The sequence below is a fragment of the Natronosalvus sp. KLKA75 genome (assembly GCF_059736265.1).
Genome location: NZ_CM185522.1, coordinates 1,760,802 through 1,870,268, shown reverse-complemented (window position 1 = coordinate 1,870,268; position 109,467 = coordinate 1,760,802). Strand labels below are relative to the sequence as shown.

General features: G+C 61.4%; 119 protein-coding genes, 2 tRNA genes and 1 pseudogene (2 of these 122 running past the window's edge). 56 read left to right on the top strand and 66 right to left on the bottom strand.

Annotation, left to right across the window (positions count from 1 at the left end):
* A protein-coding gene (locus AC6I65_RS09060; RefSeq protein WP_497901588.1) for a hypothetical protein crosses the window boundary here: on the bottom strand, positions 1-211 show its start. It extends 1,022 nt beyond the left edge of the window; only the first 211 of its 1,233 coding nucleotides appear in the window; its start codon is at positions 209-211; its stop codon lies off the left edge, out of view.
* Between the two features lie 96 nt (positions 212-307).
* Between AC6I65_RS09060 and AC6I65_RS09055 the strand changes: the two genes are divergently transcribed.
* Positions 308-553, top strand: coding sequence for a hypothetical protein (locus AC6I65_RS09055; protein ID WP_497901587.1), 246 nt, complete (start codon positions 308-310; stop codon positions 551-553).
* A gap of 27 nt (positions 554-580) precedes the next feature.
* On the opposite strand, the gene AC6I65_RS09050 is transcribed toward AC6I65_RS09055, so the two are convergent.
* The 7 genes from AC6I65_RS09050 to AC6I65_RS09020 form a co-directional block, all read right to left on the bottom strand.
* On the bottom strand, positions 581-1,291 hold the full coding sequence (locus tag AC6I65_RS09050; RefSeq protein ID WP_497901586.1) for a hypothetical protein: 711 nt from the start codon (positions 1,289-1,291) through the stop codon (positions 581-583).
* 55 nt (positions 1,292-1,346) lie between these two features.
* A complete protein-coding gene (locus AC6I65_RS09045) occupies positions 1,347-3,065 on the bottom strand; it encodes a cytochrome c oxidase subunit I (protein ID WP_497901585.1) in 1,719 nt (572 codons plus the stop codon).
* Positions 3,066-3,611: a cupredoxin domain-containing protein gene (locus tag AC6I65_RS09040; protein ID WP_497901584.1), complete on the bottom strand. Its 546-nt coding sequence runs from the start codon at positions 3,609-3,611 to the stop codon at positions 3,066-3,068.
* Positions 3,612-3,614: 3 nt separating this feature from the next.
* Entirely contained in the window at positions 3,615-3,761 is a 147-nt protein-coding gene (locus tag AC6I65_RS09035) for a hypothetical protein (protein ID WP_497901583.1), read from the bottom strand.
* Positions 3,762-4,048: 287 nt separating this feature from the next.
* On the bottom strand, positions 4,049-4,414 hold the full coding sequence (locus tag AC6I65_RS09030; protein WP_497901582.1) for a hypothetical protein: 366 nt from the start codon (positions 4,412-4,414) through the stop codon (positions 4,049-4,051).
* Entirely contained in the window at positions 4,404-4,811 is a 408-nt protein-coding gene (locus tag AC6I65_RS09025; RefSeq protein ID WP_497901581.1) for a hypothetical protein, read from the bottom strand. The genes AC6I65_RS09030 and AC6I65_RS09025 overlap by 11 nt, the downstream gene beginning before the upstream one ends.
* Before the next feature lie 2 nt (positions 4,812-4,813).
* Complete coding sequence (locus tag AC6I65_RS09020) at positions 4,814-5,068, bottom strand: hypothetical protein (RefSeq protein WP_497901580.1); 255 nt, start codon at positions 5,066-5,068, stop codon at positions 4,814-4,816.
* 448 nt (positions 5,069-5,516) lie between these two features.
* Here AC6I65_RS09020 and AC6I65_RS09015 point away from each other — a divergent pair, with 448 nt between their 5' ends.
* Positions 5,517-6,515, top strand: coding sequence for a tyrosine-type recombinase/integrase (locus AC6I65_RS09015; protein ID WP_497901579.1), 999 nt, complete (start codon positions 5,517-5,519; stop codon positions 6,513-6,515).
* 240 nt (positions 6,516-6,755) lie between these two features.
* Here AC6I65_RS09015 and AC6I65_RS09010 read toward each other — a convergent pair whose 3' ends face one another.
* Together AC6I65_RS09010 and AC6I65_RS09005 are read right to left on the bottom strand one after the other, a co-directional pair.
* On the bottom strand, positions 6,756-7,049 hold the full coding sequence (locus AC6I65_RS09010; protein ID WP_497901578.1) for a HalOD1 output domain-containing protein: 294 nt from the start codon (positions 7,047-7,049) through the stop codon (positions 6,756-6,758).
* A 78-nt stretch (positions 7,050-7,127) separates the two neighbouring features.
* Positions 7,128-7,616, bottom strand: coding sequence for an Lrp/AsnC family transcriptional regulator (locus AC6I65_RS09005; protein WP_497901577.1), 489 nt, complete (start codon positions 7,614-7,616; stop codon positions 7,128-7,130).
* Positions 7,617-8,208: 592 nt separating this feature from the next.
* On the opposite strand from AC6I65_RS09005, the gene AC6I65_RS09000 reads away from it, so the two are divergent.
* On the top strand, positions 8,209-9,204 hold the full coding sequence (locus AC6I65_RS09000; RefSeq protein WP_497901576.1) for a hypothetical protein: 996 nt from the start codon (positions 8,209-8,211) through the stop codon (positions 9,202-9,204).
* A 267-nt stretch (positions 9,205-9,471) separates the two neighbouring features.
* Here AC6I65_RS09000 and AC6I65_RS08995 read toward each other — a convergent pair whose 3' ends face one another.
* The 4 genes and pseudogenes from AC6I65_RS08995 to AC6I65_RS08980 form a co-directional block, all read right to left on the bottom strand.
* Complete coding sequence (locus AC6I65_RS08995; RefSeq protein ID WP_497901575.1) at positions 9,472-9,639, bottom strand: hypothetical protein; 168 nt, start codon at positions 9,637-9,639, stop codon at positions 9,472-9,474.
* A gap of 66 nt (positions 9,640-9,705) precedes the next feature.
* Positions 9,706-10,023 carry a DUF7972 family membrane protein gene (locus AC6I65_RS08990; protein WP_497901574.1) on the bottom strand — a complete coding sequence of 106 codons (318 nt, stop codon included), beginning with the start codon at positions 10,021-10,023 and terminating at the stop codon, positions 9,706-9,708.
* A gap of 100 nt (positions 10,024-10,123) precedes the next feature.
* A pseudogene (locus AC6I65_RS08985) lies at positions 10,124-10,273 on the bottom strand (DUF7972 family membrane protein); the annotation flags it as partial.
* A 31-nt stretch (positions 10,274-10,304) separates the two neighbouring features.
* A complete protein-coding gene (locus AC6I65_RS08980; protein WP_497903187.1) occupies positions 10,305-10,703 on the bottom strand; it encodes a DUF7972 family membrane protein in 399 nt (132 codons plus the stop codon).
* Between the two features lie 314 nt (positions 10,704-11,017).
* Here AC6I65_RS08980 and AC6I65_RS08975 point away from each other — a divergent pair, with 314 nt between their 5' ends.
* From AC6I65_RS08975 to AC6I65_RS08960, 4 genes are all read left to right on the top strand, one after another.
* Positions 11,018-11,719 (top strand): tyrosine-type recombinase/integrase, encoded by a 702-nt coding sequence (locus AC6I65_RS08975; RefSeq protein WP_497901573.1) that lies wholly within the window; start codon positions 11,018-11,020, stop codon positions 11,717-11,719.
* Positions 11,720-11,890: 171 nt separating this feature from the next.
* Positions 11,891-12,238 (top strand): four-helix bundle copper-binding protein, encoded by a 348-nt coding sequence (locus tag AC6I65_RS08970; RefSeq protein ID WP_497901572.1) that lies wholly within the window; start codon positions 11,891-11,893, stop codon positions 12,236-12,238.
* A 96-nt stretch (positions 12,239-12,334) separates the two neighbouring features.
* Positions 12,335-12,643, top strand: coding sequence for a hypothetical protein (locus AC6I65_RS08965; RefSeq protein WP_497901571.1), 309 nt, complete (start codon positions 12,335-12,337; stop codon positions 12,641-12,643).
* 256 nt (positions 12,644-12,899) lie between these two features.
* Positions 12,900-13,670 (top strand): hypothetical protein, encoded by a 771-nt coding sequence (locus tag AC6I65_RS08960; RefSeq protein ID WP_497901570.1) that lies wholly within the window; start codon positions 12,900-12,902, stop codon positions 13,668-13,670.
* A gap of 9 nt (positions 13,671-13,679) precedes the next feature.
* Here AC6I65_RS08960 and AC6I65_RS08955 read toward each other — a convergent pair whose 3' ends face one another.
* From AC6I65_RS08955 to AC6I65_RS08945, 3 genes are all read right to left on the bottom strand, one after another.
* The gene (locus tag AC6I65_RS08955) at positions 13,680-13,820 is read right to left on the bottom strand and encodes a DUF8139 family protein (protein ID WP_497903186.1); all 141 of its coding nucleotides are present in this window, start codon (positions 13,818-13,820) and stop codon (positions 13,680-13,682) included.
* 159 nt (positions 13,821-13,979) lie between these two features.
* Positions 13,980-14,828: a hypothetical protein gene (locus AC6I65_RS08950; RefSeq protein WP_497901569.1), complete on the bottom strand. Its 849-nt coding sequence runs from the start codon at positions 14,826-14,828 to the stop codon at positions 13,980-13,982.
* A 216-nt stretch (positions 14,829-15,044) separates the two neighbouring features.
* A complete protein-coding gene (locus AC6I65_RS08945) occupies positions 15,045-15,494 on the bottom strand; it encodes a hypothetical protein (RefSeq protein ID WP_497901568.1) in 450 nt (149 codons plus the stop codon).
* Positions 15,495-15,932: 438 nt separating this feature from the next.
* On the opposite strand from AC6I65_RS08945, the gene AC6I65_RS08940 reads away from it, so the two are divergent.
* The 4 genes from AC6I65_RS08940 to AC6I65_RS08925 all read left to right on the top strand — a co-directional run bounded on the left by AC6I65_RS08940 (position 15,933) and on the right by AC6I65_RS08925 (position 18,509).
* Positions 15,933-16,595: a helix-turn-helix domain-containing protein gene (locus AC6I65_RS08940; protein WP_497901567.1), complete on the top strand. Its 663-nt coding sequence runs from the start codon at positions 15,933-15,935 to the stop codon at positions 16,593-16,595.
* Between the two features lie 75 nt (positions 16,596-16,670).
* Positions 16,671-17,024 (top strand): DUF7344 domain-containing protein, encoded by a 354-nt coding sequence (locus tag AC6I65_RS08935; RefSeq protein ID WP_497901566.1) that lies wholly within the window; start codon positions 16,671-16,673, stop codon positions 17,022-17,024.
* A 360-nt stretch (positions 17,025-17,384) separates the two neighbouring features.
* Positions 17,385-17,723 (top strand): DsrE family protein, encoded by a 339-nt coding sequence (locus tag AC6I65_RS08930; protein ID WP_497901565.1) that lies wholly within the window; start codon positions 17,385-17,387, stop codon positions 17,721-17,723.
* A 378-nt stretch (positions 17,724-18,101) separates the two neighbouring features.
* On the top strand, positions 18,102-18,509 hold the full coding sequence (locus AC6I65_RS08925) for a nuclear transport factor 2 family protein (protein ID WP_497901564.1): 408 nt from the start codon (positions 18,102-18,104) through the stop codon (positions 18,507-18,509).
* Positions 18,510-18,764: 255 nt separating this feature from the next.
* Here AC6I65_RS08925 and AC6I65_RS08920 read toward each other — a convergent pair whose 3' ends face one another.
* The 6 genes from AC6I65_RS08920 to AC6I65_RS08895 all read right to left on the bottom strand — a co-directional run bounded on the left by AC6I65_RS08920 (position 18,765) and on the right by AC6I65_RS08895 (position 23,648).
* Positions 18,765-19,121 carry a DUF7344 domain-containing protein gene (locus AC6I65_RS08920; protein WP_497901563.1) on the bottom strand — a complete coding sequence of 119 codons (357 nt, stop codon included), beginning with the start codon at positions 19,119-19,121 and terminating at the stop codon, positions 18,765-18,767.
* Positions 19,122-19,311: 190 nt separating this feature from the next.
* A complete protein-coding gene (locus AC6I65_RS08915; RefSeq protein WP_497901562.1) occupies positions 19,312-19,575 on the bottom strand; it encodes a hypothetical protein in 264 nt (87 codons plus the stop codon).
* Positions 19,576-19,810: 235 nt separating this feature from the next.
* The gene (locus AC6I65_RS08910; RefSeq protein WP_497901561.1) at positions 19,811-20,461 is read right to left on the bottom strand and encodes a Cdc6/Cdc18 family protein; all 651 of its coding nucleotides are present in this window, start codon (positions 20,459-20,461) and stop codon (positions 19,811-19,813) included.
* The gene (locus AC6I65_RS08905; RefSeq protein ID WP_497901560.1) at positions 20,424-20,816 is read right to left on the bottom strand and encodes a hypothetical protein; all 393 of its coding nucleotides are present in this window, start codon (positions 20,814-20,816) and stop codon (positions 20,424-20,426) included. The genes AC6I65_RS08910 and AC6I65_RS08905 overlap by 38 nt, the downstream gene beginning before the upstream one ends.
* 498 nt (positions 20,817-21,314) lie before the next feature.
* Positions 21,315-21,983, bottom strand: coding sequence for a helix-turn-helix domain-containing protein (locus AC6I65_RS08900; RefSeq protein ID WP_497901559.1), 669 nt, complete (start codon positions 21,981-21,983; stop codon positions 21,315-21,317).
* A 1,281-nt stretch (positions 21,984-23,264) separates the two neighbouring features.
* Complete coding sequence (locus AC6I65_RS08895) at positions 23,265-23,648, bottom strand: DUF7522 family protein (RefSeq protein WP_497901558.1); 384 nt, start codon at positions 23,646-23,648, stop codon at positions 23,265-23,267.
* A gap of 447 nt (positions 23,649-24,095) precedes the next feature.
* Here AC6I65_RS08895 and AC6I65_RS08890 point away from each other — a divergent pair, with 447 nt between their 5' ends.
* Both AC6I65_RS08890 and AC6I65_RS08885 read left to right on the top strand, forming a co-directional pair.
* Positions 24,096-24,293: a hypothetical protein gene (locus AC6I65_RS08890; RefSeq protein WP_497901557.1), complete on the top strand. Its 198-nt coding sequence runs from the start codon at positions 24,096-24,098 to the stop codon at positions 24,291-24,293.
* Positions 24,294-24,375: 82 nt separating this feature from the next.
* Positions 24,376-25,557 (top strand): hypothetical protein, encoded by a 1,182-nt coding sequence (locus tag AC6I65_RS08885; protein WP_497901556.1) that lies wholly within the window; start codon positions 24,376-24,378, stop codon positions 25,555-25,557.
* A gap of 79 nt (positions 25,558-25,636) precedes the next feature.
* Here the strand turns inward: AC6I65_RS08885 and AC6I65_RS08880 are convergent, their stop codons facing one another.
* Both AC6I65_RS08880 and AC6I65_RS08875 read right to left on the bottom strand, forming a co-directional pair.
* Positions 25,637-25,843 carry a hypothetical protein gene (locus AC6I65_RS08880; protein WP_497901555.1) on the bottom strand — a complete coding sequence of 69 codons (207 nt, stop codon included), beginning with the start codon at positions 25,841-25,843 and terminating at the stop codon, positions 25,637-25,639.
* 14 nt (positions 25,844-25,857) lie between these two features.
* Complete coding sequence (locus AC6I65_RS08875) at positions 25,858-26,049, bottom strand: hypothetical protein (protein ID WP_497901554.1); 192 nt, start codon at positions 26,047-26,049, stop codon at positions 25,858-25,860.
* A 120-nt stretch (positions 26,050-26,169) separates the two neighbouring features.
* Here AC6I65_RS08875 and AC6I65_RS08870 point away from each other — a divergent pair, with 120 nt between their 5' ends.
* A complete protein-coding gene (locus AC6I65_RS08870) occupies positions 26,170-26,907 on the top strand; it encodes a class I SAM-dependent methyltransferase (protein ID WP_497901553.1) in 738 nt (245 codons plus the stop codon).
* A 217-nt stretch (positions 26,908-27,124) separates the two neighbouring features.
* On the opposite strand, the gene AC6I65_RS08865 is transcribed toward AC6I65_RS08870, so the two are convergent.
* A complete protein-coding gene (locus AC6I65_RS08865) occupies positions 27,125-28,213 on the bottom strand; it encodes a tyrosine-type recombinase/integrase (protein WP_497901552.1) in 1,089 nt (362 codons plus the stop codon).
* Positions 28,214-28,952: 739 nt separating this feature from the next.
* On the opposite strand from AC6I65_RS08865, the gene AC6I65_RS08860 reads away from it, so the two are divergent.
* Positions 28,953-29,249 (top strand): hypothetical protein, encoded by a 297-nt coding sequence (locus AC6I65_RS08860; RefSeq protein ID WP_497901551.1) that lies wholly within the window; start codon positions 28,953-28,955, stop codon positions 29,247-29,249.
* A 616-nt stretch (positions 29,250-29,865) separates the two neighbouring features.
* Here AC6I65_RS08860 and AC6I65_RS08855 read toward each other — a convergent pair.
* Positions 29,866-29,940, bottom strand: a tRNA-Val gene (locus AC6I65_RS08855).
* A gap of 56 nt (positions 29,941-29,996) precedes the next feature.
* Positions 29,997-30,536, bottom strand: coding sequence for a cob(I)yrinic acid a,c-diamide adenosyltransferase (locus AC6I65_RS08850; protein WP_497903185.1), 540 nt, complete (start codon positions 30,534-30,536; stop codon positions 29,997-29,999).
* Positions 30,537-30,811: 275 nt separating this feature from the next.
* Between AC6I65_RS08850 and AC6I65_RS08845 the strand changes: the two genes are divergently transcribed.
* Entirely contained in the window at positions 30,812-30,973 is a 162-nt protein-coding gene (locus AC6I65_RS08845; RefSeq protein ID WP_497901550.1) for a DUF7838 family putative zinc beta-ribbon protein, read from the top strand.
* Positions 30,974-31,405: 432 nt separating this feature from the next.
* Here the strand turns inward: AC6I65_RS08845 and AC6I65_RS08840 are convergent, their stop codons facing one another.
* The gene (locus AC6I65_RS08840; RefSeq protein WP_497901549.1) at positions 31,406-31,789 is read right to left on the bottom strand and encodes a hypothetical protein; all 384 of its coding nucleotides are present in this window, start codon (positions 31,787-31,789) and stop codon (positions 31,406-31,408) included.
* A gap of 229 nt (positions 31,790-32,018) precedes the next feature.
* On the opposite strand from AC6I65_RS08840, the gene AC6I65_RS08835 reads away from it, so the two are divergent.
* Together AC6I65_RS08835 and AC6I65_RS08830 are read left to right on the top strand one after the other, a co-directional pair.
* Positions 32,019-33,317 (top strand): O-acetylhomoserine aminocarboxypropyltransferase/cysteine synthase family protein, encoded by a 1,299-nt coding sequence (locus tag AC6I65_RS08835; RefSeq protein WP_497901548.1) that lies wholly within the window; start codon positions 32,019-32,021, stop codon positions 33,315-33,317.
* A gap of 60 nt (positions 33,318-33,377) precedes the next feature.
* On the top strand, positions 33,378-33,956 hold the full coding sequence (locus tag AC6I65_RS08830; RefSeq protein WP_497901547.1) for an NADPH-dependent FMN reductase: 579 nt from the start codon (positions 33,378-33,380) through the stop codon (positions 33,954-33,956).
* Positions 33,957-33,979: 23 nt separating this feature from the next.
* Here AC6I65_RS08830 and AC6I65_RS08825 read toward each other — a convergent pair whose 3' ends face one another.
* The gene (locus tag AC6I65_RS08825) at positions 33,980-34,627 is read right to left on the bottom strand and encodes a hypothetical protein (protein WP_497901546.1); all 648 of its coding nucleotides are present in this window, start codon (positions 34,625-34,627) and stop codon (positions 33,980-33,982) included.
* Between the two features lie 120 nt (positions 34,628-34,747).
* Between AC6I65_RS08825 and AC6I65_RS08820 the strand changes: the two genes are divergently transcribed.
* The 4 genes from AC6I65_RS08820 (at position 34,748) to AC6I65_RS08805 (ending at position 38,206) form a co-directional block, all read left to right on the top strand.
* Complete coding sequence (locus AC6I65_RS08820; protein ID WP_497903184.1) at positions 34,748-35,332, top strand: thymidine kinase; 585 nt, start codon at positions 34,748-34,750, stop codon at positions 35,330-35,332.
* Positions 35,333-35,415: 83 nt separating this feature from the next.
* Complete coding sequence (locus tag AC6I65_RS08815; protein WP_497901545.1) at positions 35,416-36,015, top strand: YIP1 family protein; 600 nt, start codon at positions 35,416-35,418, stop codon at positions 36,013-36,015.
* Positions 36,016-36,195: 180 nt separating this feature from the next.
* A complete protein-coding gene (locus tag AC6I65_RS08810) occupies positions 36,196-36,753 on the top strand; it encodes a hypothetical protein (RefSeq protein ID WP_497901544.1) in 558 nt (185 codons plus the stop codon).
* A 364-nt stretch (positions 36,754-37,117) separates the two neighbouring features.
* Positions 37,118-38,206 (top strand): DNA-methyltransferase, encoded by a 1,089-nt coding sequence (locus AC6I65_RS08805; RefSeq protein WP_497901543.1) that lies wholly within the window; start codon positions 37,118-37,120, stop codon positions 38,204-38,206.
* Between the two features lie 121 nt (positions 38,207-38,327).
* Here AC6I65_RS08805 and AC6I65_RS08800 read toward each other — a convergent pair whose 3' ends face one another.
* Positions 38,328-39,287, bottom strand: a complete 960-nt coding sequence (locus AC6I65_RS08800) for an HhH-GPD family protein (RefSeq protein ID WP_497901542.1) — start codon at positions 39,285-39,287, stop codon at positions 38,328-38,330.
* A gap of 96 nt (positions 39,288-39,383) precedes the next feature.
* On the opposite strand from AC6I65_RS08800, the gene AC6I65_RS08795 reads away from it, so the two are divergent.
* The 4 genes from AC6I65_RS08795 to AC6I65_RS08780 all read left to right on the top strand — a co-directional run bounded on the left by AC6I65_RS08795 (position 39,384) and on the right by AC6I65_RS08780 (position 43,036).
* A complete protein-coding gene (locus AC6I65_RS08795; protein WP_254156331.1) occupies positions 39,384-39,707 on the top strand; it encodes a ribbon-helix-helix protein in 324 nt (107 codons plus the stop codon).
* 57 nt (positions 39,708-39,764) lie between these two features.
* Positions 39,765-40,772 carry a winged helix-turn-helix domain-containing protein gene (locus tag AC6I65_RS08790; RefSeq protein ID WP_497901541.1) on the top strand — a complete coding sequence of 336 codons (1,008 nt, stop codon included), beginning with the start codon at positions 39,765-39,767 and terminating at the stop codon, positions 40,770-40,772.
* 336 nt (positions 40,773-41,108) lie between these two features.
* Positions 41,109-41,774 carry a helix-turn-helix domain-containing protein gene (locus AC6I65_RS08785; protein WP_497901540.1) on the top strand — a complete coding sequence of 222 codons (666 nt, stop codon included), beginning with the start codon at positions 41,109-41,111 and terminating at the stop codon, positions 41,772-41,774.
* 59 nt (positions 41,775-41,833) lie between these two features.
* Complete coding sequence (locus tag AC6I65_RS08780) at positions 41,834-43,036, top strand: sensor histidine kinase (RefSeq protein WP_497901539.1); 1,203 nt, start codon at positions 41,834-41,836, stop codon at positions 43,034-43,036.
* 325 nt (positions 43,037-43,361) lie between these two features.
* On the opposite strand, the gene AC6I65_RS08775 is transcribed toward AC6I65_RS08780, so the two are convergent.
* The 9 genes from AC6I65_RS08775 to AC6I65_RS08735 form a co-directional block, all read right to left on the bottom strand.
* Positions 43,362-43,751 carry a hypothetical protein gene (locus AC6I65_RS08775; protein ID WP_497901538.1) on the bottom strand — a complete coding sequence of 130 codons (390 nt, stop codon included), beginning with the start codon at positions 43,749-43,751 and terminating at the stop codon, positions 43,362-43,364.
* 310 nt (positions 43,752-44,061) lie between these two features.
* On the bottom strand, positions 44,062-44,775 hold the full coding sequence (locus tag AC6I65_RS08770) for an archaeal proteasome endopeptidase complex subunit alpha (RefSeq protein ID WP_497901537.1): 714 nt from the start codon (positions 44,773-44,775) through the stop codon (positions 44,062-44,064).
* Positions 44,775-45,515, bottom strand: coding sequence for an Ntn hydrolase family protein (locus tag AC6I65_RS08765; protein WP_497901536.1), 741 nt, complete (start codon positions 45,513-45,515; stop codon positions 44,775-44,777). Before AC6I65_RS08765 ends, AC6I65_RS08770 begins: the two co-directional genes overlap by 1 nt.
* Before the next feature lie 72 nt (positions 45,516-45,587).
* Positions 45,588-46,940 carry an aminotransferase class III-fold pyridoxal phosphate-dependent enzyme gene (locus tag AC6I65_RS08760; RefSeq protein WP_497901535.1) on the bottom strand — a complete coding sequence of 451 codons (1,353 nt, stop codon included), beginning with the start codon at positions 46,938-46,940 and terminating at the stop codon, positions 45,588-45,590.
* A 54-nt stretch (positions 46,941-46,994) separates the two neighbouring features.
* Positions 46,995-48,296, bottom strand: a complete 1,302-nt coding sequence (locus AC6I65_RS08755) for an MgtC/SapB family protein (RefSeq protein ID WP_497901534.1) — start codon at positions 48,294-48,296, stop codon at positions 46,995-46,997.
* 60 nt (positions 48,297-48,356) lie between these two features.
* A complete protein-coding gene (locus AC6I65_RS08750) occupies positions 48,357-48,632 on the bottom strand; it encodes a PadR family transcriptional regulator (RefSeq protein WP_312907806.1) in 276 nt (91 codons plus the stop codon).
* Positions 48,633-49,180: 548 nt separating this feature from the next.
* A complete protein-coding gene (locus tag AC6I65_RS08745; protein WP_253435269.1) occupies positions 49,181-49,327 on the bottom strand; it encodes a DUF8555 family protein in 147 nt (48 codons plus the stop codon).
* A 109-nt stretch (positions 49,328-49,436) separates the two neighbouring features.
* Positions 49,437-49,775 carry a DUF7528 family protein gene (locus AC6I65_RS08740; protein WP_497901533.1) on the bottom strand — a complete coding sequence of 113 codons (339 nt, stop codon included), beginning with the start codon at positions 49,773-49,775 and terminating at the stop codon, positions 49,437-49,439.
* Positions 49,776-50,021: 246 nt separating this feature from the next.
* The gene (locus AC6I65_RS08735; RefSeq protein WP_497901532.1) at positions 50,022-50,378 is read right to left on the bottom strand and encodes a hypothetical protein; all 357 of its coding nucleotides are present in this window, start codon (positions 50,376-50,378) and stop codon (positions 50,022-50,024) included.
* Between the two features lie 190 nt (positions 50,379-50,568).
* Here AC6I65_RS08735 and AC6I65_RS08730 point away from each other — a divergent pair, with 190 nt between their 5' ends.
* A complete protein-coding gene (locus AC6I65_RS08730; RefSeq protein WP_497901531.1) occupies positions 50,569-51,297 on the top strand; it encodes a DUF7117 family protein in 729 nt (242 codons plus the stop codon).
* A gap of 20 nt (positions 51,298-51,317) precedes the next feature.
* Here AC6I65_RS08730 and AC6I65_RS08725 read toward each other — a convergent pair whose 3' ends face one another.
* Positions 51,318-52,211: a bifunctional methylenetetrahydrofolate dehydrogenase/methenyltetrahydrofolate cyclohydrolase gene (locus AC6I65_RS08725; protein ID WP_497901530.1), complete on the bottom strand. Its 894-nt coding sequence runs from the start codon at positions 52,209-52,211 to the stop codon at positions 51,318-51,320.
* A gap of 269 nt (positions 52,212-52,480) precedes the next feature.
* On the opposite strand from AC6I65_RS08725, the gene AC6I65_RS08720 reads away from it, so the two are divergent.
* Positions 52,481-53,113 carry a uracil-DNA glycosylase family protein gene (locus AC6I65_RS08720; protein WP_497903183.1) on the top strand — a complete coding sequence of 211 codons (633 nt, stop codon included), beginning with the start codon at positions 52,481-52,483 and terminating at the stop codon, positions 53,111-53,113.
* Positions 53,114-53,158: 45 nt separating this feature from the next.
* On the opposite strand, the gene AC6I65_RS08715 is transcribed toward AC6I65_RS08720, so the two are convergent.
* Together AC6I65_RS08715 and dinB are read right to left on the bottom strand one after the other, a co-directional pair.
* A complete protein-coding gene (locus tag AC6I65_RS08715) occupies positions 53,159-54,544 on the bottom strand; it encodes a J domain-containing protein (RefSeq protein WP_497901529.1) in 1,386 nt (461 codons plus the stop codon).
* Between the two features lie 164 nt (positions 54,545-54,708).
* Positions 54,709-56,139 carry a DNA polymerase IV gene (gene dinB, locus AC6I65_RS08710; protein WP_497901528.1) on the bottom strand — a complete coding sequence of 477 codons (1,431 nt, stop codon included), beginning with the start codon at positions 56,137-56,139 and terminating at the stop codon, positions 54,709-54,711.
* 195 nt (positions 56,140-56,334) lie between these two features.
* On the opposite strand from dinB, the gene AC6I65_RS08705 reads away from it, so the two are divergent.
* The gene (locus AC6I65_RS08705; protein ID WP_497901527.1) at positions 56,335-57,999 is read left to right on the top strand and encodes a gamma-glutamyltransferase family protein; all 1,665 of its coding nucleotides are present in this window, start codon (positions 56,335-56,337) and stop codon (positions 57,997-57,999) included.
* A 41-nt stretch (positions 58,000-58,040) separates the two neighbouring features.
* Here the strand turns inward: AC6I65_RS08705 and AC6I65_RS08700 are convergent, their stop codons facing one another.
* The gene (locus AC6I65_RS08700) at positions 58,041-58,220 is read right to left on the bottom strand and encodes a DUF7501 family protein (protein ID WP_497901526.1); all 180 of its coding nucleotides are present in this window, start codon (positions 58,218-58,220) and stop codon (positions 58,041-58,043) included.
* Between the two features lie 352 nt (positions 58,221-58,572).
* Here AC6I65_RS08700 and AC6I65_RS08695 point away from each other — a divergent pair, with 352 nt between their 5' ends.
* Positions 58,573-59,895, top strand: coding sequence for an outer membrane protein assembly factor BamB family protein (locus tag AC6I65_RS08695; protein WP_497901525.1), 1,323 nt, complete (start codon positions 58,573-58,575; stop codon positions 59,893-59,895).
* A 151-nt stretch (positions 59,896-60,046) separates the two neighbouring features.
* Here AC6I65_RS08695 and AC6I65_RS08690 read toward each other — a convergent pair whose 3' ends face one another.
* Positions 60,047-60,376, bottom strand: coding sequence for a DUF7344 domain-containing protein (locus tag AC6I65_RS08690; protein WP_497901524.1), 330 nt, complete (start codon positions 60,374-60,376; stop codon positions 60,047-60,049).
* A 174-nt stretch (positions 60,377-60,550) separates the two neighbouring features.
* On the opposite strand from AC6I65_RS08690, the gene AC6I65_RS08685 reads away from it, so the two are divergent.
* Positions 60,551-60,703: a hypothetical protein gene (locus AC6I65_RS08685; RefSeq protein WP_497901523.1), complete on the top strand. Its 153-nt coding sequence runs from the start codon at positions 60,551-60,553 to the stop codon at positions 60,701-60,703.
* Between the two features lie 26 nt (positions 60,704-60,729).
* On the opposite strand, the gene AC6I65_RS08680 is transcribed toward AC6I65_RS08685, so the two are convergent.
* A complete protein-coding gene (locus tag AC6I65_RS08680) occupies positions 60,730-61,005 on the bottom strand; it encodes a DUF7410 domain-containing protein (RefSeq protein WP_497901522.1) in 276 nt (91 codons plus the stop codon).
* An 8-nt stretch (positions 61,006-61,013) separates the two neighbouring features.
* Positions 61,014-61,259 (bottom strand): DUF6684 family protein, encoded by a 246-nt coding sequence (locus AC6I65_RS08675; RefSeq protein ID WP_497901521.1) that lies wholly within the window; start codon positions 61,257-61,259, stop codon positions 61,014-61,016.
* 135 nt (positions 61,260-61,394) lie between these two features.
* On the opposite strand from AC6I65_RS08675, the gene AC6I65_RS08670 reads away from it, so the two are divergent.
* Together AC6I65_RS08670 and AC6I65_RS08665 are read left to right on the top strand one after the other, a co-directional pair.
* Positions 61,395-61,955, top strand: coding sequence for a metal-dependent hydrolase (locus tag AC6I65_RS08670; protein ID WP_497901520.1), 561 nt, complete (start codon positions 61,395-61,397; stop codon positions 61,953-61,955).
* A 92-nt stretch (positions 61,956-62,047) separates the two neighbouring features.
* On the top strand, positions 62,048-62,263 hold the full coding sequence (locus tag AC6I65_RS08665) for a DUF8142 family protein (RefSeq protein ID WP_497901519.1): 216 nt from the start codon (positions 62,048-62,050) through the stop codon (positions 62,261-62,263).
* Here the strand turns inward: AC6I65_RS08665 and coxB are convergent.
* On the bottom strand, positions 62,260-63,033 hold the full coding sequence (gene coxB, locus AC6I65_RS08660; RefSeq protein ID WP_497901518.1) for a cytochrome c oxidase subunit II: 774 nt from the start codon (positions 63,031-63,033) through the stop codon (positions 62,260-62,262). The genes AC6I65_RS08665 and coxB overlap by 4 nt on opposite strands.
* A gap of 358 nt (positions 63,034-63,391) precedes the next feature.
* Here coxB and AC6I65_RS08655 point away from each other — a divergent pair, with 358 nt between their 5' ends.
* Entirely contained in the window at positions 63,392-65,662 is a 2,271-nt protein-coding gene (locus tag AC6I65_RS08655; RefSeq protein ID WP_497903182.1) for a DUF6789 family protein, read from the top strand.
* A 3-nt stretch (positions 65,663-65,665) separates the two neighbouring features.
* Positions 65,666-66,412 carry a hypothetical protein gene (locus AC6I65_RS08650; protein ID WP_497901517.1) on the top strand — a complete coding sequence of 249 codons (747 nt, stop codon included), beginning with the start codon at positions 65,666-65,668 and terminating at the stop codon, positions 66,410-66,412.
* Position 66,413: 1 nt separating this feature from the next.
* On the opposite strand, the gene AC6I65_RS08645 is transcribed toward AC6I65_RS08650, so the two are convergent.
* The gene (locus AC6I65_RS08645) at positions 66,414-67,280 is read right to left on the bottom strand and encodes a cytochrome c oxidase subunit 3 (protein ID WP_497903181.1); all 867 of its coding nucleotides are present in this window, start codon (positions 67,278-67,280) and stop codon (positions 66,414-66,416) included.
* Positions 67,281-67,492: 212 nt separating this feature from the next.
* On the bottom strand, positions 67,493-68,698 hold the full coding sequence (locus tag AC6I65_RS08640; RefSeq protein ID WP_497901516.1) for an AI-2E family transporter: 1,206 nt from the start codon (positions 68,696-68,698) through the stop codon (positions 67,493-67,495).
* 132 nt (positions 68,699-68,830) lie between these two features.
* Between AC6I65_RS08640 and AC6I65_RS08635 the strand changes: the two genes are divergently transcribed.
* Positions 68,831-69,253 (top strand): universal stress protein, encoded by a 423-nt coding sequence (locus AC6I65_RS08635; RefSeq protein ID WP_497901515.1) that lies wholly within the window; start codon positions 68,831-68,833, stop codon positions 69,251-69,253.
* Between the two features lie 66 nt (positions 69,254-69,319).
* On the opposite strand, the gene trxA is transcribed toward AC6I65_RS08635, so the two are convergent.
* Entirely contained in the window at positions 69,320-69,745 is a 426-nt protein-coding gene (gene trxA, locus AC6I65_RS08630) for a thioredoxin (RefSeq protein ID WP_497901514.1), read from the bottom strand.
* Positions 69,746-69,808: 63 nt separating this feature from the next.
* On the bottom strand, positions 69,809-70,714 hold the full coding sequence (locus tag AC6I65_RS08625) for a hypothetical protein (protein ID WP_497901513.1): 906 nt from the start codon (positions 70,712-70,714) through the stop codon (positions 69,809-69,811).
* A 299-nt stretch (positions 70,715-71,013) separates the two neighbouring features.
* Here AC6I65_RS08625 and AC6I65_RS08620 point away from each other — a divergent pair, with 299 nt between their 5' ends.
* On the top strand, positions 71,014-72,330 hold the full coding sequence (locus AC6I65_RS08620) for an aminotransferase class I/II-fold pyridoxal phosphate-dependent enzyme (protein ID WP_497901512.1): 1,317 nt from the start codon (positions 71,014-71,016) through the stop codon (positions 72,328-72,330).
* 105 nt (positions 72,331-72,435) lie between these two features.
* On the opposite strand, the gene AC6I65_RS08615 is transcribed toward AC6I65_RS08620, so the two are convergent.
* The gene (locus AC6I65_RS08615) at positions 72,436-74,058 is read right to left on the bottom strand and encodes a replication factor C large subunit (RefSeq protein ID WP_497901511.1); all 1,623 of its coding nucleotides are present in this window, start codon (positions 74,056-74,058) and stop codon (positions 72,436-72,438) included.
* Between the two features lie 357 nt (positions 74,059-74,415).
* Here AC6I65_RS08615 and AC6I65_RS08610 point away from each other — a divergent pair, with 357 nt between their 5' ends.
* The 3 genes from AC6I65_RS08610 to AC6I65_RS08600 all read left to right on the top strand — a co-directional run bounded on the left by AC6I65_RS08610 (position 74,416) and on the right by AC6I65_RS08600 (position 77,646).
* A complete protein-coding gene (locus tag AC6I65_RS08610; protein WP_497901510.1) occupies positions 74,416-76,080 on the top strand; it encodes an outer membrane protein assembly factor BamB family protein in 1,665 nt (554 codons plus the stop codon).
* Positions 76,081-76,201: 121 nt separating this feature from the next.
* Positions 76,202-76,813 (top strand): GNAT family N-acetyltransferase, encoded by a 612-nt coding sequence (locus tag AC6I65_RS08605; RefSeq protein WP_497901509.1) that lies wholly within the window; start codon positions 76,202-76,204, stop codon positions 76,811-76,813.
* Between the two features lie 92 nt (positions 76,814-76,905).
* Positions 76,906-77,646, top strand: coding sequence for a DUF7978 family protein (locus AC6I65_RS08600; protein ID WP_497901508.1), 741 nt, complete (start codon positions 76,906-76,908; stop codon positions 77,644-77,646).
* Between the two features lie 6 nt (positions 77,647-77,652).
* Here AC6I65_RS08600 and AC6I65_RS08595 read toward each other — a convergent pair whose 3' ends face one another.
* Positions 77,653-78,195 carry a GNAT family N-acetyltransferase gene (locus AC6I65_RS08595; protein ID WP_497901507.1) on the bottom strand — a complete coding sequence of 181 codons (543 nt, stop codon included), beginning with the start codon at positions 78,193-78,195 and terminating at the stop codon, positions 77,653-77,655.
* A 22-nt stretch (positions 78,196-78,217) separates the two neighbouring features.
* The gene (locus AC6I65_RS08590; protein ID WP_497901506.1) at positions 78,218-78,433 is read right to left on the bottom strand and encodes a hypothetical protein; all 216 of its coding nucleotides are present in this window, start codon (positions 78,431-78,433) and stop codon (positions 78,218-78,220) included.
* A gap of 459 nt (positions 78,434-78,892) precedes the next feature.
* On the opposite strand from AC6I65_RS08590, the gene AC6I65_RS08585 reads away from it, so the two are divergent.
* Together AC6I65_RS08585 and AC6I65_RS08580 are read left to right on the top strand one after the other, a co-directional pair.
* Positions 78,893-80,323, top strand: coding sequence for an APC family permease (locus tag AC6I65_RS08585; protein WP_497901505.1), 1,431 nt, complete (start codon positions 78,893-78,895; stop codon positions 80,321-80,323).
* Between the two features lies 1 nt (position 80,324).
* Positions 80,325-81,056, top strand: coding sequence for a universal stress protein (locus AC6I65_RS08580; protein ID WP_497901504.1), 732 nt, complete (start codon positions 80,325-80,327; stop codon positions 81,054-81,056).
* Positions 81,057-81,407: 351 nt separating this feature from the next.
* Here the strand turns inward: AC6I65_RS08580 and AC6I65_RS08575 are convergent.
* Positions 81,408-81,492: transfer RNA gene (locus tag AC6I65_RS08575), tRNA-Ser, on the bottom strand.
* A 218-nt stretch (positions 81,493-81,710) separates the two neighbouring features.
* On the opposite strand from AC6I65_RS08575, the gene AC6I65_RS08570 reads away from it, so the two are divergent.
* Positions 81,711-82,661 carry an AAA family ATPase gene (locus AC6I65_RS08570; protein ID WP_497903180.1) on the top strand — a complete coding sequence of 317 codons (951 nt, stop codon included), beginning with the start codon at positions 81,711-81,713 and terminating at the stop codon, positions 82,659-82,661.
* Positions 82,662-82,814: 153 nt separating this feature from the next.
* Here AC6I65_RS08570 and AC6I65_RS08565 read toward each other — a convergent pair whose 3' ends face one another.
* From AC6I65_RS08565 to AC6I65_RS08555, 3 genes are all read right to left on the bottom strand, one after another.
* Positions 82,815-83,270, bottom strand: a complete 456-nt coding sequence (locus AC6I65_RS08565) for an SRPBCC family protein (RefSeq protein ID WP_497901503.1) — start codon at positions 83,268-83,270, stop codon at positions 82,815-82,817.
* A gap of 134 nt (positions 83,271-83,404) precedes the next feature.
* Positions 83,405-86,095 (bottom strand): phosphoenolpyruvate carboxylase, encoded by a 2,691-nt coding sequence (gene ppc, locus AC6I65_RS08560; protein WP_497901502.1) that lies wholly within the window; start codon positions 86,093-86,095, stop codon positions 83,405-83,407.
* Positions 86,096-86,216: 121 nt separating this feature from the next.
* Entirely contained in the window at positions 86,217-86,546 is a 330-nt protein-coding gene (locus tag AC6I65_RS08555) for a transcription factor S (protein WP_497901501.1), read from the bottom strand.
* 121 nt (positions 86,547-86,667) lie between these two features.
* On the opposite strand from AC6I65_RS08555, the gene AC6I65_RS08550 reads away from it, so the two are divergent.
* Positions 86,668-87,276: a DUF6663 family protein gene (locus AC6I65_RS08550; RefSeq protein WP_497901500.1), complete on the top strand. Its 609-nt coding sequence runs from the start codon at positions 86,668-86,670 to the stop codon at positions 87,274-87,276.
* A gap of 44 nt (positions 87,277-87,320) precedes the next feature.
* Here AC6I65_RS08550 and AC6I65_RS08545 read toward each other — a convergent pair whose 3' ends face one another.
* Positions 87,321-88,220: a DUF8054 domain-containing protein gene (locus AC6I65_RS08545; RefSeq protein ID WP_497901499.1), complete on the bottom strand. Its 900-nt coding sequence runs from the start codon at positions 88,218-88,220 to the stop codon at positions 87,321-87,323.
* Between the two features lie 123 nt (positions 88,221-88,343).
* On the opposite strand from AC6I65_RS08545, the gene AC6I65_RS08540 reads away from it, so the two are divergent.
* The 7 genes from AC6I65_RS08540 to AC6I65_RS08510 all read left to right on the top strand — a co-directional run bounded on the left by AC6I65_RS08540 (position 88,344) and on the right by AC6I65_RS08510 (position 95,730).
* Positions 88,344-89,420 (top strand): TrmB family transcriptional regulator, encoded by a 1,077-nt coding sequence (locus AC6I65_RS08540; protein ID WP_497901498.1) that lies wholly within the window; start codon positions 88,344-88,346, stop codon positions 89,418-89,420.
* Positions 89,421-89,643: 223 nt separating this feature from the next.
* Positions 89,644-91,131: an extracellular solute-binding protein gene (locus tag AC6I65_RS08535; RefSeq protein ID WP_497901497.1), complete on the top strand. Its 1,488-nt coding sequence runs from the start codon at positions 89,644-89,646 to the stop codon at positions 91,129-91,131.
* Positions 91,128-92,150 carry a carbohydrate ABC transporter permease gene (locus tag AC6I65_RS08530; protein ID WP_497901496.1) on the top strand — a complete coding sequence of 341 codons (1,023 nt, stop codon included), beginning with the start codon at positions 91,128-91,130 and terminating at the stop codon, positions 92,148-92,150. Before AC6I65_RS08535 ends, AC6I65_RS08530 begins: the two co-directional genes overlap by 4 nt.
* Before the next feature lies 1 nt (position 92,151).
* Positions 92,152-93,180 carry a carbohydrate ABC transporter permease gene (locus AC6I65_RS08525; RefSeq protein WP_497901495.1) on the top strand — a complete coding sequence of 343 codons (1,029 nt, stop codon included), beginning with the start codon at positions 92,152-92,154 and terminating at the stop codon, positions 93,178-93,180.
* A 25-nt stretch (positions 93,181-93,205) separates the two neighbouring features.
* Complete coding sequence (locus AC6I65_RS08520; protein ID WP_497901494.1) at positions 93,206-94,459, top strand: ABC transporter ATP-binding protein; 1,254 nt, start codon at positions 93,206-93,208, stop codon at positions 94,457-94,459.
* Entirely contained in the window at positions 94,452-94,655 is a 204-nt protein-coding gene (locus tag AC6I65_RS08515) for a DUF8005 family protein (RefSeq protein ID WP_497901493.1), read from the top strand. Before AC6I65_RS08520 ends, AC6I65_RS08515 begins: the two co-directional genes overlap by 8 nt.
* Before the next feature lie 4 nt (positions 94,656-94,659).
* Positions 94,660-95,730: a Gfo/Idh/MocA family protein gene (locus AC6I65_RS08510; RefSeq protein WP_497901492.1), complete on the top strand. Its 1,071-nt coding sequence runs from the start codon at positions 94,660-94,662 to the stop codon at positions 95,728-95,730.
* Positions 95,731-96,028: 298 nt separating this feature from the next.
* On the opposite strand, the gene AC6I65_RS08505 is transcribed toward AC6I65_RS08510, so the two are convergent.
* On the bottom strand, positions 96,029-96,691 hold the full coding sequence (locus AC6I65_RS08505) for a helix-turn-helix domain-containing protein (protein ID WP_497901491.1): 663 nt from the start codon (positions 96,689-96,691) through the stop codon (positions 96,029-96,031).
* 83 nt (positions 96,692-96,774) lie between these two features.
* Between AC6I65_RS08505 and hutU the strand changes: the two genes are divergently transcribed.
* From hutU to hutI, 3 genes are read left to right on the top strand one after another with little or no spacing between them, the layout of a single operon-like run.
* Entirely contained in the window at positions 96,775-98,622 is a 1,848-nt protein-coding gene (hutU, locus tag AC6I65_RS08500; protein WP_497901490.1) for a urocanate hydratase, read from the top strand.
* Positions 98,619-99,563 (top strand): formimidoylglutamase, encoded by a 945-nt coding sequence (hutG, locus tag AC6I65_RS08495; protein ID WP_497901489.1) that lies wholly within the window; start codon positions 98,619-98,621, stop codon positions 99,561-99,563. The genes hutU and hutG overlap by 4 nt, the downstream gene beginning before the upstream one ends.
* On the top strand, positions 99,551-100,897 hold the full coding sequence (gene hutI, locus AC6I65_RS08490; RefSeq protein WP_497901488.1) for an imidazolonepropionase: 1,347 nt from the start codon (positions 99,551-99,553) through the stop codon (positions 100,895-100,897). Before hutG ends, hutI begins: the two co-directional genes overlap by 13 nt.
* A 50-nt stretch (positions 100,898-100,947) precedes the next feature.
* Here hutI and AC6I65_RS08485 read toward each other — a convergent pair whose 3' ends face one another.
* A complete protein-coding gene (locus AC6I65_RS08485) occupies positions 100,948-101,301 on the bottom strand; it encodes a DsrE family protein (protein ID WP_497901487.1) in 354 nt (117 codons plus the stop codon).
* 94 nt (positions 101,302-101,395) lie between these two features.
* On the opposite strand from AC6I65_RS08485, the gene hutH reads away from it, so the two are divergent.
* Positions 101,396-103,045 (top strand): histidine ammonia-lyase, encoded by a 1,650-nt coding sequence (gene hutH / locus AC6I65_RS08480; RefSeq protein WP_497901486.1) that lies wholly within the window; start codon positions 101,396-101,398, stop codon positions 103,043-103,045.
* Here hutH and AC6I65_RS08475 read toward each other — a convergent pair.
* Positions 103,042-105,033 carry a bacterio-opsin activator domain-containing protein gene (locus AC6I65_RS08475; protein ID WP_497901485.1) on the bottom strand — a complete coding sequence of 664 codons (1,992 nt, stop codon included), beginning with the start codon at positions 105,031-105,033 and terminating at the stop codon, positions 103,042-103,044. The genes hutH and AC6I65_RS08475 overlap by 4 nt on opposite strands.
* A gap of 392 nt (positions 105,034-105,425) precedes the next feature.
* On the opposite strand from AC6I65_RS08475, the gene AC6I65_RS08470 reads away from it, so the two are divergent.
* Positions 105,426-105,575 (top strand): hypothetical protein, encoded by a 150-nt coding sequence (locus tag AC6I65_RS08470; RefSeq protein ID WP_497901484.1) that lies wholly within the window; start codon positions 105,426-105,428, stop codon positions 105,573-105,575.
* 80 nt (positions 105,576-105,655) lie between these two features.
* On the opposite strand, the gene AC6I65_RS08465 is transcribed toward AC6I65_RS08470, so the two are convergent.
* The 3 genes from AC6I65_RS08465 to AC6I65_RS08455 form a co-directional block, all read right to left on the bottom strand.
* Positions 105,656-105,907 carry an MTH865 family protein gene (locus AC6I65_RS08465; RefSeq protein WP_497901483.1) on the bottom strand — a complete coding sequence of 84 codons (252 nt, stop codon included), beginning with the start codon at positions 105,905-105,907 and terminating at the stop codon, positions 105,656-105,658.
* 65 nt (positions 105,908-105,972) lie between these two features.
* Complete coding sequence (gene acs, locus AC6I65_RS08460) at positions 105,973-107,961, bottom strand: acetate--CoA ligase (RefSeq protein WP_497901482.1); 1,989 nt, start codon at positions 107,959-107,961, stop codon at positions 105,973-105,975.
* Between the two features lie 227 nt (positions 107,962-108,188).
* Positions 108,189-109,467, bottom strand: the end of a protein-coding gene (locus AC6I65_RS08455) for a disk-shape morphogenesis protein volactin (protein WP_497901481.1). Its footprint extends 1,310 nt past the window's final position; only the last 1,279 of its 2,589 coding nucleotides appear in the window; its start codon lies beyond the right edge, outside the window; it ends in the stop codon at positions 108,189-108,191.

Sequence of the window (109,467 nt, the reverse complement as noted above, 5' to 3'; positions counted from 1 at the left end):
CCCTCGGGAACGCGAGCGTTCGATCGAAATAGGACGGCAGCAGGCTGTATCCCTTGCCGAAGACGACGTGGAAGACGAAGCCGTACAGCCCGAGCGCGACCCCGACGCGACGACCCGCGCCAGCGACGGTTGCGAGCTGCCAGCTCACGAACCACACGATGCCGATCGCGACGAATCTACGCGCCCACCGGGCTTTGATCGCCGTGCTCATTGGTTCCCCTCACGAGATGGACGGTATAGAACCTTGATACCAGGCCGAACACGTTCGCCGAAATGGTTTGGACCGCCGTTCCGCATTCTCGTCGGTATGGCGTCAACAGACGAGGGTCGATCGGTTCCGGAGGCGGACTGTTCGTCCGAGGAGTGGTGGGCGTACGTCGAAGCGGTGGAACTCGAGCAGGTTGCGACCGCCCACCGGACGCTCGAGCAGTGCGGGACGCTGACCGCGGCACAGCGGCTCGTCATCGAGGAACTGGCGGCGACCCTGGTCGCTGAGCTCGCTCCCGCCGCCGGTTCGATTCGCCGTGGAGTGTCGTTCACGAGCGACGAATGAGCGTTCATCGGGAGTCCGATCTGGCGGTCACTCGCCGTCTGCCGGAACCGTCCGTTTGTACCGCCGTAGCGTGTCGCCATCCTCGTCGCGAAGTTCGACGGTGAACTGCTTCTGACCGACGACCGTCTCGAGTTCGGACCGTCGAATTTCGAATTCGTACGGAGGCTCCTCGACAGTTTTGACGTGTTCCCGTCCGGACGTGACGACAACGTGGTCGATCCCCGAGGGATCCGACAGCGAGCACTCGACGAGTTCGTCGACGACGGTGCACTCGAGGTCGGGGTCGACGTCCGGGCTTCCCGTTCCGTCGTCGACGAGCGTCCCGAAGTCGAGCAGCATGGGGGATACCGGAGCCATCCCGAGGACGAGGACGATCGTCAGGAATACCGAAAGGTTGAGCATCGATCCTTTGCGAGCGACCGTCCGCGTCAGGGGGTGATTCGCCGTACGTCGGAGGCGGATAACCCCCGGGAGCAGGACGAGGTGCGTCAACGGCCCCCAGACGATGAGCGCGAACCCGTAGGCCGCGACGAAATACAGGAACGACCAGGAAGGGCGATACGAGAGCAACAGATTCGCGGACGACCAGCAGAAGAAGCCAAAAAACAGCAGGCCGACGCTCTTCAGCACCCGCCAGATAGGGGTGTTGGCGTAGTAGACGCTCAGGACGTCGTTCCAGGTCCGTCTGCACAGACCGCTGGCGAACGAGAATACGGATGAAGACGTACGGTCGGTCATTGTTGGATGTCGTGGTGTTGTGGCGGTGGTTGAGAGACGAAGGCAGGTGAAACGGCTACAGGCCGATTTTCCAGAGTTGACTGAGCAGGTACCAGTTGAGGAGGTACGTGATCACGAACGCCGTCAGGAAGACGAGACACAGGACGAACGTCCCTCGCATCTCGTAGTGGTGGACGGACTCACCGCCGTCGGCTGCGAGTCCACCGTCGGGCGTGATGTCGTCGTTGTCGCCGGGTTCGATACGCTTGCAGAACAGAACCGAGCCGACGGCGAGTACCAGAAACAGGACGCCACCGGCGATCGCCAGCAGGGCGAACACGCCGAAGACGTTGAACAGCGGTCCTGCCGCGCTCAGGCTGAACTCGGTCCCGGGGATGTTCTCGACGACCTCGGTCGTCCGGCGGGGGACACCGTAGAGGATCCCGACGTACATCAGCATCAGCGTCGCGATCGCCATTGCGCCCGAGTAGAGGTACGGCTGGAGCGAGGCCAGTTTCGGCGAGATGAACTGGCGCATGAACAGCGTCCGGATGACGAAGTACGTCAGCCCCATGAAGGCGAGCGTCGTGCCAAGGACGACGGTCGCGTGGAAGTGACCGACCGTGGCGAGCGTGTTGTGCCACGTCATGTTGAGCTGGAGTTGCCCCATGATGACGCCGGTGATTCCCCCGAGGAACCCGAACAGGATGATCGAGAAAACTGTCGCCGAGAACATCGGGTTGCGCCAGGGCGCGCCGGTGAGCCAGCCGAATAGCCCGCCGCCCAGTCCGCGTCGGCGTCGTCCGGCCTCGATACCTGCGGGAATCGCGAAGGTGTGAATCAGGCTGGCGAACGTCGCCCCGTAGAACGCGTAGGAGGTGTTGAAGATACGCCACCCGGTCGAAACAGCGGGATCGGACAGCAGGTGGTGAGCGGCCCCCAGGTTGATGAAGAACAGGTACAGGATGAACGCCGTTCGCGAGACCTTCTCGCTGACGACCTCGGCTCCGCCGACGACGTGGGTCAGGAAGTACCAGACGGCGATCATCGCCACGAGGTTGATCTGCTGGGTCCCGTGGCCGGCGATCCAGTACAGCTGACGGTAGATCACGGCGTCGACCGAGGCGATGATCTCCATTCGCCAGAGGAACGCGTAGCTGAACGCGGCGAGACCGCCGAGGATCGCCTCGACGGCGATGACCGCGGTGGTGAACGCCGCGAACGTCACGAGCGGGAGCGTATGACCCGCGTTCTCGCGCTTCTCGACCCAGAGCGTGGCGAAGAACGGGAGGGCCGCGACGGTCGCCCCCAGCAGGAAGACGATCACACCCGCGTAGAAGAGCGGCTCTGACGGGTTGGGGACGTACGCAGTCAGCAACGGCGCTTCGTTCGGCGCGCTCGTCGTCCAGATGCCGTAGTTGACCGCCACCGCGCCGAGTACCATCGTCGCCCAGCCGACTTTGGCGAGGATCGGGATCGACAGTCGACGACCCAGAACCATCGGCCCGCCCACGTAGAGGATAGCGATTTCCATGAAGATCATCCAGAAGATCAGGAGGTTCCACGCGTGCATGCTCAGGTGCGTGTAGAAGTCGCCTGCCTCGAGCAACCCGACGAACTCCCAGCGCGTCATCGCCACGGTGAAGGCGAAGATGCCGCCCACGAGCAGCGCGACGATTGCCGTCAGGGCGAAGAGCTTGGTGGGGTTTTCGGCGGAGCGATGGATCCGCAGCCCCGTCACCGGGCACGTTCGAAATCCGTCGGGACCGTAGTCGTTGTCGAAGAGACCCAGCATCTAAACCCCCTCCGTAACGACGATCGTACCGTGCATGGTTCGGTGTCCCTGGCCGCAGAACTCGTTACAGATGATGTGGTAGGTACCTGTTTCGTCGAACTCCATCGGCACGACCCACTCGTAGCCCGGCAACACCTGCAGGTTGATCTGCTTGCTCAGGTTCGCTTCGGGCCGCAGCGAAAACCCGTGCTGGACGTCGTAGGAGGTGAGGTGGATGTCGTACTCCACCCCGGTCTCGAGGACGACTGGCGCGCCGTCCCACATGAATCGCATGCCAGCCAGGTACACGTCCGTCCCGTCGGGGACGAGCCCGTCCTCGGTCTCTTCAGCCGCGTCTTCGTAGGTGGCCATCTTCTCGCGGAACTCCTCGGCCGACACCTCGTAGGTTTCGCCGGTCGGATTCTGGTCGCCCGTTCGTGTCCAGACGCTCATCCAGCCGAACAGGATAATCGACCAGATTCCGCCGAGTCCGAGCCAGACCGTCTCGCGTCGGTTGATCTTTTGATCCCACCAGTTGCCCTCGGGCGGTTTGATTGGTGACGTCATGGTTCACCCCAGCGGAACCGAAAAGACGTCGATTGCCCCCCAGATCACGTACACGAACAGGAAAAACGCGAACGCGAGGATGGCGAGCACCCATATTCGATCGTATATCCGCTGCATGAACGGTATCTCGTCAGCTGACTGTGTCGTCATTCGAATCTCCCTGTCGGTCATTTGGATAACGGTTCCATGGCCGTTCTCACGCACATGTTCGTAACCGTTCCCAGCCGCTGAGAGACGATTCACATCCTATCAATCACTGGTGACAGCCCGAGTGGCAACCGTGACTACGATGGTTGCGTCTCGAGAAGCAGGTAGCGAATCTGGCAGTCAGGAGTATGCAATTTGCTCACTCGTTCGCTCGAGACGGAAGTTAAATGAATAAGTAGAGAAAAAGCAAAGAGGCGTAGAGAATATCACCGCGAAACTAATTGTTTGAGTTAGGAAGAGAACCCTAATTCAGATTTTATGATCTCGAGGTTATCTTTGCACCATGTTACGTGATCGTCATCTGCTTCCCAGCAATCGTACCGGGCCTGTTCGCTCCAGTCTTTCAATTCTTTATAATTTAGATAAAGTGAACGGCTCGATATGTGGTCCTTAATATTCCTATTTCTTTCAACATGATTACCTGAGTCAATATTTTGTTGTGCTAATTTTCGCTCAACGTGATGAAGCGCGCTATAGAAATATACGGTAACTACCCATTCATTTATATCATCTATTTCGACTGATTCATTCAGTTCTCCAGCAATGAATTCGTTCTCTTCTGCCTTTGATTTATGTTGTTGTTGTTCAAGCGGCATTGAATTCCAGATTGCTATACACTTCCTTTGCGTCGTCTGCTATATTAATGTCCCCCACATCATCTCGAACAACGACGTGTGTTAACAATTCTAAACCACCGAATCGGTCTAAAAGGTCGTACTCAACGCTGTAGATGTTTCTCCTCACGTCGCGGTTTTCCCTTTCAAGCATGATCCAATACTCAGCAATCCCTTCGTAGGGATTAAATCTTTGATAAATCTGTGTAACCTCTTCTATTGCCATGATTTGATTCAGAAAGAACTCATGAGCAAATTGAGCACGATCTATTTCAAACGAGGTGGATTGTGATTCTGAGGAGATTTGATTGGTTTCACTATCTATCCCTGTCCCCTCATTGTTTGATAGATTGAACTCCTTGTTATTTGTTGCAGACATCTCTATTCATCACCTTGATTTGCCATGAGTTCGTCAGGGACATCTGAGGTTCGAACGACATTTTGTGATGATATTTGATATATTGGTTCACCAGCAGGTGTGTATTTATCTTCTGCCCTCATTACTTTTTGGAGCACTAATTTCACTTTTAGGCTAGTACCATCTTCTAATTCATATTCGTTCCATTCCTCAGATACTGTGTCAAAATCAACATCTTCAAATTCCGCAACCTCTCCATCAGGGAGTTCAATCTTCATCTTGACCCCACGTTTCGATAGCCGTCAGGAAATACTTTCGGTCCAAGCCAACCAGTGAATCTATTTTGGTAGAGTTAATGTCTGGATTGGATCTCGCCCATTCCGGAATCAACAGGCGAGAACAGACGTAGACAGGTATGATTTGTAGAGAAAGGACTGCTCTTAGCCAGACTTGCCGAAAAGCAAAGACGGCGATACGGTTAAACGGTAGAAAGTGTTATCTCCTTGTCCTATTTCGTCACAATCGCAAGACGGCACGGATCACAACCAGTTTACTTCACGAACGTGGGACAGCGTTACGCTGGGTGTTTAAATACAACCGGCTCACGTCTGCTGTTTCGCGAGCGTGAAGCGAGTGGGTTGGGGCAGAACACACCCACTTTGCGTACGATTTCTTCAATAGCGAGTTCCGCGCGCCAAAGGTCTTCTCACGGATTTCGTGAGATCAATGCCAACGAACCAATCACCGCTAGATCCGATCGAGCCGCGAGACGCCCAAGCACTGTACCTGAAACACAAAGCGACCGAGGTAGCCACGAAGACCCTCCAGGCACACCGATATCGGACCAACCATTTCATTCGCTGGTGTGAAGCGAACGACATAGTTAATCTGAACCACCTGACGGGCCGGAACATACAGGAATATCGCCTCTGGAGGCAAGACGATGGTGATCTGGCGAAGATTACACTCAACCAGCAGATGTCGACTCTCAGGGTCTTTCTCAAGTGGTGTGGGTCGATCGAAGCCGTGCCCGCAGACCTGTATCAGAAGGTGATGATCCCGCGAGTCAGTACCGAAGAGTCCCGTCGCGATGAGACGCTGGACACGGAGACCGCGGAGGCGATCCTTGATCACCTCTCCACGTTCAACTACGCTTCGCTTGAGCACGCCGTAGTGGCCGTCTTATGGGAAACTGGAATCCGCTTGGGGGCGGCCAACTCGCTGGACGTGCAGGATATCAATATAGATGGGGAGTGGATACAACTCGTCCATCGTCCAGACACCGGGACGGTCCTGAAAAACGGAGCGAGTGGAGAACGGCCGATTGCGATTACGATGGAATTGGCCACCCTCCTGGAGGACTATATCGAAAACGGCCGGATCGACAAGGTGGATAAGCACGGTAGAGAGCCGCTGTTCACCACGGCAATGGGCAGGATGCACCGGTCAACTCTCCGGGGAGTGGTGTACCGTACGACGGCTCCATGCTTTCGCAACGACCCCTGTCCGGATTGTACCGGGACTGACAATCGGAAGTGCCCTGAGGCGGTAAGTCCCCACGCAATTCGACGGGGTAGTATTACACACTATCTCACGCAGGATGTTCCCGTTGAGGTGGTCGGTGATCGGATGAATGTGAGCCGCAACGTGCTGGATAAGCACTACGACAAACGGTCGGAGGACGTGAAGTTAGAACAGCGCCGAGCCTACCTGAAAGAGGTGTAACCAAGAGTGAACGACCTGGCAACTCGACAGGTGGACGCGGACTCAATTGATAGCTGGAGTATCACTTGGGATAGTCCTGTCTAGGTCCTTTACCCCACAAACTATCTCCACCTGACTTACCCAAACACCTTCTCCAGCGGCCTTGTTAAAATTCCCAAATAGTGATAATTACCAAATGTTATGCTGAATAGATGGCGCGAATATTGCACGAGCTGAGGGCCGATCCACGGAAGGTCCTGATCAATCAGTACAGGGGATGTTTTGATCGGATGACGGAAGAGACGATCCGTCGTGCTTCTCGACGGCTACATACTCGTCAGAGAATACATTGACCTCACAACTGTTATAGTTGAATGTCACCTTCCCAATGGTCAGGGAATCGTCAAAAATGTGGTCTAAGGCATCGGGATCAATGACCTCGTACAATGGGGGAGTGAGTTCTATAGGGCGAACGCCTTCCGCTTCGGCAACTGCTTCAACCACAGCCTGACTAACACACCTCTCCTCGGCTATTTCGGTCTGGATTTTGTTCACAACCCATGTAGGCCAGCGACCTTCTTGAACCTGTCGGGAGTTAAATAATTTCCAGAGGGGCTTAAACCAGTCTGGAAATCAGCCATCGGTTTCCTCGTCTGCGAACTCCTTCCCAAAGTGATTGTATGGATTGGATCGTTCTTGTTTCATGATCTCCATCCGTTCGATATGCACACCGAGCTTGTCCAGGTCTTTGATGCTCTCCTCAAGGTCTTCTTGGGTATGACCGACCAATTCTAATGACAAGTTCTCGTCATTCGTCAATAACTCACGGATGCTTACGACCCCGGAGACTTCCATAATATCATCTAACAGTTCCTCTCGGTCTGTAAGCGGGATCGTCGCAGTCACGAGCAGGTGGTGGCCCAGCCCGGTTTCTCTGTACTTGACGATGGGATGGTAGCCGAGGATGACACCATGTTCTTCGAGGCGATTGATCCGGTTGGCGACTGTACTGGAGGAAACACCGATTTTCTCGCCAATCTCGGTAACCGTGTTTCCTCGGGCATCCTGTTGGAGCAGATAGAGGATTCCCTTATCGACGTTATCGATTTCTTCACTAACCACATCCAGCGTAACTGACGCATCAGTTTGTGTCTTCTGCCGGAGTCAGCAAATACACCGACTCAATGCGCCGAACCCCTGGTTTGGATCATGCGGCTAACAGGGTGACCAGGTAGTCGGAACGGAACGAAACCGATTGACCATTTCTTCGATGCGGTAAATATGCAGCCGTATGTATCGGTTGATTCCGGTCTGGGATTGTGAAACAAACGAATTCGCTGTGCTGCATCCATCCTCTGTATCTCGCACGACGGTCCTGACTGTATTCTGGTAAGACGTTCAGACAATGCTGAATACACAGCGCGAATGTGGCACGAGCTGAGAGGCAATCAGTGGGGGAGAGTGAATGCTCGGTGCATAGCGTGTACTGCTCACTAATTGGCCAACCAGCGGTAGATCGATCCCCTGTTCAGATCAGACAATCTTCTACCAGAAATGAACACACGTAAATGAACACACGTGTTTCTTTCTTGTATGCGACCCATACCCTCTCTTATCCGTTACATACTGTTTGAAGGATAGCAATTTAGCCGCTGTTTTTCACTTGCATCTTCCGGGCAAAGCGTACTGTCTATAGGAGCTATGCTATTGTTTGATGTCAAGAAAGCCAGATATGCCGTCCCCACACGGCGGGACGCCCAGACACGAAGAGCGAGCGACGAGCGATGAGGAGAGAAAGACCACTGAGGAGGGGAGATCTCGTCCCCGGCTAATTGATGCAGTCACTCTCATCGGCCTTGGGTACGTGCTCCGAGATTGGGTTGGTCCAGTGAAAGAAAAGTTCAGTTCTGAGGGCGACGATTCCTCGAAACAGGGCCATGGAGTCACTGCCACGATCAAAGGTCGGACGTGGGGGATGACCCAAGGCGCGGCCGATCAAGTCCAGCAGAGTGGTCAAAAAGTAGCACAAAAGACGGAGGCGACGACGGAGAACGTCGCCAATCGAATCAGAGAGTCCAGCGAGGGATTCAGCGATCAGCCCGAAGAGGGAAGCAAACAGTTCGGCGAGATGGTCGAAGAACGCGGTGAACAGGCCGGCGAGGTGCTCGAAGAGGCAGGTGAGATGGTCGAAAAACGCGGTGAAGAGGCCGGCGAGATGGTCGAAGAAGCCGGTGAAATGCTCGAAGAACGTAGTGAAGAGACGGGTGAGATGGTCGAAGAACGCGGTGAAGAGGCCGGTGAGATGGTCGAAGAACGGGGTAAAGAGGCGGGCGAGATGGTCGAAGAGGGTGGTGAAGAGGCCGGCGAGATGGTCGAAGAACGTAGTGAAGAAACCGGCGAGATGCTTGAAGAGGGTGGTGAGATGGTCGACGAACCTCGTGAAGAGGGTGATGAGATGGTCGAAGACCGTGAAGAGGGTGATGAGATGGTCGAAGACCGTGAAGAGGGTGATGAGATGGTCGACGAACCTCGTGAAGAAGTAGGCGGGATGTTCGGAGAAGGCGGTGAGGCGACTGGCGAAATGAACGAAGAGGGGGAAGACGATGATTGGGACTCGAGAGAAAAGATGGGGGATGGCGGGACAGAAACAGTCGAAATGACTGATGAGGAAAAAATAGTAGAACGTATCCGTCAGACTCTATCAAAATAGGAAAGTACTGAGATCCCGAGATTGAATGTGCGCAGTAAGCATTCGCATGTAGCGGTTGGTTTCGGCCCACACATGTGAAATAAATGAGGGTGCCGTGCTAAACTCATCCTCTGTATGCAGCACGCCACTACTGACAGTGGTTCGGTAGTTCGATCAGGTCTTGCTGAACTCAGGGCGCGAATGTTGCACGAGATTCGACTTAATTTACGAAGGCGACGATCGCAGTACAGACGAAGTACACAGCGTTCAGTCCAGTGGAGAAAGGTATCAACTCTCCGTCCCGGAAAACATTCCTGTCAGCACGACAGCGGTACCCACCAGTCCGAACAGAAGACCCACCAGCGGATACGGATACACTCCCTCGAAGAACACGACCAGAAACAACCCTACAAGCGTCACCTGTACACCGAGAATTCCCGATTCTATTGTGTCCATGGCGACATATGTTCGTCGAGAAATCAAAACACTTCAGTCAATAATCGCTGTCCACACCTTACGGTATTACTCGTCCGATTTCTGTGATTCCGTCATGACCTGACCGCTGATTCGCTGCTGTTCGTCTTCCGGGATGAAGGGGCCGAACGCTGCCGTTCGCTGGGCGATGAGCGCAATACGTACCACGTACGCGAGAAGGACCGAAAGCGGTACAAGCGAGACAGCGACAGTCGCGCTGAGGAGGACGACAATGATCGGGCGTGCAATCGTGAAACCGGGTATTTTTGGGGCGATAAAGATGCCGAGTGCGGTGACGGTGACCGCCGGAAGTCCGGTGTACAGCATCATTCGCGACAGTTCTGCGAGTTCTCGCTGTATCCACAACGATTTGATATAATCGCGCGCGGCGTCGAGCTTCCAAGAAGAGATCCTTTAATTCGTCGAGCGCCTCGATCGCGGTCTCCGAAAGCTCATTCTGGTACGTGGCATCGAGACGACGCGCCGTGTGGAGTTGCCACGAATCGTGATAATCAAGCAGGACGATCAGTGTATCGGTCAGCTCGAAACCGAGGTCTTCGAGATCGACGCTAATGTTGTCGGTCTGTTCGGTGAGTGTTTCGGTATAGTCTCTGATCTCCTCTTGCAGTTGTTCGTTGGTGGCTTTCTCACCCGCCGCTTCGAGCTCCCCCCGCTCGGTCGTTGATGGCGTTTGAAAATTGCAGGAAAAATTCCGACGCCTGTGGTGAACTCACGGAGACGTTCGTGGTGTCCGCAATTTGCTGATGGATATCGAACGTTCCCTTCGTCCGGTCGTACAGATCATCGAGCGAGCCCAATTCCTGCGAGAGAACGATCTGATTGAGACCAACGGCGATGGCGATGAGCGTGAGGAGACCGCTCATCGTCCCGCTGAGAAACCAGACAGCCCGTTCCGAGACGGATAGCGAAATGAATCCGGTGAACCCGAACAGAAGAAAAATGGCGAAAACCAACCCAGTGATAGCGACGGTGATTCGGAATCGATCACCGGTAAGTAATATCCACCGCATCAGGCGGTCGGTCACCGAATCCACTGACGAGATATTCTCTGATTCAGACACAGTGACTGCTACAGGGTGTCATGGGAAATAATCATGGTAGAATTACTGGCGTTCCGTCCCTTGTTCCACTGCTCACTGATAGCACGGAGCTACAGACATCACGGCTACCGGATAGGATGATTGGCGACCAGTACGCAGGTCTACTGATCGGCAGCTTCAGCACGAACCACTTGAAATAAACTATGGCGGTTTGCTGCATCCATCCTCTATATTCAGCACTGTCGAACAATCTCAGTTTTGGATAGTTTCTCTGGGAACCGCGCACACCTCCGGCTGTAATGGCACAGCATCAATCTGAGTCATCAACGTGGGCGAAACGACATCGACGAGCATTGACGACACGACATTCTCACGAAGACGTCCTCACCGACCGAGAGTTTGAATTGTTACTCGAAGCCTGTTCGGAGTTACCCAGTCCCCGTGATTTCCAGGCGCGATTCATCTGTTTGGTCGCAGGTCGGCTTGGGCTGCGTGGGGGCGAGATTTCACATCTCCAGACCACGTGGATCGACTGGGATCGGAAGCTTCTCCAGATTCCACAGCACGAGCCGTGTGCCTGTGGGTACTGTCGTCGTCAAGCAGCTCAGGAAGCGAGTCACTGTGACGACCTCACCGAGGACGAGGCAGTAGAGGCCCGGTGGCACCCAAAGACGGTCTCCTCCGCGCGGGCGATCCCCTTCGACCTGTCTTTGCGTCTCGAATTATGCATCGAACGCTTCGCCAATCGATACGATTCGTTTCCACACTCGCGCTCGACGATCAACAGGCGGGTGAACGAAGCTGCCAAGGCTGCCGATCTTCGAGGGCGTGTTTACCCACACTGTTTGCGAGCAACGGCTGCGAGCTATCACGCCTATCAGGGAGTGGCGCCAGTCCCACTACAGGCATTGATGGGATGGAGCGATCTCGCCACTGCCCAGAAATACATTCGAATTTCCGGAACAGCGACCGCCGATGCACTCCGGCAAGCACATCACTGATAACTAACAGCCCACTCACGATTCTTGTAACCTCTGCTGCATACAGAGCGCAAATACAGCACGAAATTTAGTTCGATCTCCGAAGTGGTGAGCGCTCAGTACAGGGTATTCAGTGAACGGTTGCCTATTCCAGCCCTGGTTTTACGCCGTAGAGTGCTGGTACTGTGAGTGATGGCTTTAACTCAAATCGACCACGTGAACGACCAGATGGGAGAGTGCATTGACAACTGTCTCGAAGCCGCTCAAGCGTGTGAATGGTGCGCTGATGAATGTGCTGGTGAAGGCGAAGGAATGGCCAAGTGCCTTCGTCTCTGTCGGGATGTCGCCGATCTCACGACGCTGCACGCACGCTTCATGGCACGGAACTCGAACTACAGCACGCAACTTGCAGAAGCCTGTGCTAGTGCATGCGAAGAGTGTGCGGACGAGTGCGAACAACACGATGAAGAACACTGTCAGGTGTGTGCTGAAGTGCTTCGCGAGTGTGCCGACTCCTGTCGGGAAATGACGTCAACGTAGAACCCGCAACCAATTCTGCCCGTCCACAAACCCTTTTTTCGTCATCAGCGTATTGTCGGCTTGAATAACTTTGTACGATGCTAGAAATCATACGCTATGGCTCGTGAGACTGCCCCCTCCCGAGAGGAGATTGAAAGACGAATCCAACAGGTCGGAAAATACTCCCACGCGGTCCGTATAGGATTGATAATCATCCTCACTGCGTTTCTGTTAGCCGTTGGTGTCGTCCTTCCCGCAAATCTTGACAGTCCCTCACAGGCGATCGAGTCGATACTTATGCCGCTTACGTTCGTCGGACTGGGGACCATTCTGTACGGAATTGGAATGCATCTTCACTTGATGCATTTGAACCTCGTCCGCCAGTTACAGCCCGAATCGACGGACGACCAACGGTCAGCTCCTTGACTCAAAGGACTGATTTCAAGCGAAACGCAGTATCAAGTATGCTCAGTTCGCACTTCTACTGAGCGAGCCGTTCACTGGGTTTGGCGTGAAACAAACGAAGCCGTTGTGCTGAACTCATTCTCTGTATTCAGCAGCCGATTCCCATCAACTGTTGAAGATTTCAACAGAACCATCCACTTCGGTTTGAGGATATGGGCACAGTGATGAAGCGAGGTGTGCAGTAGTTTATATACTTCATCCACAATTATCAGAATAAATGACGCTCCCGTTCGGCATCACTCTGGGAGAAATCACCGTCGCCGGCGTGGCTCTCGCCGCCGTCAAAATCGGCGGATCAAAACTTGTCGACTGGTGGAGAGACCGCCGTTCCAGTCGCAGAGAACGAGTCCACGACTGGCACCGAGAACTGCAAGATTACCTCTCGGACGTACGCTCCGTTGGCCGTCGTGTCCAAAACGACCGGAAAATAGACCTCGACAAGATTGAGGAACTAATTCCAGCTACAACTGCCATGGATGCACGTGTAAACACGCCTCCATCCGGTGTGCTGTCGATGGTTGACCGCGACACGTTCGCGAAAACGCGACGCGCTGCCGGGCTCGCGTATCATCTCGCTCACCTCCCGGCACCGGACCAAGACGCCGATTCGATTGCAGGTGTGATGCGCCACCAGTACAAACTCCTTCAAGAGTTAGATGTGGAGACTGACGTCGAGATGGGCGATGTACTGGAGATTATCGGGGAGATAAGCCAGCCCGAGGATTTCGACATCAGCACGAAGGAAGCAGAGGAAATTATAGATGCTTTTGAGAAGGAAGCCGACCGGCGGATGGAAGATGCTGAGGAGATGACGGTCGACGAACTGATGGAACTGCCATGGGAGGAAGTGGACCAAGTCATTTCTGAACGCGTCCGCCACGACATAGTCCGGTTCTCTATCGAGCAGTATTACGAGATAGCGTTACTTAAGGCTCCGAAAGAGGCTCGAGCTGCGTTGCAGGGGTCTGAAGATAGACTGTTCGGATAACGAATGGGGCTATTCTGGCCGTAGATCACGCCACCGAACATCCACGCGCTTCCCACTCTCGGCTAGTTCGACTCTATAGAGCACGGAATCCCGCTCATCACCGGTTGCCTGCCCGGCGTCATCCTCGAATACAACGATAACCTCGCCCAGTTTCCTTCACTCCGGACAGAGCGCAGGGACCCTCTTCGTGCTGCATATGCACTCTATATCTTGCACGGCTCTCTTGACAGCGATTCGGTAGTTTGTCCAACGTCTGCTGAACTCAAAGCGTGTCTCCAGCACCATGGGATAGTCCCATCCGGGAGCGTTTCAGCGCGTTTCCATACCGGTATACAGGACGAGTATGGCGCTCAGATACAGCATCATCCAGCCGACAATACCCCACGTCAGTATGTTCGACGGATCGAAGTTATCCCAGACGCGAGCGACACCGATTAGTACCAGCGTGAAACCGAGTATCTGGCTTTGGATCAGTATTCGGGCCGCACTCCAGCGCGGATCGAGCACGACGACGCCGTTCACGACGCCAAAGAGCACGAACCATCCGGCCAAAATGCGCGCCGTCAAGGGAGAGATCGTCCACGGCCAGGCACCGATCATTAATTCGGGGGTGACAAACAGAGCGACGGCACTGATTGTGAGGACAACACCGATACTGCCTCCGAGTACTCGTACCGCTTGTGGAAGACAGATCGCATCTACTGCTATCTCACCAGAATCGGTTCGACGATTGAGTACCCAAATAGTGGGAATAAGTAGGGGTGTCACTGCGTAAAGAAAGACCCAGAGGTAGAACGTGTGATGACTGTGGTTGAACTTTTCCCAGTGAAGCACGGTGGCGATAGCCATCACCCAGGTGAATGTGGCGATACCGAGAAAGACCGGGGCGACTTTGTGCCATGCGTCGACGGTGGAAACGCGGTAGAAGAAATACACGCCTGCTCCGTAGCCAGCACCCATTATGATCGGCGTCATCTCGGGACGGATCGTCCACGCGAAGAACTCGGTCGTCCGATCTGGCAGTCCGTACAGAACTAGAAACGCCGCGGCCAAAAACGGGATTATGAAGCGTGCGACCCAACGGGTCAGAGACAGAACCTGGTCGTCATGGACAGAGACGTCCACTCCTTTTCGAAAAATTGCTTTCGATTTGACCAACGAATATCACCTAATACTCTCCTTCTTTGCTTCGTCAGAGTATAACCGTTCCCCTCAAAATCTGATGGATCTACCCTCTGTATCTGCATGCTTCTCTTGACAACGATTCGGTAGCTTGTCCAGTGTCTGCTAAATTCAAAGCGCGAATGTGGCAATCGGTAGTGCGTTATCAACCCAGAGGACGAACGCTCAGTATAGGATTTCACTAATGAGGCTTCATCTCAAAACCTGATCATACAGTATAAACTCATCTAATTCGAAATAACCAATACTTGAACGAATATATAGTGTAGAGTAGCGAGAGTTCGAATCATTGGGGGAAGGATATTCTCCAATATCTGTTAGGTCCCGGAACATTTTGCGAAAATGCTTCGCGTCTCCACAAGCGACGGCACTTCCTCTGGAAACATAAAAATCAAAAAGTGTTTTTGATAATTCATGAAGTTCGAAATAATTCACCACCGATGAGTTTGTCCGGGTTTCACGAACAGGCTCATGCATTTTCAGGGAAGCTTCCGGATATTCGCACTCACCCTCTTCGCTTAGTGCTTCAGGTTCGTTTTCCAGTGTATGCCCGTTCGAATCGTCTTTGGCTTGTGAAAGACAACCAGAAATACTACCGACAGCGGCGAGCTCAATCCCCCGAAGCAACGAGCGTCGATTCATATTGATGCTTTGCTAACCACTCGCATATACCTTGGCTTAACTAAAACATCTATTTGAGTACCGTGTTCCATCACCTTGAATCTGGCACGGATCGAACGATGAGGACTACTGTGAATCCAGCGGTCAACTAACCTCTTTCTCTGGTCAGTTCGCAAGCCCACCGACTATCCTATTCAGCACAGGCCGCTCGGAATAAACACGGTTAACTTGCTGAACTCATTCTCTGTATACAGCACCAGTTCAGCAGACTATCGTGACACTGTCAGTTCGGGGCTGATGCATACAGAGAATGAGTTCAGCACGACAACTTCATTTGCTTTCACGCCGAAACAGGTGAACTAACCACTCACTACACGTACTTATCGAGCATTTCCGGATTAGAACTCTCCACAAAAACAGGAGAATCCATACGCGTGTAGCGCGTGTATAGTCACGGTAATGAGCGTCATCGTAGAGTTCACAATTGAGGCAGAGGCGTTTACACTCGGCAGGGTGCTGTCGGGGCCACCGAAGATGCACATCGAACTTGAGCGAATTGTCCCGACAGGGTCAATGGAGATGCCGTTCCTGTGGGCGACCGGAACCGGCTTCAACGCGTTCGAAACGAAGGTACGGGACAGTCCTTACGTCAAAGAACTCCACACTCTCGACAGGATCGAGGACAGCGGCCTGTACCGGGTCGAATGGAACGAACCCCGCGAGGGCGACCTCACGGAAGGGATTGCACGGACGAACGCAATCGTCCTCGAAGCGCACGGGGGTGACACGTGGGAGTTTCGACTTCGCTTTACCAATCACGATGCCCTCTCACAATTTCATAACTACTGCACCACCCACGACTTCCAACTCATCATCGAGCGTACCTACACGTTACGAGAAACGACCGATAGTGGCCATCAGTTCAACCTCTCGCAGAAACAACGCGAAGCGCTCGTCCTCGCCCTCCAATGGGGCTATTTCGGCACGCCACGTGAAACCTCCCTCGACGAATTGGCGGACGAGCTTCGGCTCTCGAAGCAGGCACTGTCAGACCGCATTCGTCGGGGCAACGAGACGGTACTTCGCTCTGTGTTGCTCTCGTCAGTGGCCGATTCCGACTGACTGGGAGCAGGTGGTATAAAAATAACCAGACCGGTCAAGATACACACTCTCCCGCCTCAGACTGGTACGTGTCGTATGCCACCTGCCACCAATAACGATGAGTCCACTCCCTCACACGAGGATATCGCAGTTGGTGAGGTGTGTTCTGCGCTTGCAAATGAGCGGTGTCGCTCGGTCCTCTACTACTTTCAGGAATCAACGCCTACTGTGGCGTCGTACGAAGCCCTCATCACGTACAGTTACGAGCATGACGATACCATCGACACTCGGGAGCAGGCAGCCATCGCCCTCCAGCATGTTACACTGCCAAAATTGGAAGAAGCGGGGATAATTGAGCACGATGGACGCAGTTCCACCGTTCGGTATCGAGGATTTCCGCAGTTAGAGACGATGGTCCGACTTGTGGCCGACATGGAAGATGAACTATAGTACAGGTCCCTCTTTTTTCGCCTTGATAGTATCTGAATAGCCTGCTACGTATATTCGCTGTACTGAGCGTTTGACCTTCCGTGTTGATCGCTCCTCAGTCAATGCCACACTCGCGCTCTGTATCCAGCACGCCCCTCTTGACAGTGGTTCGGTAGTTCGACCAGATCTTGCTGAATACAGAGCGCATATTTGGCACGGAGGAGACGGTGTTCCAGTCTCAATTGAACCGGGACAGACAGAGGGACAAAGTAACGATTTCGGGGGTCTCATTATTCGGTTCTTCCCGGAATCACACCCTTCGCAGATCTTTTCACTTGCAAGCAATAGGCAGTAGCCCTTACTTCCCCTTCGTTGAAACACATGCAAACAGTTATTCATCTCATTTCAGGTGACGAGAACGAACAAGAAACAGCACTGGCTATTGCCAGAAACATCTTAGACGATGAGACTGGCAGTATTGACGACGTTGCGGTTGTCGTTCAGGCAGGTGCAGTGAAGGCGATCCAAACCGGCCAAGAGACCGAGAAGCAAGTTCGGGCCCTATTGGACGACGGTGTCTCATTCAAAGCCTGCAGCAACACACTGGAAATGATGGATCTTGACGAATCCGACCTCGTTACCGGCGTTGAGACCGTCCCAGAGGGCGCCGTGGAAGTTACGCGGTTGCAAACAGAAGGATACGCCTATATGCGGCCGTAGTGAGCTTGCGAAACTCTACTTGATTTGGGTAGGTTCACAACAGCCGTCTACACCTACCTTATTCAGCCCAGGGTGAAAAGCAGTCGCTGTCGTGATGGATACATGCTCTATATTCAGCAGGCATCTTCTGACAGAATCTGAGGAGGAAGCTCAGTTTCTGCTGAATACAGCGCGCATATGCAGCATCGAGGATCGGCCGGAACGAACCGTCGGAAATGATATAGACAGTGACCGCAGGGATCCTCTCGGTGTGCTTCCCTGTCTAACCTGTGTTGATAACAGTGTTAACTCGGTCAATGTTCCCACCAATTACTGGGTCGATGCGCATGATGGCATGCCCACCATGAGGCTATAGGTCCGGCTATCGTCTATGGTGATATGCCAGGAGAGACAGAGAAGCCCAATACCGTGAGAGTACAGGAACTATACGATTCGTTTAGCAAGGGTGATTTCGAGGCCATACGAAACATCATGGATCCAGATGTGGAGTTACACGAACCAAAGGGGATCGCTGGCGGGGGAACACACCACGGATTCGACGAGATTGTTGAGAACGTCTTTTCCAGGGTAGGAACTGAGTGGGAGGATGTTTCGGTCGTCCCAGAGCGGTACGTCGAGGACGATGATACCGTCGTTGTACTTCTCACTTGGAGTGGTACGTCTACCAAGACGGGAAAGTCAGTCGAATACCCGAACGCGCACGTCTTCGATTTCGAGGAGGGGAAGATCATTCAGTGGAGATCATACGCTGACACCGCGTTATTCAACGCCGCGCTCGAAGCGTGAACTACCACGAGCATCAGTGTTGCGTCATTCCTGACCGAACTGAAGACATACAATCTCTGAGTGGGTCACGTCGTTTCTGGCAGGAATCGGATTGTTTGTTTAGCGACTGCTGAACTCATAGCGCGAATGTCGCACGAGATCTGGATCGATTTGCGAAGGTGGTGAGCGCTCAGTATAGGCGTTGTAGTGAACGAATTTGCACCCTTACTATCGTCACCACACCGGAACGTCTCGCGAAAACCCTTGGACAGTCGTCTATGCGTTAGCGTGACCGCAGAGTTCCAGATACGGCGCAACTACTGTTCGCCCGACCGCTAATTCCACCTGTTCCTCGTCCGTGCTGTATCGAACGAGTCCCGCATCACGAAGGTGCGGCAGGTGACAGTGCGCCAAGTCGGTGAGAACGCGTTCGTATCGTTCGTTCGTCGGCTCGCCTTCTTTGATCGCGATGTACTCGGCCAGATCGCCGAGCGGGATGGCCGCCGGTTTTTGCGCCAGATATGCCACTGCGTGCTGTCGACGGTCGTGGGAAAAGGCCGTAAACAGCTGCGTCGGGGTGATATCGCGGCGCTCATCGTCGGGCTGGTTCGGGTCTCTGGTTAGTGCTGTCATGGTTATCTGCTGGTACTGTACCTACACGGCGTTCTATCCAACACATCATCGCGCGCCAACTTCAGCAGAGTACGTCTGGCACTACGTGGATTAGGAACCCTCATATATCTTCTTGTTCTCACAAAGTGCTAGAAAACTAATATACTGTATATGTTGTCGATCGGCTCGGGTTATCTATTCAATTTCCTGATCACTCTTCGAGCAGTGATGGATCGTATGTCCGCTCAGCGGGCGGCACTTTTTCGATCGTGACTCGCCAATTCGGGGCATCGGAAACAGGTCCGGGAAACTCCCACGTATCTTCAACGGCGGCTCCACGGCCATACGCCGAGATGATCAGGTCCTTGAGTTCGTGTTCGAATGTGGCCGATGCGTCAGTGGAGGATGTTGAGGGGTGATTGGCTTCCATGATGGATAGAGGCGTCAGGGCGATGATCACGCTCGGAACGCTCACAGTATCCAAGCATGGGACATAGATAACAATGTCGTTCAGCGATTACGTTCACAAGACTCTGATGAAACCTCCTTCTTAGACAACAGTCCTAGTGAAATTATTGCTCACTACGCACCTCTACGCAATAACTGATTCGCCGGAGTGAAGATGAAAGGAAGAATCTCTCCTTGATGAATACAGCCTCTGTATTCAGCAGGCACATTCTGTCAATTTCTAATGACTTCAACAGAGCCGACTAAGCAACCACTTCAGCTTCATCTAAGAGCGACCGATATCGTCGCCACCGGGACTTGCCTTCGGCCTCAATGTAGTTGTACTTCGCCAATTTCTCGAGCATATTCCGCCGCTGGCGTTTCGTACGGCCGCGATTCTCCCATTTCGCCTCGTACTTCTCGTGGAGTTCTCGAGCAGCGATCTCGCCCTCGCTATGGACGATTTTGAGCAGCGACACCTCGTGATTGTTGAGTCCCTCCGTCGAATATCGTGGGGTAGAAGCGGCTGCCTCGATCGCCTTTTTGACGTCTTCGTCAGTTATAGGTCGCTCGTTTCTCTCAGCGCGCTGGGCTGCCTTGTGTAACGTTTTGATCGCTTCGCGAGCGTCGCCCGACGCGGCCGCGATTCGTTCGACCTGGCGGTCATCGATCGCCCCCGGTTGGAGGCCGGCCTTCACCCGGTCCCCGAGGATCTCGGTCAGCTCCGTCGTGGAGTACTCCGCGAATCGAATATCGGTCGAGCCACCCAGCCGGGAGATAACGCGCTCATCGAGTGATGAGAAAAACTGGTGGCGCCGATTGCTGATGAGCACCAGCGAGAGACCTTCGATCTCGTATAGTCGGTACAAGAGATCCTTATCGTCCAGGCGATCGGCCTCGTCGAGCGCGACCACGGCGGGCTTGTCGAGATCGTCGATGGCTTCGCGGATTCGTTCGAGGAGTACCGGCTGGGGTGTTGACGAACGTTCTGAGGATTTTCTCGAGGACCTCAAAGGGTTTGTAGTTGACCCAGCAGTTCACCATGACAGTGACGACGTCCTCGTCGCTCATCTTGAGTTGCTCGAGGGCGTACATCGAAGAGACAGTTTTTCCCACTCCAGGCGGGCCGTAAATTGTAACGACGTTATCGACCACGCCACCGATCGCCGGCGCGAGTGCGTTCGAGAAGGTGATGAGTTCCTGGGTCCGGTGCTTGATATCACCGGGGACCCAGTCCTCGTCGAAGACATCCTCGTCTCTAATGACCATAGACTGACGTCCTCAGACAGAGGTAATAACAATTGGCTGTGGATTTCCGCTATTTCCGGGAACTACTCTGTAGATGATTACCGAGGAGTAAAGCCGTTGAAATGGCTGATCCTCTCGGAAATGACGGAAGCAACTGACGGGAATCTGTTGAAAACATCAACCGTTGATAGGAACCGTACCCTGAATACAGAGGTTAAGTCCACCAGGAGAGTTTCGCGCATTTTCTCTGTCTGCTCAGTAGCCCACTCGTCGTTCAATTCAGTCCTCTCGAAAACCCGTAGTACTCGTCTTTCCGACGGCCTGAAATTCGGTTGACCCGCATTGACAGCCGTTTCTCGCCCCGATCGGTTGTGCCGTGCCGTCAGGCCATTGCCTCGCTGCATAGGCCGATCCGCAATCGACACAGGTGACGGCTGTCCGTTTGCTCGTTCCATTGGGCATAACTATCTCTTCAACGAGTAATACCGTCAGCGCTTCTTTTGGGTATCCAACGGGTCTTTAAGCACCTTCTCGATTCGACTCTAGCTTTTCGGGAAGGGTACTGCCGAGGATGTGTTTGATCCCCCGGCGGAGCCGGGATGCGATGGCCTGCTGAGAGATGCCGAGTTCGTCGCCGAGTTCTGCCATCGTCACTTCGCGCGGGGATTCGAAGTACCCACGCTCGTAGGCGAGTACCAGCGTGTCTTGCTGCGTGTCAGTGAGTGCTGCCGCGGTTTCGGTTTCGACCGGTGTCAATGCGTGCAGTTCTGTCAGCGTGACCGGGATGTCTAACTCTCGACAGCGAGATTGAAAGGTTGCAAGATCGCTTCGAGTGTCTCCGCGAATGTCGAACGTCCACCGACGGCTCGTGCCGGTCGCTTTGATGAGCGGAACGCCGGTCTCAGTCAGCACGCTCAGCACGTCGTCGTACTCGATCGACCACTCGACCCGCAGGAGATACTCGCCATCGACGGAATCGACGAGCTGGATGTCCCTCACGCCCGGGTGGGCATCAAACGCGGCCTCGATGTCGTCAACTTCCGTTCCTCGAACCCAGAAGTAGGGGATCACCACGTCCTGTGACGGAATCAGTCGCTCCAGTTCGACCGTCACGTCCGGGAGTTGTGCGAACACGGTACCGAGGGGGAACTGATCGGATGGGACGGTAAAGGTCGCCTCAGTCGCCATGACTCGAACGATGTCACACTGATTGTAAAACTCTTCCATGGAACAATGTGGAGGGGACGAAGGACTCCGTCACCCGCTTTTGAGCGCTCTCGACGTGTTGACTACGCGCTTTCAGTTCAGCATAGACTAAATGAGCTACGCGGTTTTTGTCAGAAACAACGTGATCGACTCGGAGGATGTTTTCAGCAAACGAGTTTTATTTATTCCGAATGGTTTTCGCTGAATTTTCCGTTTAGTAGACTTGCGAACTGATCGCGAGGAGATCGTTAGCGATCTCACTTCACCGGATGAAGTCGATCAACTAGCACAGGCGATTGAGGACTTCTGGCTAAAAACCGCCAACTTACCTCCCAAGGAGAACTAAGAGACCTCTGTCGATCGAGGGGAACGGACGTTACTCACATCTTGTGAAGATCAAGTTTCGTCACTACACCTATTGCGAGCCAGCGATCGCGAGTAAGACGACGATAGGCACTCCAATCGCGAGCAGCGGCGCCGCGAGTTCGGGTCCGGATTTAAAGGGCCTATCGTCGACGGACATGCGGTCGATAGACTAACAGTAGCTATTTCACATTAATCTGAGCGGGGCGCTGTCTGTCGTTGTCGACAGATCTGATTAACACATGATCGCCCCGCTTCCTAACTCCATGCGACTCTGTTGCGATCCTTAGAACATGAAGGTTTGGCACCCCCTGCGGTAAGTACACGTGAAGCACATATCCTTAAGTACAGTTTGTATAGACAACACACAGTGCCATCCGTTTCTATCCCCGAAACCAACTCCCGAAATCAACTATGGAATGTACCGACTGTCAAAGAGAGGATGGGAAAGTGACTAAAGTAACATTTGAGGGAGGAGATATCAACTGGGCATCCGTTTGCGAGGACTGTATCATAGAGTACGTTATGAATTTGAACGTCGCTGAAATCGATCGTGTACGGCTATCATGAGAACGGTCAGTTCGCACGTGTAGTGAGCGTGCGTTTCACGCTAAAACACATCTAAAGAATAGGATTTCAACAGAACCTTTCACGTAGCAACGGCCATATTTGTCAAAAACCGTACGAAGAACGCCTCTCGCGCGGTTTTAACCGATAGAATAACATAGGTCTGGCCAAGACGGTCAATTGCGCAGGGAGGGGGACATCACCAACCCAGGTGTAGCTCATCCTCCAACCACCAACCACCATCATTTCCCCGCGTTTGACACACTGATATCACCAACGTTCGGACTTTAAGGCCGATTCTACTGTTGGTAGGTGTGGCGCCAGCACTCTGACTTACGCACTACTGGGCTCGACGACGTCGGCACACTCACACACCAGCTCGCGAACATCGTCAGCCGTGCCTGCGTTGATCGAGGCGACGATCCCTTCGGTTTCGTCGACGACGAAGTGAAGCTCCGTCGCGTGGTCGAAAAACCGAGCGGTCGCAATCAAATCTCCGTGAGCGTACAGCGACTCCTGGTGGGGTGTATTAAGTGCTTCCAATCGGTTATCGCGGAATATTCGCTGGAGTTGGCCGCTGTCGTATGCAGATTCGACGTCTTCACGAGTGTAGATAAACTCGCTGCCCTCCGGCGTGTAATAGCCAACACTACGGAGTTCGTCGCCGAACTGCTCATCCAGAAAATCGGTCAGTTGGGCTGCAGTCTCTTGAACCATCACAGTTAGATTGACAGTCACTAATGATAATATTATAGGCCGACTCGAACCGTTTCCCGTTACATTTTGAGGATCTCGAGCTTCGAGACCAAACTGAGAGAAAGCCCTGAAATCAAAACTAGGACTAGAAGGGGAACCACGATCGAGAGTGACGTTCCCAGGAGTGGACCAAACGTCACCTCAGCATCCGCCAGTATCTCTCGAACGATATGCCGGCCGATGAAGTAGAACAGAATACCGAATCCAATCCCGAGTGCAATGAAGATCGGCAAGATGCGACGTTTCATATCCGAGGATCCAACGCATCACTATAGAACCCTGTGGCCACTCGCCAATTAGATGTCAACAAACCGTGCCAGATGATCTCTCACTCGAGTGAATGAAGGTGCCTGGCGTATTTGCAGGCTATACTGTAGTTTATATACGGTCACGCGGCCAGTACCAGCGATGGACTTCGAGACCACACCGGAAGAGGACTGGGTGACGATCGTTGCCCTTGAGGCGCTCGCGAACAGCGACGAAGTCAACGAGACGATTGCCCGGCGAGCGCACTGGCTTGCGGTCGGGATGGGTGAAGCATACGGGCTCGGGCCTGGCGAAGCGGTGGCAAAACTCCAACGTTTCACAGCCACTGACTCTGCTTGAGTTACAGGCTAGTGTACCGCCATCAGTGACTATAACCGAACATTCCGGAATACTAATCAGTGAGTGTATTGATGCATCGTTTATGGCTGTTTCCGATCACATCCCGTTAGCAGAAGCAGGAAATACAAAACGCAATATCCTGGTAGGACTTCTGTATTTCATCTTATTGCCGCTTGTCGTTATCGTTCTGCCATTCTATTTACTGTTCGCGATCGGAACGAACCGTAATGGGTTAGATGATTCAATCCAGAATTCCTCCCTCGGATCCATCCCTGGAATTGGAGCCGGAGGGTGGACCTCGGCAGTCATCGTTTTTCTCATCGTATTTGTCGCGATAGGGGCGATAGGTGCGATTGGGCCAGACACAGATACTGGCGATGGTGTTGAACCAGAGGTGAATGGCGACAGCAACGACCCTGGTTCTGAAAACACAGATGATCAGGACAGCAGCTCCAGTAACGATGGATCTGATGAAGGTGATGAGAGCGAAAGTGATGATGGCTCCAATGGCGATCCAGAGGATAGTGATGGTGATGGAGCCGAAGATGACGGTGAAAGCGACTCTGCAGATGGGGGCGATTCCTCAGATGGTGGTGATAATGACGATAGTTCGGACGACGGAAGCAGCTCCGGTGACGGCGACAGTGGTTCCGAAGAGCCCCAGCTTACGACCCTCGAATCGATTAGCGAGACGGGCGATTATCACGACTCCAATGCACAGACCCTCTCGGGTAGCGGTCAGACAGTTACGGACACGATTACCCTCGGAGGCGCGTTTACGGCGTTTGATTACGAACACGATGGCGGCTCGAACTTCCAGGTCGAGATCATAAACGAAGAAACCGGCGAGACCGAGGAGTATCTCGTCAATGAAATCGGCGCAGTCGACGGTGTCACGGGGGTTGGTCTTCCGGATGGATCGTACAGGCTCGATGTAAATGCAGACGGCGACTGGGAGATTACGGTCGCACAACCGTTCCCGGAGGATAGCGAGATACACTCACTTCCGGCTGAGGCCAGTGGCGAGGGTAACGACGTTGTTGGGCCTATCGAACTTGAGGGCAATACTGTTGTCTCCGGCAAGCACAGTGGTGAGTCCAATTTCATCGTTGAGGTTGTAGACGAGGACGCAACCAGCTTCCTTGATGGTGAAATCATCTTCAACGAAATCGGCGAGTTTGAAGGTGAGACCCACGTAAGCTATGAAGGAGTCGTCTGGGTTGTCGTTGAAGCGGATGGCAATTGGGAACTCGAATTCGACTAATAATGTTGAGGTAACGGCCGAATTTCAATATACGGTTCCTTGTCGTCCGAAACCACAGCGAAACTCGAGCAAGTCGAATTCACTTCCAGACCCAGAGCGAGAAGATGTCGTCCTCGTCTATTTCTGGTTTCGGTTTCGGCTTTAGTTCTGGTTCGTCGACGATCTCAGGATCAGGGTCCGGTTCGTCACCCCGGCCGCCGCGAACGCCACGGTCGTCGACGTCGTCGCTGTTCGTGAGCAGTGCATCGATAATCGTCTGCAACGTCTTGAGTAATTTCGTGAACATTGGATTCTACGGAGTCACTCCTTTCGGAGCAGTTTAAGCGCCACCTCGTACGTTTTCGGGACCGGATTAGCTCGAGTCGCTGACCATCCCGCGAGGACGTACTCGTCCTCGACGTCGGCGAGGGCGTGCCCAGTCGGCGTGACGAGATCGGCCGTCAGCTCCTCGCCCGGGAGTGTGTCGACGACGACATTCGGCCCGTCTGGCACCGATCGGACGGTCGTCGCCTCTACCCGCGACCCGATCGCTTCGATTAGACCGAGTCTGAATGTTAATGCTACACATTATCATTGTAGATTTATTATAATTGAGTCGTGATAACACACCATATGGATCCGGATCCATTTGGGCGGGCCATCCGTGACCATTATCTTGGCGAACGGGAGGAGCCACTCATCGACCGGGATGGTGATGAAACACGTGAACACGCAATTGAACACTGGTACTTCGGCGAATACGAGCCCGACGAGTGGTTTGACCCGCTGATTGACGGACCGTTTCTCGATATGGGTGCTGGCGTCGGTCGTGATACGTTGTATTTCCAAGAGCAGTTCGAAACCGTCGCTATCGAAGTCAGTGAGCACCTCATAAAAACGATGCACGGTCGTGGTGTGAAAGACGCCCGCTACGCGGACATGTTCTCACTCCGTGACTATTTCGAACGGGATCGGTTTCGGACAGCCCTTTCAAACGGCACCCAACTGGGACTTGCCGGGTCGATGGCGGGCGTCCGGCAGTTCCTCAATGACCTCGCATACGTTACCACGCCTGACGCGACTGCGATCCTTGACAACTACGCACCTGAGAAAGCGATAACACGAGACGTCTTCGCCTACCGGGAAGATCCGGTGCCCGGTCTCGCATACCGTGTCTTCCATTGTGAGTATGAGGGGGAGGTGGGCCGGACACTCTTGTTCAGATTGTTTAGTGTGGACCGCCTTCGGGAGGCTACCATCGGAACTCCGTGGGAGATATCTGAGTTCAGCTATGGACACCCGGAGCACGAAGGCGATTCGAATCAGTGGGTCGCAGTCCTCACGAAAGCCTCCCCCGCAAAAGTGGCGTAAGAGCGGTTTTTGACTCTCAGGTCTTCGTGTCGCCCAGTGTCTTTTTGACGCGACGGTCAGTTCGCATGTGTGTGTATCGGTTGGTTCTCCCCGAATGTGATGAAATAAATGAACTGACCGTGCTGCATCCATCCTCTGTATTCAGCGTGTCATGCCTATCAATCTTTAAGGGTTTCAACAGAGTCTCTCCGCCCGAAGACCGTTTCAACACTGTCTGTTACAAGCCATCCGGTTCGTCCATCGGTCGACCGCCATCAGTCATCGCATACTGCTCCATCGTCGTCTCCAGCACCTCCCGCCGCTGACGGGATTTTCGTTCCTCGCTCCGCTGGTCATAGTGCTTTTCCAGGACGGGTACCGACACGTCGACCCGGTCGCTCAAAAGCTCCTTGGGGACGCCCGCGTCAAGCTGATTCATGATAGCCCATTTCCGGAGCGGATGCGTGCTGAATGAGGATGGACAGTGCATGGCCTTCGCGGGAGCGACCGCTTCGCAGTCGTCAATTTGGCGATCGTGGGGGCAGTCAGGGTCGTATCCGCAAGGTCGAGTAAGCTTGTAGAAATCCCGGCGAACAGTCGTCGTAGAGACGCGCCCCTGTTGCGTCGTGAACAGCGGCTCCCGGTCGAACTCGTCGGTCACGTCGTGCCGATTATGACCGACATAGTCCCCCAGTATCGCTAGCAGGTGCGGCGAGACGTTGATGATTCGCTCGCCGTCTGATCCGTTTTTTAGCGGCGTGCCGTACACATCTGGATGTTCCGGGCGATGGCGGAGATGGATGACCCTCTCGTCCGATCGAACATCCTCGAGATCGATCGCTCGAAGAGCACCGAGTCGAATCCCGACTTCAGCAACGAGTTCGAACTGCGTGTGGCACCGGGATGCGTACTCAAAGCGTCCATAGTAAGTCCGGATAGCCTCTACCTGCTGATCTTCGGGTACGTCCGTTTTGACCTCCTCGTCCGGTGGAACGTTCGGAAGCGGGACCCGCTCAGCTAGGTCTTCCTCTACGGCCTCGATCGTCTCACAGAAACGGAGGAACCGTCGCAGGACGCCAAGCGTCCCATTGAGGGTGATCGTATTGATGTCGGTTTCGGTTTTGCGCCAGGTTTTGAACGCGACGAGGTCACGTCCACCGAGTTCATTAATATTGGTGAGCCCGGTCTCCTCGGCCCACGCTTGGAAAATCTCGAGCGCGTAACGGTGTGTGCGTCGAGTCGCTTCCCGGAGTTCATCATGCCGGTGCTCTTGGTACCACTCGATGGCATCTTCGGGCGAAATCGGCTCCAAATTGTCGTTACTCATTGGTTTCCCGTTTCTGTTTTCGACCGTGCTGTCGAGTTTTGCTTAGACTGTGCATCGTGCCGTTTTGCTCATCGGTAACGAAACCGGTTCTATATGGCATCACGTGAACTACTCAATGAATTGGACTTACAAATATAATGGTGAGAGGTTGGTAGTTGGTGAAACCACCCGACTATTATTTTGAAAAGCTCAGGGTGTTGCTAGAATTAGTCTCTTTTGTATAGTTTAACCACCAATTCCGGTTTTGTTCTGGAACCGAATCACCAATTCTCCATTTAGGATTTCTATACTGCGCGAACTAAGCTGAGCGATTTGGCTTAACTGGGGTGCAGGGCCGCCATTTCCACAATGCCTTCGATTTATTTCCGGCTCAAGCCATCTTTGGATAGCCCCCAATCCCGCCTTTGAGTCTGGTGATTTTCGGTTGGAGTCGAGTTACCATTGTAAGCACATCGTTGGCGTTCAGCTCTCAAGAGGTGGTATCCAATCCTCGGTTGGCCGACCGTGGCAACCCGGCATTCAGACGATAGGCTATTGTGACATCCCATTCATTGGGAAACGCGACACGAGCGATATTGGTGACTGCGACAAGTCGGCTGTTGTTGATCACGACACACGCGAAATTAGTGGCCTGCGGATTGCGAAACCAGCCCATCCGAAGACTAGTGACATTGGCAATCCGGGGACTGGCGGTTCCAGCGATACGGAACTATATGGTCACTCGGTCCGGGACAAAAGTATGGAGCGATCCTTGGAACTCCGGATCAAAGGTCATCTCTACGAGATAGAGAGCGTCAACAACGAGATTATTGAAAACAGACAGGGCTTCCCGGCGTCGGAGGAAGGATATCGAAAGACGTTGGAAAGCGTTGCGGACTGTGGCGGTGCCGAAATGGTAGACAAAGTTGCAGACAAGATCAAAGAGCGTATCCGGGCTGAAGGAAAGCGCCCAAAGAATCGGTTCGTTCGTCGAAATGCGCGAATACTCCTGGTCGAAGAGGGGATCCTCCCAGATAAATACCTCAACAAAGCCTAAAATGACGCTGATTCCATCACCATCGAACCGGAATTGATAGCGATCAATGGAATCGCTGAATCTATCGGTCAATTCTTCCCGCTGTTGACAATCAGGGCACGCTGAATATGTGCCAGATGTGGACGTGACTAACGAATATTTCCTTTCATTAAGCTATCTCAGCAATCTTGGAGTTATTCGTCCAGTATTATAATGGATACTGTACAACGAAAGGGGATCGGTGACCGCTCGAGCCAGTGGATACGCGCCTCCCATTCAGACGAACACCTAGTGTGGTTGAAAGAAGAAATTGGATCTGGAGTGGAGCGAGCGGCATACTTTCAGACGAACCCCTTGTGGGGTGGAAGCTCTACAGGATTGCCGACGCAGATCAAGAGGCCGAATAATAAGCCAATTCCTGTCGCCAAACTTAATACTCCGTGTGGATCGTCGATAGATTGATAAACTCCGGCATAAACCACTTTATCGGAATCCCAGAGGGAGGCCGGAAGCGTGTGGAATTCGATTGGGTTCGGCAAATCGATCCTCCATCCTAAGCCCGCCAAAATTCCGAATTGGTCGGTACAGGGGCTCTCGAGTGTGTAAACGGACCCATAGAAATCGTTCGCAATTGGAGTGGGTTGGGGCAGATTTGAACTGCCGACTTCCTCCGTGTGAAGGAGGTATCATAACCGGACTAGATCACCAACCCTCAACCGAGGGTATCCGCGGGCGAAACTTAAGCGTTCCTTTCACGGCCGGTCCCGATCAGTACGTCGGCGTCTCCTCACCCTCGCCGTCGCGCTGATTGACCACTCGAGCCAGCGTAAACAACCCGTCTGACAGCCGATTCAGGTACTGCACCGCGTTCTCGTTGACGGCCTCTGGCTCGGCGTCCGCCAGCGCGACCGCTCGTCGTTCGGCGCGTCGACAGACCGCTCGAGCGTGGTGTAACCTGGCTCCCGACTCCCCGCCGGAGGGGAGGATGAACGAGCGAAGGGGCTCGAGGTCCTCGTCGTGGTCGTCGATCCACGTTTCGACTCGCTCGACGTGCTCCGCGGTGATTACCGGGTCGTCCCCGCCTGGATCGGGATTCGCGAAATCGGCCTGAACGACGTGAAGATGATTCTGGACCGTCCGCAACTGCTCGTCGACGTCCGCGTGTCCCGTCGGCCGGATCGTCCCCAGGAGCGCATTGAGTTCGTCGACCGTCCCATACGCTTCGATCCGCGGATCCGTCTTCGACACGCGCGTCATGTCTCGCAGATCCGTACCGCCGTCGTCGCCGCGTCCGGTGTAAATCGGCATCGTACGCGAGCAAACGGCCGGGTACGTCTTAGTTTCCCCGCCGAACGATGCCTCGAGGTGCGGTTCGGCCGTTTGACGAGCGTATCGCGAGCGGTCACCGGGTTCCACACCATCGCCGACGAATTCCTCGCCGGGAACTCGAGTCCGCGGGATGCAGGAAACGAGAGTCACGCACCCGATTCCATATACCACTATATCGTTCATGCCGGGATCGAGAGTGAATCGTACATCGGCGAATCAGTACGTTAAACTCGTTCGAGACGCAATCGACGCGCATGACGATGGAACTCGAGGCCGAGTGTCCCGACTGCGGTGAACAGACGTTCTACCGGGCGGCAAGTACAGCCATGCATCTCGGCGAGAAGGTGAAGTGGCACTGCCCGAACTGCTCGTACGGGTTCGTTCAGATCAACGGCATCGACTCGAGTGCGGTGTAACCAGCGTACGAAACGTAATTTTCGCGAGGGGTACCCGACATCTCCGTTTCAGCGATTTTTCAGCGCCGAATCGAGTACACTGAACGAGCGTGAGAAACGCCATTGTCATTTTTAGACGGCGAACGATTCGGCGACGTCAGAGCACGTCTCGCGTTCGTCAGAGTGCTCGACGATCCTGATGGCGTAGACTCACTCGAATCGCCAGCTTCACAAAATGGACTGTGCCCACTCGACTGCGACCGCGGCATCTCCTGGGGTTATGAATAATCTGACTCGAGATTCGGCCACGAAATCATCGAGGAACGACTGAACGTCCAGTTCATGGCCTGAATCAGCGTCCTGCAAACGAATGCGAAGCAGGAATCGTCTGCACGCGTTAGCTCCCAACCCGTATATATAAACTACATTTTGCAATATACATTCCTGCCTTGATTACCGATCGACGGTCGTTCCCCACTGGCTCCAGGCGAAGACGAGCACGAGTACGAGGCCGAGGACCAGAAACAGGGACCAGTGGACGAACGGCGAGTTTCCGAGCCACCCGGGAAGCTCGATGAGACCGGTCGCCTGCATCGCCCCGAACGCGATCAGGCTGATCCCGACGATCGAAATGAGGCCGATAGCGATCGTTTCCTTGATCATCCAGTAGCTCTCTCGAGCCTCCTGCTCGCTATCGGTGACCGGCTCGTCGATCGCGTCCGCGTCGGGTTCGTTACCCAGGAGTCGGGCGTCCTCGTTGATCTCCTCCTGGTCCGTGCCAGGGGTGTCCGACCCAGAGTCATGGGTGTCCGACCCGGAATTATCGGTGTCGCTCACGAGAGACTAGTTGCTTCCAAAACCGGTAGCCGTTGTACTTGCACTTACAAGCGTTCGAGGCCTATAGCCCGCTCAGCGGACGTGTACGTACTCGACACGGGGAGAAGCGTCTCACCGGGTGGATCGATTTCTGTGGGGCGCGAGCCCCGTTCCGACCGACCTGTCGTCGAAGACGGCAATACTAGCCACTCTGCGCAGGGTAATGCCTCGAGCCACGCTGTATCATCGTATGAGCGACGACCGAGACCGATCGTTCGCCACGAATTCCGTCCACGCTGGACAGGAACCAGACCCCGCGACGGGTGCGCGAGCCCCGCCGCTGTACCAGACGACGTCGTACGTCTTCGACGACGCCGACGACGCCGCCTCGCAGTTCGCCCTTGAGGAGCCTGGATACATCTACTCGCGGTTGATGAATCCGACCCTCGAGACGCTCCAGGAGCGACTGGCTGCCCTCGAGGGCGGGGTCGGCGCCGCGGTGACGAGTTCGGGGATGGCCGCGTTCGACCTCACGACGTTCCTCCTCGCCAGTGCCGGGGACAACATCGTGAGCGCCTCCTCGCTGTACGGCGGGACCTACACCTACCTGACCCACTCCGTCGAGCGCCGCGGGATCACGACGCGGTTCGTCGACACGCTCGACTACGACGCCTACGCGGACGCGATCGACGAAGAGACGGCCTTCGTCCACCTCGAGACGATCGGTAACCCGGCGCTCGACACCCCCGACATCGAGCGCATCGCGGAAATCGCCCACGACAACGGTGCCCCGCTGGTGGTCGACAACACATTCGCCACCCCGGCGCTCTGTCGCCCGCTCGAGCACGGTGCGGACATCGTCTGGAATTCGACGACGAAGTGGCTCCACGGGTCGGGGACGACCGTCGGTGGCGTCGTCGTCGACGGCGGGTCGTTCCCGTGGGCCGACTATCCCGAGAAGTACCCCGAACTCGCGGCGGACAATCCGGCCTACCACGGCGTCAACTTCGCGGAGACCTTCGGCGAGGCGGCGTTCACCTACGCGGCCATCGCTCGCGGCCTGCGCGACCTGGGGAACCAGCAGTCGCCCTTCGACGCCTGGCAGACGATCCAGGGCCTCGAGACCCTGCCCCTCCGGATGGAACGCCACTGCGAGAACGCGCTGGCGGTCGCGGAATTCCTCGAAGACCACGAGGCCGTCTCCTGGGTGAACTACCCTGGCCTCGAGTCACACGAGACCCACGAGAACGCGAACCGCTACCTCGAGGGCGGCTACGGCGGCATGATCACATTCGGTCTCGAGGCGGGCTACGAGGCCGCCAGGGAGACCGTCGAGTCGACCGAACTGGCGAGCCTGCTCGCCAACGTCGGCGACGCGAAGACGCTGATCATCCACCCCGCGAGTACGACCCACCAGCAGTTGAGCGCCGAGGAGAAGGAGGCCTCGGGCGTCACCGACGACCTCGTCCGGCTCTCGGTCGGCATCGAGGACCCCGGCAACATCATCGCGGACCTCGAGGCAGCCATCGAGGCGGCGACCTCGAGTTAAGCCGCTCGCAACTGTTCGGACTGACGCACCTTTTTAGGGCGACGCTGCATCGTAACCCGCATGAGCGACGTCCAGGTGCTGGCAGTCTGTGGCAGCCTCCGCGAGGAGAGCTACACGCGAATCACCCTCGAACGGGCGCTCGAGGCGTCGGCAGAGGCGGGCGCAGAGACGGGGTTAGTCGATCTTCGAAACTACGACCTCCCCCTGTACGACGCCGACGTCGACCGCGAGGACGCAGGAGATGCAGAGACAGTTGCCGCGCGTATTCGAGACGCGGACACCGTGCTCCTCGGCTCGCCGATGTACCACGGTTCGTACTCCTCGCCCCTCAAGACGGCCCTCGACTACTGCGGGTTCGATGAGTTCGAGGACAAGACCGTAGGGCTGGTGGGGGTCGCCGGCGGCTCCTTTCCCGTGACGACGCTCGAGCACCTGCGATCCGTCTGTCGAGCGCTCAACGCGTGGGTGTTGCCCCACCAGGTCGCCGTGCCGCGCGCCCACAGCGCGATTCAGGACGGATCGTTCGTGGACGACTCGCTCGAGGAGCGCGTCGCGACCCTCGGCGTTCGTGCCGTGCAGTACGCGACCATCGAACCCGACCCGGGAACGTTCGAGGGCGACCAGAACGTCGGCGCCTGACCACGGATTGGAACTCCAGGCGATCAGGGCTCGAGCGCGAGCTGAAACCGCCGCTGGTGGGCGAGAAACGCGAACGCGCCGAAGACGAGAAAGCCCAGCTGGTAGGCCTCGATGCGGAAGACAACGGTGGTCGCCCCGAACGCGAGTGGCTCCGTGAGGACCGTCCAGTTCGTCAACCAGGCCGACGCGAGCAGGGTCGTTGCGCCGGCCGCGATGAGTGCTCCCGAGAGCAGTGACGTGACTCGACAGCGTCGCGATTCGGGGAGCTGGAACACGCGACGCTCGAGGTGGATCTGGACGGCCACGATTCCGACCAGGAGAGGGCCGGCGACGAGGAGTCCCTCGGGGTTCCCGATTCGTTCGGCGACGAGCAGCCAGGCGGGCCAGGCGGCAACGAAGAGAAGTGCGACCCCGATCCGGCGCGGCGTGAGCAGGGCGTACATCGAGGTCGTCGTCGCGCCGAACACGCCCGTCCGGAGCAACGCCCCACAGAAGAGGATGCCCAGTCCGGCGAGTGCGGTCGATGGCGTTCGCGATTCGACGACGATCAGGGTGAACCAGAGCCCGACAGCGGCGGTGTCGAGCGTCGCCGCACTCCCCGCCGCCGTGACGCCGACGAGTCGGCGGCGAGTGTGGCGGCTGAAGCGTCCGGGCTGGCGGATGACGCTCATACCGGCGACACGGACCGGACCGGTTTCGTTATGGGATACGTTCTGCGAGCCGGCGCGATCGAACGCCGGATGAACGGAATTGGAAACCGATTTAACCTCGGCTTTCCCCGCTTTCATCCGATGCACGCGATCACGAAGAGTGGCTGGATCGAAGTCGTCACGGGGAGTATGTTCTCCGGAAAGACCGAGGAACTGCTTCGACGGCTCCGCCGGGCCGAGATCGCGGGCCAGGAGGTCGCCGTGTTCACGCCGGCCCTCGACGACCGCTACGGCGAGGACTACGTCGGTTCACACGACGGGCGACGCTGGGAGGCGACCGCCATCGATCCGGACAGCGACCTCGAGCCCGTCTTCGACGGCCTCAACGGCGAGCAGGTCGTCGCCTTCGACGAAGCCAACTTCTTCACGGAGACGCTCGTCGATGTCTGCGAACACCTGGCCGACGACGGTCGGCGCGTCATCGTCAGCGGGACGGACCAGACGTTTCGCGGCGAACCGTTTCACCCGCTTCCGCAACTGATCGCCTGCGCCGAGTACGTCGAAAAGTTCCGGGCGATCTGTGCCTGCTGCGGTGAGCCGGCGACCCGCAATCAACGACTCGTTAACGGTGAGCCAGCCCACGTGGACGATCCGACGATCCTCGTCGGCGCGGACGAGTCCTACGAGGCACGCTGTCGACATTGCCATACCCTCCGGCGAGACTGAGCGAGGAATCGAGACCCATGAGACCGACGAATCGAAACCGACGAGACTAACGAACCGAGGCCGATGACCCAGCGGATCGAGACATGACTCAGTGGATCGAGGACCCCCACGGCGGACGCGAGCGCGGCCCAAGAGGTCTCGCTCGCGCGTGGGTCGAGGTGTTGGTCCGGCCCCGGAACTTCTTCCGGGTAGGGGTCGCACCAGGAGACCAGGCCCCCGGCCTGCTCTTCGCGATGACAGTGGTGCTGATCGCCGCGACCTCCCACTATCTACTGGTTCCCGAAAACTTCCCGTCGATTCCCGTCTCGCCCGTCCTCGAGGGGCTGTTCTGGATTAGCCTGCTCGTGTTGTTCGTCGCCCCATTCGGGTTGCACATGGTCTCGGCCGTCCAGACGCTCTTGCTCCTGGTAGTCGTCGACGACCGCGCTGGCATCAGCCAGACCGTGCAGGTGATCGCGTACGCGACGGCGCCGTGTCTCGTCGCCGGGCTTCCCGCACCCGCGATCAGGCTCGCAGTCTGTGCGTACGGCACCGTCCTCCTGTGGATCGGCCTCCAGGTCGTCCACCGAACCTCGTTCGTCCGAGCTGTCGTCGCCGGCGCGATTCCCGCAGCGCTCGTCTTCGGGTACGGGTTCGGTGGGTTCGGGGCGCTCGAGGCCCTCGGTATTTCGACCCCGTTTTGAAGGGTGCGTCTCGCGAATGGTTGCTCGATAAAGGAGTTGCGGGCTCGAGCCCGTCGAGGACGTCCAGCGCGAGCATTTCGCGTCAGTCAGTTCAGTAGGGACGTCCTACCACTCGCCTGAGTGGCGGCCCAAATTGAAACATTGCACAGAACTATTTATCGGGGTGTGGATGGTCGAACTATGCCAGACAAAGAGACGCCCCTCTCGGAGCGCGTCGTCAAAGAAGCGATCGGCGTCGGCATGGACTCGCCATTGCGAGACCCGATCCTTGAGGCAGTCGATGAAGCCGAAGGAGGCAGTTCGTCGTCGAAGCGGATGGTTCCGGCGGCGGGACTCTTGCTCGGCGCCGGTGCGGCCATCGGCTACCTGTTCGGGCGCTCGGAACTCCCTGATTCGGAGTTGGGAGACGAGGTGAAAGAGGAACTTTCCGACATCGACATCCCGGCCGCCGAGATGGACTCGGAGACGGAGGCGGACGAATCGGAAGCCGCGGAACCGTCCGGAGGCCGTGGCTGGCTCTCGAAACTCGTGGTACTCGGCGTGACCGTCGTCGCGGCACTGGCCTGGCGGCGTCGCCGGGCCGCAGAAGACGAGTGGGAACCGATTGAGGAGTTCGAACCAGCCACGGACGCGGTGTCGATGGATGCCTCGGAGGAAGGCGAAGACGAGGAGGGAGAAGACGAAGAAGCGGCGGAAGCCACAGCTGAAGGCGAATCTGAAGACGAAGACGAAGAGTAATCGAACCACGGCGACCACCGTCGCCTTCTCGAGTCGGTTCTGAACTGCCGGTACGTAATCCTGGAGTGGCAACTGTCCACAGACGGATACCGGGCAGCGGGGACGTTCCCCCTCTACCTCTCTCACTTCAAAAGGTATAGTGTGCTCGGACCTCGCGCTGCTGGAACTCGAGTCACGACGTAACGTCGATCCGTGCACCGATGGAACTCGAGTCACGGCCCGTCACGGTCTCGAGTCGAACTCGCCGTTCCGACCTCACCGTTCCGGTCCTCTGTGTTTCACCCCGTAGCCGACGGAGGGAGACCTCTTACCCCGCCGACGCGGGTGAGAAGACCTAAGGGGGCGACGGAGACACAGACACACGATGGAGACGACCCACCGCGTCGTGACCGGCGACGCCCGCGACCTCGCTGCCGTCGCGGACGAGTCGGTCGACCTCGTCGTGACGTCGCCGCCCTATCCGATGATCGAGATGTGGGACGACCTCTTCGCCGAACTCGACCCGGCCGTCGGTGACGCCCTCGATCGAGGGGACGGTCGCGAGGCGTTCGAGGCGATGCACGTCCAGCTGGATCAGGTGTGGGACGAACTCGAGCGCGTACTCGTCGACGGCGGCATCGCCTGTATCAACGTCGGGGACGCGACGCGGACGCTCGACGACAGCTTCCGGGTCTACTCGAACCACGCCCGCGTGCTCGAGGCGTTCGAGGCCCGCGGGTTCGATCCCCTCCCCGATATCCTCTGGCGCAAGCCCGCCAACAGCGCCGCGAAGTTCATGGGTAGCGGGATGATTCCGCCGAACGCCTACGTTACCCTCGAGCACGAGTACATTCTCGTCTTTCGGAAGGGGGACTCCCGGCGGTCGTTCCCGCCAGGCGACGACGACCGCTACGAGGCGGCCTACTTCTGGGAGGAGCGAAACCGCTGGTTCACGGACCTCTGGTCGGACGTGACCGGCGAACTGCAGACACTCGACTCGTCGGACGAGGACCTGCGCGAGCGCTCGGCGGCGTACCCCCTCGAGATTCCCTACCGGCTGTGCTGCATGTACTCGACGTACGGCGACACCGTCCTCGACCCCTTCTGGGGCACGGGGACGACCTCCCTGGCGGCGATGTGTGCCGGCCGTCACTCGATCGGCTACGAACTCGAGGCGGCGTTCGTCTCGGCGTTCGATGATCGCGTGCGGGAGGTCCAGGATCGTTCCCGGTCGATCGGTGAGCGCCGACTCGAGCGTCACCGGGCGTTCGTCGACCGGGAGCGCCAGCGAACGGCGGGGCCGAGTCTCGACTACGAGGCCGACCACTACGAGACGCCCGTCGTCACGCGAATGGAGTCGGGGATTCGACTCTACGAGGTGGTCGACGTCCAGCTTTCCGATGGGAGCGATGCGGGTACTTGCGACGACGCTGATAACGTAGGGTATCGACTGACCCACGCGCCGCTCGAGTGACGAGAACCGATGGGTAGCCGGTGTGGTCGTACGCGAAACGAGGGGTAGCCGATCCGGTTCCGGTTGCATGCAGGGTCGACTCGACCTGCGTGCGATCACGTTCCACCTACGCGCGCTCCAACTACGCCCGCAGCCTGGCGACCGTCTCCCCCTCGCTTTCGTCTAGCTCGACGAGTCCGTCGTCGGCCAGATCCGACAGCAGTCCCTCGAGCCACTCGCGTCCGTGCTCGCCATCGGAGGTGTAGTCGACGCGGATCCGCGGCCCAAGCGTGTCGAGGGTCAGTTCGTCGTACTCCCGGAGCGTGCGGACGATGCGCCCGCGGAACTGTCGACGGCTGCCTTCGAAGGCCGACTGCGTCGGCACGTCGGGTGCCGAGAAGTCGCCCGTCGCGTAGGCGCTGCAGTACTCGCGCCAGGGACAGCCAGCCTCGTCGCACCTGGGCCGCTGGGTGCAGGCAACTGCGCCGAGTTCCATGATCGCGTTGTTCCAGACGCGCGAGCGACCCTCGGGCATGAGCCGATTGGCCGCCGTCTCGAACGCCGTGTCGTCGTCAGGCACGTCGAACGCCCGATAACAGACGCGCTTGACGTTCGTGTCGACGACGGCGTCGCCGGCGTTGAACGCGAAACTCGCGACGGCGTTGGCTGTGTACGGGCCGACACCCATCAGTTCCTGGAGGCCGTCGGGCGTCTCCGGGAAGGCGCCGTCGAACTCGTCTTCGATCTGGGTCGCCGCCTCGTGGAGGTACTTCGCCCGATTGTTGTAGCCGAGGCTGTGACTCGACCAGAAGCCGACGACGTCCGAGCGGTCAGCCGCCGCGAGCGCTTCCGTCGTCGGCCACCGCTCGAGGAACGCGTCCCAGGCGTCGACGACGCGATCCAGCTGGGTCTGCTGGCTCATCACCTCGCTCACGAGAATCTCGTACGGATCGTCGGTCTCGCGCCAGGGGTACTCCCGGTGATCGGCCTCGTACCACGCGATCAGTCCCTCCTGGACGTCCTCGAGGTCGTCTCCAGTCGGGAGGGCGGTCGACTCGAGCGACCCTGCTTCGCCGTCGGTCGATCCGGCGTCCTCGCTCATTGTCGTGGATTGTGAATCGACGACCTTACGGCTAGCGATTCCTGCGTTTGCAGCGAGCGCGAAAGGTCTATGAATCGTCCTCGAGTTGGGAATGCCATGAGCCTCGACGCGCTGACCGACGAGATCGAAGCGACTTACGCCGACCTGGGCGAGGAGTGCACCGTGGCCCTCGACCGCGAGACCCGGAACGAGTTGGCATTGCTGGCGACGGCACTCGAGCCCGAATCGACCGACGAACTCCTCCGCCGGGCGGTTCACATGCTCTTCCAGACGACGGTCGACACGGGCAAACTCGACTTCCAGCTTCGCTCGGGGTACGACGTAACCTACGACGAGTACCTCTCGGGGATGACCTACGACGAGATGACGGGCGCGAACAACTACCCGCAACTGGACGACGAACGCCGTTACCAGTTCTGACCGTCTGATCACCCCGCCGTCGACAGGGTTTTGGCCGCTCGTATCACAAACAGTGACATGGACACCGGATCCGCTGAGGACGGCCCAGCCCCCAGCGACGCGTTCCAGGCGCTCGGAAACGAGATCCGGATGCGCACCGTCCGAGCCCTGCTCTCGGACGGGCCGTGCACGTTCTCGAGGCTGTTCGAGGCGAGCGACACCGACACGTCCGCGGGGTTCGCCTACCACCTCCGACAGCTAACCGGCGAGTTCGTCCGACAGCGCGAGGACGACCGGTACGAACTCACCTACGCCGGCCGCGAGGTCGGGCGAGCGATCCGGGCGGGCACCTACACCGACAGCGTGGACTGCGAATCGATCGCTCTCCCGGAGCCCTGCCCGTTCTGCGAGGAGACCGAACTGGTCGCGACCGTCACCGACAACGTCACTCGCGTTTCGTGCCGGGCGTGCGAGGCGCCGATTCTGGAACTGTCGTTCCCGCCGAGCGGGTACGCGACTCGAGAGGCGGTCTCGATACCAGCGGCCCTCGACTCCTACCATCGACACCGCATTCGGACGTTCGCCGACGACGTCTGCCCCGACTGTGGCGGCGCGACGACGGCGGACGTCGAACCCGTAACCGGAACGGCCGACGACGAGGACGACGGTCCAGACCGTGTCCAATTGGCCTTCGATTGTGGGGCCTGCGGAGCGTCGCTTCGCTGCCCGGTCACCCTCGCGGTCCTCGAACACCCCGCGGTCGTCTCGTTCTACCACGAACACGACCGCGACGTCCAGGAGCGCTCGCTCTGGAACGTCGGTCGCGAGTGGCGCGAACGCGCCGTCTCGAGCGATCCGTGGTGTCTCCTCGTGAGTACACGCCTCGAGGACGAGACGTTGCTTCTCTACGTCAGCGGGGACGGTACCGTCGTGGATAGCCGCCGACGGCCGAGTACCGACGACGGCGCCAGTTCCGATTCCGGGTCCGATGCGGAGTCGAATGCGAACGAACCATCGACGGCCGAGGACGACGAGACGCAACCCGCGCTCGAGACAGACTCGAGCGACGAGAGCGTGACTGTCTGATCGGCCCTCGACAGTACGTTCTTCGGCCATTGAAAACCCTCGAGGAATGATAGGTCTCTGTGATCGTGCTGAATCTCGAGCGCGAGTGTGGCGCGAGGTCGTAACTGATCTATGAAAGTAGTGAGTACTTAGTACAGGGGAGGCAGGTAGCGAAGAGACGACTGGTTTTACCGATAGCTGTAAAGAACGGCGTGTTGAATACAGAGGCTACGTTCAGCAGGGGGCGGATTTTTTATTTTCTGTAGAATATCGAGACAAAATTCTCGGGCTAGCTCAGGTTCTGGTTGAGCGGTCCCTGAAGTGAATATTTACGGCCAGAACACCACAGTTCGGTCAATGGCTACTGAGGCTAACTTTACGGTTCCGTCCGATCAGTTCCCCCTGGGAACCATATTCGAACAACTACCGGATGTGACGGTCGAATTAGAGCGAATTATTCCCGCACGAGATGTGGTGATCCCCTATTTCTGGGTTCGGGGAACATCGGTTGACAACATCGAAGGAGCGTTTACCGTGCATCCAGGAGTGAAGGAGATCGAGTTCGTCGATTCCGTCAGCGACGAGTATCTGTTGCGTGTGGAGTGGGCATTGGATTACGATGACGTGCTGACCGTACTAACGGAAGCGAAGATTGCGCTCATCAAAGCCACCGGCACGAATCGGCAATGGACGTTCGAAATTCGCGGTGATGCGCGAAGCGACATTGCAACCTTTCAGTCTCGCTGTCGAGAGCTGGATATCCCTATCAAACTGACCGAACTGCATGCGCTTACGCCGGTCGAAACGGCCACCGAGGAAGCGCTCACCGGACCGCAGCAGGAAGCGCTAGTGCTCGCTTATGGCCGGGGCTACTTCGAATCCCCACGCGAGGTAACGATGGAGGAACTCGGCAACGAACTCGGCATCTCACACCAGGCTGTCGCCTCTCGCCTCCGGCGCGGAATCAAGCGCATCCTCGGGAGTACGCTCACCGAGGTAGAGCCTCTATCCAAGAATGGTTAAAAAGGCGTTGGAAGTTCAAAAGCCACGCTAAACAGCGTAGATGATTTTTGTAAAGACTAATGAGCGAGGGTCCTATCGAACCAGGTCAGAGGAACACGAATTACTGGCACCTCGTTATCTCTGGAGTGGGCATTCTGCTTCTCGTCTTTGCGGTGGGCAAATCAATCGACGCGTTCTCCAGGAGTGGCGGGCTTTTGGAAGCCGGACTTGATTTGATCTTGCTCAGCGTTCCGGGTCTCGTACTGCTGTCCATCGGACTCTGGTTACCGACGTCTTCTATTAACCCCGAGTTCTATCCACGTATCGTCGCGTGGACCGCTGGAGGAGTCGTCGTGATGGGGATCGTGCTCGGACTACGCGTCGTCCATCCCGGCGTCGAAGTCGGTTTCGCGTTCGGGACGCAAGCAGTCCTGCTAGCGATCGGTTCTATCGCGGGACTGGGAATCGGCGTGAACAACGCTCAGGCGCGTACCCACGCCCAAACGCTCAAGGAGCGAAACAAGACGTTGCAACAGACCGAGGAACAACTCAAAGAGTCAAATGAGCGGTTAGAACAATTCGCATACGCCGCTTCCCACGATCTCCAGGAGCCGCTTCGTATGGTAAGGCGCTATCTGGAACTCGCCGAGAGCCGGTACGGCGACGACCTCGACGAGAACTGCAAAGAGTTCATCGACTTCGCTGTAGATGGTGCCGACCGGATGAGCGAAATGATCGACGGATTACTCGAATACTCCCGGGTCGAAACCCAGAGAGATTCGTTCGACACGGTCGATCTGGACGCCGTTCTTGACGATGTACTCACGGATCTCCAGTTCAGGATCGAAGAGACCAACGCCTCGATAACACAAGAGCCGTTACCCACGGTCGAAGGCGATAGAAGACAGTTACGGCAACTCTTTCAAAATTTGCTGAGCAACGCAATCGATTACAGCGGCGACGGTCCCCCGCGGATACACGTATCGGCGGCACAAGATGGTGCGGAGTGGGCGATTTCGGTTCACGACGAGGGGATCGGGATTGATTCAGCTGATGCCGAACGTATTTTCGAAATCTTTCAACGGCTGCATTCGATCGAGGAACACGCTGGGTCGGGAATCGGTTTGGCACTGTGCAAACGGATCGTTGAGCGCCACGGCGGAACGATCTGGGTCGATTCAGAGCGCGACGAGGGTTCGACGTTTTCCTTTACGCTCGCTTCCACCGTCGAATCACCGGACATGTCTAGTGTCATTACTCAAAAAGCGAACTCCTATGAATAGATCTGATGGATCTATACGAGAAATGCGCCGTGTATTCAGCATATTTCCGTTAATACTGTTTCAACTGGAGAAGAGTCTCCGAGTTCTGTTCGCATATCTACGGAACAGCTGGTTCATTAGTTTGGGTGTGGAACAAACGAGGTCATCGTGCTGAAGTCATCCTCTGTATGTAGCAGCCCCGAGCTGCCAGAAAACGATAGTCTGCTGAGCTGGTGCTGCATACACAGCGCGAATGCAGAATATGGTGAGAGTCAATCAACGAGGAGTGGTGATTGATGAGTACAGGTAAAGGACTCACCGCATCGATACGCTCAGTTCAGAGTGTTTATCGGTTCATCTGTTCCAGAAACTCGTTAACGGGTTCCTTTTCTAATGTTTTGACGGTTTCGAGAGCAGATGTCAGATCGTCACAAATTGGAGTCGGTGTTATCGCTTTAGTCTCCTGATCGTAGTCGATCAGATGGAAATCAACCAGCCGTGGGACAACTGTGTGATGAAGCATCATTTTGTCACTACTATTGTCAAAATAGTCATTGATCTCTTCCAGATGAACAGTCCCTCCCCTTTCCGTTAGGAGATACAGTACGTAACGAGTTTGTTCGTTGGAAAGGTGTTGAAAGAAATCATCGAGATCTATCGGAAGATCAGTTGAGGACATGGAACCTGATATTATAGCGTCGACAGTACCAGCGTTCGACTCGTTATCTGTTCCCATAACAAAAGACAAGCGACGTAGAAATGGTAAACGCTTTTCCAAGCAGGTTTGGCTGTGAGGATACGGGTGAATCAGAGGAGAGATTTAAACTGATCAGTTCGCAGGTTTACTGAGCATGTAGTTCACTAGTTTAAGCGCGAAACAAACGAACTCGTCGTAGTGAATCTCACACTACGTTACTGTCTGTTTCTATGAGTTTACCAAACTTCAGACTTCGAATTTTTGATATCTAAGGGGTGACGATTTGGCTTTCACCGGTGAGGGCTTGATATCCGCCAGCACTCACCGTGATCCTGAGGGCGTGGTCGACTTACGTGAGTCCGGCGTCCACCAGCGCCTGTGCACACCGCTGTGAATCGAATCGATCGATTCCACTCGAGTCGACCACGCCGATGTCGACCGACGTGCCGGACCACTCCTCGCCTCGAGCATCCGCGAGCGCCTGGAGTGCGATCCGAACGCCGTCGTCGCTGCCTATTTCGCTCTCGTAGGTCGCCTCGAGCGTCGCCCGAATCGTCTCGCTGTCGCCGCCGATCGCCGTCGCCCGCCAGCGCCGGGTCAGTCCGGAGGGGTCGAGTTCGTACAGCCGCGGTTCCGGGTCGACCCCACCGAGCAAGAGCGCGGTCCCGAACGGACGGGTGCCGCCCGACTGAGTCGTCTCCTGGACGTGGTCGGCCACGGCCGTGGCGACCGGTTCGACGCCCGGCGCCTCCCCGTACCGGAGTCGCTCCTCCTGAGCGTACCGGCGAGCGTAATCCACGAGGCGGCGGGCGTCGGCGACGTGGCCCGCGCTCGCGGCGGCCAGTCGGCCGTCGAGGTCGTGGAGTTTCTCGACGCTGTCGTTCGCGAGCAAGGGCGATGGCGTTCGGCTGTCGGCGACGAACACGACGCCGTCGGTCGTTTCCACCCCGACCACGGGGCTCCCTCGAGCGACGGCCTCGCGGGCGTACTCGACCTGGTAGAGCCGGCCGTCTGGCGAGAAGATCGACGTCCCGCGGTCGTAGGCCTGCTGGTTCGACTGCATCAGCTCGCCCTCCGCTGATCGACGGTCACGCCATCGGCCGTGATCGTCGCGGTGGTGACCCCGTCACCGCTCGCGGTGTCGCGTTCGCTCGCGGCCTCGACGGCGGCGACCGCCGCGTCCGTCGCCGCCTCGAGTTCGGGCGCCGTGTCGTCCTCGATTCGGCCCTCGAGCACGCCGTAGGCGACCTGCATGCCGCTCCCGCCGGCCGCGTAGCGGTCTTCCACGACGCTCCCGCCACCGTCGAGTTCGTAGACGTGCCCGCCAGTGTCGTCGACGCCACAGAGGAGCGGGGCGACGGGGAGACCGCGGACGAGGGCTCCCGCGGTTCGCGCGAGTGCGGGCAGGCTCATCGGCCCGCCTCGGCGAGAGTCGTAGAGCCCGGCTTCGGCGCGCAGCCGCCTGATGACGTCCTGCGCTGGGCCGACGGATCCCGAGATGGCCATCGCCGCGGTCGGGTGAACCGCCGAAATCTTTCGGACGCCCTTGTTGGCGGTGAAGCGCCCGCCGAGGCTCATTCGCTGGTCGGCGGCCATCACGACGCTCTCTGCCGCCCTGATTCCGATGATCGTCGTTCCGGTCGAGAACTCGAGGGTGTGCACGCCAGCGCCTCCGGTCGCTGGCGCGTGTTGTGCGAACGGTCCGGTCAGGGAGCCCTGTATCGACGATCGCTCGCCGAACTCGAGCCTGGGTCGCGAGTCGTTGCCCGTCCGTGAGTCATGTCTGCTGTGGTATCGCGTCATCACTCGAGTAGACGCGACCCAGCGGAATATATGTTAGCTAAAATATATTTTAGCCGGTCGAGTCGCAGGCCGTCAGGCGGTCGTCGCCGTCTGCGTCGCGACGTCGTCGATGGCCTCGAGCAGGAGCCGCGAGCCGAGGTCGATTTCGCGTTCGGTGACGTCGAGCGGCGGCAGGATTCGCAGCGTCTTGTGTCCACAGCCGAGCGTGAGCAGTCCGCGCTTCATCGCCGCCTCGACGACGGCCTCGCGGCGATCCTTGGTGTCGAACTCGAGTGCGAGCATCAGGCCCCGGCCGCGCACGTCGGTAACGCCCTCGATGTCGCGTTCGGCGAGGATCGAGCGGAACTGCTCACCGCGTTCGCGTACGTTCTCGAGCAGATTTTGCTCGCGAATCGCGTCGATGGTGAGCACGCCCTGGAGCGACGCGAGGACGTCGCCGGCGCCCCACGTCGAGGAGATGCGGCCCGTTTCCTCGGGGAAGATATCGGATCGGGAGATGGTCGCGCCGACGCGCAGCCCCTTCGCGCTGGTGATGACGTCCGGGGTGAGGTCGAGGTGGTCGACCGCCCACATCTCGCCGCTCCGGCCGAGTCCGGACTGAATCTCGTCGGCGATGACCCGCAGGCCGAACCGCTCCCGGAGGGCCTCGACGTCGCGGGCGAACTCGGGGTGGGGAACGCGGTAGCCGCCCTCGCCCTGGACCGGCTCGAGGATGAGGTAGGCGACCTCGTCGGCATCGACGACGCCGCGGTCGGGGTCGAGTTTGTCAGCGACGACGTTTCCGCCGGGTCCGTCCGTGAGCCAGTCGTTCTCGTAGTGCTCCTGGCTCGAGGGATAGGGGACGCTGATAACGCCGGGCACCTCGGGGTACCCCTTCCGGTGGACGGCCTTCGACCGGTTCAGCGAGAGGGCGCCCAGGGTGCGCCCGTGGAAGGCGCCGTCGAAGGTAATCGCACGGTGGCCGCCGCTGGCGTAACAGATCTTGATCGCGTTTTCGACCGCTTCGGCGCCGGAGTTCGAGAGGAACACCCGGTCCATGTCGTAGTGGTCGGTGAGATCGATCAGTCGATCCATCAGCTGAGACGGTCCGGGAAAGTCCGGGTTCGAGGGAGAACCGCCGCCGCTCACGTAGAAGTCCTGGCCGGCGATTTTCGTCGGGTCGACGAGGTCGAACGCCTCGAGTTTCTCCTTAACGGCCGGGTTGTTGTACCCGAGCGGGGCCGCGGCGACGTGACTCGTGAAGTCCATGAGGACGTTGCCGTCGACGTCGGTACAGAACGGGCCGATAGCGTCTGCCTGCGTATCCCAGACGAAGTCGTAGACGTAGGTGCTCGGGGCGGCGAACTGGTGGTGGTACTCGGCCCACTCGGTCGCTCGTTTGCCCGGCATCGTCTCGACTCGCGGCTCGACCGTATCTCGGTCCATACCTGAGTTGCGCCGGCCGTTGATTAAAAATATTCGTTGTGGTTCGGGCAATACTCAGACGACGATGAGTGCAGTGGCAATAGCTCCGCCGGCCAGGAGCGCACCGCTGGAAAGTGCGACCTTGCGTTTGAACTCCCCATCCGAAGACGTCGCCGCGAGCACCGCCTTGACGACGATACTCGAGACTGTTGCCAGCAAGATTGCGATGGTCGCCTCGGGGGCAGTGAGCGTCCCCCCGCGATAGAGAACGACCGCGGACGTGGTCGCCCCGGCACTCGAGACGAGTCCGCTCGCGACGGCGGTGGCGTAAAACCCGAGCGTGCCGAACCAGGTCTCCGCCAGCGAACCGAAGACGAGGACCGCGAAGAAGACGGCCCCGAACGCGAGGGCGTTCTTCAGTGAGAACGGGTTCTCGAGGTTCATTTCTGTGGATTCAGACCAGTCAGCGATGAGGAACGCGATGAGGAACGCGAGCACGATGACGGCGCCGAGCGGGACGACGGCCTGGACGAGCGGCGGGACGGCGCTCCCCGCGGTGAACGCGACGGCGATCGCGAGATTTCTCACCGCCATCGCCGCATTCGCGAGCAAGATTGCGGCGACCGCGTACGAGGCTGCCTCCGGGCGCTGTCGAACGTGGTCGAGCATCGTCCCGACGACGGCCGTCGAGGACGCCAGGCCCCCGAAGAACCCGGTGACCGCGATTCCGCGACCACCGTACGTCGAGACGATGGCGTAGTTGACGATCCCGATTCCGGCGACGGCGACGACCATGAGCCAGATGACCTGGGGCTCGAGCGGAATCGTCACCGTGCCGAGTTCGAGGTCGTAGTGAGCCGGCAAGATGGGGTAGATGACGAACGCCAGGATGGCGAACTCGGTCGTCGAGCGCATCTCCTCGCGCGAGAGTCCCCACGCGAACTCGTGGAGTTCGCGCTTGAGCACGAGCAAGAGCGAGGAGAGGACGGCGACGGTTACGCCCTCGATAGCGAACCCTGCCGCGACGAGCGACCCGACGCCGTAAGCGACCAGCATCGAGACGGACGTCGTCAGCGAGAGGCCGGTGTCTTCCTCACTCATCAACCCCTGGACGGCGAGCAACACGCCCTGGACGATGACGAGCAATCCGCCGAGGAGCAACAGGCTCTCACCGACGTCGGCCTCGAGGACGAGAATCGTGAAGACAGCGGCGAGCAGGCTGATCAGCGAGAACGTTCGGATCCCGGCGGACTTCTGTGACCACTCGCGCTCGAGTCCCAGGAACATCCCGAGGGCGCCGGCGAGGGCGATCCGAACGACTGCCTCGTCGAGGGGGGCTTCGAGTATCTGTATCTGCAGGGGAGCGTCTGGTAGCATTACGTCGTACACAAACCGGATTTCGGGCTAATCGGGTGCGATACCTGGAGAGAACGCGTCTCAGAGTTCGACGTACTGGCCCTCCCAGTCCCGACGGGCCTCGAGTTCACGTCGACCGCGTCGAGTGAGCGTGTAGAAGTTGGTCCGTCGGTCGCGACTCCCCTTCTCGACGAGGCCCTTGTCGACGAGCGTGTCGAGGTTGGGGTAGAGTCGCCCGTGGTGGATCTCCTTCTCGTAGTACTGCTCGAGTTCCTCCTTGATCGCGAGGCCATGTGGCTCTTCTTCGCCGGCGATCACGTAGAGGAGGTCGCGCTGAAATCCTGTCAAGTCGTACATTGGGAACGTACCACTCGTACTTCTTGTCGAATTTTAATAAATATATCGGGTTGCAGGCGACGCATGGACGAGGTATTCCGCCGAACACGCGATTGCCGGGGGCTTTCGAAACGTAAGGGCTTCGACCAGTAAGCGAGACGTGACGCATAACGATGTCCTCATGTCTACGATGTATTGTGTTCCGTTTAGAATTAATTGTGCCCTGCGTGATGGTCGTCGGTCTTCGATTCTATCGACCGTCGTCGGCTGTCGTACATGCCGATACGAAACTGTAGTGGATGACACAAAACCGACGGTGGACGACACGAAACCGGTAGTGGACGGCAAGATCTCAGTACTCTACACTCAAAAGCATTGTAAACAGGAAAGCAAACCACGCGGCGTGAAAAGGGCCGCGTGATTGCTTGCCGCCCTGAATTGGTCCCCGCTGACGCTTCGGCCCTCCAAAGCGAAGCGTCAATTGGTAGAATTCACCGGAGAAACTTAAAGGTACCGACACTGCCTCGAAACGTGACTGGTCCGTTTCGGAATATGTTCGGGTTCGACGATCACATGTGTTCCTCCTCGAGGACCCAGCCCAGCGCCCGGCGGTAGTACGTGAACATCTGTCTGACGCCCTCGTGGCGCATCTCGTCGCTCTCGAGTTGCTCGACGAGAAACTCGTACTGCTCGCGGATTTCGTCCTCTTCACGCATGGCTCTGTCTCGTATCCCCACGGTAAAAAGTGGGACCCCGGAATTCGATTCGCGATCGGCCGGGTGTCGAACGCCCGCTCTCGAATCCCGGCCCATGGATGGGTCAGGATCAGACTTTTCGAGCGGTCAACGGCTGTCTGCGGCGCAACTCACAGGGGAACTCCGGATGCTCCAGGACATGCCAGACGAGTATATGTCGCCGACTGCCGGAGAGCCCCGTTCGCCCGACGTCGTCCGCCGTGAACGTCGCCGGGAGCGCCTCGAAGAGGTCGACCACCGCTTCGAAGGAGTCGAAGACCTTTCGGTGGCCGCTCGAGGTCGCCCCGCGACGGGCAACGACGTAGGAACCGTCGGGCCGATGCGTCGCTTCCGTGTGGGTAAACGTTCGCGTCCGCGAGAGGGCGTCGGCGAGCTGGTCGCGAAGCTGTGCTGCGTCGGTACTGGTCAACGCGTAGGTGGCAGAACCGACCTCGAGGACGACGCCGTCGTCGGTCGTTCGTACCTGCGTGTCGTCGCTATCGACGAATTTCTCGACCAGGAGCGTGAGTACTCCGTGTCATCGTGTCCGTCCGTTCTCGGGCGCGAGATAAAATCGTTTGGGCGGCCCCACGACGTTCGAGGTCGACACGCTGTCGACCCGATGCGCGTGATGACGCTGTTCGAAAAGTGAGCGAGACGAGTCGCGAGGGACTCGTTATGCCTCTTCCTCGTCGTCCGACTCGTTGTCGTCGCCGATGTCAGTCTCGTTGTCGTCCGACTCGTTGTCGTCGCCGATGTCGGTCTCGTTATCGTCCGTCTCGTTATCGTCGCCGATATCGGTTTCGTTGTCGTCTTCCATTCCGTCGTCGGTTTCGTTGTCGTCGCCGACGTCTGTCTCGTTCTCGTCGTCGCCCATTCCGTCGTCGTCCCCATTACCAACGCCATCGTCGCCCGTGCCGTCGTCGGATTCATTGTCGCCCGGGCCCTCGTCGGTACACCCAGCGAGGGCGGCCGTACCTGCGGCGCCAACTGCGACGACGAACTTTCGTCGGCTGAATCTGTCTCGGGACATGCGAATCCGGGTATTTCACTCGAGGTTCTGGCTATACGCATTGCAACTGCCGTCTCTTCATTTCCCGTCGGGTAAGCACTCGCCAAACTAATGGGACCTGGCTGACAAAATAGCGAGTCGAACGATCGGTTCGAGGCCGCCGGTGTCGTGCATCGACGGGACTTTTGGGCTCGCGCGCGTACGAACGGCAATGAACGTCCGCGGCGAACGCGAGTGTACGTCCTGTGGGACCCGCTGGTCGTACGCCGAGACGGGAAGCGTCGGCTGTCCGGCCTGCGGGAGCCTCAAAAGCGTCGGTACCGGCGAGCGCACGGCGACCACCGACCGGCCCGCGTCGTTCGACCTCACGAGCGTCCGCGGGGCCGTCGACGAAGCGCCGAACGACGAACTCGCTGACCGCGCGAGAGGAATCTGTCGCGAGTACGTTCGGAACCGCGGATTCGTCGCCGACGGGGACCTTCGCCCGCTCGACGACACGTACCTCGCCGCGATGGAACTCCGCCACGCCGCCGACATCATCGCCCGGACCTCCCGACTGACCGAAGACGAAGAGCTGTACTTCCTCTCGCTGTTGCGCGATGCCGACGACGGCACGCGCCCCGACCCGGAGACGGTCCCGCCGTCCTTTCACGAGGCTCGAGGCCTCGCCGTCGCCGACGCCGTGCGTGTCTATCGGCGTGACCTCAGGGTCTGGGTCGAGGAGACGGACCGGGAACTCGAACTCGAGGACGCCCAGAGCACGCTCGAGAGCCTGATCGATCACGAAACCCGCCTGCGCATGCTCGAGGGCGACGTCGAACCGACGATCGCGGAACGACTGCTCGAGACGACTCGACACCTGGCGAACGGCGTACAGGGGGACGTGGCCGAACTCGAGGCCGCACGAGAAGGCCTCGAGTCACTGGCGAAGACGCTGTAGGACCGGACTCGAGGTCAGGATCAGGGCAACTCGATGTCGATTCCCTCCTGCAGGCTGGCGGCTTTGACCGCGTTGTAGAGCAACATCGCGCGCGTCATGGGGCCGACGCCGCCAGGGACGGGGGTGATCGCACCAGCTCGCTCCTTCGCGCTCTCGAAATCAACGTCGCCGACGAGTTCGTATCCTTTCTCGGTGTCCGCGTCCACGCGGTTGACCCCGACGTCGATGACGGTCGCGTCCTCGTCGATCATCGAGCCGTCGATCAGTTCGGGGACGCCGACGGCAGCGATCACGACGTCTGCCGCGCGCGTCTTGGCCGCGAGGTCGTCGGTTCGAGAGTGACAGACGGTCACCGTCGCGTTGCCGTCGCCGGCTTTCTGGATCAGCAGGTTCGCGAGGGGCTTGCCGACGATGTCCGAGCGTCCGACGATGGTCACGTCCGCCCCCTCGGTGTCGACCCCGGCGGATTCGAGGAGTTTCTGGACGCCGTGGGGGGTACAGGGCCGGAAGCGAGCGTCGCCAGCGACGAGTCGTCCGACGTTCTCGGGGTGAAAGCCGTCGACGTCCTTCATGGGGTCGATTCGCCGGATCACGTCCCGATACTTGACGTGGTCGGGGACCGGTGACTGGACGAGGTAGCCGTGGACGTTGGGATCGTCGTTGAGTTCCGCGATGACCTCGTACAGGTCCTCGGGGGCGGCGTCACCGGGGACGTCGACGTGGTGGGGCTCGATGCCGACCTCCTCGCAGTCGCGCTGTTTCATGTTCACGTACGTCTGGCTCGCCGGGTCGTCGCCCATCAGCACGGTCGCCAGTCCTGGACGGGCGCCGGCGTCCGCGAGCGTCTCGATCGCTCCGGTGAGGTCGCTTCGTATTTCGCTCGCGACCGCTTTCCCATCGATAATCGTCGTCATACCGGAACCGGACACCGCGAGCCTATTCAATGCTCGGGTTCGTGCCCATCTTTCCCCTCGATGCGAATGTATTATTCACGTTCGTGCATTTCGAGATCGACTCGGCACCCCTTCGCCCCCAATCGTCGCTCCCGAGGATGAGCAATTCGTCGGGTCCTTCCCGCTGCCAGCCACCACTCCTGAAAACGGGCGGCTCGAGCGACGCCGATCCGAATCCTTCGTCGGAACGGTTCAATGCCGTTATTTCGCTTCGATGCTTCCGTACCCTCGTGGAGAACGTCACCGACCGAACGAGCAACCCCTTTGGGATGCGATCGCCCTTCCAGAAGCACGACCCCGGTAACGTCCCCGCCGTGTTCGGCTACGGCGACGCCAACGCCGACTTCCACCTCATCGGGGACCATCCCGGCATCCACGGCGGCGAGACCACCGGCATCCCGTTCACCGAACACGAGACGAGCGAGCGCCTCCTGGACCTCTTCCGCGCCGTCGGATTCGTCAGCGGTCCCGCCAGCGAGCCGGTCTTCTCGAACTTCTTCGCCGACTACCTCCACATGTGTACCCTTCCCGGCGGCCGACCGCCGACCACCGACGAGTACGACGAACTCGAGCGCTACTTCGACGCGGAGTTGCGCGCGATCAACGCCCACATCCTCCTGCCAGTCGGCGCCAGGGCGACCGATCACGTTCTCCAGGAGTACACGACCCAGCGCCATCGAATCGACCTCGATATGCCCGCCCTCCACGCGACGGAGATCCGCGGTCGCGGGTTCATGGTCGTCCCGATTCTCGACCCGGCCGAGTGGGAAGCCGGGGACCGAGAGCGGTTGCTCGAGCGACTCGAGGCGATTCTCGATTCGGATTACAGGCAGACGAAGGGCGTAGCGACGCGGATCGGGTGAGCACAATTCGGCCGCCACGACGGCGACAATAGCCACAATAGGTACCTACCGTCCGAACCGTTTTCGAACGCTCACGCGGAGCGGAAGCCCCAACGAGCCGAGCAGCGGAACGACGACGAACAGCGCCAGATCGGCTGGAAGCGTCGCGTACCCGGCAGCGGCGACGGCGAACCCGACGAGCGGGGCCAGGACGCCCAGGACGTAGAGGTACGAGGGCGACCACCCGGGGAGCTGGTGGGTTCGGTGAACGACGACGCCGATCAGCAGCGGCATGAGGACGCTTCCCGCGAGCAGCGGACCGCCGACGACCATCGTCGCCGCAGTGAGCGCGATCCCGACGACGATGGTCTCGTCGAGCGAGATCGGCCCCCAGGTCTCCTCGCGCCAGACGACCCGTGCAGCGAGCACGAAGAGCAACGAGAGGCCGACGATTCCGGCCAGGACGCCGTACCACTGGATCGGCTCGAGAGGCGATGGCGGGGCGACCAGCTCGACGCTCGAGACGAACGCGAACGGGGTCGAGATGCCGTGCCGACTGGTCGAGAGGGAGGTCCAAATGGCGTTCGGCTCGGCTCCGATCGACTGCAACTCCAGCGCCAGGGTCGAGAGCGCGTTTTCGTGCTCGAGTCCGAAGTGAACGAGTCCGGCGAGATACACGAGGATCGACGTCCAGATGAGCGGCCAGGCGAAGTTCTGGTCGCGCCACCACCGGACGAGCGCGTTGTCGGTCAGTCGACCTGGACTCGATTGAGAGCCAGCGTGAGAGTGAGCGTGCGGGGTCGACTCGGTCCGGGAACCCGTCGAGCCGGCGGTGCCTGATGTCGTCCCGCCCGCGCTGGCACTCGAGGCGGTCGCGTTCGAGCGGGTATTCGTCCCGGTGCCGGCCCCTGTTCCGGTGCCAGTGCTCGTACTCGAGGTGGACGTACTGGCCGATCCCGCGCCGGCGCTCGCACTGTCACTCGAGGTTCGCGAGCCCGTCGTTCCGCCTGCCGACGTCGCGCTCGAGGCACTCGCTTTCGTAGTGTGGGAGGTCGTCGACGAACGCGACCTCGATCCCGATTTCGAATCTGAATCTGAACCCGATTTCGAACTCGAGGAGTCGTCTCCCTCGCTCTCGTCCGCGTCCGCATCCGCGTCTGTATCCTCGTCTGTGTCTCTAGCCGACTTCCAGAGGTCAGGCGAGGGTAGCCCCGACGTTCGCTTCGCGACGTAATCTTCGTGTCCGAGGCGGTCGTAGGCCTGGCGTTCGACCGGATCGCCCAGGATGTCGTAGGCCTTCTTGAGTGCCGTAAACTGCGCCTGTGCCCGGTCGTCGTCGTTCAGATCCGGGTGGTAGACCCGGACCTGTTCGCGAAACGCCTGCTTCACGTCGTCCTGAGAGGCGTCAGATGAGATGTCGAGAAGGTCGTAGAAGTCGATATCGTCGGTCATGGAAGATCGGTCGTCTATAGCCCCGGGACTGGTCTGTTAGACCGTTTTCCTGCGACAACTTATACTTTCAATATCGCTGATTGTCTCCGCGGCGTATCTGGCTATCGTGAACGAACTGGCATGGGTATTTCGGCCGACGGCGTCTTCGCCGCTCTCAGCGACCTCTACTCGAACTCGTCGAGGGAGGCCTGTCCGGAGCCCTGAACCGACGTTTCGCCGTTCGCTCGTTCCTCGTCGTCATCGTCGGTAGACCGTTCGGCCTCGTCCCGACCGCTCGAATCCGACGCGAGAGCGGTTTCGAGGTCGAGTTGCTCCACGGCGTCGGTCACCCTTTCGGTGGGCGAACTCGAGTCCGCTCCGCCAAGTGCATCGTTTTCGCCGTCATCGCCGTCGTCGGTACTCGAGTCCGACCCATTCGATCTTGCTCGGTCCCCCCAGTCGACGCTATCCAGGCTCGCCTGGTCGGCCTCGCTGAACTCGAGGTTCGCCACCCTGACGCCGAGTTTTCGCACGGGCTCGGACTCGAACTCGGCGAACAGGTCCAGGGCGATCTCCCGGACGAGATCGGGTTCGTCGACCGGTCCGGGCAACGACCGCTCGCGCGTGTTGACCTCGTAGGGCGGACGGACGGCCTTCACGCCCACGGTCCGGTACAGCGCCCCCTCCCGTCGAGCGCGGTCGGCGACGGCTGCCGCGAGCATCTCCACCAGCTCGAGTTTCGGCTCGCGCTCCTCGACGGGTCCGTCGAACGCCGACTCCCGCGAGAAGCTCTTGGGCAGTCCCTTCGGTTCGACGCGGCGGTCGTCGTCTCCCCGTGCGCGCTCGTAGAGTTCGCGGCCGCGCTCGCCGAACCGATCGACGAGGGGCTCCGGATCGGCGCCAGCGACGTCCGCCGCCGTCTCGAGCCCCATCGAACGCAGTTCGCGGGCCGTCACGGGGCCGACGCCGTGGAGCAAGTCGACCTCGAGTGGCGCCAGGAACTCTCGTACCTCGCCGGGACGAACGACCGTCAGGCCGTCGGGTTTGTCGAAGTCGCTGGCGATTTTGGCTGCGCTCATCGAGGGCGCGACGCCGACGCTGACGGTGATGCCGACCTCGCGACGGATGCGGTCTTTGACGTGGCGGGCGAAGCCGTCGACGACCGACCAGGCGGTGCGCTCGGTCACGTCCAGGTAGGCCTCGTCGACGCTCACCTCGCGGACGACGTCGGCGCAATCGTGGAGGATCTCTTTCACCTCGGCGGCGACCGACTGGTAGTAGTCCATGTCGACCGGACGGTAGTGGCCGGTTTCCTCGACGGCGAGGTTTGGATCGTCCTCGGCGTCGACCCGCCGGGGCAGCGCCTCGAGCGCCGTCGAGATGGCCTGAGCGCTCTCGACGCCGAACGCGCGCGCCTCGTAGCTGGCGGTGGCGACGGCCCCCACTGAGTCACCGGGTTCGTACCCCATCCCGACGACGACCGGTTCGCCCTCGAGGTCGGGTTCGCGGAGGCGCTCGCAGGCGGCGTAGAAGCAGTCTGCGTCGACGTGGAGGACGATACGGTCCTCGCTCTCGTCGGAGCGGTCGACGCCGGGAAGGTACGGTTCGTTGGCCATGGGCTGGGGAATTCGGACGCGTTCTCGCTGAGATTTCGACTCGGAGGCCGTGAAGGTTCCGCCCGCGGGTACGAGTTCGTGGCGCACATGCTATAGTTCCTATAGTAATATCGAGACAACAGCCGTTCCCGCCCGGCCTTCGTCCCGGCCTGCCGGAACGCCCGCACTTTTGACCCCCGAGCGAAAGCCCCAGTCATGACCACCGACTACGACCTCGATCGATTCGACTCGAGACGCTCCTCGGTCCACGCCACCGGCGGGATGGTCGCCACGAGCCAGCCGCTGGCAGCCCAGGCCGGCCTCTCGATCCTCGAGGACGGCGGGAACGCCTTCGACGCGGCTGTCGCTACCGCGGCCGCGCTGAACGTCGTCGAACCCACCTCGACTGGCCTCGGCGGCGACGTCTTCGCCCTCTACCGAACCGCCGGCGGCGAGGTTGGCGCCATGCGAGCCTGCGGTGGCGCTCCCGCCGAGACGACCATCAAGAACGTCACGCGCTCCGTCCGGGAGCGCGAGGATGCTGCCGACTGGTACCCCGAATCCAGGGGCTACGCCGTCGACGACACCACGAGCGACGACCTCGAGATGCCGTTCCTGGGGCCGCACGCGGTCACAGTTCCGGGGACGGCCCGCGGCTGGGAGGCCACTGTCGAAGAGCTGGGGACGCTGACGCTCGCTGACGTCCTCGAGCCGGCTATCCACTACGCCCTCGAGGGGTACCCCGTCTCGGAGGTCATCTCCTATTACTGGCAGGGTGCTCCCCGCCTCTTTACCGACGACCACGCCCGCGAGGCCTACCTGTTCGACGGCGAAGCACCCGATCCAGGTCAGGTCGTGACGCTCGAGCGCCTGGGCGAGTCGATGCGAACGATCTCCGAGGAGGGCGCGGATGTCGTCTACGAGGGGGAGATCGGCGAGGCCATCGCCGACGAAGTGCAATCGAAGGGCGGTTTTCTCACAATTTCGGACCTCGCCGCCTTCGAACCCGAGTTCCTCGAGCCCGTGAGCACCACCTACAACGGCGCGGAGATTTTCGAACTACCGCCGAACAACCAGGGGTTGATCGCGCTCGAGGCGCTGAACATCGCGGAGGAAATCGGGGCGGGCGAGCACGCGTACGATTCGCCAGAGCGGGTGCACGCGTTCGCGGAGGCGACGAAACTCGCGTTCGTCGACGGGCATCACTACATTACCGACCCTGACTACGAGACGGTGCCGCCGCTGGCATCGGAGGACTACGCCCGCGAGCGCGCCGCGGCGATCGGCGAGCGGGCGATCCAGGACTCCGCGGTCGGCGTGCCGACGAAGGCCGCCGAGGACGCCGACACCGTACTCCTGACCGTCGGCGACGCGGAAGGCAACCTCGTTTCCTACATCAACTCCCGCTTCGCCGGCTTCGGGAGCGGCCTGGTCGCCGGGGACACCGGCATCGCCCTCCAGAACCGGGGTGCCTCGTTCTCGCTCAACCCTGAGCATCCGAACCGCCTCGAGCCCGGCAAACGCCCCTTCCACACCCTCGTGCCGGCCATCGCGAAGTTCGACGAGGACGACTGGGCAGCCTTCGGTGTGATGGGCGGATACATGCAACCCCAGGGCCACGTCCAGGTCGTCTCGAATCTGGTCGACTACGGGATGGGCGCCCAGGAAGCGCTCGACTCGCCGCGCTGGCGCTACCGCGAGGAGGGGTCCCTCGGCGTCGAGGAACGGTTCCCGAACCAGACCGGGCTGGTGCGCAAAGGCCACGACGTCCAGGTGCTGCCGCCCGTGATGTTCGGCGGTGCACAGCTCGTTCGTCGCACTGGCGACGTACTCACCGGGGCGACGGAACCGCGAAAAGACGGGCAGGCGGTCGGGTTCTAGGGACCGAAGGGCACTCGAGTTCGGGTCGGCGCTCGACCCGACTACCCGCTCCAGGTACCGCCGAGGTCGTCGACGACGTTGTCGCGCCAGCTATCGAACTCGGTCTCACACTCGGGGTTGACGCCGATGTGGTCGACGAACCCGGCGCCGGGGTCGCTTAGTTCGCCGCCGCAGAACGGGCAGGTCGCGGTGTCGTTCCAGTGTGTTGCGTGCGTTGACATACGCTGATCGTCCACAAACCTGTATTTAGTTCTATCCGGAATACGTATAAAATACCTATTATGAGGATAAGGCACATGCATATCTTCGTTCGGTCACCTTCGAGATGGGAGACTATCACCGTCAGAGTACCGAATCGTAGCAGGGGCCTAATCGGCGTGCGACGCTGGCCCGAGCGACCCGCGTTCGACCGCCGAATCCCTCGACTCGACGACGAATCTCAGGACCTGGCAACGACTCCTCGAGCAACGAGTTTCGTAACTCGGCAGAAGGAATCCGACTCGAGACGTCGGCGTGGGCATCCCTCGAACCGGCGGAACTATACCAGAACCCTTCCAATTGGCTCGACGACAGATGACCCGTCCACCGCACGTCTCGAGACGACAGGTCCTCGCCGGGGGGAGCCTGGCCCTGGCAGGACTCGCCGGCTGTGCGCTCCCCGGGTACGGCACCTACTCGCGGGATCAGGACTCGTTCGCCCCCGAGATCCTGCCCTACGACGAAACGTACCCGGACCGCGACGACGCAGTGATGTTTCGCCGCGGGCTCCGCCGCCTCGGTTATTACCCGAACGAGACCGTGCCGGAGTCGGTGTCGGTCAACTGGTCGCTCCCGGTCAACTACATCGGCCACACCGCAGCGAAGTCGAGTCCCCTGCCGACGCCCGACGGCGAGACGATCCTGATTCCATCTGACACCGGCCGTATCCACGCGGTAACCCCGCGCGGCGAGCACAGGTGGACGCGGATGACGGGCGCCTCGAGATCCCTGGGCTTTCACGGAACGCCGACCGTCATCGGCGACGTCGCCTACCTCGGGGGCTACGACGGCGACATGTACGCCTTCGATCCCGAAACCGGCGACGAGGTCTGGCACACGACGGGCGGCCAGCTCGACGGCTCGATTGCCATCGGCTCGAGTCCGGCCTACTGGGACGGCGTGATCTACGTCGTCACCGAGTACGCGAACCCGAACGCGGGGACGATGTGGGCGCTGGACGCCGGCACCGGCGAACCGCTGTGGAAGGACGACCGCCTGTGGGGGATGCCTCACCCCTCGACGGCCATCGACCCCGAGACCGAGCGGATGGTCACCGGGTCGAACGACGGCGTCGTCTACGCCTGGGAGTTCCCCTCTCTGGAGTTTGCCTGGGAGTTCGAGACCGGCCACCACGTCAAGGGGACGATCCCGACCTACGACGGCGGCGCGTTCGTCGGCTCCTGGGACGGCTACTTCTACCGCCTCGACCTCGAGGACGGGAGCGAGGAGTGGTCGTTCGAGCTCGGCGAGGTGGTCATGTCGAATCCGGGGATCGACCCCGAGACCAACGTCGTCTACACGGGCGGCGACGACTGGAACGTCTACGCGCTGGACGCCGACACGGGCGAGGAGCTGTGGTCGACCCACGTCGAGGGCAACGTACTGGGGTCGCTGACGGTGACCGCCGACGCGGTGCTGGTGGGCTCTTACGACGGCCACCTCTACGCGCTCGAGAAGGACACCGGCGACGTTCGATGGAAGGTGATGAACCGCGGCCACGTGACCAGCGAACCGATTCCGCGCGACGGCCGGATCTACTACGCCGAACGGGCCAGGATCTCGAACTACTGGAGCGACAGCGAGGAGGCGGTCTTCGAGACGCCCGGACACGCCTACTGTCTCGTCGAGGACGAGTAACGGGTTGAGGGGTGTGAACCCTCGAGGATCCGGCTCGTGCGATTGCTGGAAGATCCGGAGTGTGCGACTGTTGGCAGATCTGGATCAACGATTGCTCGAAGACGTTTTCGGGCACCGCTTTACGACGAAATCGCACGGCTACGGGAGCGACTCAGTTCGTCCGTTCGAGTACGTTCGCCACGGTGAGGATGATATCGAGTTCGGTGGGGGATTCGACGAGTTCGACGACGCCCGCCTCTGAATCGTAGTGGATGAAGTCGTACTCGTCGGCTTTCTGAAGGTGGTTGTGATGAAGCGAGAGTTCGATGTTGTTCCACTTCTCGTCGGGGTGAGGATACGAACCTTCGTCCGTTTCCATGTCTGCCACCGCATCCACCACCTCCTCGACTGGCACTGCACCATCCTGTTCGTTGAGATAGTACAGTGCATATCTGCGGCGCTTCTCGTTGAGAAGACCCAGCACATTGTCAACCGTTACCATTGGCCGAATGGAGATTTCGAACGGGCATAAGTTGCGCGGTGGTGGGTTGTAGCTCATCAGGTGTACATTTTGCCGCCCGAAACGAGTTACGTTCGACCTTCCGTACGGTTTTGACCGACGTACCCCACTCGGCCTCCCTGGCGCGGATGCCCGAACGCAGTTTGTTGCGTCCGCATGCACACCCGGAACGTGTCTTCACCCGACAAGAGATTTATCACCTCGCTCGATGACGAACGCCTCATGTCCGAAAAATCGCTCTTCGGGTTGTTTCTCGGCGTCGTCGTCGTTTTGCTCTTCGTGACCGGCATCGTCCTCATCACGTTCTGAGGGCGGTGTCTCCCGCGCGACTTCGCTCACACGACGACCGCGTACGCGAACAGGAACCCGAAGTACGTCACCACAAGTACGATCAGTGCACCTAGCACGTAGCGTCTGTGAGCGCCGCGTTCTGCCGCTGCGACCGTCGCGTACGCCTTGCGCTCTCGAGCGCTGAGTCGATCCGGATGCTCGAGTCCCCGATGGAGCAGGCGACGCTCTTCGGTCGCGAACGGACGGCCGCAGTCCTGACAGTGCGAGGCTTCAGCCGTCGGTTCGCTCCAGGTCGGTTCGTCGTTGGAATCTTCGATCATACTCGGTGTCACCGTTCAGGTGTCGCTTCCTGAAACCGCACGGCGACGACGTACGTGACCAGGAATAGCGTCCCTACGAGCGAGAAGATGAGCCCGTAGACGACGGCCAGCGACAGCAGGTCCCACCCCCACGGGCGCTCGAGGAGCAACCACCCGGCGAAGAACAGCAGCACGCCGAGGGGCACGAGGTTTCCCGAGATGTCCCGAATCGACTCCCTGGAGAGGCCGAGCGTCGGCATGGTCCGTTGATACACACCGCCAACGATGATAAAGAGTGGGTGAAATTCGTCGGGAAGTAGCCGCCTCCGATCGTATCAAAGCGGTGGGACGGCAGGCTATTCCGGGAGAGTGGGTGATTATTATACCCCACACGTTTTAGAAGGGGGCAGATGGTCGAGCCAATCGGTCACGGTGCAATGGCACTGTTGTTCGCCGTTCCGGCCTGGATACTGTGGGGTCGTCGACCAGCGGTAACGTTCGCCGCGCTCACACAGGTCACAGCGCTGCTTCCGGACGTCGACCTCCTGTTCGAGTCCTATTTTTCACATCCCCAACTCCAACACCACGGGTTGACACACACCGTTCCGTTCGTCCTGGTGGTCGGCCTCGTCTTCGGGGCCGTGGCCGCACGGACGCTCACGCAGGTGCTGAACGCCCATCGACTGATTCGAAGCGACTCGATTGCTCCCGAAACGACGTTCGTGTTCGCGACGAGCGCGTTCTGGGCTGGCGGCCTCAGCCACATTTTCGTCGACCTGCTCTCGTCGGCCCCGGATGCGGCGATGGAGCCCTTCTGGCCAATCTACAGCGGCGAAATCGTCATCAACGTCGTCGCGTACGATTCGACGCCGGTGAACGTGGGACTGGTCGTCGTCGCCGTCGTAACCCACGTGGCACTGTACCGCGCCGAGCGCTACCCCTACGAAACTCGGTGGAGCGTCGGGTCGTAGCTGTACACCTGCTCGCCGTGATGTTCTCGAGTGCGCCTCGAGACTTCTCACTGGGGATATTTGTCCCTCGAGGGTGTCGAACCCGTATCCGTATGGGTGCCCGAGGACACTCACCGTCCGAGGAGATCGACCGACAGCAGGCCGTTATCGCCGTCGCCCCGCTGGTAGCCGTCGGTCTCTTCGCGATTCTGCTCGTCGTGCTGTGGGGGGCGAACTACCTCTGGGGGTTCGTCGTCGCGCTTCCCGTCTCGTTTTTCATCGCGCTCGTCTGGATCGCGTTCCGGTCTCGACCTGTATCCTCAAGTTAGTCCATGACGGCCGGCGCGTCGGTCACGTCGTCTTCTCCCTCGTGGTTCACGAGCCACGTCTGGTACGTTTCTTCGTCGACGACGACGATCGTCGCCCTCATGTGAGCGTGCTGGGCACCACAGAACTCCGTGCACTGAACCTGGTAGGTGCCGGTCCCGTAGACGTTCGTTCGGATGGCGCTCTCCTGTTCGGGGAAGACGTCCTGGCGCAGACCCAGACTGGGTACGGCGAAGCTGTGGATGACGTCCCTCGAGGTCATGACGAACGCGACGTCACGATTCGCGGGCACGACGATCACGTCCTGGGTCGTCACGTTCGCCTCCGGATAGGTGGCCTGCCAGCCCCACTGGTAAGCCACGACTTCGACGACCATGTCGTCCTCCGCGACCTCGACCGGATTGTCGCCGGTCCCAGCCAGGTCTTCGTCCGGGAGGACGCCCGGTGACAGGTACGGACTGGCGAGCACCGCGTACGATGAGACGCCGACGAACAGCAGGATGACCGCCGTCGCGACCGTCCAGGTGATCTCGAGGGCCGGATCCTCCGCGGTTGGGCGGGGATCCTCGTTGTCCCGAAATCGGACGACGGCGTACGAGAGGATGACCAGGACGAACAGCGTCAGCGGGAGTGCAACGTACAGCAACTGAACGTAGAGGCCGTCGATGAGGTCGCGGTTGGCCGACTGGGCGGCGACGGGTGCCGCGACGGCGACCACTCCTGCCGTCGCGACGATCAACCACCGTACGAGACGGACGTAACGCCCTTCCATCCCGGCAATCGACCACGCTCGAGACCAAATAACCACCCCGGTGGCGTCAGCGCAGCGAGAGGTTGCGTCGGCAGGGTTTCATTATGGAGTTCGTGGTAGCGTGGTGAGATCGACGCATGAGGAGTCGACCGACAGTCGAGGCCCGAGTCCGCATTCCGCGCTCGAGCGGCCGGCGAACGGTGGAACAGCGGTCCTCGATTTGGGGACGGCAACCCTCGAGTCAGATACGGTGGACCTCGAGCTGGGGACGGCAACCCTCGAGTTGGGAACGGCAGTCCTCGAGTTGGGGACAGTGGATCTCGAGCAGTCGCTCCTCGAAACCCGTCGCGAGGGTCGGTCCCGGGAGGTACCCGCCGTGATGCCCGACCCCTCCTTCCTGCGCGTCGGGCTCTTCGTCGCAATTTTGCTCGGCTGTTTCGTCATTGCTCACCGCGCGAGCCGACACGGTGCTCGCCCGGACGGCGGGACCCACGTCAGTCGCGACCTGACGGTCGACATCGCTAGCGTTCGGGCCGGACTCGAGCGCTGGACGACGACCACCAACCACCGCGAGATCGGGCTGCTGTACATCGCGTTCGGAACCCTGGCCGGCGTCTGGGGCGGCATCGACGCGATGATGATGCGGACGGAGTTACTCGTCCCCGCCGCCTCGGTCTGGAACGAGCCGACGTACAACGAGCTATTTACAGCCCACGGCATCACGATGCTGTTTTTCTTCGTGACGCCAATCTTCTTCGGCATTGGGAACTACTTCCTGCCGCTCTTGCTGGGGGCCGACGACATGGCGTTCCCCCGACTCAACGCCATCGGGTTCTGGATGCTCCCACCGGCCCTCCTGCTGGCTCGAGCGGGGCTCATCTCGGAGGTAACGGCGAAGTTCCTCGGATTGCTATTCGGCGAGAACGCGCTCGTCGACTTCTTCGGGGCGCTGAGCGAACCCGGTGTGGGGTGGACGTTGTACGTGCCGCTGTCGGTCCAGACGGCAAATCCGCAGATCGACCTCCTCCTCCTCGGGTTGCATCTGAGTGGCATCGCGACCACGCTCGCGGCGATCAACTTCATCGTCACCATCTTCTACGAACGCGCTGCGGACGTCACCTGGGCGCGTCTGGACATCTTCTCGTGGACGATTCTCACGACCAGTGCGCTCGTCGTCTTCGCGTTCCCGCTCCTGGGGAGTGCCATCGTCTTGTTGTTGCTCGACCGGAACGTGGGCACGACCTTCTACGCGGTCGAGGGCGGCGGACCGTTGCTGTGGCAACACCTCTTCTGGTTCTTCGGCCACCCGGAGGTGTACATCATCTTCCTCCCCGCAGCGGGGCTGATGAGCCTCATCCTGCCGAAGTTCTGCGGACGGACGCTCTTTGGTTACCAGTTCGTGGTCTACTCGACGCTGGCCATCGGCGTCCTCAGCTTCGGCGTGTGGGCTCACCACATGTTCGTCACGGGGATGGATCCCCGCCTCCGCGCCGGGTTCATGGTCACGACGATCGCCATCGCCGTCCCGAGCGCGATCAAGGTGTTCAACTGGATGACGACCATCTGGGACGGGACCGTTCGCCTGACCGCGCCGATGATTCTCTGCGTCGCCTCCATCCTCACCTTCGTCATCGCTGGCGTCACGGGTATCTTCCTCGCTGTGGTTCCCATCAACGTCACCTACCACGGGACTTACTACGTCGTCGGCCACTTCCACCTGATCGTCATGGGGATCATCCCGTTCATGATGTTCGCCGCGAGCTACTACTGGTACCCCATCATCACCGGCCGACTGTTCGACCAACGGCTGGCCCGCTTCCAGGCGACCCTGCTCGTGGTCGGCTCGACCACCACCTTCACCGTCCTCGTGATCCTCGGCGTGCTCGAACTGCCCCGTCGCTACGCTGACTACCCGCCGGTGTACGCCCCTCTCCAGCAGGTCGCCACGATCGGCGCCTACTTGATTGGCATCAGCGTCCTGCTGTGGCTCTACAACATGCTCTGGTCGTACTGGGCCGGCCCGCCGGTCGACGACGCCGACGTCTGGGACCTCAAGCAATCCGAGCAGTTCACCCGCGAGTGGCAGTGGTTCGAGCGTCGCCTCGAGGACGAGTACGGCATCGAGCCAAGCGAACCGGCGACCACCAGGCCGGCGTCGACCACCGACCCAACGATCGGGAGTCCGTCGATCTCGAGGCAGATCCGCCCGCTGGTGGGGTCGGTCACCGAGAACGTGTTCGTCGGGGCCGTCGCCGGCCTGGTCGGGACTCTCCTGATGACCGTCGTGTTGGCCGTGGGCGTCGCCATCGGCGTTTTTCACCTCCAGGCGTTCACGGAACTGGCGGGCCTGATCGGCGCCCCTGAGCGCGCGTCCGTCGGGTACGCGCTGTTCGTCCTGGCCGGGTCGACCGTCTGGCCGTTGCTCTTTCTCACCATCGCCCGATACCTTCCCGGTCGGACGCCCATCGCACGCGGTCTCTCGTTCGCGACCATCGTCACCTCGGGGTTCCTGCTCGCGTTCTACACCGACCAGGCTGGACTCGCCCTCGTCGGCTACGTCGGCCTTTCGATACTTGCCCACTGGGCCTACGGAGTCGGCCTGGGTGCCGCGCTCGACTATGCCTCGTACAAATGGGACGTGGAGGTTTGATCGATGACGGCTCGAGACGACCGACGACCGCGCGAAACGAACGCCGAAAACGGAACCGGGGGACGGGACGATGAGTCCCGACTCTTCTCGTACGCGCTCCCGTTTCTCGCCGCGCTCTTTCTCGCGCTGGGGATCGCGGGGACCGTCCTTGGCGGCTGGTCAATCGTGCAACCCGCGATCGGTGGCTGTGCGGATCCCGTCATCGGCGTGTCGACGCCCGAGGAAACCGACCAGCGACTCTCGGACGCCGGGCCAGTCGTCGAGACGCTCGAATTCGAGTCGCTGACCGAGGCCGAACGGAGCGCCGTTCGCGAGGCAGTCGACGATCCCCACCAGGAGGGGACGGTCGAGGGATCGTTCGACCACCGCGAGGCGTTCGACCGCGGCGTCGTGATTAGCGGCGGAGACCTAGGCGAAGCGCGGTACGCGACCCTCCGCTCCGAGAGCCGGTGTCTCGGCGTCGATCCGGTCGCGCTCCCGCTGGGGCTTATCTCGTTGCTCGTCGGCGTCGGCGCGTTCACGCTCGTCGGCGTCGAGAACTATCCGTGGGAGTTCCGGTGGTCGCCCGCTCGAGAACGATTGCGGGAGGGCGGGCGGTCTCGAGGCGGTGAAGACAGTGAAGGTATCGAAGGCCGTGAATATGGTGAAGACCGCGGAGGCAGCGAAGACGGCGAAGACGACCACGGTCGAAACGATGACGAAGTGAGCCGAGACGCCGACGAGCGGCGATGGGACCGACGCGAGCGCTGACTCACAGCGAAACGACCGCCCCGACGTACAGCGTGGCCACGAGGAAGAGCCAGACCGCGTCGACGAAGTGCCAGTACAGCCCCACGGTCGCCACGGACGTGTCTCGCTCAGAGGCGTACTGACCGCGCGCGCCGCGAACGAGGACGATCGAGAGCAGCACGACGCCGAGGGCGACGTGGAGGCCGTGGAGTCCGGTCAACCCGTAGAACGCGCTCGCGAACACGCCGTCGGTGATCGAGAACCCCTCGTGAACGAGGAACTCGTAGTACTCGAGGACCTGGCCGGCGAGGAAGACGGCGCCCAGGAGGACGGTCAGGCCGAGAAGGCCGAGGAACGCCCGGTCACGTCCGCGCTCGAGGAAGTCGTGGGCGAAGTGGAACGTGACGCTACTGACGACCAGGAGCGCGGTGTTGATCGCGACGAGGGAACCGAGTAGCGGCGGGAGGTCGGCGGGGGGCCACGTTCCGACGCGGACGAACGCGTAGTATATGAAGCCGGCGCCGAAAGTACCGAGATCGGTCGCAAGAAAGAGGATCATGGTCGTGACGTAGGCGCGTCTCGCCTCCGGATCGGCTACGGAACGGTCCTGGTGGCGGAGGAACGCCTGTCGGAACCAGCCGAACAGCCCGGTTAGCAGGAGTCCGCCGCCGAGGAGCGCGACCGCGAGACCAAGGAGAGCGGGGACGGTCTCGACGCCGAACGCCAGGGCGAGAAGCGCGAATCCGACGTACAGCACGGCTGCGCCTGCGGCACTCACGATGGGCCAGCCGCTTCGGTGGCGGGCATGATCGTCCCCGTCACCGTCACCGGACGTGTCTGGCGTGTTTGGGGGGTCTGATCGAGCGTGTGGCGGCGGTGTCGACGTGATGGGGATCACCTGCTGGTTCGAACGTGGCGTCGTGTTCGCTGGATTCGAACGGTGCCGCGTTCGCTGGGTTCGCACGACGCCGCGCTCGTTGTGCTCGAGCGACGCCGCATTCGAGCAATAGGGAATACACTCGAGCCAGGCCCAAGTAGCTAGCAGCCAGTCGGTTTGCGTGAGTGTCTCGCGTTTGGACTCCCGATCGATCGAACGGATCGTTACCGGTGATCGGATGGCCCTTCGCTCGAGACGGCTGGTTCGGCCTCGGTTCGTTCGACCTCCTGTGCCTCGGTTCCTTCAACGCTCGAAGCCTCGGGTCGTCCGTCACGGTACTCGGTGAGCCGGGCCTGTCGAACCCCCGACGGTTGGCCGGTGAGGACGTAGGGAAGGAGGATATAGATCGCGTTGATCACGAGGATCAGTAAAATTGGGGCGAGGAACAGTCCGTAGAAGCCGAAAACGAGAGGGCCGACGATGTAGGAGACCAGGAGCATGCCCGTGTGAGTTTGCTTGCCGCTGATGTGGGCCCGGATGAAGAAGTCGGGAATGAAGTCGACGAGGACTGCGCTGACGGCCGCCAGCGCGCCAACCGGGACGAGGAGCGAGAGGTCGCCGGCCGCCCACGCGTTCACCGCGAGGAGGACGATGACGGGGACGTAGACGAGTTTGATGCCGACGACCGGAATGAGGCTCCCGATACCGGTCAGCGCGCCGATCAGCGCCGGAAACGGAACGTCGACCGCAGCGGGGGCAAAGAAATTGTACGTGTAGAACGTCACGACGCCGACGATGGCCGTGACGAACACGTTGACGATGTTGCCGAAGAGCGTCATCGAGAGTTCAGGATCCACGGCGCGAGCGTAGGCTCGCATGACGCCCGACTCGTCGTAGGTCTCGAGTGCCCACGAGACGAATCGCGGGCCGTCGATGAGCATGTAGTACACCAGCGTGACCATGATGATCAACTGGACGACTGCGCCGCTGACGACGCTGACCGTCCCCGCGAGACTCAACACCACGACGCCGAGGGAGGCTTGCGAGGAGAGGTCCGTGACGATGCGTCGAATCTCGTCGAGGTCGAGGCCGGTCACGTCGATATCCGTGACTACCTGCTCGAGAAATTGATCCTGCACGTCGTATGCGGTGAGCAACGCCTGTGTCTCGATGACGATGACGGCGACGGTGTACGTGATGAGCACGAGGAACGGCACGCCGAACAGGACGAGCGCGAGGATCGCCCGCGGCCGTCTCGGAACGTTGAACCGGGCGAGGGCTCGATAGATCGGCCGAACGGCGTAGTAGAGGAAGACCGCGAAGACGAGGACGCCGAGAAACGAGAGAGCGACGTGGGCGACCACCAGGAACAAGGCGGCGACGATCGATCCGACGGCGATCCGACGGCCGAACTCGCGGTCGCGTTGCATTGTCCCTTGCTACGACAGGCGAGTATTTCACTCCACTGGCAGGTACCGCTGTTTACTCACTGACCGGACGCGAGACCCCACCGCCGAACCCCCGTGGTGGCTTTACGGTCTCGCCCGTCGAATCGAACCGATATGGCACGCTCGATTCTCGTCCCACACGACGGATCCTCACACGCACAGGCAGCCCTCGAGTACGCCCTCGAAACGTTTCCGGACGCCTCGATCGTCCTGTTTCACGCCATCGATCCGTTCGAGGTGACCCCAACCGAGGAACAGCTTTCGCCCCTGACTGACACCTGGCTCGCCGATCAGGAGTCGGAAGCCGCCGAACTCTTCGCCGAAGCGAAGGCGTCGCTCGAGGACGACGTGTCGTTCGAGACCGCAATCGCCGTCGGGTCGCCAGCCCAGTCAATCGTGGCTCACGTCGAGGACGCGGACGCCGACCAGATCGTCATGGGCAATCGCGGACGCGGCGGTGCGGCCGGCCTACAGATGGGAAGTACGGCGGAGATCGTCGTCAAGCGAGCGAACGTCCCGGTAACGGTCGTTCGATAGTCGCCGAGTCTGCCGTCCGCCTGGAGCGGGAGTCCCTGAACATCACCCTGAGCTACTCGAGCAGGACTACTCGAGCAGCCCGCGCAACGTCGATTCCTCCTGCATGCCCACCAGCTGTTTGGCGGGTTGGCCGTTCTCGAAGAGGATCAGCGTCGGGAGCCCGCGGACGCCGTACTGCTGGGCGACCCCCGGGAGTGCCTCGGTATCGACTTTCGCGATCGTTCCCGGGGTTTCGGTGGCGAGTCGGTCGAGAACGGGCGCGAGCATCTGACAGGGACCACACCAGTCGGCGTAGAAGTCCACGAGCACGCGATCGTGCTTCTGTAGCACCTGCTCGAAGTGCGACTGGCTCTCGACGGCGATCGGCTGGTCCGGACTCGACGCGCGCTGGTGGTCTTGCTCGGCTTTCGCCTTCAGTTCCTCGATCTTGCGTTCGCGTATGCGTTCGAGTTCGTCGTCTCCTTCCGGATTCGTCTCGTCGTCGGTGCTCATACGCCTCGCTCGTTCGCTGCGTCAAAAACGATTTCGCTGTGCTCGAGATGCTCGAAGCGCTCTTCAGAACGGAAGTTTCGAACGGAGCCAGCCCAGGAAGCCGCTCGAGTCCTCGCTCTCGTCTCCGTTGTCCGTCGGAACGAGGTCCGTCTCCGTCGATTCGGCGTCAGAGACGACGAGTGCGGACTCCTCGCCTGATGCCGGATCCTCGTCCGACGCGGTCGACTCGAGGGAGTAGTCGACGCGTCCGGCTCGAGGGGTGGTGTCTGGTTCAGGGGCGGTGTCGGGTTCGGGGGCGCTCTCGTCGTCGGCGTCGCCAGCATCACTGACACTGTCCGGTTCGTCGACCGGCTCGGCCCGTTCGGCTTCGGGTTTGGATTCTGCCTCGAGTCCGGAGGCGGAATCGTCCTCGAGTTCGGTGTTATCGTCGACATCGACATCGGCTTCGCCCGTGTCTGCGTCCTCGCCCTCACCCTCGTCCTCGACCACGAACCCGGATTCAGCTTCAGGTTCGGGCTCGGATCCAGATTCCAACTCGGATTCAGGTTCGGACACGGACTCGGAATCGTCCTCGACCCCATCCGTTCCCTGGATCGATTCCGTTTCGGTCGCTCCCGAATCGGCGTCGTCCGCGGAAGACGAGTCGTCACCGCTGTCGATCCAGAGGAACTCGTCGGATCGCGTCCGGCCGGTGAGCAACAGGTCGTCGAGCGCGCCCTCGTCGACCAGCTCGTCGTCGACGTCGTGAACCGGCTCGTCGTCCTCGTCGGCGCTCGCGATGATCTCCTCGGGGCTCTCGTCCTCGAGAACCTCGTTCATTCCGGGGTCGGCGGCGGCCTCGTCGCGAAGCTGACTGAAGAGGTCGGCAGCAGTCACGTCCTCGACGTCGTCACCGTGTGCTGTCTCGTCGGAGTCAACCGGCTCCTCGTCGGCCGAGTCATCTTCGATTTCCCCGAAGAGCTCGTCCATGCTCGGACCGATATCGAAATTTCCCTCCCTCGATTTTTCATCGGTCGTACTATCGGTCATGTGCTCTTCTGTCCGAATAGATTATCAATCGGCATTAAGCTTTGGAATATTAACAGTCACTGAAGTGTGATATTCGATTCTCGTTTCGAACGTCAGCGGTCGATTGACGAAGTATACGTATCCCTACACGAGATACGGAAACGGATGGGAAATCAAGGTACGCAACGCAGTTGGCAAACTAGACGGTCCAAATCGGGAATCGTGAGAGTAAAATCCGGTGGTCGTCACGGTTCAGGCAGATGGCAGACCGCGGGTTCGACTTCGAGGAGCAATTGACGTCCCAGGCCGACGCGGACCGACGGTACTCGCTCGCGCCAACCGATCGAATCGATTCCCGCGGCTACGTTTCCGAGCCACCGAGAGGCGGCCTTCCGGTCCTCGAGGCCGACGAGTTGCTCGTGTTCGGCTCGAACAACTACCTCGGGTTGACCGCGAACCAGCGGGTCCAGAACGCCGCGAGACAGGCCGCCGCTACCGTCGGGACCGGCTCCGGCGGAAGCCGGCTCACGACCGGCGATACGATGGTCCACCACGACCTCGAGCGACTGCTCGCCGAGACCTTCGAGACGGACCGTGCGCTCGCGTTCTCCTCGGGCTACGCTGCGAACGTCGGAACGATCACCGCCCTCGAGCCCGACGTCGTTTTCGTCGACGAGTACACCCACGTCAGCGCGTTCGACGGCTGCCGGCTCGCCGGGACCGAGGTCGTTCCGTACGGCCACTGCGATCCCGACGCCCTTCGCGACGCGGTGGAGGACGCCCTCGAGCGGCGTGCTATCGGTGGAGTAACAGCCGACGTCGACGCCGACGCCAACACCGTCGCCGATGTCGACACCGATACCGAGGCCGACGCCGACGCCAAACCCGACGACGAATCCTGGCTCGTCGTCACCGATTCGATCTTCAGTCAGGACGGGTGGGTTGCTCCGCTCGAGGAACTCTGCGACGTCGCCGACTCGGTCGGCGCCTGGATCATGGTCGACGAGAGCCACGCGACCGGCCTCTACGTCCGCGGTGGTGGAATCGTCCAGGCCGAGGGGCTTGCCGACCGCGTCGACATCCAGATGGGGGCGCTTTCGACGGCGCTCGCCAGCCAGGGCGGCTACGTTGCGGGCGACGACGCGTTAATCGAGTGGCTGGCCGCTCGTGCGCCACCGTTCGTCGAGTCGACGGGTCTGACCCCGATGGCGGCCGCGGCGGCGAGCGAAGCACTCCACCTCTCGAAACACGGCGATTACCGCGAATCCCTCTGGGAGAACGTCACGCGTCTCCGCGACGGCCTGCTGACGATGGGCTACGAGGTCGATGGCGATTCGCAGATCCTGCCGGTCTACGTCGAGACGCGGGACGCGGCCCGGACCCTGGCGGACGACCTTCGCGAGCGGGGCGTGATCGTTTCCGCGCCCGTTCGTACGAGTTCTGGTGGACACACGTCCAGGAACGCGGTTCGGGAGGGGTACGTCTACGTGCTCCCGACGGCCGCGCACACCCGCGATGATCTCGTTGCCTGCCTCGAGGCGTTCCAGGACGCCGGCGAAGCTTGCGATCTCCTGTAGATGGCTCGCGTCCTCGAGGGTCCAGATTTGTCCTCAAGGGGTCGTACTAACTCTCGAGAATCGTACTATCACCCTAGAGTACTCCCCGCTCGAGCGGTTTAGCCGCTAGAAAAAGTCTGATAGGCCCGACTGTCCATCGTCGTCTTCGTCGTCTTTGTTCTCGTCGCTCTCGTCGCTCACGTCGGCATCCGACGCACCATCGTCGGCCGCTGCGCTCGAGTCGCCACCCGTCCCCGTCCCCGAACCCGAAGTCGCCTCGTCGTCGGCGTCTGAAGCTGAAGACCCTACGTCGAGAAGCGACGCGTTCGCCGAATCAGCGGATTCATCGCTCGAGTCCGACCCGTCATTCGAACCGTCGTCGCTCCTGGCGTCCTCCCCACTCCTGGCGTCCAGGTCGCTCGAGCCCTCAGCGTCCGCGGTGCCGAAAAACGCGGAACCGGAGTGCGAGACCGTCTCCTCGGCCTGGCGTTCGGCAGCGTCCTCCACGATCGACTCGACCTTGTTGGTGTCGGCGCCGCTCCCGGTGACGAACGAGACCTCCTTCTCGTCGAGGTCGTAGGCGGCCGCCATCGCGACGGTCAACTCCCGGTTTCGACAGAGGTGGGTCATGCTCGATAGGAACGGCATGATCTCCCGGCGGACAGTGCCGATGCTCGCGCCCTCCCGGTCGGCGATCCGCTGGGCGATGGCGTCGCGTCGATCCCGGGTCCCACGGGTTCGTCCGAGTTTCGACCAATAACTCGGCGGGCCGTACCGGGTCCACCCGCCTTTGGGCTCGCGCCTCGAGGCGGCGACGCCGGCGGCGATGTTGTCGGTTGCGTAGCGCCAGTACGAGTAGTTCTGGGTCGAGCGCACCCGGCCCAGCCAGCGGTCGGCGTTGCTCATGAACTCGTAGGCGTCGGCGAGTTCGCCGCCCGAGTAGTCCTTCGGCACGTTGTCCTCGACCCAGTTGAGCAGGTCGTCGGGCGTCTCGTCGGTGTCGTAGGCAGCCAGCAGGGCGCCGTGGGCGTCTTTCTCCTTGATGAGCGCGTCGAGGAAGTCGAAGATGCCTTCAGTGCTGTCGCGTTCGCTCGTCACGACGTCGTCGACCGTCAGGCGCTTGCTGCCCTCCGCGACCGCCTGCAGGTCGTTGACCGCGGACCGAAGGTCGCCGCTCGTCGCGTCGGCGATCTTGCGGAGGGCGTCGTCCTCGAATTCGATGCCCTCGCGTCGACAGATGTCCCGGAGGACGGGGACGATCGAGCGCGCCGAGACGTCGCGGAACTCGATGGTCTGACAGTAGTTTCGCAGCGAGTTGCTCATGTCGTAGAACTCGTTTGCCACGAGGACGATCGGCTGGCTGGCCGACTTGACTACCCGCGTGACCTCTCGAGAACCGCCGTAGTCGGCGTTGCCGTGGAAGTTGTCAGCCTCGTCGAGGATGACGAGGCGGCGACCGCCGCTGCCGCCGGTCAGCGTGCCGCTCTTCGAGGCCTCGCCGGCGACGCGCTTGATCACGTCGGCCTGGCGGTCATCGCTGGCGTTGAGTTCCATCACCGGCCAGCCCATGTCGTTGGCCAGCGCGTGGGCGGCCGAGGTCTTCCCGATACCCGGACTGCCGTGGACGATGACGGGCTTTCGGTGCTCGTCCCACGTCTTCGCCCACTCCTCGAGTTTGTTGCGGGCCTTGTCGTTTCCACGTACCTCCGACAGCGTCGTCGGGCGGTACGTTTCCGTCCAGTCGCTCATTGTCGGAGGTAGGGACGAGTCGCGTTTAGTGGTTGCGGAGCGTCACCCTCGACGACCGTCTCCAGCCGAGGCGAGACGTCACCTTCTCTCTACCCACGGCACTCGAGACTCGAGGCGACGCCTGTTCGGACGGATGGCGACATTTGCAGGTGATGCGACTGTCGAACCGAGTTCTCGCCCGCTCGAAACCGCACGTTACGGCACCTCGACCGGCGAACGCTCCGAATCTCGGACAATCGTCTGGTTGGTGCAGGAAACAGTCTCTCGAGTGCTCTAGGGAGCGATTACCATCGTTTCATCGCCGAAACTGAACTTACACGCAGAATAAGCAAGAGGTCCGGTGGTGCCGAGGGTACTATGTCCCTCTGGCCCAGGCGGACCGTGATGGCTCTCGGTGCCTCGCTCGTCATCGGCAGTTTCCTCGGTGCGGCTAAAACGAGCGGCGGGGCCCATGTGAAGTCGACGGTCCCGATGGCGGTGACGCCTGCGGACGCCGATCACTGGACGTCCTACCACGGCACCCCTGGAAACACCGCCGCCCTCTCGGGCTCGAGTCGGTTTCCAGCGCCCGAGACGGTCGCCTGGGAATACGAGCAGGATGGCGACGTCGTCGTCGCCGATGGCACGGTCTACCTCCGGACGGGGGCTGGTGTCCACGCCCTCTCCGCCAGCGATGGGTCCATCCAGTGGGTACGAGAGGACGTCGGCGCCGACGGAACCCCCGCCGTCGTCGACGACACCGTCTACGTCGCCGGCGACCGAGTGACGGCGCTCGATGCCGACAGCGGCGATACCGTCTGGTCGACGTCGTTCGGGACGAACGGCCAGATCCCAAGTCCGACCGTCGTCGACGGATCGATCTACGTGGTTGTCGACGGCGCTCTTCGCTCGCTCGACGCCGACGACGGGAGTCCCCAGTGGCGACGGAGTGGGGTCGACCTCGAGCGACAGGATGCCGACGTTGCGTCGTTCGTTTCGATTCCAGTCGCCGTCGCGAACGACCTCGTGTATGCCGCCGTTGGCGACGCCGGTTTCGTCGCGCTCGACGCCGAGTCGGGGGAGCCGGTGTGGGTCGTCCAGGAGGAGACTCCCTCGAGAGGCGAGGGACTTCCCTCAATCGTGGCGACTGAAGACCGCCTCTACGTGGCGTGGCTCGGCGACGGCGGCGATGGTGACGTCGACGACGGTGACGACGAGGGCGTCGACGGTGACAGCGACGAGGGGGAGGAAGAAGTGTGCCTGGTCCTCGATGCCAACGACGGAGCGGTCCTCGAGCGAGTCGAGTTGCGGTTCCCACTCGCGGCGACTGACACCGTCAGAGTCAGTGCCGAGCGACACGGCGTCTACGCGTACAACTACGAGACCGACCACAGCTGGACCGTCGGCGGGTCGATGGATGCGTGGGGACGACCGTCAATCGGTGGCCGCACGGTCGTCGTTCCGTACCACCCTGCCGACGGGGACCCCGCCATCTTCGGAGTCGACATCGAAACCGGCCTCGAGCAGTGGTCGTTTCCGTTAGCAGCCGTCGGACTCGAGGACCCTCACGAGGCGAGGTGGCCCGATCTCACGTACGCAATCGGTGACGGAACGGTGTACTTCTCGGGGCACGGGAGCCTCGTCGCGCTCGAGCCAGCGACGGAGGTCGGCGCGGACCAATTCGGCGGGGACGAAGACGACGCGGCCGGTGTCGACACTATGGACGGCGACGAGGCGAGCGACACCGACGATGAACACGAATCGAGGCCGAACGAGGGTGTCGCGTCGGACGAAAGCGGCGACATCGACACTACGGACGCCGACCATTCGTCGAACGCTACCGAAACCGACGATGGGACGCGCGAGGACGACACCGACGGCGCCGCATTCGACGATACCCACCAAAAGACGGACATCGAGAACGGCTCGTCTAACGACGAGGGAGACGGCGCACCCGGGTTCACCGTCGGTACCGAACTCGTTAGCGGAGGACTCGTCCTCGAGTGGCTCCGTCGTCGATTACCCGCGAACGACTTGGAGTAGGAGCCCTGCCTACTGGAACGCACGGGCCTGTCCGCTGGAACGTGCAAGCCCTGCCCAGGAACGTTACACACTCACACGGCGCCCAAAGAGTGACGGTCCTCGTCGCGGAACGTCTCGCCGAATGTTCCCCGAGACGTTCGAAACCGATCGGCTTCGGTTCGAGCCGTTGACGACCGAGACGATCACGCCCCTCGAGCTGTACGAGTACACGAACTCGGCCACTGACTTCGGGGCGGTCGCCACGCACCTCACGACCGACGTCCACGAGACGGCGAACGACGCCCGCAAGTACCTCCTCGAGTCCGAGAAGCGGTGGGACGACGCCACGCGAGCGAACTGGACGATCTATCCGCTCGAGGGCGAATCCATCGGAACGTTCGCCGGCGTCGCCAGCCTCATCCCGCTCTGGGAGAAGCGCACCGCCCGACTCGGCCTCTGGCTTCGCAAACCGTTCTGGGGCCGCGGCTACTCGAGCGAGCGCGCCGCGGCGACCATGGCCATCGCGTTCGACCGCCTCGACCTCGAGGTGGTCTCGGTGGGCTACCTGAAGGGCAACGCAAAGTCGAAGCGGGCGATCGAGAAGTACGTCGAGCGCTACGGGGGGACGTACGACAGCGTGTTGCGAAACTGGGTGCCACTCGATGGCGAGATCCGCGACCTGCACCGGTACACAATCACCGCCGAGGCGTGGGAGACGAATCGGCCCGAGACGGCGTATACGGTTCGCGAGTGAGGTGGTACTCGAGTGAACGTCGTTGCTCGAGTGAGTGACGAAAACCGAGTGAGCGACGTCGAAGGCACCAACCAGGACGACCGAGATGGTCGATGAAGGACGAAGGAAGCTTTAGGTCGCTCCCACAGACAATACGCATCAGGGTACTCGAGATGACGAACGCGATACCGGACTCGGGCGTCGAGGCGTCGGGCGATAACGACGAGGCCAGCGCCGGGACTGGAACGAGTGCGGACGAACCGGATGCCGCGGGGGACCTCCGTCCGTTGTTTCTGGGCGTGGTCGCTGGCGCACTCGCCTGGCTCGCCGGCTACGCGGTCACCTACGGATTGGCTCGCGAGTCGATTCGCGTCGATCTCCGGACCGACGTTCTCGAGTCCGCCGCGGGCGAGACGCTCACCGCTGAACTGGTCGCCTGGACCTACCTCAACGCCCACGGGGTGGCGACCGAGGTGCCGCGGCGCGGGCTCTTCAGACTCTTGCCGCCGGAACAGAACGTCGTCCTGAACGGGAGCGGCGCCGAGTGGCTCCTCTTGCTGGTGCCGCCGCTCGTCATCGCGTTGGCCGGCGCGTACTGCGCATACGACCAGTTCGAGCGCCTCGAGTCGATCACCGAAGCCGCGATCGACGGCGCGATGGTCGCCATCGGCTACCTCGCCGTCACGATCGTCGCCGTCCTCGTCTCGACGGTCGTGATCGAGGGTTCGGTGATCCGACCGTCGCCGCTCGAGTCGATACTCGTCGCCGGGATCGGCTATCCGATCGTCTTCGGTGCGCTCGGGGCCGTCACCGTCGTTCGGCTCCGCGCTCGCAGTGGCGTTCGAACTCCGTGACCGCCGTTATTCTCCAAGCTTTCGAGCGACCATCTCGCCCCAGTTGGCGAACTCGTGGCGCTCGTAGAACGCCTGCGCCCGGTCGTTTTCGCGGTCGACGTCTAGCACGAGTCGGTCGAGTGGCAGGTCCTGGCCGCGGGCGACCGCGAGCGCTCGCTCCATCAACGCGTCGGCAACGCCGGTCCCGCGCGCGTCGGGAGCGACGTAGATTTCGTTGAGAATGGCCGCGTCCCAGATGTACGCGAGCGACTCCGGGAGGACGAATACGTAGCCGACGAGTGTCGACGACCCCGCTTTCTCGTCCCCTGACGATTCCGGCTCGACGGCGACCGTCACTGCCTCTGGTTCCTCGTCCAGGCAGCGTTCGACCCACTCGAGGTAGCCTTCGCGGTAGGCGTCGGTGAGCTTCGATTCGTACCGTTCTGACTTGCCGTCGTCGCCCGTTCCCTCGCCAAGTCCCAGTTCGAACGCCCGTTTGAGCGCCCAGAGGCCGTCTGCATCGGTCGCCGGATCGTACGGTCGGATCGTCGGCTCGACGGTCGTGTCCATACCCGCCGATAGTCGTGAGGGGCTAAGGCTCACCCGATTTCCCGACCTGGTGCGTTCGGCTGATCAGCCCCCAGGGGTCGAAGAGGTACACGCCCGCGAGGCCGAGCGCCAGGACGACGACGAACACGCGGGCGGCCTCCGCAAGATCCGTGGGAACCGACGGCTCGAGTGTAATCGCCATCACGCCCGCGACGCTGATCCACAGGACGGCGGTGATCGTCCGCTGACGACGGTTCATACTCGAGTATGGCCTCGAGGCGTACTTCAAGGTCCCGCTTAGTACGCACAATTCTTGATGGTTTCGTGCTCAGTGACGTGCTCGAACGCGGAGGCGAACGCCCTGCTGATCTCCTTCGTATCGTCGAGATCCTACCGTCGAACGATCGGAATTGGACTCGAGCGGTGTGCTCGAGTACCGACGCTCATACTCAATACTATAATTATCTAAGTATAATAGTATAGGGTGTATAGTGAACTTTGAGGCTGGCGTCGTCGAGCAGGGTATTCGAACAGCGTCGAGTTCCATTTCCTGTTTGTCGGTTTCCGCTCGCGGATGCAAGTATCACTACGCGGTACGCACGGCTTTCGCCGTTCACATCGTGATTCTCCCCGACGACCGTAGCCGTTGCACCCGCGGTCGACGTCATCCAACCCGGTCCATCGCCGGTTTTATTTTACTGTTGAAAATAGCGTCGCTATGGTCAAAGAGCCCGTCGACGTCGAGACGGCGGGGCAGAACGTCGCCGGTGAGGAGCCTGCGGCGGAGCCAGAAGCGGTCACCGACGACACGACGGTCCACGACGACGATGTCGAACTCGAGCGAACGATTGGATTGGTCAGCGGCCTGGCAATCGGAATCGGGACGATGATCGGAGCGGGGATTTTCGTGTTCCCCGGATTAGCGGCGAGCAACGCGGGGCTCGCTGCCACCGTCTCGTTTGGTATCGGCGGGTTGATCGCGTTGTTCGTGGCGCTTCCGACGTCCGAACTCGCCACAGCCATGCCCCGTAGCGGGGGCGGATACTACTTCATCTCGCGAGGGATGGGTACCGCCTACGGTGCAATCGTAGGTCTCGGACTCTGGTTGGGGTTAATGTTTGCCTCCGCGTTCTATCTCGTCGGCCTCGGTCACTACGCGAGCGCCGTGTTCGCTGAACTCGGCGTCGGGCTCCCGTTCAGCCCCGTTATCGGGATTGGATTACTGTTCGGCGCAGCGCTGACGGCGTTGAGTATTGGTGGCACAGAAAACACAGCCAAGCTGCAGAATATTGTCGTCGGGATTCTCCTCGTCGTCCTCACGGGATTTCTCTCGTATGGCGTCCTCGACGCTTTCGGGGTCTTTGGTCGGACCAGCGTCCCGGAGCAATTCTTCTCGAGAGGCTACTTCCCGGTGTTGACGACGGCCGCGCTCGTGTTCACATCGTATCTGGGGTTCGCCCAGGTTGCAACCGTTGCGGGTGAGATCAAGCGGCCGGGGCGGAATCTGCCGCTGGCGATGGTCGGGTCGGTGCTCGTCGTCACCGTGTTCTACGTCGTGACGATTTTCGTCGCGACCAGCGCGTTCGGAGCGGACCGGCTCGGTCAGTTCGGTGAGACGGCGATGGTCGAAGTGGCCCGTGAGTTCCTCGGACTGCCCGGCGCGGTCGCTATCCTGGGTGCCGGGTTGTTGGCAACGTTCTCGAGTGCAAACGCGTCGATTCTGAGCGCCTCCCGGGCAGTGTACGCATTGAGTCGGGATGCCTTGCTACCCCGAAAAGCGAGCGAAGTCAACCTCCGGTATGGGACTCCACACGTCGCGCTGCTGGCTGCCGGTGGCCCGATTCTCGCGCTCGTGGCGACCGGACAGGTCGAATTGCTCGCGGAGGTCGCGTCGTTTCTCCACCTGATCATGTACGGTCTAATGTGTGTCGGGCTGATCGTGTTGCGACGCCGGAATCCCGAGTGGTACTCGCCCAGTTACCGTGTCCCGGGGTATCCAGTGTTGCCTGGCGTCGGTGCGCTCGCTAGCTTCGGTCTGATCGCCTTCATGCAACCTGCGTCGATCGCCATCGGCATCGTAGTCATGGTCGTGTCGTACCTGTGGTATCGTTATTACGCTGGAGACGTCATACTCAAGGGGGAGATCTGAAATGACGGACCGACCATCGATACTCGTTCCGATTCGCGTACTCGAAGGAGAGTCGGTTCCGGAGGGGGTTCCCGGTCTCCTCGCGAACGCCCACGTCGTCTTGCTGGGATATCACGTCGTTCCCGAACAGACCGCACCGGGACAGGCACAGATGCAGTTCGAGGAGCGAGCCACGGCCCGTCTCGACGAATACGAGGCGATCTTCGAGGAGGCGGGAGCGACCGTCGAACGGCGACTCGTCTTCACGCACGACGGACAGAAGACGATCGACCGCACGATTCACGAGCACGACTGCATGGCAGTTCTCGTCCCGAACGCCACCGGGACGGTTGACGATGTGCTCGTCGCCGTCCGCGGGGCCGTGGGAATCGACCGTCTCGCCCGCGTCGTCGCCGGCGTGTTCGGTGCGATGGACACCTCGATAACGCTGTACCACGTCGTCGAGACGAAGGAAACGGACGAGGACATTGGGACACTTCTCGATGGGATGGTCGATCGACTGGGAGAGCTCGGTGTCGACGAGTCGAAGATCGAGACACGAGTCGAGCGAGATCAGAAGCCTCTCGATGCGATCGTCGACGCATCTGAAGCGTTCGATGCCGTCGTGATGGGTGAGACGGATCCGTCGCTCGTAACGTACGTGTTCGGTATGCCGGCCGACCAGGTTGCCGACCGGTTTCTCGGCCCCGTTCTCGTCGTCCAGCATGAACTTGCGAACGAAAGGGACGAGTGAGATGGCCGAATACCATAGACGTGGAGGATAGGTGTCCGGCGGAGGAGGCTTTGCGGAGAAGGTGTCGACGAGATTGCCTCAGAGCACGGTAGTAGCAATCCTCGTATGGTTGTGCAGAATTATGAGTTTCGACGTACGTGGATATAGAAAACGTAGCAACGTTTGAGGCCGGCGTCGTCGAGAGCGGTCCCAACAATCACTGTGCGCGATATTGTTCGCGGAAGAACGCAAGTGGGCGATTTGGACCACGGTCGTCCCTCACTGCGTTCGGTTTTCCCTCTGATTCAAATCTCCATGGTCTGGTTTTCACGATCCGGACGCTCGCTACGCTCACAAGTTGGACCGTGAAAACGCCGAGAGGGAGATTTGAACTCCCGTGTCCGTGGGGACAGCAGATTTCGAATCTGCCGCCTTGGCCGGGCTAGGCTATCTCGGCTCACTCGTACGTAGCCGGGTGGTGATTTTAGCCGTTTCGGTTTCTCGCAGCCGCGGGGTCGGTTACCACGGTCGCGACCGGCCCGAGTTCAGGACCGGAACCAGCATCGAGACCGCTGTCTGGAGCCGTCACCCGCTACTCGAGCGCGACCTGCTCACCACTACCTCGAACGTGACAATAACAGAAGAAATATGGGCGACCACCTCGAGTCCGACGCCATGGACGTCACTCAGGCCAGCGAAGAGTGCAACACGGTACTCGACGCGATTGGCGAGGCCGTCATCTGCGACCGTGAATTTCTCGAGACCGTCCTCCTCGGCGTCGTCGGACGCGGGCACGTCCTGCTCGAGGACGTCCCCGGCACGGGGAAGACCCTCACAGCCCGCAGCGTCGCGACCGCCCTCGGACTGTCGTTCTCGCGCATCCAGTTCACCCCGGACCTCCTCCCATCCGACGTGACCGGCACCCACGTCTTCAACGAGCAGGACCGGGAGTTCGAGTTCAACGAAGGTCCCATCTTCGCGAACATCGTCCTCGCCGACGAGATCAACCGTGCGCCGCCGAAAACCCAGGCCGCGCTGCTCGAGGCGATGGAGGAAGGGCAGGTGACGACCGACGGCGAGACCCGCCAGCTGCCACAGCCGTTCTTCGTCATCGCGACCCAGAACCCCGTCGAGCAGGAGGGGACGTTCCCGCTCCCCGAGGCGCAGGTCGATCGCTTCCTCGTGAAGACCTCGATGGGGTATCCCGACGAAGGTGGAGAGATCGAACTCCTCCAGCGGCGAGCGAGCCGCGACGAGATGAGCCCGAGCGTCGAGACGGTGTTCGAACCCGAACACGTCACCGCCCTCCGGCAGGTCCCCGAGACCGTGACGGTGGACGAGGACCTCCTCGAGTACGTCGTCGCCCTCGCCCGACAGACCCGGACCGACGGCCGGGTCGAGGTCGGCGTCTCTCCTCGTGGGACCCAGCGCCTGTTCGAGGCCGCTCGCGCCTACGCGACCATTGCGGGGCGGGAGTACGTCACCCCGGACGACATCAAGCGCGTCGCCCACCCGGTGATGGCCCACCGCCTCGTGCTCACGCCCGACGCGACGGTCAACGAGGTCTCGAAGTCCCAGATCGTCGACGCGGTCCTCGATTCGGTACCGGTGCCGACGCTCGAGTGACGGAAACGACGAACTCGAGATTCGAGAGAACGGTATTGCGAGACATCGGACGACCTCACCGCGTGGGGAACGCTATCGTAAGCTATTGCAGCGTCTCGACACCTCCCCGTCGCGGTTCTCGATATTGCCAAAAAAGACGTGAATGGCGTCGGCTCAGGCTTCCATCTCTGGCGCACTCTCAGCTTCGACGAGCTCTTTGGACGTCCGGAGCGAGTGTTTGAACTGGCGCTCGTTGTACCGCTTCGCGACGGGTTCGAGCACGCGCTCGAACAGCGAGTCGCCGAACTCGTAATCGGCCCGCTGGACGACCTTCGTCCCGGAATCGGTCTCTGCGTAGTAGTAGTGTAGCTCCCCGGTCATACCGGGGCTCTCGAACGTGGTGATCGTGTGTTGGTTCGGTTCGGCGATTCGCATCTCCATTTTACCGTCCATCGAGGTGCCGAGCAGCCTGTAGGTGGCGTTCATCCGAAGACCGTCATCGGTCTCCTCGACGATCTCGACATCGGTCAGGCTGGGCATGGTTCGTCGCCAGTTCTCGGGGTCGATCCCGAACTGAAAGACGCGGTCTACGGGCGCTTCGATTTCGATCGTGTGCTCGAACGTGGGCATCTATATCATCTCTGTGTCAACTCGAATCACGCACTGATCTCTACGAAGGAATCGGGTACGACGACGGCTGACTCACTTGATATAGGCGCGCTGAGGTAATAAGACTATGCTCGGAAACGCGACGCCAGGGGCCGTTACCCTGTATTTTTCATCCCGGCGGCGATCCCCTTGACCGTCAGCCTGAGCGTTCTCTCTTCGACGTCGGTTCGGTGGGTTCGCCCCAGCAGGTGCGTCTGGAGGAAGTTGAGCGGATCGACGTAGGGGTTCCGTCGCTCGAGGTTCTCGCCCATCCAGTCGCGCGTGTGGAGCGTTTCACGCTGGCCGATCGTCTTGACCAGGTCGACCGCGCGGTCGTACTCCTCGGACACCCGCGGGAAGAACCGCTCCCGCAGGTCCTCGGTCGCCAGGTCGGCGTACTGCTCGGCGATCTCGAGCTCCGTTCGCGAGAGCGAGAGCGCGGCGTTGTCGAGGGTCGTGCGGAAGAACGGCCACTCCTCGTACATCGTCTGCAGGGTCTCGACATCGCCGTCGTTCTCCAGGTAGGCGTCGATGCCGTCGGCGACGGCGTACCAGCCCGGCAGGATGCACCGCGCCTGCGTCCAGGAGAAGACCCACGGGATCGCCCGCAGATCCTCGACCGTCCGCTCGCCGCTCCGGGAGGCCGGCCGCGAGCCCAGGTCGAGGTCCTCGATGACGGTGATGGGCGTCGCCTGCTCGAAGTACTGGACGAAGCCGTCGGTCTCGAGCAGGTCGCGGTACTCCTGGCGGGCCGCGTCGGCCATGGCGTCCATCGCCTCGATCCACTCATCCTCGATGCGCTCCTCAGGTTGCTCGATCGCCTGCTTTCGCGCCCGCAACTGGGCGTTGAGCATCTGCTCGATGTTACGCTCGGCGATACGGGGGTTGCCGTACTTCTCGGCGATGGCCTCCCCCTGCTCGGTGAACTTGACCTGGCCGGTGACGGTGCTATTCGGCAGGGCCAGCAGGGCCTCTCCCATCGGGCCCCCGCCGCGGGAGATGGACCCCCCGCGGCCGTGGAACAGGCGCATCGTCACGTCGTAGTCGTCACAGATCTGACCGAGTCGGCGCTGGTTCTTGTACAGCGACCAGTTCGCCGCCAGGAACCCGTTCTCTTTGTTCGAGTCGGAGTATCCCAGCATGATCTCCTGAGTCCGCCCGCGGGCCTCGAGCACCTGCGCGTAGGCTTCGTTGTCGAACAGCGTCCCCATGATGCGGCGAGCGCCCGAGAGGGCGTACTCCGTCTCGAGCAGCGGGACGATGTCGATGCCGCAGTGTTCCGGCAGGGAGACGATACCGGCCTGGTCGGCCAGGAACAGCACCTCGAGGACGTGGGACGGCTCGTTGTTCATCGAGATGCAGTAGGTGTCGATGGCCTCGTTGCCGTACTCGGCCTGCCAGTCGGCGAGGCTGTCGAAGAGGGTGACGACCCGACTCGAGGTGTCCGAGAGGTCCTCCGTCCGGGAGAGGTCGACGATTGTCTCGTCCTGGAGGACGGCGTCGGTGAGCAACTCGACGCGCTCGTCCTCCGAGAGGGTCTTGTACTCGATGCCTTCCCGCGAGAGCACCTCGTCGATGGCGTCCGTGTGGTTCTGGCGGTGATCGCGCAGGTCGAGGCTGGCGAGCGAGAGGCCGAAGGTGGCGACCTGTCTACGCAGGGGGTCGACGTGAGCCTCGACCACGGTTTCCCCGCTGTTCTCCCGGAGGCTGTCGGCGATGATCTCGAGGTCCTCGACGAGTTCGTCGGCGTCGTCGTAGCCACCGGGGCGAACGTCGCCGACGCGTTCGAGGCGCTCGCGCATCAGTTTGAGCTTCTGGCGGTAGGGTTCGCCCGGGTAGCGTTCCTTCGCCGTCTTGGCGCTTCCCGGCAGTCGCTCCCGGTCGGCCTCGAGCGAGGCGTCGAACGTGTTGCCGGTGGTGATCCGACTCCCGTCCTGACTGAGCACGCCCGAGAGCCGCTTGAGTTGCTCGCGATAGCGGTCGATCACGACCTCGCGTTGCCGTTCGAGGGTGTTGGCCGTGACCTCGGGCGTGACGTAGGGGTTGCCGTCGCGGTCACTCCCGGCCCACGAGCGGAACTCGAAGAGTTTGGGGACATCGATGGCCCCGTCGAGTTCGTCGTCCAGCGCGTCGGCCAGTTCGTCGTACACCTCGCCGACGACGTCGAAGAGCGTGTTTTCGAGGTACCACTGGACGTTCCGGGCCTCGTCCTCTGGTTCGGGCTGGCGCTTGCGGACCTGTGGGGTCTGCCAGAGGCTCGTCACCTCGGCGTCGACGTCCCGCCAGACCTGCTCGCGCTCCTTGTCGGTCAGCAGCCGCTCGTCGAGCGTCTCGAGGTGGGTCGCCACCGTCCGGAGCTTCGACTTGACGGTCTTTCGGCGCGCTTCCGTCGGGTGGGCCGTGAACGTCGGTTCGATGAGCACGTCGTCGAGGATGCCCGAGACGGTCTCTAGATCCGCTTCGGACAGCTCCTCGGCGGCCGTCTCGAGACTGTCGTCGAGCGTTCCGTCCTGGGAGTCCTGTCGAATCGACCGGACGCGCTCGCGCTCCTCGGCGAGGTTGATCAGTTCGAAGTACGTCGTGAACGCACGGGCGACCACGCGTTGCTGGTGTGGCGACAGCCCCTCGAGTTCGGTGGCCAGTGGCTCTCGTGACTCGATGTCTCCCGCACGGTAGTCGATGGCGGCCGTTCGACAGGATTCGACGGTGTCGAACGCACGACGCGACGTCTGGTCCTCGAGGACGTCACCCAGGAGGGCCCCGAGTTCGCGAACGTCCTGTCGGACTTCCCTGTTGTGCAGTCGCATACCAACACTCTACGCGCCCTATTGCTAAAAACTCCGTACAGCGCGAAAGTTTGCCACGTGAATCGTCTTTCGTGAGGGTTTCGAGCCCGTTAGCGAAGCGTTTTCGAGACGAGTTCGACCCTCAATTGTACTCCCGCCAGCGGTACCCACACTCGGTACACTTGAAGAACCGCGTCGGCGGCTCGTCGGCCGAGGCCGTCTGCTTGATCGTGTACCAGGCCTCCTCAGTGCCACACTCGTCACAGCGGACGTCCGTCGCGATTGGCTTGCCCTCGAAGTTCGCCTCCTCGTCGGACTCGATCACGTCGTCGAACGTCTGGGACTCGGTCGTGACGAACGAGGCTTCTTGTTCCCGGTCTCGAGCCGTCGACGCGCCGCAGTCGTCGTTGGTACAGACCATGTGGTCCCCATCGGCTTTCATCATCGAACCGCAGTTGTCGCAGAACTGCATACCAGAGGTATCGGCTCGAGGGGCAAAAACGATGCGTCAGCGGCCCGACCGAGGCCCGCCGAGAATGGCTTTCCACACTCGAGACGGAGCCTATTTCGCCCCACAGCCGCGAGTGTCGCGTATGAACCAGACCACGGAGACCACGGCCCGCGTCCTCCCGGGGCGAACCGCGGACGAGTGGCTCCTCCTCGAGGTCGACACGGCCGATCCGACGTACGTCGAGCGACCCGACCTGGACGGCGACCCCGATTCGGGCGACGACGCGGATCGAAACGGCCCCGGTCTCGAACACGGTAACCGGATCGAGGCGACGCTCGAGTGGGACGACGGCGAACCTCGACTCGCTTCCTGGACGGTTCTCGAGCCGACCCGGTTTCGCTTCCGTCGGACGGACGCCCCCGTCTTCCAGGCCGCCCAGCACTGTTTCGAGGAGGCCCGACGAGCGGGCGAGGCGATGAACGCCCGCGTGATTCACGACACCGACGGTCGCCCGAACGGCGTGGTCTACACCTTCGCGGATCAGCCGGGTCAGCGCGACCTCTACGCCGAGTTTCGCGACGGCGAGAAGCCCCTCGAGCCCTTGCTCGATCGCGCCGCCGAGTCGACCGAGGCGCCGTTTTCGGTCTGGGTGCTCGACGTGAGCGAGCCGTTCGTACTCGTGACCATCGTCCTCGATCCGGACGGGTTACTCGAGGGGAAGATGCGCGAGGCGTACGGGGATGCCGGGTAGGAACCGTCCCTTTCAGTTGCGGGGCGAGTACCCGACTCGGCCGCTCACTCGTAGGTGAAAAAGCGGACGTTACAGGACGGACAGACGAGTTTTTCCTGTGGCGTCTTGCCGACCGGGGTCGCTTCGCCACAGCAACTCGCACGCGTGATCGTCACCTTGCCGCCACAGAGCGGACATTCCTCGAGGAGCGACCGCAGGGGGCGCCCCGCGGCGCGAGCGACCGCGTCGTCGACTCGTTCCTCGAGCGCGCGGGCCGCGGCGAGTTCGGCGACGGCGACTCCCTGGTGGAGCGTCACGGGCGCGCCAGCGGCCGGGTCGAGGATGACGACGGGGCGCCCCCACTGCCGGCGAGTGCGCGTCTCTACCGTGGACGGCGTCACCTCGTCGGCCACGTCGGCCAGCGCCTTGAGGTCGAGGTGACGAAGCGACGCCATCTCGCGACGCCAGTCCTCGCGGAAGTCTGGGTCGAGCACCACGTCCTCGGCCTCGACGTCGACGACGCCGGCCTCGAGCAACGTGGTGAGGACCGCTTCCCCGTCCGGTGGGGTGTCATCGCCCGAGCCCGTGCCCGCGTTCGCGTTCGCAGCCGCATCCGCGGTCACGGTCGAACTCGTCGTCGATCCAGATTCCTCGACTGTTCCGAGCCCGCCAGCGTCGGCCAGCGATCCGGTCGTCGAGCCCCGATGCTCGTGGCCGAACGGATCGACCGGTAGCCTGGCGAAGAGCTTCGGTGCCAAGTGCGGCGTGTACGGAACGAGGTAGCCCCGGAGGCCGATCCCGGCGACGCCAGCAGTCGCGACCACCACCGCGGTCCGTCGCCGCCCCCTGAGAGCGAGGACGCCGACCGCCACGACGAGCAGCACGACGTTGGTCACCGTACACGGCCAGCAGCGATTCTCCCCGGTGTACTCCGGGCGTCGAACGCGCTCGAGAAGCGAAGCCATGCGGGGCAATTTCTGGTGGGACGGCTTGAGTGTGGCGCTGGAGACAGGCTTTTTACAACGGGTGTTATACGTCGACTGGAATGAACGTGCGCCCTCCACAGTCAAGCGGGCTGGTGGTTCGACATGGACGGTGACGAACTGATCGCGACGCTCGAGGACGCGGGCCTCTCGCCGTACCAGGCCGACGCCTTCGTGACGCTGCTCGAACTGGGCGCTGCGTCGGCAACCGACATCGCCCACGCCAGCTCCGTCCCCGATCCGCGAATCTACGACGTCCTGCGCGGACTCGAGGACGACGGATACATCGAAACCTACGAACAGGACAGCTTGCACGCCCGCGCCCACGACCCGGATGAGGTCCTCGCCGACCTTCGCTCGCGGGCGAGTCGCTTCGAGACGGCCGCCACGGAGATTGAAGAGCGCTGGAACCGGCCCGATATCGAGGACCACAAAGTCAGCATCGTCAAGCGACTCGACACGGTGCTGACACAGGCCGAGGAGTTGATCCGGGAGGCGACGACGCAGGTGCAAGTCGGCCTGACGGTCGAGCAGTACCACGAACTCGAGGACGCACTCGCGGCGGCACTCGAACGGGGCGCCGACGTGAAGGTGTGTCTGTTCCCGTCGGTCGACGCCGAGATGGACCTCCCGTCGATGGAGTCGCTGGCGCGAACCTGTACGGAGGCCCGGCGTCGACCGATCCCCTCGCCGTTCGTCGCGCTCGTCGATCGGTCCTGGACGTGTTTCTCCCCGCACGGGTACTCGACGAACGAGTACGGCGTCATCGTCAACGACCGGACGCACACCTTCGTCTTCCACTGGTACTTCCTGACCAGCCTCTGGGAGGTCCACGAGACGATCTACTCGGCCCGGAACGACGAGTTCCCCGTCACCTACGTCGACCTCCGGCACTGCCTGCGTGACGTCATCCCCCTGCTCGAGGACGGGGTGGCGATCGAGGCGACGGTCGAGGGAATCGAGACCGGTTCGGGACTGGAGGTCACCCGGTCCGGGACGGTGACGGACGCCACCTACGCGGGTGTCACGACGGAAGCCGATCACCCGGCCCCGCTGGCACAACTCGCGGGCGAGGCGTCGATCACCCTCGAGACCGAGGACGGACCCGTTACCGTCGGTGGCTGGGGCGCGATGCTCGAGGACCTCGAGGCGACTCGTATCACGGTCGACTCGAGTGCCTGATGAATATATGAAGTATTACCTTTTCACGAATAGTTACTACGTTCGGGTGCTATTGTCGAGTAACGTCGTCGCGTCGAACCCGCCGCCTCGGGCCGGTGAGTGTGCCGCAAACGATGTCTTCTCCAGCACTCGTACCGCTCGACGACTGTCTTCGCTTCATTTACAACACCTGTTGTACCTGATCCAGTAGTTATAAATACGAACGACATTGTTATCTCCTTCTATGAGTGAGAGAAACTCACAGGGGAGCGACGGAATCGACTCGAGCGTCTCGCGTCGGACGTTCGTGAAAGCAGCGGGGGCGAGCGGGGCCGCGGTGAGTCTCGCAGGGTGTATCTACGGCGACGAAAGCGATGGCGGCTCCGGGGACACCATCACGATCGCGATGGGATCGACGACCATCTCGGACATCGAGGACAACCTGCCGGACCTGCTCCACGAAAACGGGCTGAGCGACGATGTCGAAATCGACTTCAGTTCCCAGGAGGACGACTCCGGCGCGCAGCGAGATAAGTACATTTCGTTGCTCGAGGCCGAGGAGTCCAGCCCCGACCTGTTCATGATGGACACGGGGTGGGCGAACGTATTCATCGAACAGGGCTACATCGCCAACCTCTCGGAGGAACTCGACGACGACACCCTTGACCGGATCGACAGCGACTACTTCGAGGCGTTCACCAACACCGTCCGCGATACCGAGAGTGGCGACCTCTACGGAATCCCGCTGTTCCCGGACTACGCGGTCATGCTGTACAACAAGGAGTACGCGCGTGAAGCCGGCTACTCCGACGACGACTTCGAACAATGGGAGACCGAGCCGATGACCTGGCAGGAGTGGGCCGAGACGGCCCAGGAGGTCACCGAGGCGTCGAACGCCGAGTTCGGCTTCTCGACCCAGTGGGACATCTACGAGGGGACCGCCTGCTGTACGCTCAACGAGGTCATGACGTCCTTCGGCGGCGCGTACTTCGGCGGCGAGGAGAACCTGGGCGGCCCGGTCGGCGACCGCCCGGTCACCATCGACGAACCGGAGTTCATCGAGGCCCTCAGCATGGTGTACACGCTCGCCGCTCAGGAGGAAGACGAGTACACACTCGACGACTACCCGACCGGGGTCGCGTCGCCAGACATTACCCAGTGGACGGAGAACCCGGCACTCTCGCCGTTCACGGAGGGGCAAGCCGCGTTCCACCGCAACTGGCCGTACTCGATCGTCGAAACGCTCAGCGGGGACTACGACTTCGAGGACCAGGACGACCTCGGCGTGATGCCGATCCCTTACGCCGTCGAAGATGGCGAAGGCGCCCACCCGGGAACCGGTGGCTCGACCTCTGCACAGGGCGGGTGGCACATCTGCATGAACCCCAATACCGAGAAAAAGGAAGAGGCGGTGGAGGTACTCACTGCCATGACCGAGGACGACTTCAATCTCGGCATGCTCGAGGCCATCGCGTGGCTACCGCCGAAACCGGAACTCTTCGACTCCGAGGAGGCGACCGACCCCGACGCCGTCGGCGTCGTGGCCAACTACATGAACACGCTTCAGGTCGCTGGCGAGGGAGCGATGCCCCGACCGGTCACCACGGAGTGGCCTTCCCAGGCAAACGCGATCGCGGAACAGGCTAACCAGGCCGTCGCTGGCCAGAAGAGCCCCGAGGAGGCCGCCGCCGAACTCCAGACCTCCATCGAGGACATCGAATCCTCACAATGAGCACCGAAGGAGAGGCGGCCGGGACCGCTCGAGAATCGCGGCGATCGGGACCGTTCGTCGCGGCTACGCGGTGGCTCGAGAACCTCGGGGAGACCGCGTTCGCGTACCTCCTGTTGACCCCCGTATTCGTCCTGCTCGGGACGATCGCGCTCTACCCGCTGTTGCGAACGTTCGAGCTGTCGATGTACACGGGCATTCTGGGCAATTCGGAGCAGGAGTTCGTCGGCCTCCAGCACTACGTCGACCTGTTCAGCGGCGACGCGAACCCGCGTCTCCCCGGTTCGGTTACCTTCCTCCCCGATGTAACCACGAGCGGGAACTTCCCGTTCGTTCACGTCGAGGGCTGGGCGCGCAGCACGCTCGTCGTGACAGTCCTCTTCGCGGTTATCAGCGTCTTCTTCGAGACGATCATCGGATTCGGCCAGGCGCTCGTCCTGGACAAGGACTTCCGGGGCCGTCGGTGGGTCCGCGCGGCGATCATCATCCCGTGGGCGATTCCGCTCGTCATCCAGGGGATGATCTTCTACCTGATGTTCCACCCGAGCACCGGGTTCCTGACCCAGTACCTCTCGTCGGTCGGCATCGTCGCCCCGACGAACACGCTCAACGATCCTCCGAGTGCGTTCCTGATCGTCACCGTGGCCGACATCTGGAAGACGACGGCGTTCATGGCCTTGCTCATCCTCGCCGGACTCCAGAGCATCGATCGGAGCCTCTACGACGTCGCGAAGGTGTCGGGCGCCACGCGGTGGCAGCAGTTCAAGCTCATCACGTTCCCACTCGTCCTCCCGGCGCTCGGCATCGCCGTCCTCTTCCGGACGATCGACGCCATGCGCGTCTACGGGCTGATCGACTCCGTCTCGAGCTGTACGACCGTCCCCTCGCTGTCGTGCATGGTCGTCGAGACGTTCTACTCGAGTCGGGGGCTCGCCTCCGCGGTCGCGTTCGTGACCGCTGGCATCATCGGCGTGGCCGTAATCGGCGTCATCTACCAGCAGTACAAGGAGGGTGGGATCTGACATGGCGACGCCATCCACGACGGAACCGGAAGTGGAACCAGACGCGACGGACGCTGCCGACGGCCGCGAACGCAAGCAGGGGCCACTCGGTCGCTGGACGCGCGGTGTCCTCGAGGAGGAAGAAAAGCGCCAACGCCTCTACCGGGCGCTGTTCTGGACTGCCTGCGCGTTCTTCCTCGTGACGACGCTGTTCCCGTTCTATTGGCTGCTCGTGCTCGCGCTGACGCCGAACAGCCAGATCCTCACGGGCGACTGGTCACTGCCAGTGATCGGGCTCGAGTTCCCGCACCCGCAGGGGTTCAACGTCACCGCGTTCGTCGAAGTGTTCCAGGAGGTTCCCTTCCATCTCTTCGTCTTCAATAGCTTCGTGCTGGCGACGACGACCACGATCATCGTCCTCGCCGTCGCGACGCTCGCTGGCTACGTCTTCGGGCGTCTCGAGTTCCCCGGCCGCGGGGCGCTCATGCTCGCGGTGCTGGTGATCTCGTACTTCCCGCCGGCAGCGTTCCTGATCCCGCTGTTCGACGCCTTCCTCGGGAACGCGGTCGTGATCCCGTTCCTGGGCGTCGAACTGTTCCAGTCGCCCCGACTCGTGAACACGCCGGGGTCGATGATCATGCCGTTCAGCGCGCTGTTCTTGCCGCTGGCGATTTTCATCCTGACGACGTTCTACGCCCAGATTCCCGACGGGCTCGAGGATGCCGCGCGCGTCGAGGGGACGACCCGGCTGGGGGCGCTGTTCAGGGTGATCATGCCGCTGTCGGCCCCCGGAATCGCGACCGCGGCCGTGTTGACGTTCATCTCGGTCTACAACGAGTACTTCTTCAGTTCGATCATGGCGCTGGAGAACCAGCCCCAGAACTGGTCGCCGCTGGTCGGCGGCATCCTGAGCTACCAGACCCAGTACACGACCGACTTCAACCTGATGGCGGCCGCGAGCATCGTCGGGGTCCTCCCCGTCGTCGTCCTCGTTATCGTCGCCCAGGAACGCATCGTCAGCGGACTGACCGCCGGCGCGCTCAAGGAATGACCACCACTACCACAATTCACCACCAATGGCACGCGTAACACTCGAACACGTCACGAAACGCTACGAAGACGTCACCGCGGTCGACGACATGAACCTCGAGATCAAAGACGGGGAGTTCGTCTGCCTCGTCGGCCCCTCGGGCTGTGGGAAGTCGACGACGATGGAGACCATCGCCGGCCTCACGAAGCCCACGGAGGGGACGATTCACATCGGGGACCGGGACGTCACGAAACTCCCACCGAAGGATCGCGGGGTGTCGATGGTCTTCCAGAACATCGCGCTGTTCCCGCACATGAACGTCTACGAGAACATCTCGTTCGGCCTTCGACTCCGGAAGTACGACAAGGACGAGATCGACCGCCGGGTCGACCAGGCCGCCGACATCGTCCAGCTCGAGGGCATGCTCGAGCGCGAACCCAACGAGCTCTCGGGCGGACAGCAACAGCGGGTAGCGATCGCACGGGCGATCGTCCGCGAACCGGACGTCTTCCTGATGGACGAACCGCTGGCGAATCTCGACGCCAAGCTCAGAGTCCACATGCGGACCGAGTTACAACGGTTGCACAAACAGCTCGAGACGACGATCATCTACGTCACCCACGACCAGGCCGAGGCGATGACCATGTCCGACCGCATTGCTGTCATCAACGCAGGCGAACTCCAGCAGATCGATCCGCCGCTGGTCTGTTACAACGAACCTGCCAACCGGTTCGTCGCTGGCTTCATCGGCTCGCCGTCGATGAACTTCGTCGAAGGAGAGATCACCGCCGGGGGACTCTCGACCGACCACTTCGACCTCGAGTTCGACGCCAGCGCGATCGACGTCCCGTCGGGCGAGGCGATCACGATGGGAGTCCGGCCCGAAGACATCTACCTGACCGAGAACGCCGACTCGGCGACCAGCGCCTCCGAGGTCGTCGAGGCCCGGACGGACGTCCTCGAGCCGATGGGCGATCAGATCTTCGTCTACCTGTCGCTCGACGACGCGGGCACCGAGATGATGACGAGCGACGAGGCGTCGGCGGCCTCGAACCAGCTCCTGATGAGCGTCGATCCGGACACGGACATCGACGAAGATCAGTCGATTTCGGTGGTGCTCGACCGGTCGAAGGTGCACCTGTTCGATACCGGGACGGGGAACGCGATCGCTCACGGGATCGAGTCGCTGGCTCACGCCACGTCCGGAGCCGGGACCGAAGCAGAATCCGAAGCCGGGGCCGGGCCGGGGGCTGCCGACGTCGCTCGAGCCGACTCCGAATCGGGTGGTCGACGTGAGTAGCCTGATTCCGGTGGTCTACTACAGTGGGCTGACAATCCTGTTTTTCTTCTGGATCTACGGGATCGTTTCGTTTGCCCTCGACGTCAAGAACAGGATTCTTCCGGGCATCGCGCAGTACCGCCGCGGACGCGCCAAACGCGAACAGCGTCGAGAGCAGGAACGCGAACGAACCGAGCGCGAGGAGCAACTGTACTGAATCGATGACCGACGAGACACCTATCCGAGCCGGAATCGTCGGCTGCGGCAACATCGGCCAGTACCACGCCGACCGCCTCCAGGAACTCGGCGCCAACCTCGTCGGCGGTATGGACGTCTCGACGCAGGCGCGCGACCGGTTCGCCCAACGTTACGGCGTTGACGCATACGACGATCACCACGCGCTCTACGACGCGGTCGACGTAGTCGTGATCACCACACCCAATCGGTTCCACGAGGAGTACGCGGTCGACGCGTTCGAGCACGACCTGCACGTCCTGCTCGAGAAGCCGCTGGCGCACTCCCTCGAGAGTGCCGAGCGCATCGCCGCGGCGGCGAGCGAGAGCGCAGGCACCTGTACGGTCGGCTTCCACAACCGGTTTCGAAACGCCGTTCGGCTCGTCGCCGACCGGATCGAACGCGGCGACATGGGCGAGATAACCCACGTCGAGGCGAACTACGTCCGCCGACGAGGCGTTCCCGGCCGCGGCTCCTGGTTCACCCGTCGAGACATCGCCGGTGGCGGCGCGCTGATCGACCTCGGCGTCCACGCCATCGACCTCGCGCTCTACCTGCTCGACCATCCCGTCGTCAGCGACGTCTCGGGGGTCACGAGAAGCGAGTTCGGCTCCCGCGAGGAGTACGCCTACCTCGAGATGTGGGGGGACGACGCCGGGCCGGAGGGGTTCGACGTGGACGACTCCGCCAGCGCGTTCGTCCGCTGTGCGGACGACCGGACCATCTCGCTCGAGGTCGCCTGGGCGACGAACCGCCCGCCGACCCACGAGTTCGTCGTCCAGGGGACCGAGGCTGCCGCCCGATTCGACCTTCTGGAAGACCAGGTGACGATCCACTCCGCGAGTCCGGACGGGCCGAACCACTTCGTGGACTCGACGCTCGAGCCGGCGGCGAACGACGCGCACTCGGACGAACAGCGGGCCTTCCTGGCGACGGTCGAAGGCCGGGACGACGACGTCGCCGCGAGCGTCGAGGAGGCGCTCGCGGTGCAGCGGGTCATCGATTCGATCTACCGGTCGGGCGAGGAGGGGCGTCCGATCACGTTCGAGCAGTCCTGATCGATAGGGTACGGCTACCGTGCTTGATCGGCTCGAGCGAGATACTCGCGTTCGAAACGAGGTCCGCGGTGTGTCGGCCTTCGGTGGCCGGAAACTGGTGGTCGGTAACTGACGGTAGGACAGTGGTGGTCGGTCACCAGTAGTCGGACAACAGCGATGGCGCACGTTATAGCTATACATTTTATAGTTTAACCGATACCGACACCTGGAATCTAGCGACAACGTAGCCGTCGGCGGCGATGATCGTGTGTGAAGTAGATAATCGCCGCTCGAGGAGCGAACCGATGGACAAAACGGGCTACTCGAGGTACCGCTCGGCGACCGATTCCAGAATTTTCCGCTCGGCCTGCCGACGGTGTTCGTCGGCGGTACGCCGATCGATGCCTACCGACTCGGCAATGGCCGCCATCGACGTCTCCCGAGGAATCTCGTAGTACCCGCGCTCGTAGGCTGCGGCGAACACCTGGCGCTGTCTTCGCGAGAGCGCCGGCAACGGCTCGCCAATCCCGTCCGGCGTCCGGTTGCGGTCGAGACTGTCGAAGGAGAGGTCCCGCTTCGACTCGACGGTCACGTCGAAGTCCTTGAGCAGGTCGTGATAACAGCGGGTGAGGTGGGCGGACTCTAGCGCCAGGAGGCGAATCGACCGCGCTCCGTCGGCGTATCGAATCGGCGGCAACAGGAGGCAGCCGTGGTCGTCCAGGACGGCGTCGACGACCGCGGTCTCGAGCGCCTTGACGCAGTTCCCGGTGACGGCCACGGCCTCGTCTCCGTCGACGATGGCGTCGTCGATCCCGGCGAACTCGTCGACGGCCTCGAGGACTGCCTCGAGACGACCGGTCTCGCACTCGAGGAGCAACAGGTCGCTGTGGTCGTTACACCACAGGGAGAGCCGGGCGTCGAACGCGGCCGTGATCTCGTCGTAGGATCCGGACCCGGCGAGGCGGAACGTCGCTTCGTGCACGGTCAGCCCGAGGCTGGCTACATATATAATACCCGGCGTATGGCTACTCGAAACACTTGCCGGCCCGGACCGTGTGCGTACGTATGGCAGACTCGTCTTCGAACATCGAGCGTGACCAGGACACGTCGACCGAGTGGGACGGCATCGGCGACCCGAGTGAGCAGTGGCGATCCTATCGAGGTGCTCCGACCGGCATCGATCTCGAGTGTCGCGGCTGGCGCCAGGAAGCGGCGTTCCGCATGCTGAACAACAACCTCGACCCCGAGGTGGCCGAGGACGCGGAGTCGCTCGTCGTCTACGGCGGCACCGGCCGAGCGGCCCGGTCGTGGGACGCCTACGACGCGATCTGTGACCAGTTGCGCGACCTCGGCGACGACGAGACCCTGCTCGTCCAGAGCGGCAAACCCGTTGGTCGGTTCACGACCCACGAGCGTGCCCCGCGGGTGCTCATCGCGAACTCGAACCTGGTCGGCAAGTGGGACGACTGGGAGCACTTCCACGAACTCGAGGCTCGCGGAAAAATTATGTACGGGCAGATGACCGCCGGCTCGTGGGCCTACATCGGGACTCAGGGGATCATCCAGGGCACCTACGAGACCCTGGCCGAACTCGGCCGCCAGCACTTCCCCGAAAGCGAGGGCCTCGAGAGGCGGATCGTCGTCACCGCCGGTCTCGGCGGCATGGGCGGCGCCCAGCCGCTGGCCGTGACGATGAACCACGGCGTCTGCATCGCCGCCGACGTCGACGAGCGTCGGATCGAGCGCCGCCTCGAGACGGGCTACTGTCAGGAGCGTGCCCCCGACCTCGAGACGGCCATCGAACGGGCCGACGAAGCGGCAGAGGCCGGCGAGGCCTACAGCGTCGCCGTCCACCTGAACGCCGCCGACATGCTCGAGTCGATGCTCAAGCGCGGCTTCGTCCCGGACGTGATCACCGACCAGACGAGCGCTCACGACGAACTCGAGGGATACTACCCCGCTGGCTACTCGGTCGAGGAGGCCGACGCCCTGCGGGAGCGAGACCCCGAGACGTACGTCGAGGAGAGCCTCGCGACGATGGAGCGCCACGTCGACGGCATCCTCGAGTTACAGGAGCGGGGGGCCATCGCATTCGAGTACGGGAACAACATTCGAGGGCAGGTCCAGGACTATCGGCGTGGCGCGAACGGCGGTGGTGGCGCAGGCAACGGCGACGAGAGCGAAAGACCGTGGCCCCTCTCGGGCACCGACTCGAGCGACCGGCAGCCGTTCGACTTCCCCGGCTTCGTCCCCGCCTACGTCAGGCCGCTGTTCTGCGAGGGGAAAGGGCCCTTCCGCTGGGCGGCACTCTCGGGCGACCCCGCGGACATCCACCGTACCGACGATGCTGTCCGCGAACTGTTCCCCGAGAAGGAACACCTCGCCCGCTGGATCGACCTCGCCCAGGAGCACGTCGAGTTCCAGGGGCTGCCCTCGCGGGTCTGCTGGCTCGGGTTCAGCCGCGACGAGGATGGCCTCACCGAACGCGCGCGGTTCGCCCTTCGGATCAACGACCTCGTCGCCGACGGCGAAATTTCGGCCCCGATCGTCGTCACGCGCGATCACCTCGACGCCGGCTCGGTCGCCAGCCCGAACCGAGAGACCGAGGCGATGGCCGACGGGACCGACGCGGTCGCCGACTGGCCGATCCTCAACGCCCTCCTGAACTGCGCCGCGGGCGCCGACATCGTCAGCGTCCACGACGGCGGCGGCGTCGGCATCGGGAACGCCCTCCACGCGAACAACCACGTCGTCCTCGACGGGAGCGACCTCGCCGCGGAGAAGGCCCGCCGTGTCTTCACCACCGATCCCGGTATGGGCGTCGTGCGCCACGCTGACGCCGGCTACGACGAGGCGCTCGATGAAGCCCGCGAGTCGGACGTCACGATCCCGATGGGTGGTGACGAGCGGTGACAGCCTTTACTCGAGTCACTGAGTGGGAGAGCCCCTCGAGCGATCCCAACGACGAGACGTTCGGCGACGTAGTCGAGGCGATTGGCCTCGAGAACGCCGACGAGTACGACGCCGTGCTGGTCGGGGAGCCCTCCGACGTTGCCGTCATCGGTCGTCGCGGCGCCCGGGAGGGGCCGCGTGCGATACGGGAGTCGATGGCCGGCGTGAAGACCCACCACTTCGAGGTGGGTTCAGTTGCCCCAATCGGCTCGAACGGCTCAGTCGCCCCAATCGGTGACCTCGGCGATTTCGAACTCCCCGACACCGACGTTTCGACCGTCCAGGACCGAACCGAAACGGCCGCCAAGGCCGTCTACGAGATCGGCGCTCGCCCCGTCTTCCTCGGCGGCGACAACTCCCTGACCGTGGCGAACGTCTCGCCCTTGCTCGCCGACGGCTCCGTCGGCGTCGTCAGCCTCGACGCCCACCTCGACTGCCGGGAGCCGATCGACGGCCCCTCGAGCGGCACACCCTACTATCAACTTCACGAGCGCGGCCTAGACGCCTTCGCCGTCGTCGGCGCGCGTCACTTCGAGACCTCGAGCGCGTATGCTGAGTACGTCGAGGAGCAAGGTGGAACGGTCGTCACCGCAGAAACCGTTCGCCAGGACCTTGAGGCTGCGTCGGACCGAGCGCTCGAGGCGATGACCGGCGTCGATCGGATCCTCCTCAGCCTGGACGTGGACGTGCTCGACGCGGCGTTCGCACCTGGCGTGAGCGCGCCCACGCCGGGCGGGTTGACGACGACCGAACTGTACGCGCTCCTCCGACGAATCGCGGCCGACGAGCGCGTCGCCGGGTTTGAGGTGGTCGAGTGTGCGCCGCCGCTCGACCGCGGGGGGATGACGAGCGATGCGGCGGCTCGAGCCGTCGCCCACGTGCTCGCGGGGTGGTCGGCGTGAGTCGCGATACGGGAGATCTCGAGTCCGAGGGCCACACCACTGTCGTATACGGCGCGAGCGAACTGGTGGTCGGCCCGACAGCGGACGAAGCCGCGAGCCAGGACGGAAATGGAAACCGGAACGGAAGCGCGGACGACGGATCGACCCTCGAGACCGTCGAGAACGGCGCGTTCGTCGCTGTCGACGGCGAGGTCATCGCCGTCGGTCCCACGGACGACATCGTTCGAGAACACCCACCAGAGAACGCCGACACGGCCGTCGACGCGAGCGGCCGGGCCGTCGTTCCCGGATTCGTCGACCCACACACCCACGCGGTCTTCGCCGGGGACCGCTCCGACGAGTTCGAGGCCAAACTCGAGGGGACGAGCTACCAGGAGCTGCTCGCGCAGGGCGGCGGCATCCTCCGAACCGTACGAGCAACGCGCGAGGCGAGCCTCGAACGCCTCGTCGAGAACTTGCTCGACCACCTCGACGTCATGCTCGCCCACGGGTCGACGACCGTCGAGGTCAAGTCCGGTTACGGACTCGAGACCGAGACCGAGTTGCGAATGCTCGAGGCCATCGACGCCGCGAACGAGCGCCACTCCGTCGACCTCGTGCCGACCTACCTCGGCGCCCACGCGGTTCCGGAGGGCGCCGACGCCGACGACTACGTCGAATCCGTCGTCGACGACCAACTACCCGCAGTGGCCGAACAGGGAATCGCCCGTTTCTGCGACGTCTTCTGCGAGGAAGGCGCGTTCTCCGTCAAGCAGTCGCGGCGGGTGCTCGAGGCCGGTCTCGAACACGGCCTCGAGCCGAAGGTCCACGCCGAGGAACTGTCCCACCTGGGCGGGACGCAACTCGCGGCCGACCTCGGGGCCGCGAGCGCGGACCACCTGCTCTATGCAACCCGCGAGGACGTGGACGCGCTCGTCGAGGCCGGAACGGTTCCCGTCCTTCTCCCCGGCACCGCGTTCGGGCTGGGGGAGGCCTACGCCGACGCCGAGGCGATGGTCGAGGCCGGCGCTCCGGTGGCAATCGCGACCGACTTCAACCCGAACTGCCACTCACGGAGCATGGAGTTCGTCCAGACGCTCGCGTGCGTCGAGATGGGCATGACGCCCGCAGAGGCACTGCTGGGTGCGACCAGGAACGCGGCCAGAGCGGTCGGCGTGACGGACGGGACGGGCACCCTGGCGGTCGGCGCTCCGGCGGACGCACTCGTGCTCGAGGCGCCGCGCTACGCCCACCTCGCCTACCGGTTCGACACGACGGCGGTGGAGACGGTGCTGAAGCGAGGGCAGGTCGTCGTGGACAACGGCACGGCGCTCGAGGAGGTGCGTTCGTCGTGAGCGTCGCTGCGCTCGAGTGCGGTTGCACGAACGGGGAGGACCCGTTCGAATCAATAGGTGATGATTTCGTAGCCGTCGGCGACGAGGGACCGGACGCTCGGATGTCCCTCGAACTCCGCGACCGCCTCGACGGGTTCGTCCTCGACCTCGTCGTCGACGTCGTATGCGTCGGCGCAGTACGAGCAGACCTGCGCGTGGTGCTCGACGGCGTCGTAGAGGGCGTGATAATCGTGGTCCTCGTCGGCGAGTTCGGGAACCCACTGGGTTCCGGCGCCGTCGAAGATGAGTTCAATCTCGTCGCCGTGGTCGTCGAACTCCTTGGCGGTCTGGAGGGCGTTGACGACGCGACCGAGGTCGGACGGTGCTTCGGTGCCAGCGAGAACGATGATCGCGGTCTTTGGCATGTGGTCGACCGTTTACGGCGGACGGAAAGGACGGTTGTGCGCTCGTGTGCAGGTGGTCCACGAACGAACGGAGGACGGCGGGACGGAGGCCAGCATGACTGACGTTGACAGCGCCCCCGTCGAACTCGACGGCCGATCGCTCACCCCCGAGGACGTCGTCGCCGTTGCTCGAGACGCTGCCCCCGTGACGATCACGGCGGACGCCCGCGAGCGCGTTCGCGTCTCCCGCGAGCGCGTCGAGGACGTGATCGAGAGTGGCGAGCCCGTCTACGGCCTCAACACGGGATTCGGCGAGCTGGTCGACGAGCGGATCCCGCCGGACCAGATCGAACGCCTCCAGACCAACCTCCTGCGGAGCCACGCCGCCGGCGCGGGTCGAGAGTGTACCCGCGAGGAGGTCCGGGCGATGATGGTCTCGCGGGTCAACGCGTTAGTCGCGGGCTACTCGGGCGTGCGCGAGGTCGTGGTCGATCACCTCGTGGCGCTGCTCAACGAGGACGTCCAGCCGGTCGTCCGCTCTCGCGGGAGCCTCGGCGCCAGTGGCGACCTCGCCCCGCTCGCTCATCTCTCGCTGGTCCTCATCGGCGAGGGCGAGGCGATCCTCCAGGACGACGGGGGGCCGATGCGCGTCGACGGCGACGTGGCCCTCGAGGCGGTCGGGCTCGAGCCCCTGTCGCTCGCGCCGAAGGAGGGGCTCGCGTTGATCAACGGCACCCAGCTGACGGTCGGACTGGCCGCAATGGTCGTCGTCGACGGCGAACGGCTGCTCCGGGCTGCAGACGCCGCGGGCGCGCTCACGACCGAGGTGACGCTGGGGACGACGGCCACGTCCGACGCGGCCATTCACGACGTACGGCCCCACGCAGGCCAGCAACGAAGCGCCGCGGCGGTTCGCGCGCTGACGGCCGACAGCGACGTCGTCGAGGCACACCGAAACTGCGACCGCGTTCAGGACGCCTACTCCCTGCGGTGTCTCCCGCAGGTCCACGGGGCCGTCCGCGACGCGATCGCCCACCTCCGGGAGGCCGTGACGGTCGAACTCAACAGCGCGACCGACAACCCGCTCGTCTTCTCGGCCGCAGACGCGGACGACCGCGCCTCCGGAACCGACCGCGCGGCCGTCATCTCCGGGGGAAACTTCCACGGCCAACCACTCGCCCTTCGCCTCGAGTACGCCCGCCTCGCACTGACCGACCTGGGAGCGATCGCCGAACGCCGGATCGATCGTATCCTCAATCCGAACCTCCAGGAGGATCACCTGCCGCCGTTTCTCGCCCCCGAGAGCGGCCTGCAGTCGGGCTACATGATCGCCCAGTACACCGCTGCCGCCCTCCTCAACGAGTGCCGATCGATTGGCGCGGCCTCGAGCGACAACACGCCGGTCAGCGGCGGCCAGGAGGATCACGTCAGCATGAGTTCGCAGTCGGCGCTGAACGCCCGGCGCGTGCTCGAGAACGTCCGTCGGATCGTGGCGACCGAGGCGGTCTGTGCGACGCAGGCGGCCGACTACGTCGGCAACGCCGAGGACGTCGACGTCCTCGCGCCGACGGCCGATCGAGCGGCGACGGCCGCCGCCCTCGGGAGCGGAACTGGAGCGCTCTACGAGCACGTCGGGCAGTTCGTCCCGCCGCTCAAGGACGACCGCGTCCTGGACGACGAACTCGACGCGGTCGCCGACGCCATCGCCTCCGGGGGAATCGATTCCGTGGTGGTTCCGGTGCTCGAGGTCGGTCGCTCCGCCTAGTCGGTCCCGTCTTCGTCGAAGAAGTCCCGGAGAATTTCCTGTAAGCCCCGCCGGAGGTGCTGGTGCATCGTCGGCGCGGCGATTCCCATCGATTCGGCGATCTCTTCGCCTGTACTTCCGCGCGGCCAGTCGAAGTAGCCGCCGTAGTATCCCAGTCGAAGCGCTGTGAGCTGGCGATCCGTGAGCCGGTCGGCGATTCGATTGCGTCGGTCGCGGGCGGTCATCACCGGCCGGTCGGCCTCGCGTTTGGAGACGAGTTCGGTCTGTGTGTAGATCCGCTTCATCGCCTCGACCATCTCGCGCGTATCGGTCTCCCGGGAGACCTCGGCCGTCAGGTGCCCGACGCCGTCCTCAACGATGACGTCGCGCACCGTTGCCCCGTATCCGGTGAGCGTTCGAACCGCGGATTCCGAGAGTCGGATCTCGATCGTTGCCTGGTCGTCGCCGTCGTGGATGAGCCGACACTCCTCGACAGTGGGATGGGCGGTCGCCTCGTCGTGCACCGTCGTCCCGTCGAGTCCCTCGACCGTCACGTACTGGTAGGTTCGACCGGCGGCCGTCGCTCCCGACCACTCGAGGGTACACGTGCAGTCGTACTGGGTTGAGAGGTCGAACGAGAACGAGTCGCCGCCCTCGATCCGGAACTCGAGGACCGTCACGGAATCGGCGAACAGCAGCCGGCGGTTCTTGATCGCATTGATGGCGAAGCCGATCGTCTCGCCGAGGAGCCGAAAGGCGTCCTCTTCGCGCTCGCCGAACGCGTCCGCTCGACGAGCCAGTACGGTCAGTACGCCGTACACGCTGTCACCGTGGGCGAGCGGGACCGCCAGGGCCGATTCGATGCCGTGTTCGCGGGCAGCCTCTTTGAGAGGATTGGGTAGGCTCGAACGTTCTGACAGGTTGTTGCTCGACTGAATCGAGCTCTCCCGCATCGCACGGACGATAGGCCGGTCGGGATCTGCGTCGAGGTCAATCTCCTGGATTCGCTCGAGATAGGACTCGACGTCGCCACACCCCGTCTGGTAGACCACGTCGTCGTTCCCGGAGGGTCGAGAGATCCACGCCCCGCAGTAGAGATCGGAGGCGACGAGCTGTTCGCAGACGGCGTCCTCGACGGCTGACTGCGTCGGCGCTTCGACGAGCGTCTCGATGATACGCCGGACGACGGCGTTGATCCGGTTGAGCAACTCGAGTTGATCCCGGCGCTGTCGAAGCGCTTCCTCCCTATTCGCCCGTTCGGTGACGTCGCGCGCCAGCCAGATCACGGCTCGCTGATCGGCCGAGCGCAGGTCGATCGGGGCGACACGCGCCTCGTACAGCCGCACGCCTTCAGTTGTGTTCGTCTCGTACTCGACGTGTTCGATGGCGTCGTTCTCGAGAGCTGCCGTGACCGCCTCGTGTAAGCGATTCGCCTGCGGGTCCGGAAACGCGTCCCACAACGTCTGTCCGACGAACTCTGTCGAAGCGATTGTGTAGAGGTCGGCTGCATCGGGTCGGACGTTCGCGTCGAGGTAGGTTCCGTCCGCTCCGATCACGAAGACCTCATCGGGCAACGTCGTCGCGAGCAACTCGGCAGCCGTCGTGACGGGACGGGGCGAGCCGGTGTCTTCGAGAGCGCGCTCCCAGTGGGTCTCTACCCGGTCGTCGATCGCCCCGAGTGACGTCGTGGGAACGTAATCGTCGGCACCGCCCCGGATCGCGGCGGTCGCGATCTGGTCGGATCCTTCTGGCGAGACGACGATCGTTCGTCGACGGTCAAATCCGTCCGTCAGTGACTCGAGCATCGACCGAACCCACGACTCGTCGCGAGCGAAGACGACGACCACCGGAAACTGCTCGGCGCCGTCCTCGAGGAGCCGACGACACGCCTCGCTCGAGGCAACGGTTCGAACCGGACGGTCGAGACCGTCGGCGAGTTCTTCGACGAGCGCCTCGGCGTCCGTCGATGAGGCGATGAGGACTGCGTGTGAATCGGGGCTGGTCGACATAGTCGGATCACGGCCGTTGGGCCTGCAGCGGTAACCGCTCGGTGCGTACGCCTCCTCCAGTGACGGTAGCCGGATACGATATCAGACGATATGCGACCGTCGAAGAGGGTGGGCGGGGTTCTCGAGGAACAGCGTCGACTTTTCAGTGGTAGCATGGACGCGTGAGCGAACCATCCGTATCGACTGTACTATCTCGAGTCCCTCGTTCTTGTTAGTCCGTTGGCAACCCGGGTGGATAAATGGTTCGCTACCGCTGATTTCCGCCCGGTCACACTGCAACTATTCGAAGCCGCCGCAGTCTTGCGTTTTATCCAGTTGCATATTCGTTTCAAGCGGCACAAACGATCGCACTCACTTATACCGGGTCCGCCTCATCTGTAAGTGGGGATGGGATGATAGAGACCGTCAAATCGCTGCTGTTCACCGAGTCGGAACGCGAAACGATTTACGAGTGTCGGCGGTGTGGAACCGGCGTCGACTCGCCGTCGAGTACGTGTCCGTCCTGCGGAAACGAGGACATCGCCAGCTTTCATACGCAGTGAACGGAAGATTTTAGCACGTCAGCACCCGCTCGAGCGACTGTTCTGTCGTCGAACGCTCGATATTGACGTTGCCCGACTGTTTAGATTTCGTCCTTTTCCTTGAGTTGCTCCATAACGTCGTCGACGAACGAGTCGACGTTCTCGTAGGGGAAGTCACCGCCCGAGAGCTTCGTGTTCAGTTCCATCGCCGTCATCGAGAAGTCACCGGACTCGAACTTCGTTCCCGGCCCGTTCGGCAGGGCGGGTACGAGGTCCATTGGACTCGAGATGGGGTAGTCTGCGCCTTCGAACGCCTCGGTGAACTGCTCGCGGAGTTCTGCTTCGTCTGCCATAGCACCCTGACGTTCAGGCGGATAAATAATAAACCTGTTTACTAGGTCCTGTTCCCGACTGCTCCTCAGTCGTCCCCAACCTGGGCAGCGATATCCTCGACGACCTCCGGATTCCGGAGCGTCGAGGTGTTGCCGAGTTCGTTGCCCGAGGCGATGTCCTCGAGCAGGCGACGCATGATCTTGCCCGAACGGGTTTTGGGGAGTTCGGGCGTGACGATGACCTCTTCGGGTCGAGCGATGGGCCCGATGGCGTCCTCTACCCCCTCGACGATTCGGTCGCGCATCGAGTCGGTCGCGTCGGCATCGTCCTCGAGGATGACGTAGGCGTAGACGGCTTCGCCTTTGATGTCGTGGTCGCCACCGACGACGGCAGCTTCGGCGACGCCCTCGACGCCGACGATGGCGCTCTCGATTTCCATCGTCCCCAGGCGGTGTCCGGAGACGTTGATGACGTCGTCGACGCGCCCGAGGATGGTGATGTAGCCGTCCTCGTCGATTTTCGCGCCGTCTTCGGGGAAGTACACCCACTCGTCGCTCTCTTCGTCGGAGTACTCCTGCCAGTACTCGGAGAGGAAGCGCTCGTCATTGCGATAGAGTGTTCGGAGCATCCCTGGCCAGGGGTTATTGACGGTGAGATAGCCGGCGTTGCCAGCCTCGACCTGGTCGCCGCTGGCGTCGACGATTCGGGCGTCGATACCGGGCAAGGGTGGTCCGGCCGACCCGGGTTTCATCTCGCCGACGCCGGGGAGTGTGGTGATCATCATGCCGCCGGTCTCCGTTTGCCACCAGGTGTCGACGATGGGACACTCGCCGTCGCCGATGTGGTCGTAGTACCACTGCCAGGCGCGGGGGTTGATCGGCTCGCCCACGGTCCCGAGCAGGCGCAGACTCGAGAGGTCGTGCTGATCGGGGTACTGTTTGCCCCACTTCATGAACGCCCGGATGGCGGTGGGCGCGGTGTAGAAGATGTCGACGTCGTTCTTCTCGACGAGGTCCCACAGCCGATCTTTCTCGGGGTAGTCGGGCGTCCCCTCGTACATCATCGTCGTCGTGCCCAGTGCCAGGGGCCCATACACGATGTAGGAGTGGCCGGTGATCCAGCCGATGTCGGCCGCACACCAGTAGGTGTCCTCGGGCTTGACGTCCAACACGGCGTGAGAGGTCCAGGCAGCGTACGACAGATAGCCCCCCGTGGTGTGTTTCACCCCTTTGGGCTGGCCAGTGGTGCCCGAGGTGTACATCAGGAACAGCATGTCCTCGGCGTCTCGAGAGACCGGCTCGACGCTCTCGCCCTCGTGTGCGTCGACCAGTTCCTCGTAATCGTGGGCGCTGGCACCGAGGAAGTGGTTCAGTTCGTCGCCGAGACGGTCGACAACCACTGTCTCGACGTCGTGATCGACGCCGCGAAGCCCCTTGTCCGCCTTCTCCTTGTGGTTCAGCGGATCGCCGCGACGGTAGTAGCCGTCGCAGGTGACGAGGTACTCGCTGTCGGCGGCGTTCATCCGCGTCGCGAGGGCATCGGCGGAGAAGCCAGCGAACACCACCGAGTGCGGCGCCCCGATGCGGGCACACGCGAGCATCGCGATGGGCAACTCGGGGATCATCGGCAGGTAGAGCGTGACGACATCGTCCTCCTCGACGCCGAGTTCTCGAAGGCTGGCCGCAAACGCCTCGACCTCGTACAGCAGGTCGCTGTAGGTGTAGGTGCGCGTCTCGCCCAACTCGCCCTCCCACTTGATCGCCGCCCGATTCTTCGCGCCGTCTTCGACGTGGCGGTCGAGGCAGTTGTACGACGCGTTGAGTTCGCCGCTGGTGAACCACCGATAGAACGGCGCGTCGTCGTCTTCAAGTACGGTGTCGTACTCCTGATTCCAGGAGAGCATGTCTGCAGCGCGCTCCCAGCACTCCGGCCAGTTCTCCTCGAACTCCTCGTAAATCTCGGGGTCGTTCACGTTCGCCTGGTCGACGAACGACGCCGGCGGCTCGTAGGTCTCCCCCTCGGCCAACCGTGCCTCGAGTTCGATTCCCTCGTCGGTATCTGGTTCCTCGGCCATGACTAGTGTAAACATCGGGCATGAGCGGGATAAACGTTATCCTCGTCGCCGTTTCTCGTGGCGATTTTGGGTCGTCGGCGCGAGGAGAGCGATTCCCCGCTCGGCGCGGCAGTTCTCGAGCAGGCGTATGCCTCTGATTCCGGCGGCGGAGTCCGGCGCAGCAAAAGAGGCGCGTCGTCGATCAGTACGTGGAATCAGGTCCGTGGGAAGCGACCGACAAAAGGAATTCAGATCCGCTCGCCCGCCACGAACGCGAACGCGAGCGCAGCGAGTCCGATGACGACGGCCGCCAGGCCCACTGGCGTCGCACCCGACATCGCCACCGTTCCGCCGGCGACGACGCCGGCGCTACCGCCACCAACGGCTACGATCCGAACGAGGTCGGCGTTCTCGGTCGGTTTCGATTCCTCGGACTGCACGTCGAGGTCGTCGACCGCCGACGCGAGCGTCTCGAGGCGGTCGTCCTGGATCGACTGCTGGTTTTCGATGGCCTCGAATCGGTCCAACTGGCCCTCTCGTTCGTCGGCCAGTACATCGATCTGTTCGGTCACCGTGGCGCCCGAATCGACCGCCGGTTCGACGTCCGCAAGGCGCTCTGCGAGTGCGGTCGTTCGTTCCTCGAGCGACGACTCGATCGATTCGACGCGCTCGAGTGCAGCCGCCACGCGCTCGTCGGTCGACTCGATCCGATCGTCGCGTTCGGACGCGTCGGTCTCGAGCGCGGAGACTGCGTCGTCGAGGCTCGACAGCTCGTTCTCGTGGGCGGCGACGGTGTCACCGATGGTCTCGAAGTCGCCGGACAGGGACTCGAGTTCTGCCGCGTGGTCCTCGAGAACGGCTCCGTTCTCGCGAACGGACGCCACCTGTTCGTCGACGGCCGCCTCCACATCGTGAATCGCCGTCTCGTGGCCCTCCAGCGTGGTCTCGGCGGCGTCGACCGTCTCGGTAACGTGCTCGAGATCCGACGATACTGACTCGACCGCCGCGGTGGTAGCGTCGACCTTCTGGACCGCTTCGTCGAGGTCCGATCGGACGGCGTCCAACGCGTCGCCCGAGGGGACCGTCTCTTCGAGTGCTGAGAGCTCCGCCTCGAGGGACGACACGCTGTCGGCGAGTCCGTCGCGATTCTGGGCCGCGTCCGAGAACCGCTCGTCGGTGTCGGACTCGAGCGCCGAGAGGTCAGCTTCGAGGTCGTCTGCCGTCTCGACGATCGATTCGACGGTTTGCTCGAGTCGTCGAACCGCTTCCAGCGTCGATTCCACGTCGTCCTCGACGGCCGCCAGCGACGCCTGCGTCGCACGAGCGTCGAGCGCCGATTCGACGGATTCGAGGTCGTCGGCGAGTGCCTGGATCGTCGAGCTGGCCGACTCCACCGCCTCGGTCGTCGATTCGAGGTCACCTGAAACGTCCTCGAGGCGGGTCTCGAGCGCGTCGACGTCCTCGGCCTTCGCGCTGGCGTCGGCGACGTCCTCGAGGCCGTCGGCGAGCGACTCGACGTCGGTCGTG

What these genes read in the sequence shown, in the direction of transcription:
- ppc (WP_497901502.1), bottom strand. Translation starts at nt 86,095, where the DNA reads ATGCGACTGCACAACAGGGAAGTCCGACAGGACGTTCGCGAACTCGGG.
- AC6I65_RS08705 (WP_497901527.1), top strand. Translation starts at nt 56,335, where the DNA reads ATGACCACCGACTACGACCTCGATCGATTCGACTCGAGACGCTCCTCG.
- AC6I65_RS08655 (WP_497903182.1), top strand. Translation starts at nt 63,392, where the DNA reads ATGCCCGACCCCTCCTTCCTGCGCGTCGGGCTCTTCGTCGCAATTTTG.
- AC6I65_RS08520 (WP_497901494.1), top strand. Translation starts at nt 93,206, where the DNA reads ATGGCACGCGTAACACTCGAACACGTCACGAAACGCTACGAAGACGTC.
- AC6I65_RS08535 (WP_497901497.1), top strand. Translation starts at nt 89,644, where the DNA reads ATGAGTGAGAGAAACTCACAGGGGAGCGACGGAATCGACTCGAGCGTC.
- AC6I65_RS08695 (WP_497901525.1), top strand. Translation starts at nt 58,573, where the DNA reads ATGACCCGTCCACCGCACGTCTCGAGACGACAGGTCCTCGCCGGGGGG.
- AC6I65_RS08870 (WP_497901553.1), top strand. Translation starts at nt 26,170, where the DNA reads ATGGATCCGGATCCATTTGGGCGGGCCATCCGTGACCATTATCTTGGC.
- AC6I65_RS08475 (WP_497901485.1), bottom strand. Translation starts at nt 105,033, where the DNA reads ATGTCGACCAGCCCCGATTCACACGCAGTCCTCATCGCCTCATCGACG.
- AC6I65_RS08920 (WP_497901563.1), bottom strand. Translation starts at nt 19,121, where the DNA reads ATGACAGCACTAACCAGAGACCCGAACCAGCCCGACGATGAGCGCCGC.
- AC6I65_RS08625 (WP_497901513.1), bottom strand. Translation starts at nt 70,714, where the DNA reads ATGGACGAGCTCTTCGGGGAAATCGAAGATGACTCGGCCGACGAGGAG.
- AC6I65_RS08890 (WP_497901557.1), top strand. Translation starts at nt 24,096, where the DNA reads ATGGACTTCGAGACCACACCGGAAGAGGACTGGGTGACGATCGTTGCC.
- AC6I65_RS08640 (WP_497901516.1), bottom strand. Translation starts at nt 68,698, where the DNA reads ATGCAACGCGACCGCGAGTTCGGCCGTCGGATCGCCGTCGGATCGATC.
- AC6I65_RS08930 (WP_497901565.1), top strand. Translation starts at nt 17,385, where the DNA reads ATGCAAACAGTTATTCATCTCATTTCAGGTGACGAGAACGAACAAGAA.
- AC6I65_RS08585 (WP_497901505.1), top strand. Translation starts at nt 78,893, where the DNA reads ATGGTCAAAGAGCCCGTCGACGTCGAGACGGCGGGGCAGAACGTCGCC.
- AC6I65_RS08465 (WP_497901483.1), bottom strand. Translation starts at nt 105,907, where the DNA reads ATGGCAGACGAAGCAGAACTCCGCGAGCAGTTCACCGAGGCGTTCGAA.
- AC6I65_RS08800 (WP_497901542.1), bottom strand. Translation starts at nt 39,287, where the DNA reads ATGAGCGAGGACGCCGGATCGACCGACGGCGAAGCAGGGTCGCTCGAG.
- AC6I65_RS08765 (WP_497901536.1), bottom strand. Translation starts at nt 45,515, where the DNA reads ATGACGCGATACCACAGCAGACATGACTCACGGACGGGCAACGACTCG.
- AC6I65_RS08600 (WP_497901508.1), top strand. Translation starts at nt 76,906, where the DNA reads ATGAAGGACGAAGGAAGCTTTAGGTCGCTCCCACAGACAATACGCATC.
- AC6I65_RS08735 (WP_497901532.1), bottom strand. Translation starts at nt 50,378, where the DNA reads ATGTCCCGAGACAGATTCAGCCGACGAAAGTTCGTCGTCGCAGTTGGC.
- AC6I65_RS08580 (WP_497901504.1), top strand. Translation starts at nt 80,325, where the DNA reads ATGACGGACCGACCATCGATACTCGTTCCGATTCGCGTACTCGAAGGA.
- AC6I65_RS08810 (WP_497901544.1), top strand. Translation starts at nt 36,196, where the DNA reads ATGCCAGACAAAGAGACGCCCCTCTCGGAGCGCGTCGTCAAAGAAGCG.
- AC6I65_RS08935 (WP_497901566.1), top strand. Translation starts at nt 16,671, where the DNA reads ATGCCACCTGCCACCAATAACGATGAGTCCACTCCCTCACACGAGGAT.
- AC6I65_RS08835 (WP_497901548.1), top strand. Translation starts at nt 32,019, where the DNA reads ATGAGCGACGACCGAGACCGATCGTTCGCCACGAATTCCGTCCACGCT.
- AC6I65_RS09020 (WP_497901580.1), bottom strand. Translation starts at nt 5,068, where the DNA reads ATGAAGATTGAACTCCCTGATGGAGAGGTTGCGGAATTTGAAGATGTT.
- AC6I65_RS08715 (WP_497901529.1), bottom strand. Translation starts at nt 54,544, where the DNA reads ATGACCGACGATATCGACTTCTACGACCTTCTCGACATCTCATCTGAC.
- AC6I65_RS08845 (WP_497901550.1), top strand. Translation starts at nt 30,812, where the DNA reads ATGACGATGGAACTCGAGGCCGAGTGTCCCGACTGCGGTGAACAGACG.
- AC6I65_RS08635 (WP_497901515.1), top strand. Translation starts at nt 68,831, where the DNA reads ATGGCACGCTCGATTCTCGTCCCACACGACGGATCCTCACACGCACAG.
- AC6I65_RS09045 (WP_497901585.1), bottom strand. Translation starts at nt 3,065, where the DNA reads ATGCTGGGTCTCTTCGACAACGACTACGGTCCCGACGGATTTCGAACG.
- AC6I65_RS08750 (WP_312907806.1), bottom strand. Translation starts at nt 48,632, where the DNA reads ATGTACGACTTGACAGGATTTCAGCGCGACCTCCTCTACGTGATCGCC.
- AC6I65_RS08905 (WP_497901560.1), bottom strand. Translation starts at nt 20,816, where the DNA reads ATGGTCATTAGAGACGAGGATGTCTTCGACGAGGACTGGGTCCCCGGT.
- AC6I65_RS09030 (WP_497901582.1), bottom strand. Translation starts at nt 4,414, where the DNA reads ATGCCGCTTGAACAACAACAACATAAATCAAAGGCAGAAGAGAACGAA.
- AC6I65_RS08925 (WP_497901564.1), top strand. Translation starts at nt 18,102, where the DNA reads ATGCCAGGAGAGACAGAGAAGCCCAATACCGTGAGAGTACAGGAACTA.
- AC6I65_RS08940 (WP_497901567.1), top strand. Translation starts at nt 15,933, where the DNA reads ATGAGCGTCATCGTAGAGTTCACAATTGAGGCAGAGGCGTTTACACTC.
- AC6I65_RS08605 (WP_497901509.1), top strand. Translation starts at nt 76,202, where the DNA reads ATGTTCCCCGAGACGTTCGAAACCGATCGGCTTCGGTTCGAGCCGTTG.
- AC6I65_RS08670 (WP_497901520.1), top strand. Translation starts at nt 61,395, where the DNA reads ATGGTCGAGCCAATCGGTCACGGTGCAATGGCACTGTTGTTCGCCGTT.
- AC6I65_RS08960 (WP_497901570.1), top strand. Translation starts at nt 12,900, where the DNA reads ATGACGCTCCCGTTCGGCATCACTCTGGGAGAAATCACCGTCGCCGGC.
- AC6I65_RS08895 (WP_497901558.1), bottom strand. Translation starts at nt 23,648, where the DNA reads ATGGTTCAAGAGACTGCAGCCCAACTGACCGATTTTCTGGATGAGCAG.
- AC6I65_RS08565 (WP_497901503.1), bottom strand. Translation starts at nt 83,270, where the DNA reads ATGCCCACGTTCGAGCACACGATCGAAATCGAAGCGCCCGTAGACCGC.
- AC6I65_RS08760 (WP_497901535.1), bottom strand. Translation starts at nt 46,940, where the DNA reads ATGGACCGAGATACGGTCGAGCCGCGAGTCGAGACGATGCCGGGCAAA.
- AC6I65_RS08690 (WP_497901524.1), bottom strand. Translation starts at nt 60,376, where the DNA reads ATGGTAACGGTTGACAATGTGCTGGGTCTTCTCAACGAGAAGCGCCGC.
- AC6I65_RS09055 (WP_497901587.1), top strand. Translation starts at nt 308, where the DNA reads ATGGCGTCAACAGACGAGGGTCGATCGGTTCCGGAGGCGGACTGTTCG.
- AC6I65_RS08820 (WP_497903184.1), top strand. Translation starts at nt 34,748, where the DNA reads ATGCACGCGATCACGAAGAGTGGCTGGATCGAAGTCGTCACGGGGAGT.
- AC6I65_RS08725 (WP_497901530.1), bottom strand. Translation starts at nt 52,211, where the DNA reads ATGACGACGATTATCGATGGGAAAGCGGTCGCGAGCGAAATACGAAGC.
- AC6I65_RS08900 (WP_497901559.1), bottom strand. Translation starts at nt 21,983, where the DNA reads ATGGCGACTGAGGCGACCTTTACCGTCCCATCCGATCAGTTCCCCCTC.
- AC6I65_RS08755 (WP_497901534.1), bottom strand. Translation starts at nt 48,296, where the DNA reads ATGCTACCAGACGCTCCCCTGCAGATACAGATACTCGAAGCCCCCCTC.
- AC6I65_RS08485 (WP_497901487.1), bottom strand. Translation starts at nt 101,301, where the DNA reads ATGCCAAAGACCGCGATCATCGTTCTCGCTGGCACCGAAGCACCGTCC.
- AC6I65_RS08970 (WP_497901572.1), top strand. Translation starts at nt 11,891, where the DNA reads ATGGCTTTAACTCAAATCGACCACGTGAACGACCAGATGGGAGAGTGC.
- AC6I65_RS09035 (WP_497901583.1), bottom strand. Translation starts at nt 3,761, where the DNA reads ATGACGACACAGTCAGCTGACGAGATACCGTTCATGCAGCGGATATAC.
- AC6I65_RS08780 (WP_497901539.1), top strand. Translation starts at nt 41,834, where the DNA reads ATGAGCGAGGGTCCTATCGAACCAGGTCAGAGGAACACGAATTACTGG.
- AC6I65_RS08830 (WP_497901547.1), top strand. Translation starts at nt 33,378, where the DNA reads ATGAGCGACGTCCAGGTGCTGGCAGTCTGTGGCAGCCTCCGCGAGGAG.
- AC6I65_RS08945 (WP_497901568.1), bottom strand. Translation starts at nt 15,494, where the DNA reads ATGAATCGACGCTCGTTGCTTCGGGGGATTGAGCTCGCCGCTGTCGGT.
- AC6I65_RS08665 (WP_497901519.1), top strand. Translation starts at nt 62,048, where the DNA reads ATGGGTGCCCGAGGACACTCACCGTCCGAGGAGATCGACCGACAGCAG.
- AC6I65_RS08680 (WP_497901522.1), bottom strand. Translation starts at nt 61,005, where the DNA reads ATGATCGAAGATTCCAACGACGAACCGACCTGGAGCGAACCGACGGCT.
- AC6I65_RS08550 (WP_497901500.1), top strand. Translation starts at nt 86,668, where the DNA reads ATGAACCAGACCACGGAGACCACGGCCCGCGTCCTCCCGGGGCGAACC.
- AC6I65_RS09050 (WP_497901586.1), bottom strand. Translation starts at nt 1,291, where the DNA reads ATGACCGACCGTACGTCTTCATCCGTATTCTCGTTCGCCAGCGGTCTG.
- AC6I65_RS08995 (WP_497901575.1), bottom strand. Translation starts at nt 9,639, where the DNA reads ATGGACACAATAGAATCGGGAATTCTCGGTGTACAGGTGACGCTTGTA.
- AC6I65_RS08510 (WP_497901492.1), top strand. Translation starts at nt 94,660, where the DNA reads ATGACCGACGAGACACCTATCCGAGCCGGAATCGTCGGCTGCGGCAAC.
- AC6I65_RS08880 (WP_497901555.1), bottom strand. Translation starts at nt 25,843, where the DNA reads ATGTTCACGAAATTACTCAAGACGTTGCAGACGATTATCGATGCACTG.
- hutH (WP_497901486.1), top strand. Translation starts at nt 101,396, where the DNA reads ATGACTGACGTTGACAGCGCCCCCGTCGAACTCGACGGCCGATCGCTC.
- AC6I65_RS08525 (WP_497901495.1), top strand. Translation starts at nt 92,152, where the DNA reads ATGGCGACGCCATCCACGACGGAACCGGAAGTGGAACCAGACGCGACG.
- AC6I65_RS08685 (WP_497901523.1), top strand. Translation starts at nt 60,551, where the DNA reads ATGCACACCCGGAACGTGTCTTCACCCGACAAGAGATTTATCACCTCG.
- AC6I65_RS08850 (WP_497903185.1), bottom strand. Translation starts at nt 30,536, where the DNA reads ATGCCGATTTACACCGGACGCGGCGACGACGGCGGTACGGATCTGCGA.
- AC6I65_RS08615 (WP_497901511.1), bottom strand. Translation starts at nt 74,058, where the DNA reads ATGAGCGACTGGACGGAAACGTACCGCCCGACGACGCTGTCGGAGGTA.
- AC6I65_RS09025 (WP_497901581.1), bottom strand. Translation starts at nt 4,811, where the DNA reads ATGTCTGCAACAAATAACAAGGAGTTCAATCTATCAAACAATGAGGGG.
- AC6I65_RS08785 (WP_497901540.1), top strand. Translation starts at nt 41,109, where the DNA reads ATGGCTACTGAGGCTAACTTTACGGTTCCGTCCGATCAGTTCCCCCTG.
- AC6I65_RS08815 (WP_497901545.1), top strand. Translation starts at nt 35,416, where the DNA reads ATGACTCAGTGGATCGAGGACCCCCACGGCGGACGCGAGCGCGGCCCA.
- AC6I65_RS09000 (WP_497901576.1), top strand. Translation starts at nt 8,209, where the DNA reads ATGTCAAGAAAGCCAGATATGCCGTCCCCACACGGCGGGACGCCCAGA.
- AC6I65_RS08530 (WP_497901496.1), top strand. Translation starts at nt 91,128, where the DNA reads ATGAGCACCGAAGGAGAGGCGGCCGGGACCGCTCGAGAATCGCGGCGA.
- AC6I65_RS08965 (WP_497901571.1), top strand. Translation starts at nt 12,335, where the DNA reads ATGGCTCGTGAGACTGCCCCCTCCCGAGAGGAGATTGAAAGACGAATC.
- AC6I65_RS08860 (WP_497901551.1), top strand. Translation starts at nt 28,953, where the DNA reads ATGGAGCGATCCTTGGAACTCCGGATCAAAGGTCATCTCTACGAGATA.
- AC6I65_RS08610 (WP_497901510.1), top strand. Translation starts at nt 74,416, where the DNA reads ATGTCCCTCTGGCCCAGGCGGACCGTGATGGCTCTCGGTGCCTCGCTC.
- AC6I65_RS08795 (WP_254156331.1), top strand. Translation starts at nt 39,384, where the DNA reads ATGAGCCTCGACGCGCTGACCGACGAGATCGAAGCGACTTACGCCGAC.
- coxB (WP_497901518.1), bottom strand. Translation starts at nt 63,033, where the DNA reads ATGGAAGGGCGTTACGTCCGTCTCGTACGGTGGTTGATCGTCGCGACG.
- AC6I65_RS08805 (WP_497901543.1), top strand. Translation starts at nt 37,118, where the DNA reads ATGGAGACGACCCACCGCGTCGTGACCGGCGACGCCCGCGACCTCGCT.
- hutU (WP_497901490.1), top strand. Translation starts at nt 96,775, where the DNA reads ATGGCAGACTCGTCTTCGAACATCGAGCGTGACCAGGACACGTCGACC.
- AC6I65_RS08745 (WP_253435269.1), bottom strand. Translation starts at nt 49,327, where the DNA reads ATGCGTGAAGAGGACGAAATCCGCGAGCAGTACGAGTTTCTCGTCGAG.
- AC6I65_RS09040 (WP_497901584.1), bottom strand. Translation starts at nt 3,611, where the DNA reads ATGACGTCACCAATCAAACCGCCCGAGGGCAACTGGTGGGATCAAAAG.
- AC6I65_RS08555 (WP_497901501.1), bottom strand. Translation starts at nt 86,546, where the DNA reads ATGCAGTTCTGCGACAACTGCGGTTCGATGATGAAAGCCGATGGGGAC.
- AC6I65_RS08590 (WP_497901506.1), bottom strand. Translation starts at nt 78,433, where the DNA reads ATGAACCGTCGTCAGCGGACGATCACCGCCGTCCTGTGGATCAGCGTC.
- AC6I65_RS08570 (WP_497903180.1), top strand. Translation starts at nt 81,711, where the DNA reads ATGGACGTCACTCAGGCCAGCGAAGAGTGCAACACGGTACTCGACGCG.
- AC6I65_RS08730 (WP_497901531.1), top strand. Translation starts at nt 50,569, where the DNA reads ATGAACGTCCGCGGCGAACGCGAGTGTACGTCCTGTGGGACCCGCTGG.
- AC6I65_RS08595 (WP_497901507.1), bottom strand. Translation starts at nt 78,195, where the DNA reads ATGGACACGACCGTCGAGCCGACGATCCGACCGTACGATCCGGCGACC.
- AC6I65_RS08470 (WP_497901484.1), top strand. Translation starts at nt 105,426, where the DNA reads ATGATAGAGACCGTCAAATCGCTGCTGTTCACCGAGTCGGAACGCGAA.
- AC6I65_RS08825 (WP_497901546.1), bottom strand. Translation starts at nt 34,627, where the DNA reads ATGAGCGTCATCCGCCAGCCCGGACGCTTCAGCCGCCACACTCGCCGC.
- AC6I65_RS08885 (WP_497901556.1), top strand. Translation starts at nt 24,376, where the DNA reads ATGGCTGTTTCCGATCACATCCCGTTAGCAGAAGCAGGAAATACAAAA.
- trxA (WP_497901514.1), bottom strand. Translation starts at nt 69,745, where the DNA reads ATGAGCACCGACGACGAGACGAATCCGGAAGGAGACGACGAACTCGAA.
- AC6I65_RS08790 (WP_497901541.1), top strand. Translation starts at nt 39,765, where the DNA reads ATGGACACCGGATCCGCTGAGGACGGCCCAGCCCCCAGCGACGCGTTC.
- AC6I65_RS08620 (WP_497901512.1), top strand. Translation starts at nt 71,014, where the DNA reads ATGGCAGACCGCGGGTTCGACTTCGAGGAGCAATTGACGTCCCAGGCC.
- AC6I65_RS08545 (WP_497901499.1), bottom strand. Translation starts at nt 88,220, where the DNA reads ATGGCTTCGCTTCTCGAGCGCGTTCGACGCCCGGAGTACACCGGGGAG.
- AC6I65_RS08775 (WP_497901538.1), bottom strand. Translation starts at nt 43,751, where the DNA reads ATGGGAACAGATAACGAGTCGAACGCTGGTACTGTCGACGCTATAATA.
- AC6I65_RS08700 (WP_497901526.1), bottom strand. Translation starts at nt 58,220, where the DNA reads ATGTCAACGCACGCAACACACTGGAACGACACCGCGACCTGCCCGTTC.
- AC6I65_RS08770 (WP_497901537.1), bottom strand. Translation starts at nt 44,775, where the DNA reads ATGCAGTCGAACCAGCAGGCCTACGACCGCGGGACGTCGATCTTCTCG.
- AC6I65_RS08975 (WP_497901573.1), top strand. Translation starts at nt 11,018, where the DNA reads ATGGCACAGCATCAATCTGAGTCATCAACGTGGGCGAAACGACATCGA.
- dinB (WP_497901528.1), bottom strand. Translation starts at nt 56,139, where the DNA reads ATGGCCAACGAACCGTACCTTCCCGGCGTCGACCGCTCCGACGAGAGC.
- AC6I65_RS08540 (WP_497901498.1), top strand. Translation starts at nt 88,344, where the DNA reads ATGGACGGTGACGAACTGATCGCGACGCTCGAGGACGCGGGCCTCTCG.
- acs (WP_497901482.1), bottom strand. Translation starts at nt 107,961, where the DNA reads ATGGCCGAGGAACCAGATACCGACGAGGGAATCGAACTCGAGGCACGG.
- AC6I65_RS08865 (WP_497901552.1), bottom strand. Translation starts at nt 28,213, where the DNA reads ATGAGTAACGACAATTTGGAGCCGATTTCGCCCGAAGATGCCATCGAG.
- AC6I65_RS08650 (WP_497901517.1), top strand. Translation starts at nt 65,666, where the DNA reads ATGACGGCTCGAGACGACCGACGACCGCGCGAAACGAACGCCGAAAAC.
- AC6I65_RS09015 (WP_497901579.1), top strand. Translation starts at nt 5,517, where the DNA reads ATGCCAACGAACCAATCACCGCTAGATCCGATCGAGCCGCGAGACGCC.